This window comes from Pseudomonas sp. BF-R-24, assembly GCF_019947335.1.
GTDB lineage: Bacteria > Pseudomonadota > Gammaproteobacteria > Pseudomonadales > Pseudomonadaceae > Aquipseudomonas > Aquipseudomonas jessenii.
In genome coordinates, this window is the sequence record NZ_JAGYGG010000013.1 from 1 (window position 1) to 112,846 (window position 112,846).

The following is a 112,846-nucleotide window of genomic DNA, read 5'->3' on the forward strand; positions in this document are numbered from 1 at the left end:
CGAAAGCGGTGTTTCAGTCGACATCAACGTCGCCTGACACACCGCTTTCGCGAGCAAGCCCGCTCCCACATTGGTTTTGCGGTGTTTTCCGGGCCAGTTATCACACAGTCCCAATTGGGCATTTTTTTTGCTGCCCATGGCGGGCATACTAGGCCGTCCCTTTCCCTGGTGCCGCCCGCCCCTATGCTTCGCGTCCTGATAGCCCTAGCCCTGACATGCCTGCTCCAACCGGCCTTTGCTGACGAGCGCGCAGATACCCAACAACAGTTGGACGCCACGCGTCAGGACATTGCCGAGCTGAAGAAGCTGCTGGGCAAGCTGCAGGAAGAAAAGTCCGGTGTGCAGAAAGAGCTCAAGGGCACCGAAACCGAAATGGGCAAGCTCGAGAAGCAGGTCGAAGCCCTGCAAAAAGAGCTGAAGAAAAGCGAAGCCGAGCTACAGCGACTCGATGCAGAGAAAAAAAAACTCCAGAGCGCGCGCATTGAACAGCAACGACTGATCGCCATTCAGGCCCGGGCGGCCTACCAGAACGGTCGCCAGGAATACCTCAAGCTGCTGCTCAACCAGCAGAATCCTGAAAGATTTGCCCGTACCCTCACCTATTACGACTACCTGAGCCAGGCTCGCCTGGAGCAGTTGAAGAATTTCAACGAAACCCTGCGCCAACTGTCCAATGTCGAGAAAGACATCGCCATGCAGCAGGCGCAACTGCTGGTGCAGCAAAGCAGCCTCGACACCCAGCGTGATGAGCTCGAGAAAGTCCGCAAGGAGCGCCAGCAAGTCCTGGCCAAGCTCAATGACGACGTAAAGGCCCGGGATCAGAAACTGGCGGCGCGCGAGCAGGATCAGGCAGACCTGTCTAAAGTCCTTAAAACCATTGAAGAAACTCTGGCACGCCAGGCCCGTGAGGCAGAAGAAGCGCGACAAAAAGCGCTGATTGCCCAGCAGGAAGCCGAAAAAAAGCGTTTACGTGAGGCCCAGGCGCAGGCAGATGCCAGCGACGATGCCCCACGCAAACCGGTCAGATCGACACCTGGCGCACTGGTTTCCAGTTCCGGCGAAACCTTTGGCGGTCCGTTTGCGTCAACCCGCGGCAAACTTCCCTGGCCTGTCGATGGTCGACTGCTGGCGCGCTACGGTGAAAGCCGAGGCGACGATGCCCGGACCAAGTGGGATGGCGTGATGATCGGCGCGTCTGCCGGCAGTGCGGTGCGTGCCGTACACGGTGGTCGCGTGGTGTTCGCCGACTGGTTGCGCGGCGCCGGGCTGCTGGTGATCCTCGACCACGGCAATGGTTATTTGAGTCTGTACGGTCACAACCAGACGCTGCTCAAGTCTGCCGGTGACGTTGTAAAAGCCGGTGAGCCTATTTCCACTGTCGGTAGCAGTGGCGGGCAGGACACACCAGCGCTGTATTTCGCAATTCGTCAGCAGGGTCACCCGAGTGACCCTGCGCAATGGTGCCACGCGCAAGGATAGGCGTAGAGTCACCTACATTAGGAGTTCGTTCGACATGCTGCATTTGTCCCGCCTTACCTCGCTGGCCCTGACGATCGCCCTGGTGATCGGCGCGCCTCTGGCGTTTGCCGCTCAACCAGCGCCGGTGGTTGCGCCTGCGGGCACTGCCGCGACCACCAAGGCGCCGCTGCCGCTGGATGAGTTGCGCACCTTTGCCGAGGTGATGGACCGGATCAAGGCCGCTTATGTCGAACCGGTGGACGACAAGACCCTGCTGGAAAACGCCATCAAGGGCATGCTCAGCAACCTCGATCCGCATTCCGCCTACCTGGGCCCTGAAGATTTCGCCGAGCTGCAGGAAAGCACCAGCGGTGAATTCGGCGGCCTGGGCATTGAAGTCGGCGCCGAAGACGGCTTCATCAAGGTGGTGTCGCCGATTGACGACACTCCGGCCTCCAAGGCCGGTATTCAGGCCGGCGACTTCATCGTCAAGATCGACGGCCAGCCGACTCGCGGCCAGAGCATGACCGAAGCCGTGGACAAGATGCGCGGCAAGATCGGCCAGAAAATCACCCTGACTCTGGTGCGCGATGGCGGCACGCCGTTCGACGTGACCCTGACCCGCGCCGTCATCCAGGTCAAGAGCGTGAAGAGCCAGTTGCTGGAATCGGGCTACGGCTACATCCGCATCACCCAGTTCCAGGTCAAGACCGGTGAAGAGGTTTCCAAGGCCCTGGCCAAGCTGCGCAAAGACAACGGCAAGAAGCTCAAGGGCATCATTCTCGACCTGCGCAACAACCCGGGCGGGGTGTTGCAGGCGGCGGTGGAAGTGGTCGACCACTTCATCACCAAGGGCCTGATCGTTTACACCAAGGGCCGTATCGCCAACTCCGAGCTGCGTTTCTCTGCCACCGGCAAGGACGAAAGCGAAGCCGTGCCAATGGTCGTGTTGATCAACGGCGGCAGCGCCTCGGCTTCGGAAATTGTCGCCGGCGCCCTGCAGGACCAGAAACGCGCCGTGCTGATGGGCACCACCAGTTTCGGCAAGGGCTCGGTGCAAACCGTGCTGCCGCTGAACAATGAACGCGCATTAAAGATCACCACAGCGTTGTATTACACGCCGAACGGCCGCTCCATCCAGGCCCAGGGCATCGTCCCGGACATCGAAGTGCGCAAGGCCAAGATCACCAGCGAGCAGGACAGCGATTACTTCAAGGAAGCGGACTTGCAGGGTCACCTGGGCAACGGCAACGGCGGTGTCGACAAACCGACCGGTTCCAGCGGCAAAGCCAAGCCGATGCCGCAGGACGATGATTACCAACTGGCCCAGGCCCTGAGCCTGCTCAAAGGGCTGAGCATCACGTCCGGCCGTTGAGATGTTTCTGCGGTTGCTGATCGGTCTGCTGTGTTGTCTGGCGGGTGTTGCTCATGCAGAACCCACCGGATCGACGTCCCACAAAGCCTACCTGAGCCTGATCATCGATGACCTGGGGCAGAACCTGCCCCGGGATCGCCGCGTGCTGGCCCTGCCCGGCCCGGTGACTGCGGCGATCATGCCCGATACACCCCACGCCACCGAATTCGCCCGCGAAGCCCATCGCGCCGGCAAGATCGTCATTCTGCACATGCCCATGGATCCGGCCACCGGACCGTTCGCCTGGCATCCCGAACTGCCCGTCGATGAGCTGGAAAAACGCCTGAACGCCGCGTTCAAAATGGTCCCGTACACCAGCGGCATCAACAACCACATGGGTAGCCGCATGACCGCACAACCAACGGCCATGGCCTGGCTGATGGCGGCCTTGCAGCGACGGCACAAGTTCTTCGTCGACAGCCGCACCAGCGCCCAGACCGTAGCCGCTGCCCAAGCGCAGAAGATCGGTTTGGCGAGCGTTTCACGGGATGTATTTCTCGACGATGAGCGTACCGAAGCAGCGATTTTGACCCAGTTGCAGACCGCGATCAGCCTCGCGCACAAGCAGGGTTCGGCGGTGATGATCGGGCATCCGTATCCACAGACGCTGGCGGTACTGGAACGCGAACTGCCCAAGCTCAAGGCTCAGGGGATCGAGTGGATTGATATCCGGCAGATGATCAGCGTGCGCGGAAACCGGGCGACGGCGGCGCATGGCAAGGATGGGGTGTACCGCTAAGCCTGCGCACCGCAGAACAAAAATGTGGGAGCGGGCTTGCTCGCGAAGGCGTCGTGTCAGTCAACATCATTGCTCCCTGGTACACCGCTTTCGCGAGCAAGCCCGCTCCCACATTGGTATGTGCAGGATCGCTACAGATACTGCGCCATTATCTCGTCCACCCGACCTTCCTTGCGCATCTGATCCAGCGCCGCCTGGAGCTTTGCAACCGTTTCGTCCGGCACGTCCTTGTTCAGTGCCAGGTACAGTTCGGCACTGTTGAAACGCAATACGGTTTTCAACCCGTTAACCCCTTCCAGGCGCGCCAGATAGCGCCCGGCCGGGTCACCAGTGGCCCACAAGTCGATCTGCCCGTTGACCAGTTTTTTCGCGTTGTCCTGGTCGCGCAGTACAACAATCGGATTGAGTCCCTGCTTGGCCAGCGTCTCGGCAATGGCGTCGCCCTTGTAGGCGCCGATCTTGTATTTGCGCGCGTCATTCAAGGTTTCGAGGGTGATCTTGCTGTCAGCCTTGGCCAGCATGATCCAGTCGTCCGGGCCAATCGGGCCGACCCATTTGAAGAGTTTTTCGCGATCGGGCAGGCGCGCCATGACGAATACGCCGTAACCGGGTTTTTCCAGGGTGAGTTTGTAGATTCGCTCCCAAGGGAAACGTAGCGTCAGGCTGTAGGTGATGTCGGCGCGCTTGAATATCTCGCGGACGATATCGGTGGCGATGCCATCGATGTTCTCGTCCTGAGCGAAGTTCTTGCCGTTCTTCGCCATGTTGTACGGCGGGAAGTTTTCCGTCAGCAACACCAGGTCGGTATCGGGACTGTCTTTAGCGTTTGCTCCATTGATCAACAACAGAGAAGCGCTGGCAAGGACGAGAAGAAAGCGTTTAAGCATGTCTGGCTACCGAAATCCATGGCGTTCCCAAGAGTGCCTTGGGTACGCCATGGTGTCCACTGGCCTGTACCGGTTTGTTTAACGCATCACGATTCCGCGATGGGCCATATAGGCCTTGGCTTCCTGCACGGTGTATTCGCCGAAGTGGAAAATACTCGCCGCCAGTACCGCGCTGGCGTGGCCTTCGATAATGCCGTCGGCCAGGTGTTGCAGGTTACCGACACCGCCGGAGGCGATCACCGGAATGCCCAGTGCATCACTGATGGCGCGGGTGACGCCCAGGTCAAAGCCGTTTTTCATGCCGTCCTGATCCATGCTGGTCAGCAGGATTTCGCCGGCGCCCAGGCCTTCCATTTTCTTCGCCCACTCAACGGCGTCGAGACCGGTTGGTTTGCGACCGCCATGGGTGAAGATTTCCCAGCGCGGGGTTTCGCCCGGTCCGGAAACCTTCTTCGCGTCGATAGCCACCACGATGCATTGCGAACCGAAATGCTGCGCGGCTTCGCCGACAAATTCCGGGTTGAACACCGCGGCGGTGTTTATCGAGACCTTGTCCGCGCCGGCATTGAGCAGGTTGCGGATGTCCTGCACGGTGCGCACGCCGCCGCCCACGGTCAGCGGGATGAACACCTGGCTGGCCATGCGCTCGACGGTGTGCAGCGTGGTGTCGCGGCCATCGACGCTGGCGGTGATGTCGAGAAAGGTAATCTCGTCGGCGCCCTGCTCGTCGTAGCGTCGAGCAATTTCCACCGGGTCACCGGCGTCGCGGATGTTTTCGAATTTCACACCCTTGACCACCCGGCCGTTGTCCACGTCCAGGCAAGGGATGATGCGTTTGGCCAGCGCCATGATCAGTCCTCAGCCTTTGTATGAATCGCAGAAAGCTTGCGCTTCAGCGACATCGAGGGTGCCTTCGTAGATCGCACGGCCTGTGATCGCACCGATGATGCCTGGCGCCTTGGCGTCGAGCAGGGTCTTGATGTCACCCAGGTTGTGGATGCCGCCGGAAGCGATCACCGGGATATTTGTTGCAGCAGCCAGTGCCGCGGTGAACGGTACGTTGCAGCCCTGCATCATGCCGTCTTTGGCGATGTCGGTATAAACGATCGAAGACACGCCGTCGGCTTCAAACTGCTTGGCCAGGTCGATCACCTGGATGGTGCTGATTTCAGCCCAGCCGTCAGTGGCGACAAAACCGTCTTTGGCATCCAGACCCACGATGATTTTGCCCGGGAACGCGCGGCAGGCTTCTGCAACAAAGGCCGGATCTTTCACGGCCTTGGTACCAATGATCACGTAGCTAACGCCCGCTTTCACGTAGTGTTCGATGGTTTCCAGGGAGCGGATACCGCCGCCGATCTGGATCGGCAGGTTCGGATAACGCTTGGCGATGGCAGTGACCACTTCGCCGTTGACCGGCTGGCCTTCGAAGGCGCCGTTCAGGTCGACCAGATGCAGACGACGGCAACCGCCCTCCACCCACTTGGCAGCCATGCTCACCGGGTCATCGGAGAACACTGTGGAATCTTCCATGCGGCCCTGGCGCAGACGGACACAGGCACCGTCTTTAAGATCGATAGCGGGAATAATCAGCATCTGGCAAACCTTCAAATTCGAATGTTCAGCTTGGCTCGGAAATCAGTTTTTCTCGAGCGCCCACAGGTCGCTTTCGATGCTTTCGAACCTCTCTTTGAGGTGCGCCTGCACATCGAAAATCGCCCTGTTGTAATAGTGCGGAGCAATTTCACGGGTAAACAGCTCAAGAATCTCCGCCGCCTCGAACGAGCCGAGGTCGAGCTCAAAGCGGTCTTCCATGAAACGCTTGATCTTGCGATTGGCCTCGCTCTCCTGTTCGGGAGTGAGGGTCAGAATCGGCGGCTTCTTCTTGACGGCCATTTACCAGCGACCGTCCCACGCGGCGAAGTTCTGCAGCAACTGCAGGCCATGGGTATGGCTTTTCTCCGGGTGGAACTGCACGGCGAAACGCGAGCCTTCGGCCAGCGCTGCGGCGAAATCGACACCGTAGTGACCGCCACCCACCACCTGCCGCGCGTTGGCGGCAGCGATGTAGTAGCTGTGCACGAAGTAGAACCGCGCCAGGTCCGGAATGTCGTGCCACAGCGGGTGACTGACCTTCTGCTTCACTTCGTTCCAGCCCATGTGCGGGACTTTCAGGTGTTCGCCGTCTTCATGCAGGTCTTTGCCGAAGAACTTCACAGCGCCCGGGAACAGGCCGATGCAGTCGACACCGTCGTTCTCTTCGCTGGTGTCGAGCAAGGCTTGCATACCCACGCAGATGCCAAGGAACGGCCGGTCCTGGCTGACTTCACGCACCAGCGAATCGAAGCCGAGGCGACGGATCTCCGCCATGCAATCGCGAATCGCGCCAACGCCGGGGAAAACCACCCGGTCGGCCTCGCGAATCACATTGGCATCACTGGTGATCAGCACCTTGCCGGCACCGACGTGCTCGAGGGCCTTGGCCACCGAGTGCAGGTTGCCCATGCCGTAATCGATAACCGCGACTGTCTGCATTACAGGACGCCCTTGGTCGATGGCATTTGCCCGGCCATGCGGTCATCGAGCTCGACGGCCATGCGCAGTGCGCGGCCGAAAGCCTTGAACACGGTTTCGATCTGGTGGTGGGTGTTGGTGCCACGCAGGTTGTCGATGTGCAGGCTGACCAATGCATGGTTGACGAAGCCCTGGAAGAATTCCTGGAACAGGTCAACGTCGAAGCCGCCGACGGTGGCACGGGTGTACGGAACATGCATCTGCAGGCCTGGACGGCCGGAGAAGTCGATCACAACCCGCGACAGCGCTTCATCGAGCGGCACGTAGGCGTGGCCGTAGCGACGGATGCCTTTTTTGTCGCCGATGGCTTTGGCAAACGCCTGGCCGAGGGTGATACCGACGTCTTCCACCGTGTGGTGGTCATCGATATGCAGGTCGCCCTTGCTGACAATATCCAGGTCGATCAGCCCGTGACGGGCGATCTGGTCCAGCATGTGCTCAAGAAAAGGAACACCGATATCGAATCGGGCCTTTCCGGTGCCATCGAGGTTGATCGAGGCTTTGATCTGGGTTTCCAGAGTGTCGCGCTCGACAGACGCCTTACGTTCGGCCATCACCAGCTCCGCAAAATCATTGGGCGAAAAAGGCAGCCATTATAGGCGTGCGGGGCCGAAACAGAAACACGAGAGGTGATATCCCTGACGGAGTGAATTCGGGGGTGCCGACGATAGACATGTCCATACAAGCCATTTGGCACACCACAAAACAAAATGTGGGAGCGGGCTTGCTCGCGAAGGCGGTGTTTCAGGCAACTTTAAGTCGACTGGCACTGCGCCTTCGCGAGCAAGCCCGCTCCCACAAGGGTGATGCGTTTTACTTAGTGAAACAGCACCGCCGTCTTCTGCAAGGTCACCCAAACACCCCACGCCAGCGGAATGCCCACCACCAGCCACGCCGCAACCGCCAGCGGCTTGGTGCCCGGCGCGGCTTTCCACTCCAGCACGGTGCTGCTGTCGGCGCCTTTGTCATGGCCCAACGCCTGTTCGGCGGCCAGTTCGGCGTCGGTCATGAAGTACTTGTCCGCCACCGGACGCACCAGCAGGTTGCACAGGAAACCCAGCACCAGCAGGCCGGCGAGGATGTACAGGGTGATGTCGTAAGCCGCCGCACGCTCGACGCCGATGCTCAGTTGATATTCACGCAGATAATTCACCAGCACCGGACCGAGCACACCGGCAGCAGCCCACGCCGTCAGCAGACGACCGTGAATCGCACCGACCATTTGCGTACCGAACAGGTCCGCCAGATACGCTGGAACAGTCGCGAAGCCACCGCCATACATCGACAGGATGATGCAGAACGCCGCTACGAACAGCGCGATGCTGCCCAGGTGACCCAGGTTCGGAATCAGTCCGTACAGGGCAAAGCCCAGGGCGAAGAACACGAAGTAAGTGTTTTTGCGGCCCAGGTAATCCGAGAACGAAGCCCAGAAGAAGCGCCCGCCGATGTTGAACAGGCTGAGCAAACCGGTGAAGCCGGCAGCGATGGCGGCGATCGAAGCCAGTTGCGAAGCATCGAGTTGGCCGAACGCCAGGTCATTGCCCAGCAACTTGCCAGCGAACACTTCCTGCAACAGCGGCGACGCCATGCCGAGGATGCCGATACCAGCCGATACGTTCAGGCACAGCACCAGCCACACCAGACGGAACTGCGGCGTCTTCCAGGCCACATTCACGTGAACATGACGATGAGTGATCATCGCGTTCGAGGCTTTTTTCGCCGGGGCCGTCCAGCCTTCTGGTTTCCAGCCGGTTGGCGGAACGCGGTAGGACAGTGCGCCACCGATCATGAACACGAAGTAGATCGCGGCCATCACCAGGAAGCTCTGCCAGACGCCGACGCTGGTTGGCGAGGCGAAATGCCCCATCAGTGCCGCCGCCAGCGGGGCGCCGACCATTGCGCCACCGCCGAAGCCCATGATCGCCATGCCGGTCGCCATTCCGCGCTTGTCCGGGAACCATTTGATCAGGGTCGACACCGGCGAAATGTAGCCCAGGCCCAGGCCGATACCGCCAATGACCCCGGAGCCGATCCACATCAGCCAGATCTGGTGGGTATACACCCCCAGCGCCGAGATCAGCAGGCCGCCACACCAGCACAGTGCCGATACGACACCGGCCTTGCGCGGTCCGGCATGCTCCAGCCAGCCACCCCAGATGGCGGCCGAGCAACCCAGGAAGATGAAGAACAGGGTGTAGATCCAGCCGAGCATCGAGATCGGCCAGTCACACTGGGACGAAAAGACTTGTGCGATAAAACTCATGTCCGGAGCGCAGGCCACTGGAGCGGAGATGCCCAGCGCCTTGGACAGCGGCAACCAGAACACCGAAAAACCGTAGGCCATGCCGATGCACAAGTGGATGGCCAACGCGGCCGGTGGCACCAGCCAACGGTTGAAACCGGGCTTGGCGATGATCCGCTCCTTGGACAGGAACGCAGGCTGGTCGGTGCTGAAGTCGTCCGCCGTGATGCTCGTGGTCATTGTGTATCCCCCAATTATTTGTATGGTTCGCCAGCCACAGCTCACTCCCGGCCTTTATGCACGCAGGCATGACCGTTTTTTGTAGAGCACCATGTTGTGCGACAACAGGTCGCAGAAGGACGGACGAACGGGCAAAGGTTACCATTTGCAAGTGACAGAAAAACCAAACTGACATCACCTTTTGTACGTCATCTGATCTCTATCGCTTCATGACCTCACAGGAATCACCATGCCGATCATTGTCGAGCCGCTGAACCAAGCCACTGCCCAGGATCGGCAGGATCTGCAAAAGATCTACTGCGACGCCCCGGACTGGCTGTTCGCCCCTTTTTCCGGGGCCGCGCAGTTGATCGAAGACTGTTTGCGCGACGGCACACTGATCGCCGGACGCTTCAACGATCGCCTGCTGGGCGCGGCCCGCTTGCAAAGGCACCAAGACGCCTGGCACTTGTCCCAAATTTGTGTGCGAAAAATTACCCGTCGCCGTGGTGTTGCCGAGCGACTGGTTGCCGAAGCCCAGAAAATGGCCGCGCAATCGGGCATGCCCCTGCGCCTGCTGGCGCCTGCCGGGCATCTGGAGGCTCAGGCGCTGGCCGCCAAGCTGAAACTGCCACTGGATGTGCTGCCGGCGTGATCACTGACCGGTCGTCTGTTCGGGGGCGCTATACTCCTCGGCTAAATTTTGAATTCGACTAATTACAAGGACTCGCCCATGAAAGCGTTCGGCAAAATCCTGGGTCTGGTACTTCTCGGGCTGTTGCTGATCATTGTGGCGCTGGGCTTTGCCCTGACCCACCTCTTCGATCCCAACGACTACAAAGACGAGATCCGCCAGATTGCCCGCGACAAGGCCCACATCGAGCTGACGCTCAATGGCGATATCGGCTGGAGCCTGTTCCCGTGGCTGGGCCTGGAATTGCACGACGCCAGTGTCGCGACCATGGTCAAACCGACCGAACCGTTTGCCGACTTGCAGATGCTAGGCCTGTCGGTACGCGTACTGCCGCTGCTGCGCCGTGAAGTGCAGATGAGCGACGTACGTGTCGAGGGCCTGAACCTGCGCCTGAACCGTGACAAGGACGGCCACGGCAATTGGGAAGACGTCGGCAAGCTGCCGGTACCGGCCAACACCGGCGCGACCAGCACCCCGCCAGCCGCTGGCGAACCGGCGCCCGAAGCCAGCGTCGCGGCGGAAAAACCGCCTCAGCCGATCCGCCTGGACATCGACAGCCTGACCGTGAACAACGCACGGGTCGAGTACACCGACGAACGAACCGGCAAGAGCTTCAGCGCCGAAAGTATTCAGTTGAGCACCGGTGCGGTTCACGACTCCGTCAACATTCCGCTCAAGCTCACGGCTTTCCTGTCCGCCAACCAGCCGGCATTGCGAGTGCGCACCGAGCTCAATGGTGAGGTGCGTATCGCACGCGCGCTGCAGCGCTATCAGCTCGAAGACATGAAATTGTCCGGTGAAGTGACCGGCGACCCGCTGCAAGGCAAGACCATGACGTTCTCCGCCCAGGGCCAGCTGGTGCTGGACAAGGCCGCCAATGTCGCCGAGTGGACCGGCATCAAGATCTCCGCCAACCAGCTGCGGGCACTGGGTGAACTGAAGGTCAACGACCTCGACAAGACCCCACAAGTCAGTGGCGGCATCTCGATCGCCCAGTTCGACCTGGCGAAATTCGTCGATAGCATCGGCCAGAAACTCCCCGCCATGGCCGAAGGCAGCCTGAGCAAGGTCGAACTGGTCAGCCGTCTGGCAGCAACACCTACCAGCCTGGCGCTCGACAACATCAACCTGAAAGTCGACGACAGCACCTTCAGCGGCCGCATTGCCGTCGAAGATTTCGCCAAGCAATCGCTGCGCGCAGCACTCAAGGCCGACACCTTCAACGTCGACCGCTACCTGCCGCCGAAATCCGCCGAGGCCAATAGCGCGACACAAGTGCGCCAGGCCGAAGTCGCCAGCACCGAAGCCGATGCCATGGCCGGCGCCGGCAGCACTCCGTTGCCACCCGCGCCGACCAAGGACGCCTGGAGCAGCGACCGCCTGTTGCCCGTGGAACGCTTGAGCAAGCTCGATGTGGACGCCGACCTGACCTTCGGCCAGTTGACCCTGCAAAAATTGCCGATTCATAACGCTGCGCTCAAGGCCACCGGCCAGGGTGGCCTGCTGACACTGGCCAACCTGCGCGGCGACCTGTACGAGGGCAACTTCGAAACCACCGGCACGCTCGATGTGCGCCAGCCAGTGCCGGCGCTGAACCTGCAGACGAAGATCAGCCGGGTACCGGCGGAAAAAATCCTCGAAAGCCAGGGCAAGAACCCGCCCGTCAAAGGTCTGGTCACGCTCAACAGCAGCCTGACCGGCAGCGGCAACAGCCAGAAAGCGTTGATCGATACCCTCAACGGCAATGCCAGTTTCATCATCAACAATGGCGTGCTGCTCAACGCCAACCTTGAGCAACAGCTGTGCAAAGGCATCGCCACGCTCAACCGCAAAACCCTCAGCGGCGAGCCCCGGGGCAAGGACACACCGTTCCAGGAGCTCAAGGGCAACCTGACCTTGCGTAACGGCGTGGCCAGCAACCCGGACCTGAAAGTGCGCATCCCGGGCATGACCGTCAACGGTGACGGTGACATCGATCTGCGAGTGTTGGGCATGGACTACCGCGTCGGCATCATCGTCGAAGGCGATACCAGCGCCATGCCGGACCCTGCTTGCCAGGTGGGCGACAAGTTTGTCGGCATCGAGTGGCCGCTGCGCTGCCGCGGCCCGCTGGAGCTGGGCGCCAAGGCTTGCCGTTTGGATAACGACCGCATGGGCCAGGTCGCGGCCAAACAGGCTGGCGACAGGATCAGCGAGAAAATCGAGGAGAAATGGGGCGACAAAGTCGACCCGAAACTGAAAGACGCGCTCAAGGAAATGTTCAAGCGATGAGAGCCGAACAGTTTTCAACGGCGGTGCTGGACTGGTTCGACCGCCACGGCCGTCATGATTTGCCCTGGCAGCAGGACATCAACCCGTATCGGGTGTGGGTCTCGGAAATCATGTTGCAGCAGACCCAGGTCAGCACCGTGCTGAACTACTTCGACCGCTTCATGGCCTCGTTGCCGACGGTCCAGGCGCTGGCGTGCGCGCCGGAAGACGAAGTGCTGCACCTGTGGACGGGCCTTGGTTACTACACCCGCGCGCGCAATTTGCAGAAGACCGCGAAGATCGTCGTCGAGCAGTACGGCGGCGAATTTCCCCGGGACGTAGAAAAACTCACTGATCTGCCGGGGATCGGCCTGTCCACCGCCGGCGCCATTGCCAGCATCAGCATGGGCCTGCGCGCACCGATCCTCGACGGCAACGTCAAACGGGTGCTGGCGCGTTTTACCGCGCAAGAGGGCTACCCCGGCGAGCCGAAGGTCGCCAAACAGCTCTGGGCCAACGCAGAGCGCTTTACGCCGCAGACCCGCGTCAACGCCTACACCCAAGCGATGATGGACCTGGGGGCGACGCTCTGCACCCGCAGCAAACCGAGTTGCCTGCTGTGCCCGCTGGAAAAGGGCTGCGAGGCGCACATGCTCGGTCTGGAAACCCGCTACCCGATCCCCAAGCCGCGCAAAGCCATCCCGCAGAAGCGCACGCTGATGCCAATGCTCGCCAACGCCGAAGGCGCGATCCTGCTTTACCGTCGCCCGTCCACGGGCCTGTGGGGCGGTTTGTGGAGCCTGCCGGAACTCGACGACCTCGATGACCTGCCGCACCTGGCATCGCAGCACTCGCTGGAACTGGGCACACAACAGGCATTGCCAAGCCTGGTGCACACCTTCAGCCATTTTCAGTTATCCATCGAACCCTGGCTGGTTCAGGTCCAGGAGAGCGGCCATCACGTGGCCGAGGCTGACTGGCTCTGGTATAACCTCGCCACCCCGCCGCGCCTGGGCCTTGCCGCCCCGGTCAAAACCTTGCTCGAACGCGCGGCCGCCGTATTGAACGCAGGAGAGTCGTCATGACCCGCACCATCATGTGCCGCAAGTACAAAGAAGAATTGCCTGCCCTGGAGCGCGCACCGTTCCCGGGCGCCAAAGGCCAGGACATTTTTGACCACGTCTCGGCCAAGGCCTGGGCAGATTGGCAAAAGCACCAGACCCTGCTGATCAACGAAAAACGCCTGAACATGATGAACGCCGAAGATCGCAAATATCTTCAGGGCGAGATGGACAAGTACTTCTCCGGCGAGGATTACGCCAAGGCCGAAGGCTACGTGCCGCCGTCGGAATAACCCCGATTTATCGGGGGTCGGAACGTAAGCGACGGTAATAATTAAAATTTTTTTGAAAACTTGCTTGACGACCCCCTGAAAAACCCGTTTAATGCGCCCCGTTGCCCAGATAGCTCAGTCGGTAGAGCAGGGGATTGAAAATCCCCGTGTCGGCGGTTCGATTCCGTCTCTGGGCACCAAATACCGAAAACCCTGAATCGCAAGATTCAGGGTTTTTTTATGCCTTGGATTTGATGAAGCACCGATCCCGTCACCCTCGAAACAACAATTCCCACCTCCTGTCACCACGCCAGCCAGTACCCGTAATGGTTGCCGAGGCTAAGTCCCGAAAGCTTCAGACATTGGTTATCGGTCCTTCCTGGCAGTCTCTCGGGTCTGTCGGAACACTCCGTATGCTCTAACGGAAATGGATGACATACGCTGAAAATGAAATTGAGCAGAATCGGGGGAGGAGCTGCCGCATAACCGGGAGCAGGTACACAACAGGGATATAGACAATGACTGAGGTGATTCAACCAGACGTCGAAACTGCTGAGTTTTTTACTGAACAAGAAATCAGGACTTTCAGCTTTGATATCCGCCAGTCAGCATTGCTGCACAAGTTGGCCAAAGAGCTGACCGCCATCGGCGGGCCTCAAGCACCAGGAGCCAGGTCCAAAGCCTCTCTGGCAGCCACCGAATTAACGTTCCTGTTTTCGAAAGACCAATGCGAACTGCTGGATGCCTATTCCGAAGGCCTTGTTTGCGCGTTGATCTTTGAAGGGCTGCAAAAAATCTCAGACGCCATCCCTCCAGATGCACTACCAGACCAGACATCCCTGGAAAACCGATACGACGTCCTTTGCCTGGCCGCCCGTAATCAGATCTTGTTGAAACTGGTGGGTAACAGTGCCTTTGCCTACGACATGGACAATGAAGGAAAACTGGTTCGACTGGTGGCCAACTTCAAGGGCGGCGGACTGACCAGAATCCCTGCCGAGCCGGACATCAAGGAACTGAGTTCCCATTCCGGCCTCGCGCTTGGCCCGCATACAGAGGCGCCCTACTGGTGCGCCGTGAACGCGAAAGACGGGCACTCGCCCTCTCCATCGTCGCTCATACTTTCCGCCTTGTGGAACCCGAGCCTGGAGCCTACGCGAGTCATTCCACTACCTCCCATACTCGAAAAAATTGGCGTCACCAACTGCCTCGCACTGACCACGGGTAACTTCCAGTTCACTCGTAGTGACTCCTTTGTCAGTGGCAAAGGGGAAGATGGCCGCAACGTTTCGATTCTGGAGTTCGACGACAAGGCAGGGTTCGCAGCCCGCTTTAACACGTATCGTTTTTCGGTCAATGACAACGCCTCGACCTTTGTGAAAGCGGCTTACACTGCCCTTTGCCAGGGTGTGGGTGAAGCAACTCCGGTCGAGTACACGCTGAACCAGGAATCGGCCATGGTCATCAATAACATCCGGGCTCTGCACTGTCGCGATGTCATCAAAGACAACAGACGGGTCTTGGTTCGTATTTTCGGACTTTCAAAATTTTCTTGCCCCATCGTTGTTTCCGACGACCCGCTAGTGCTGCAGGGCTGATTCTTTTATCACCAGCTGTTGAACGACCAGTCATGTGATTACTGGCCAATAACCATAAAGAGAGAATGCAATGTCTTGGGATGTAATTGGCATGTTGGCGCTCGTCGCTTTTTTCGCCGGTTTTTTTGATGCGATTGCCGGTGGTGGCGGTTTGATCACCTTGCCTGCATTGTTCCTGGCAGGTGTAGATCCGATCAGTGCAATTGCCACAAACAAGTTCCAGGCCGCTTCGGCAACAGTTTCGGCAACGGTAACCTTTGCTCGCAAAGGAATGATCGAGTGGCGCGAAGGCCGTTTCCTGGTTATCTGCGGATTTGTTGGCGGCGCCAGTGGTGCCTTGTTGGTCAGCACTATTGATAAGCGCTATCTGGAAGTTTGCGTGCCTATCATGCTGATTCTGGTAGCCATCTATTTTGCGCTCTCTCCAAAGCTCGCCAATGAAGATCGACGCAAGAGAATCGGTGTTCTGTTTTTTTCGTTTAGCGTTGCGCCGATCCTGGGTTTTTACGACGGTATATTCGGCCCCGGTGTGGGCTCTTTCTTTATTGTCGGATTTGTACTGCTCTGCGGCTTGGGCATGATGCGGGCCATGAGCTTTACCAAACTTGCCAACGCCTCATGCAATCTCGGTTCCCTGTCGGTCTTTATCACTAAAGGTGTGATTATCTGGCCGATAGCCATAGCCATGGCTTTGGCGGCCTTCATCGGCGCTCAATTGGGTGCACGGGCCGCTGTCCGGGTCGGACCACGGTTGATCAAACCCATGTTGATCGTGGTCTGCTGCGCCTTGGCCATCAAGCTGCTGAGCGTAGAAACCAACCCTTTACGCGTTGCACTCATCCAAGCGTATGCGGGTGTTAATCACGAAAAACCCTGAGTCGCAGGACTCAGGGTTCAGAGCCTCTCGTTAACTCGCATCATTCCAGTGGAAAACCAGGTTACGGGCTGCACCATTGCCAACATCGGCAACGTCCTGCCGTGTTTCGCCGTTACGCGTCGCAATGACCGTATATTTGCCGGCAGGCAGTTTCACGTAAACCAGCGGACCGGCGTCATTGAGCGTCAGTACGGTCTGCCCCGGGGCCTTCTGAATAACTACATTCACGCCAGGAGTGTATTCATTTCCCGTCCCGACAGAGAACGTCATGTGCAGGTTGTAGCCGGTGGTCTGCTGGATGGCCTTGGACTCATCCTCGCCGATACCGCCGGACAGGTAGGTGATGCCGTTTTGTTCCTGGCTTTGCACCTGCACCCCCTGGCCGTCGATGGGCTCAAGGCTGGCGGCAGGTGTCATCGCTGGAAACATCAGCATGCCTACAGCGGTGAGGGGCAACAGGAGTGTATGGAGGTATTTCATGATGACGACTCCCGGGTTCTGCAGAACCCAATCGTTACACTCTTTGGAGTTCCAGCCGGAGGGAGGGGTTTAGATTGATTTGGCCTGAGTACGAAACGTACTACGCCATTTGTTCCTCAGCCCTCGCCCACCATCAGACCTGTCCTGCCGGACAACCCGGTATTTCCTGCCCGTTTCTCAGTAATCCCCGGCATCTTCGAAAGGCGCTCACTTGTCATTCTCTTCCACCTGTACAGCCTGCTGCGGAAGACCACATGACGACCCTCACACCCAACGACACTCACGACCCACATCTGGCATCACTGCTTGGTAACCTTGGCAAATTGATCCATCAGGCACGCCAGAAAGTGCTTCGGGCGGTCGATACCGTGCAAGTGCAAACCTGTTGGCAGATTGGCCGGCACATCGTTGAGTTCGAACAGAACGGCGCGCGACGGGCGACTTATGGAAAGCGCTTACTTGCCACTTTGGCAAAAGTCCTCAGTGCCGACTTCGGCAAAGGCTTTGACGAACGCAATCTGCGTTACATGCGAGATTTTTATCAAACTTTTCCAATTTGGAACGCAGTGCGTTCCGAATTGAGCTGGACCCACTACCGCCGCTTGCTTCGGGTCGACAACGACAGCGCTCGTCTCTGGTACATGAACGAATCAGCCACCCAAAACTGGTCAAGCCGCGCCCTGGAACGCCAGATCAATACGCTGTACTACGAACGCCTGCTGGCGAGCCGCGATCGCGGCAGCGTCAAGCAGGAGGCCGCCACCTACATTCAAAACATGAAGGCCAGCCCTCGGGATTTCGTCCGTGATCCGGTAGTACTGGAGTTTCTTGGTTTACCCAATGCCGGCAAGCTTCAGGAAAGCGAGATCGAACAAGCGCTGATCGAACAACTGCTCGCCAGCAAGTACAAGCTTGTCCTGCCGAGTGAAGAGGAACTGCGGGACGCACTGGATCGGGAGCGAGCAGCACTTGAAGAGCGATTGACTAATCAACAACCGCGTTGAGGCGAATGGATTGTTCATCAACGGCATCAAGACTATCGTTGGCAGCTACCCGCAAAGGTCTGACATCGATGAATTTGCAGGACACGCCTCCGCTGGCCCCCAGTCGCAACGAGTTGCCGCTGCCGGATACCACGCCCGGCAAACCGTTCAAGGAAACCGCCTCGGATGGTTTCATCCTCGGCGGCTTCACCTGGCGACACCCTTCTCGGGACGCCGCTCGTCCGGTCGTGATCATCAATGCCGCCACCTCGGTCCGTTGTCGCCACTATTCGCGCTTCGCCGACTACCTGTTCGCCCACGGCTTCAATGTCATCACCTATGACTACCGCGGCATCGGCGAGTCGCGGCCGGCATCGCTCAAGGGTCTTCAAGCCTCGTGGACCGATTGGGGAGCGCTGGATTTCGAGGCGATGCTCAAGCGCGCACAGCGTGAATTCCCCCAACAGCCTATCGATGTGGTCGGCCACAGCTTTGGCGGCTGTGCAGCGGGCCTGGGGGCGTCCGGGCACCTGATCCGGCGCCTGGTGACGGTCGGCGCGCAATTCGCCTACTGGCGCGACTATGCGCCCGCTCATCGCTGGCGGATGTTCGGCAAGTGGCATGTGGTGATGCCGCTGGTGACGATGCTGTGCGGCTACTTTCCGGGCAAACGCCTTGGCTGGCTGGAAGACACACCCGCCGGCGTGGTCCGTGACTGGAGCCTCTCCACTGCCCGCTACGAGAAACGCTCCAGCGGCCGCACAATCAGCAAAACCGCCGGGCAGCTGCCCTTTGCCGACGTCACCGCGCAAACCCTGGCCATCAGCATCAGCGACGATCCCTACGGCACGGTCCCGGCCATCGAACGCCTGCTCGGCTACTTCACCGGCAGCACAAACTCCCACCTGCGTATCCATCCCGAAGACATCGGCGAAGAAGAAGTCGGACATTTCGCCTTTTTTCGCAGCGCATACCAAGCCACACTATGGCCCATTGCATTGGCCTGGTTGCAAAACGGCGAACTGGTCCCCGGCACACCCGGGCGAACGGTGCCACGCAGCTGAGCCACCCGCCCCTTTCAACGAATTACGGAACGACGCCCATGGCCTCCGCCAACAAGCAGCAAAAACGCGCCTCCCGCGCCAAGGCCAAGGCCAAGCAGAACCGCACCCAGCGGGCTGCCGCGCCGGTGGAACTGGACCCGAACGACGATCGCATCGACTTCGAGTCGGTGGACCTGACCGAACTGTTCAAGAAAATGATCGACGCCGAAAAGATCAGTCAGCAAGCCATGTGCACGGCCTTCCTCGAAGATCCGTTGCTGGAACTGGTGTACGAGCAGGAAGGCGAGGAAGGCGCGATGGACTTCATCCTCGCTGCTCTGATCGAATATCGCCAATGGTCGACTGAAACCGACGAAGCCGGCGCCCTGGCGTGGATCGAATCACCGGCCTTTCAGGCCGACTACGTGGCGGCGTCCGACGCCATTGCCGCGCAAACCCAACAGAAACCGAACTGAGTTCCCATGGCCTCCCTGAACAAGCAACAGAAACGCGCCAAGCGCGCAAAAGCCAAAGCCAAGCAGATCAATATCCACGGCCGCAAACCCGCCGCGCTGGACGATGATCTTGGCCACCTCGCCGAGCCGATCCCGGAATACACCCTGGCGATGTTCAGCAAAATGCGCGACGCGGAAGCCGTCAGCCGCAGCGAAATGCTCTCGGTGTTGCTGACGAACCTGGCCTTTATCATCATCGACCATCCAGAACTGCTGGACATGGAAAACGCCGACGACGAAGGCATGGCCGCCACCCACCTGGCTGCCGACATGCTGATCGACTACCGCATGTGGGCCGACGGCATGGACCGCGAGACCGCCCAGGCGTGGCTGAGCGAACCGCAGTTCATTGCTGACTTCGGTGACGCACTGGATGTCTACCGCGAGTCGCTGGAAGCGCCGGAAGAAAAAGCCGAGTAAGGGTTACGACTCAAACAAAAACGGCCGCTTGTCATCACTGACAGCGGCCGTTTTGCGTTACGTGGTATGGATCAGTTCAGCACTACCGCGCCACGCTTTTCCAGTTTGCGACGGCGAGCCACCAGCAAGCCGGCCGCTACCACCAGAGCACTGAGCAAGCCGGTCGCGAGAATTTCCACACGATGGGCTTCCTGGAACAGCATGATGGTCAGGGCCGCGACGATGAAGACGATCACCGCGTAGGTCAGGCCCGGGAACAGCCACATGCTGAAGGCAATTTTCTCCCCGCGCGCTATACGCTGCTTGCGCATGCGCAGTTGCGAAATCGCAATCACCAGGTACACCAGCAATGCGATGGCGCCGGAGCTGGCCAGCAGGAATTCGAACACCGCAGCCGGAGCCACGTAGTTGGCGAATGTTGCCAGGAACGCTGCGCCAGTGGACAGCATCACCGCCCAGTATGGCGTGCCACTTTTGTTGGTGCGGGTGGACATGGCCGGCGCATCGCCGCGCTTGCCCAGGGAGAACAACATCCGCGACGAGGTGTAGAGCGCCGAGTTCAGGCAGCTGGTCACAGCGACCAGCACCACGATGTCGACGATCATCTTGGCGTTAGGGATGCCCATGCGCTCAAGTACAGTCTGGTAGGAGCCCAGGCTTGCCAGTACCGGGTCGTTCCAAGGCACCAGAGCCACGACGATGAAGATCGACACGAGGTAGAACAAGCCGATCCGCCAGATAACCGAGTTGGTGGCCTTGGAGATTTGCTTGCCCGGATCTTTCGATTCCGCGGCCGCGATGGTCACGATCTCGGTGCCCATGAAGGAGAACATGGTGGTCAGGATGGCACCCAACACCGCGCCCATGCCGTTTGGCAGGAAGCCCTGGGTGTCGAACAAATGGGAAACGCCGCTGACCTGGCTGCCCGGCAGGAAGCCGAAGATCGCCATGAGGCCCAGAACAATGAAACCGATGATGGCCAACACTTTGATCAGGGCAAACCAGAACTCGAATTCACCGTAGTTCTTCACGCTGAACAGGTTGGTCACGGTCAACAGCATCGTGATGACCAGGGCGAAGGCCCAGATGTCCACGCCAGGGAACCAGGCATGCAAGATGGTCGCGGCAGCGTTGGCTTCCAACGGGATCACCAGAACCCAGAACCACCAGTACAACCAGCCGATGGTGAAGCCGGCCCAGTGACCGATCGCGCGGTCGGCGTAAGTCGAAAACGAACCGGTGTCCGGCGAGGCAACGGCCATTTCGCCGAGCATGCGCATCACCAGCACCACCAACATGCCGGCGGCGGCATAAGCCAACAGAACAGCCGGACCTGCAGCGGCGATGGCGTGACCCGAGCCAACGAACAAGCCGGCGCCGATAACCCCGGCAATCGACAGCATGGTCACGTGGCGCGGTTTGAGCCCCTGTTCGAGGCCATTAGAGCTTTGGGTACTGCTCATTAAAACTACCTTTGTAAGGAGAAGCGAATGCGTGCATCCCGTTCGGCGGACCTTCTCGTAAAAAGAAGCCAACAGGGCGTTCTGGATTCTGCACGCAATAATTGCGCCAAAATATTTCAAAACCCTCTAGCCCGGCGATCTCGCCTCGACCGGACGGTCATCGCAACCCTTTGAATTTAATGGCACTTTGCCAAAGCGTTACCCTGCGACCCACTTTTGCGGATACATCAGCGCACCGGAAACACACCTGAAAAGGGCTCCGCGCACATTAAAAGTGCACAAGCGGTGCATTTGGCCGGATAGCGCTTCCAACACCCTGTCAAAGCTGGCAACATCGCGCCTTTTTTTGCGGCAGCCACCGCGCTTTTTATCGACAGGCAAGGTTCAAACGGCTGTTCGGTTGTTGATGGGGCGACAGTCTGCTGCGTCGATGCGACAACCTGCCACACACCAGCCGATTACCGTCCGTAGCGCTGTTGGCTGCCATTGAAACGCTATGCTAGGTTGGCCGCCTCGCTAGGAAGGCCGCCAACAGCAGGAGCGCAACATATATGAGGAACGCACATGGCTGAGGCCACGCCCGCGCTTGAAATCCGCAACTTGCACAAACGCTACGGTTCGCTGGAGGTGCTCAAAGGCATCTCGCTGACCGCCCGCGACGGCGATGTGATCTCGATCCTGGGTTCCTCCGGCTCCGGCAAGTCCACGTTCCTGCGGTGCATCAACCTGCTGGAGAACCCGCACCAGGGCCAGATCCTGGTCGCCGGCGAAGAACTCAAGCTCAAGGCCGCGAAGAACGGTGAACTGGTGGCCGCCGACGGCAAGCAGATCAATCGCCTGCGCAGCGAAATCGGTTTTGTATTTCAAAACTTTAACCTGTGGCCGCACATGAGTGTGCTCGACAACATCATCGAAGCCCCGCGCCGCGTGCTCGGCCAGAGCAAGGCCGAAGCCATCGAAGTGGCCGAAGCCCTGCTGGCCAAGGTCGGCATCGCCGACAAGCGCCATGCCTACCCGGCGCAGTTGTCCGGCGGCCAGCAGCAACGCGCGGCCATCGCCCGCACCTTGGCCATGCAGCCCAAGGTCATCCTGTTCGACGAGCCCACCTCGGCGCTTGACCCGGAAATGGTCCAGGAAGTACTTAATGTCATCCGCGCGCTGGCCGAAGAAGGCCGCACCATGCTGCTCGTGACCCACGAAATGGGCTTCGCTCGTCAGGTCTCCAGTGAAGTGGTGTTCCTCCACCAGGGCCTGGTAGAAGAGCAAGGATCGCCACAGCAGGTGTTCGAAAACCCGCTTTCGGCGCGCTGCAAACAATTCATGTCCAGCAACCGCTAACGGAGCTACCCACATGCAGAACTACAAAAAGGTCTTCCTGGCTGCCGCCGTCACCCTGGCGTTCAGCGCCGGTGCCATGGCCGAAACCCTGAAGATGGGCATCGAAGCGGCTTACCCGCCGTTCAACAATAAAGATGCCAGTGGCAATGTCGTCGGCTTCGACAAAGAGATCGGCGACGCCCTGTGCGCCAAGATGAAAGTCGAGTGCACCGTCGTGACCTCCGACTGGGACGGCATCATCCCGGCCCTGAACGCCAAGAAGTTCGACTTCCTGATCTCCTCGATGTCGATCACCGACGAGCGCAAGCAAGCGGTGGACTTCACCGACCCGTACTACTCCAACAAGCTGCAGTTCATCGCCAAGAAAGACATCGACTTCAAAACCGACAAGGCCGCGCTCAAAGGCAAGATCATCGGCGCCCAGCGCGCGACCCTGGCCGGCACCTTCCTGGAAGACAACTATGGTGACGACATCACCATCAAGCTCTACGACACCCAGGAAAACGCCTACCTCGACCTGACTTCCGGCCGCCTGGACGGCATCCTGGCCGACAAGTACGTCAACTACGAATGGCTGAAAAGCGACGCAGGCCGTAGCTACGAGTTCAAGGGTGACCCGGTGGAAGAGAGCGACAAGATCGGTATTGCCGTGCGCAAGAAAGACCCGATCCGCGAGAAGCTGAACACCGCGCTGAAAGAAATCGTCGCTGACGGCACCTACAAGAAGATCAACGACAAGTACTTCCCGTTCAGCATCTATTGATACTGACCTGCCTGACCGGCGCCTGATGGCGCCGGTTCTCGGCCTTGCCTGCCGCGATTTGAAAAGAAATCCATGATTATCGACCTCTACGGATTCGGCCCGGCGCTCGCCGCTGGCGCGCTGATGACTGTGAAACTGGCACTCTCGGCCCTGTGCCTGGGGCTGGTACTCGGTCTGCTCGGCGCCTTGGCCAAGACTTCCCCGTACAAGCCGCTGCAATGGCTTGGCGGCACTTATTCGACCCTGGTTCGCGGTATCCCGGAATTGCTCTGGGTGCTGTTGATCTACTTCGGCACGGTCAACCTGATGCGTGCCCTGGGCGAGTTCTTCGGCAACCCCGACCTTGAACTCAACGCCTTCGCCGCTGGCGTGATTGCGCTGGGCCTGTGCTTCGGCGCCTACGCCACGGAAGTGTTTCGCGGTGCGATCCTCGCCATCCCCAAAGGCCATCGTGAAGCCGGCGTGGCCCTGGGCCTGTCGAAATGGCGCATCTTCACCAAGCTGATCATGCCGCAGATGTGGCGCATCGCCCTGCCCGGCCTGGGCAACCTGTTCATGATCCTGATGAAGGACACCGCGCTGGTGTCGGTGATCGGCCTGGAAGAAATCATGCGTCATGCGCAAATCGGCGTGACCGTCTCCAAGCAACCGTTCACCTTCTATATGGTGGCCGCGTTCATGTACCTGAGCCTGACGGTGCTGGCGATGACCGGCATGCACTTCCTGGAAAAACGTGCCGCTCGCGGCTTCGCGAGGAGCACCCAATGAACTGGGAAGTCATCATCAAGTGGCTGCCGAAACTGGCCCAGGGCGCAACCCTGACCCTGGAACTGGTGGCCATCGCCGTGATCGCCGGTTTGCTGCTGGCCATTCCACTGGGCATCGCCCGCTCGTCGCGCCTGTGGTGGGTGCGGGCATTTCCCTACGGCTACATCTTCTTTTTCCGTGGCACGCCGTTGCTGGTTCAGCTGTTCCTGGTCTACTACGGCCTGGCGCAGTTCGACGCGATCCGTAACAGTTCGATGTGGCCGTACCTGCGCGATCCGTTCTGGTGCGCCACGGCGACCATGACCTTGCACACCGCGGCCTACATTGCGGAAATCCTGCGGGGCGCCATCCAGGCGATTCCACCGGGCGAGATCGAGGCGGCGCGGGCGCTGGGCATGTCCAGACCCAAAGCGCTGTTCTACATCATCCTGCCGCGCGCCGCGCGCATCGGCCTGCCGGCCTACAGCAACGAAGTGATCCTGATGCTCAAGGCCAGCGCCCTGGCCAGCACCGTGACCCTGCTGGAATTGACCGGCATGGCCCGCACCATCATTGCCCGGACCTACCTGCCGGTGGAGATCTTCTTCGCCGCGGGCATGTTCTACCTGGTAATGGCTTACGTGCTGGTGCGTGGCTTCAAGCTGCTGGAGCGCTGGTTGCGCGTCGATGCCTGCCAAGGGCGTTGATAGCGGCGTGTTGACGGGCGAGGCCCTACTCGCCCGTTTCACCGCGCTGGATGCTTTTCTGACAGAGCATCAGGCACTGTGGAAACCCCGACCGTTCACTTATCGGCATCTTCCCTGGGAAACGTACTACCCTGCTCTGGCCGAATGGCTACGCAAGCGGTCGCTGGAAGACGCGGAAAACGCTCACAACCAACCTGCCCTTCTGAATGCACCGGAGCCCTTTGCTTCCCTGGCAACAATGTCCGCTGCCTTGAGTGCCGTGGATGAGTTGCCGGCTCGCACACTCGAAGCGGCGGGCCATCGGTTGAACGTCGATGTACCGGGGCGCAAATGGCAACAAATCGAAGCCTTCGCCAGTCGGTTGCAGTTTTCCGAAGCACCGCAGCATTGGATGGACTGGTGCTCGGGTAAAGGACATCTGGGCCGCCGCCTGCTGCAACCCGGGCAACAACTGACGTGCCTGGAATACGACCCGGCACTGGTAACCAGCGGCCAGGCACTCAGCCAGCGCCATCACCTGCATGCGCTGCATATCGAACAGGATGTGCTCGCGGCAGACGCAGCTTGTTTACTGGGTGCGTATCACACGCCCGTCGCGCTTCACGCCTGCGGTGATTTGCATGTGCGGCTGATTCAACTCGCCAGCGTCACAGGCTGCAAACAGCTCGCCATCGCGCCGTGTTGCTACAACCGGATCAGTCTTGCCCAATACTCGCCGATTTCCTCGGCCGCCCAAGGCTCCAGCTTACAGCTTTCCCTCGACGACCTCGCGTTGCCCATGAGCGAAACCGTTACCGCCGGTGCCCGCGTGCGACGTCAACGCGACACCTCCATGGCCCGGCGTCTGGGCTTCGACTTGCTGCAACGGCAACTGCGCGGCATTGACGAGTACCTGCCAACCCCTTCCCTGCCCAGCGCCTGGCTGGACAAACCCTTCGCCGATTACTGCCATCATCTGGCAACTCTCAAAGAGTTATCCACAATCGGCCCGCAAGATTGGCCAGCCTTCGAAGCCGCCGGTTGGCAGCGACTGGCCGAAGTGCGCAACCTTGAACTACTACGCGGACTTTTCCGACGTCCACTGGAGCTTTGGCTGGTCCTTGACCGGGCACTTTTCCTCACCGAGCAGGGCTACAGCGTCCGTGTCGGAACCTTCTGCGAAACCCCGCTCACGCCACGTAATTTCCTGCTCCTGGCCGAACGCGCTTAAATACATCCGACCTGTGGATAACTCTGTTGATGAAATAATCGTGGATCCAATATCCACGCCTGTTTCAGGGCTAAATCCACACTGTTCATTTTTTATACACCCGCATAAAAAATCGAAAAAACAGGTATTTGCGAACAAACGAGAACGGATCCACAAATTCGGCCTAAACCCAGTGCGCTGCCAATGGCATTGTGCATAAGCATTTAATCAAAACGACATAAATGCCTAATCCCGGATCGCAGACAGGGGAAATTGCACCCTTTCATTACTCTTGATATACACACACGCAAGGGCGCCGGCAGCGCGGCCACGAACAAGAACATTCCTCCGACAGGATGCGCCAGTGACGTTCATTTCCTACGCACAGAATTTCGAAGACATACGCCTGTGGCGCGCCCTCAAAACCGTCGAGAACGGCTTCTACATCGACGTCGGGGCAAACGATCCCACCCATGACTCCGTCACCAAGGCGTTCTACGACAACGGCTGGACCGGCATCAACGTCGAACCGATGCCCAACTATTTCGAAGCCCTGAGCCAGCAACGTCCCAAAGACACCAACCTGCAGTGCGCGGCCGGGGAAAGTGCTGACGAACTGACCTTCTACGGCATCGCCGGCACCGGCCTTTCGACCCTGGACCCGGCCATGGCCAAACTGCACCGAGACGCCGGCATGGACGTGCGCAACCAAACGATCAAGTCCCGCACCCTGACCTCCATCTGCGAAGAACACGCCCAGGGCCGCGCCATTCACTTCCTGAAAATCGATGTCGAAGGCCACGAAGAAACCGTCCTGCGCGGCATGGACTTCAGCCAATGGCGGCCATGGGTGATCATTATCGAAACCCCCTGGGCCCGCGACCAGGCCTGGGAAACACTCGTCACCGACGCCGGCTACCACTCCATCCTGTTCGACGGCATCAACACCTACTACCTCGCCGAAGAACACCTGAACCTCAAACCCGCCTTCGACATCCCGCCGTGCAACCTGGACGAGTTCCAGTTCTGCAAAGGCCACAAGTTCAGCCACCCCGTCAGCGACGCCGAACACCAACTCGCCGCCGCCCTGCAACGCGCCGAACAGGCCGAAGCACAGCTGCGCGCGATGCAAAACAGTCGAACCTGGCAAGCCATCCAGAAACTCAAGAAAACCCTGCTACGAGCCTGACCTGAAGCCCGCGCAAAAATAGTCAAAATTCAGGGGTTTACAGAAGCCAACCAATCGCTATAATCGTCGCCCTGACACGCCGGTATAGCTCAGATGGTAGAGCAACTGACTTGTAATCAGTAGGTCCCGGGTTCGATTCCTGGTGCCGGCACCATACAGAACAACGACTTAGGCTCACCTTGCGGTGGGCCTTTTTCGTTTCTGGCTCCAGCCTCCTTCAATTTTCCCCGTTCGTTCCCCGTTTCGTGCCCGCCACTTCCTAAGTTCTTGAGCCGCCTCAAAAATATTGGGGAGTTGCACAGCGCAGCTCTTTATTGAGGCGCTATGGGAAATTGCAGTCCACCGCGATTGGCAGCAACCGGCCCAGGCTGTGTGAAAACGCACTGAATACATCGAAAACTGTGGGCTACGGACGTTGCCTGCGAAACTGGCAGACGGAAGCGCGAATTACCCTAGTCAGCTACATAGGCGTTCGTAGTTGCTGTTTTGGCCGCGTCAGCAGCCCAAACAACCAATCACGGACGATCAAGCGGCTGGATTTACGCCCTGATCGCTTCAAGCAGTCCTGAGATGCCGAAGATGCTCATCATTCGTTTGAGGTTGTAGGCGAGTACATGAAGGCTCATCTCAGTACTTACCCTTGGTAGGGTTTTGGTCAGGAAGTGGGTACTTCCCATCCAGTATTTGAGCGTTCCAAAAGGATGTTCAACGGTCTGTCGGCGACGCCTCATCATCGCTGGATCATTTTCCAGCCGTACCTGCATCGCATCTCCTCAAGCACCGGACACATCCAACTGGTCAGGCGGAATGCAAATGGGTGGGCGAGTCGACGGAATTATCAGCCGCACGTCGCTCCGTAGTGTCAGGGCTTGGGCAGTACCAGGATGCGATTTTCGCGTCTGCGAAAATGGAAGCTACCTCATGCTAATCACCCTGTGTGCCCCTGCTCAAAAGTTGAACGGGAACAGTTGAACACCTGGGGCAGTTTTCGGTCAGCGGCAGCACGCAAAATCATCACATAGTCAGTATTGCTCGTCATAATGACCATTAATTCGTTAAATCAACGCACTTTTCGTCTTATCGTCGCACTCGCTTGCTTCTAGACTACTTTCCCCTGCGGGCTCTGCCTTCTTGTTCACCAGGAGCACGACCTGTCGAGTGTTACTTCTTCCATAGTGTCATACGAGTTCCATAACAGTACTCATGTGTCACAAGCGCTCATGTTGGTCCTTAGGAATAAAAACAATGAAAAGAAAATTTCTGACCCTTTCTGCGTTGGCTTTGTGTGTAGCTGCCGGTTCCGCGCTGGCCAAGGAGTACAAGGAGTTGCGCTTCGGTGTTGACCCCTCTTATGCGCCGTTCGAATCCAAGGCCGCCGATGGCAGCCTGGTGGGCTTCGATATCGACCTGGGCAACGCGATCTGCGCTGAGCTGAAGGTCAAGTGCAAGTGGGTTGAAAGCGACTTCGACGGCATGATTCCCGGCCTCAAGGCCAACAAGTTCGATGGCGTGATCTCTTCCATGACCGTCACGCCGGCGCGTGAGAAAGTCATCGATTTCTCGAGCGAGCTGTTCTCTGGCCCGACCGCGCTGGTATTCAAGAAAGGCGCGGCCGTCGGCACCGATCCGGCCTCCCTCAAGGGCAAGAAAGTCGGCTACGAGCAAGGCACCATCCAGGAAGCCTACGCCAAGGCCGTGCTGGACAAGGCTGGGGTAGAGACGCAGGCCTACGCCAACCAGGACCAGGTGTACGCCGACCTGATCTCCGGACGCCTCGATGCCTCGATCCAGGACATGCTGCAAGCCGAACTGGGCTTCCTGAAGTCGCCACCAGGCGCCGACTTCCAAATCAGCGAACCGGTCGAAAGCCCCCTGCTGCCAGCCAAAACCGCCGTGGGCCTCACCAAAGGCAACGCCGAGCTCCAGGCCTTGCTGAACAAAGGCATCAAGGCACTGCACGACAATGGCACCTATGCGGCCGTCCAGCAGAAGCACTTTGGCGATCTGAATCTCTACAGCGGCCAATAATGACCCTGCGCCCATTTCCGGATGGGCGCTTTCCGGATTGACGTAGGGCTGCCCAATGTTCGAAAACCTGTTGATGATCCTGGGGCTGTCAGGCTTCAGCCTCAAGGGCTTTGGCCCGCTGTTGCTGCAAGGTTCCTGGATGACTGTCAAATTATCCTTTCTGTGCTTGCTGGTGAGCGTTGGCCTGGGCCTGATCGGCGCCAGCGCCAAGCTTTCGAAATCGGCACTGCTGCGCGTCCCTGCGCAGGCCTACACCACGCTGATCCGCGGGGTGCCGGACCTGGTGCTGATGCTGTTGATCTTCTACAGCCTGCAAACCTGGCTGACCAGCCTGACCGAAGCACTGGGCTGGGACTATATCGAAATCAACCCCTTTAGCGCCGGGGTCATTACCTTGGGCTTCATCTACGGGGCGTATTTCACCGAAACCTTCCGTGGCGCCATCCTTGCCGTACCCCGAGGGCAGATGGAAGCGGCTACCGCCTACGGCCTGACCCGCGCCCAGCGCTTTCGCCTGGTGGTGTTCCCGCAAATGATGCGTTTTGCCCTGCCGGGCATCGGTAATAACTGGATGGTGATCCTCAAGGCCACCGCGCTGGTGTCGATCATTGGCCTGGCCGATCTGGTCAAGGTGGCCCAGGACGCGGGCAAGAGCTCCTATCAGCTGTTCTTCTTCCTGATACTGGCCGCCTTGATCTATCTGGTGATCACCACCGTTTCGAACTACGTCTTGCGCCGGATGGAAATCTTCTACGCCGCAGGCACTCGGGAGGCCGTGCGATGATCGAGCTACTGCAGGAGTACTGGAAACCGTTCCTGTTCCAGGACGGCACTCACATCACCGGGCTGGCCATGACCCTCTGGCTGCTCAGTGCCTCGATCTTCTTCGGCTTCGTGATGTCGATCCCGCTGTCTATAGCCCGGGTCTCGACCAATGTCTGGGTGCGCTGGCCGGTGCAGTTCTACACCTACCTGTTCCGTGGCACACCGCTGTATATCCAGTTGCTGATTTGCTACACGGGGATATACAGCCTGGCCGCGGTACGAGCTCAGCCAGTGCTGGATGCGTTCTTTCGCGATGCGATGAACTGCACCATCCTGGCGTTCGCCCTGAACACCTGCGCCTACACCACGGAGATCTTCGCCGGGGCGATTCGCAGCATGGCCCATGGTGAAGTCGAAGCGGCCAAGGCCTACGGCCTGACCGGCTGGAAGCTGTACACCTACGTGATCATGCCGTCCGCCCTGCGTCGCTCGCTGCCTTATTACAGCAACGAAGTGATTCTGATGCTGCACTCGACCACCGTGGCCTTCACCGCGACCATCCCGGACATTCTGAAAGTCGCGCGGGACGCCAACTCGGCGACCTTCCTGACCTTCCAATCGTTCGGCATCGCCGCGTTGATCTACCTGGCAGTCACTTTCTCCCTGGTCGGCCTGTTCCGCCTGGCTGAACGCCGTTGGTTGTCCTTCCTCGGCCCGGCTCACTAATTCAGGATGCTTGTTCATGTACAAACTGACCGTTGAAAACCTGCACAAAAGTTACGGCAACCATGAAGTCCTCAAGGGCGTTTCACTAAACGCCAGGACCGGCGATGTGATCAGCCTGATTGGCGCCAGTGGTTCGGGCAAGAGCACCTTTCTGCGTTGCATCAACTTCCTGGAAACGCCCAACGACGGCGCCATGAGCCTGGACAACCAGCCGATTAAAATGGTCCATGACCACCACGGCATGCGCGTGGCTGACGCCAATGAACTGCAACGCATCCGCACTCGCCTGGCGATGGTGTTCCAGCACTTCAACCTGTGGAGCCACATGACCGTGCTCGACAACATCACCATGGCCCCGCGCCGGGTGCTGGGCGTCAGCAAGAAGGACGCGGAGGATCGCGCCCGGCGTTACCTGGACAAGGTCGGTTTGCCGGCACGGGTTGCCGATCAATACCCGGCGTTTCTCTCAGGTGGTCAGCAGCAACGGGTCGCCATTGCCCGTGCCCTGAGCATGGAACCGGAGATCATGCTGTTCGACGAGCCGACTTCGGCCCTGGATCCGGAACTGGTGGGCGAAGTGCTCAAGGTGATCCAGGGCCTGGCCGAAGAAGGCCGCACCATGATCATGGTGACCCACGAAATGAGCTTTGCGCGCAAAGTGTCGAACCAGGTGCTGTTCCTGCACCAGGGACGGGTCGAAGAACAGGGTGCGCCCGAGGACGTATTAGGCAACCCCAAAAGCGAGCGCCTGAAGCAGTTTCTAAGCGGCAACCTGAAGTAAGTCCAATAAGCAGACATATCGTCTCGGTCACGGTGTTCGATAGCGCGTATCAGCAAGGAAAAATTGTGCCGAGCCGATATGTCTCGCTCCTTTAAAATGGTCGATCAAGTAGAAGCAACCGTGCCGCCAGAGCTGTCATCACCGCAGCGAAGCTATAGGCACCAAGGCGTTTAGAGATCATGCCTTCGCGAAGGCGCACATGCAGTTGTCCGGCGCAAAATCCGAGCAGGGAATGGAAGATCAATGCGATCAGCGCAAGCAACAAACCCAAGAACATTAATTGCGAGGTGACACTACTGGTACCTACGGTGACGAACTGCGGTAGGAATACCATGAAGAACAACAGCGCCTTGGGGTTTAACAAACTGTTGAGCGTGGCTCGGACAAAGATCTTCTTCAGCGAGGCCTGCGTGGCTTGAGACTCAGTATCCGAAGTAGAAGTCTTCAATGCCTGCCACGCCAGCAACATCAGATAACAAGCCCCGGCCCAGCGCAGCAAGTCAAACGCCGGCGCCCAACTCATCACCAACACACCGAGGCCTGCGCTAACCATGACGGTCATCAGCACATCGGCCAGGGTTATTCCCAGTGCTGCAGCGAGGCCGGCACGCCATCCATGAGCAACCGCATGGCTGCTGACGATAGCCATGTTAGGGCCAGGAACGATCAACAACAGCAAGGCGGCAACAATGAACAGGTAAAGGTTCGTGGTATCCGGCATAGAGCATAAGTCCGTGAGTGAGGAGTAATGCTAACCAGTAGTAAATAGGCAGGAGCAGATACAGTGCGGATGGATTTGGCCGCAACAGTCTGGCTTGGACAGGAAAAATAATCTGGTCGACGGCATGGTAAAGCAGGTGCGGTTGGCCGCTTCTGGCTGTGGATTCAACTGGTCGACGCAACAGATTGGCTAAATCGTTCAGCGGGTGTTTCGTAGTTTAGTGTTTTTCGAGGGCGGCTATTTAGCTGCCTTGCTACTTCATTGAGTGTGGCGTACGAATCAAAAGACCGCATGGGCAAAAGCGTCGACAAAAAAGCGATCGCTAGCAGATTCAATCTGCCCTTCGAAGTATTGGCTTCCTGGCTCCACACCCTGACCTACATCCGAAACTGCTGCGCCCACCACGCACGGTTATGGAACCGAGAGCTCTCAATTCGACCATCCTTACCAAAAGAATGGGTTATTCCAAACAAAACCCTCGTAGCAATACGAGGGCTTTGTTGTTTCAGGGGTTTGAAAAAAGCGCTTTCAGTGTCCCGCGCTCTGACCACCGTCCACATGCAGGATTTCGCCAGTGACGAACTTGGCGCCGTCCAGATACACGACCGCTTGCGCAATATCATCGATCTCGCCCATGTGCCCGACCGGGTGCAGATTGCCCAGTGCGGCATGGGTTTCTTCGCCGTGCATCGGGGTCTTGATGATGCCCGGGCTGACTGCGTTCACCCGGATCCCGCGCTTGGCGTATTCGATGGCCAGGGATTTGGTTGCCGCGTTGAGGCCGCCCTTGGTCAGTGAAGCCAACACCGATGGCACGCCGTCGATGGCGTGGTCCACCAGGCTGGTGGTGATGTTGACGACGTGGCCGCTGCCTTGCTTTTCCATCTCGGCGATGGCGAGTTGGGTGATGTAGAAGAAGCCATTGACGTTCACCGACAACACATTGGCGTAGTCTTCTGCGGTGTACGCGGTGAACGGCTTGGCGATGAAGATCCCGGCGTTGTTGACCAGGGTATCGATGCGACCGAAACGGGAAATCGCTTCACGGATGACGCGCTGGGCGGTTTCCGGCTCGCCGATGTCACCGGCCACGGTGAGAATGTCCGGATCGGTGGACGGTTTGATCGAACGCGAAGTGGCGACGATCCGGTAACCGAGTTCACGAAAGGCTTTGACCATACCGTCGCCGAGACCTTGGGACGCGCCGGTGATAACGATGACTTTTTTCGAAATGCTCATGATGAAGACCTCTGACAATTAAAAGTGGGGTAGAAATCTGTAATCAGGCTTCGGCCGGGGCGTTCGCCATTTGTCTCAACATCTGTTCGTAGTACTCGACCGATTGCGAACCGGACACCAGGTGGCGACCGTTCAGCACCATGGCCGGGACCGAGTTGATGCCGTGCTGGCGGTAATAGATTTCAAGCTCACGCACTTCGCTGGCGAATGCGTCGGACGCCAGCACCTCTCTCGCCCCTGTCGCATCCAGCCCCGCTTCAGTCGCCAGACGCACCAGCGTCGATTGATCGCTCGGGTTCTGGCCTTCGCTGAAATAGGCCCGTAGCAGCACCCTCTTCAGCTCGACTTGTCGCCCTTCCTGCAACGCCCACAGCAACAATCGGTGCGCATCGAAGGTGTTGTAGAAGTGCGTGCGCTTCTCCAGATCGAACTTGAAGCCAATGGCCTCGCCGCGAGCGATTTGCATGGCCTTGCCGGAGGCGACGTCGTCGGCCGTTCTCCCGTACTTACGCATCAGGTGCTCGACCGCTTGCTCACCTTCGGCCGGCATGTCCGGGTTCAACTCGAACGGCTTGTAGGTCAGCTCGACCGGGATTTCCCCGGCCACGTTCTCGATCGCTTGCTCCAGCGCCGCCGCCCCCAGTGCGCACCAGGGGCACACCACATCGGAGACGAAATCGATGGTGACGGGCGATGTCATGACTGCCCCTCCGCCTCGGCCAGTTGCTTGCGGTACTGGGTGGTGGTGATGCCGGCGTAACCCCAGTTATCGGTGTCGACTTCCTCGATCACGATGTGGGTCAGGTCAGGGCGTTTGTTGAGGACGCGTTCCAGTGTTTCAGTGATCTCGGCAATCACCTGAGCTTTCTGCTCAGTGGTAACGCCATCGCGGGTGATGCGTACGGATACGAAAGGCATGAGGGAAACTCCAGTGACCTTCCCGTCGGGATGATGGGAGAGGCGTTGGAGCTCAATTTATGGAGTTTGCTGGAAGGGATAAAGGTGGGAGCGGGAACTTCATTAGTTACGTGGTGTAATGAGTTAAAAAGAGGGCATACAAAATACTCGCGCCCATCGAACGACTTGGCGACTTCTCAATTTCGGCGATGTGTTGAGCAGAAAGTTTGCCTTCTTGGCTAAATCGCTTGAAGGTCACGCAGTGCCTCAGGATGCTGACTCGCCACGCGCAACAGCGTCTGCGCCGCTCCCGTCGGTTGCCGTCGCCCCTGCTCCCAATCCTGCAGCGTTCGCAAACTGACTCCAATCAGCTCGGCGAATGCACTTTGAGACACACCCACTTTGGCCCGTGCTTCAGCAGCCGCAGACAGCGGCACCTCAGTCACCCGAGCAGCTTTGCCTGCTTTCATTTGACGCACAGAGTCCAGCAAGTCCTGCTGGAATTGCTCCAGTTCATTGACCATTGCTGATTTCCTCCTTCAGTTGCTTGAGGAAGGCTGCGGGTAAATTGTCGAACTTCGCCTTGGTGTAGGCGATTAACAACCAGATTGAGCCTTCAGAAAGCGTGTTGTAGTAAATGACACGGGTACCGCCTCGTTTGCCCATCCCGCTACGGGACCAACGAACCTTGCGCAGACCACCGCTACCAGGAACCACATCGCCCGCCAACGGATTAGCCGCCAGCCAGGTAATGAATTCATGACGTTCGCCATCGTCCCAGATGGATTCAGCATAACGCTTGAAAATTTCGGTTTCGATAATCGTGAACATGGGCATGACTATACGGCATTGCCGTATAGTCAAGCAATCGATTTGAAGTGCTAAGACGTGTCGCAATTTTCCACTTTTTGCGACACGTCCTCCGAACATTTCGCCGCGGACGACACGTTCTCAAGACGTGTTGCCAAAATCGTGTTTCGGCGACATGATCGTAAAAAAGTCAGATGTCGATGTGCGCGACTTCGCCGATCTGACCAACACCACCACAAGGCTACCGCTCGGGTTGACACAAACATCATCTGTGACAGAGAATTTGCCCAAGAGCGCGAAACCGACTGCCTTCAGGTGGCAATAGTCGGCGTTAGGAACCCCGTTGATGACCTGAAAATCAGCGCTCGGGTGAGACCTCTTCTCCCTTGCTTGAGGGAGCACAATATCAAGCAAGCTTCTCAAAAAAAGCAGCCTACTCAGGCTGCTTTTTTTGTTTGGATAATAGGTAACGTTGATAAACCAACCCGCCGTGTCGGTGCTTGTTCAGCGCCTTTTTGTCACAGTTCATGAAGTTCCAAAGTACATACCCACGGTCAACATGGATTACTACCAACATTTGGTACTTTGTGTGGTATGCGCCAATGAAGGCGAGACGATAGGAGTCATCGCTGTAGGAAACCCGCCAGATTTCTAATGGATTCTTCAGCGTATCTACAGCAAATTCAGTGAAACGCTCTCGGGCGTTAGGACGTTTTTCCACTATGTGACGTAGATGCTCACGCCGAACCGTCACGGGTAAATATGGCGTTTCGATCAGCACCGTGTCAGTCCCTTCATGCAATCCAAAACCTAGCGCTACCTGCCTTAGAGCGGAGCAGACATCAACGGCCCCTGGTAGCTCTCGAACCACCTTGGTTTCCAAGAGTATTGATATGTCTCGCAGATCCGGCAAACCTAGATCCTTCCAGCTTTCCTGATCAGGAGCTTCCTTTACCCCTGGAGCTTTCATTCGGTGATCTCTCACGGTAACAACTGCTATTTCAGCCTGTTGAATCGTCACGAGAAATCAGGTGGATCCTCTTTTTCCCTCAGAGACTTCCGACAATCTTGAAGGGCATCGCCATTGCCATTGAAAGAGCCGTTTGGAAAACTCCAATTAGTCACAAAAAGCCCCGAACCAGTCGGGGCTTCTTCTTTTTTCTCAGCCTTGCATCAGACCTCGAGACCACAACCCATCATCAAAAGACGTTGATCGGGTAGTCCACGAACACACGCACTTCGTTGCCGCTGACGTTGTACTCGCTCGACTTCTGCGACACGCGCAGGACCGAGCTGCGCAGTTTCACGCTGAGGTCTTTGGCCGGGCCGCCTTGGACGACGTATTTGATCTGGTTGAAGATCTCGCGCTCGGTGCCGCCTTCGCTGGTGGAGGTGGTGATGTTGTCACCGCGCACATAGGCCACGTTGTAGCTCAGGCCCGGTACACCGAAGGTGCTGAAGTCCAGGCCGTAGCCCACTTGCCAGCTGCGTTCGTCTTCGGCGTTGAAGTCGGACCAGTAGGAGTTCGCCAGGTAGATGGTGTTGCCACCGTCGCCGATGCGGCCTTGATCTTTCTGGTAACCGCCGTAGGCGTAGCCCAGGTTGCTGTCGCCGGTGCTGCGCTGGTGTGCGAGGGTGAACGAGTGCGGGCCGGTGATGAAGGTGGCCGCCAGGCTCCAGATCTTGTTGTCGTCGCCGGTGATACCGTTTTCGCGGACGTAAGAATCTTCCAGTTTGGTGCGGTAGCCGTTGAAGTCCAGGGTCAGGGACTGGTCCTTGTCGATCGGGAACACGTAGTTGGCGTTCACGTATTGTTTCTTCAGCACGTCTTCGACGTCGGAAGCGTAGAGCGCGGCCTTGAATTGCTCGGTGAACTGGTAGCTACCGCCCAAGACGTTGATCGACTTCAAGCCACCGCTGTCACGGCCTTCGGCGCTTTTGCGCGATTCGGCGGTGAAGCGGCCGGCGTCCAGTTGCAGGCCTTTGATCTCCTTGGAGGTGATCAGAGTGCCGGTGTAGCTTTCCGGCAGCAGGCGCGAATTGTCGTAGTTCAGCACCGGCAGGGCCGGCATCTGGTCGCCGTAGGTCAGGGTGGTGCTGGACAGACGGAACTTGATCGCCGCGCCGCCCTTGGACAGATCGTCAGCCGGCTGGCCGCTGTCGCCCTTTTTGAAGAAATCGATGCCTTGCGCGCCGCTACGGTCTTCGTTGCGCTCCAGGTTCAGAGCGTATAACCCGAAAGCGTCCACACCCACGCCCACGGTGCCTTGGGTGAAGCCGGACGAGAACGTGCCGATGGCCGCCTGGCCCCACTCGGATTTATCCGGGTTGCCGTCTTTGTAGTCACGATTGATGTAAGCATTGCGCAGCAGCACTTTGAGGCTGCTGTCTTCAACAAAACCCTTGGATTCGGCCTGGTCGTTCGCCATGACCGGTGTCGCACTCAACATCCCCAGAGCGATCAGGCTGATTCGCTTGTTCAACATTTTGTTCTTTTCCTTATTTCCGGTTGATACGCGCTGTGCCGAACGGCCGAAACGGCGCTATCGCGCTCTTTTTTCATGACGAAAACAAAAAGGCCCGCCCACGATTTCTCGCGGCGGGCCTTTTTATAATTTTTGATCGTGGCGGTTGGCCACAGGCGTTGGGCCGAATCGTAGCTGCGCCCTTAACGATGTGTCAATTTCATGAATCTTCTAAAAATAGGCGAAAATCGTCTAAGAAATTGCTTTACGCAGCAGGAATATTCAATCGCTGCAGCCATCGAGGCCACAGGCTGCAACGGAAATGGATGATCCCTGATCGGGCAGCGACTGACTCAGCCACTGCGCAAATGCCTGGGGTTTGCCCAGCCACGGCCCGATATCGATCAGGGTGAATTGATCATTGTGCTCAAGCGCCAGGGTCGGAAAGCCCTGCCCGCCGACCTTGGCCAAAAGCGCCCGGCTGTTCTTGATATGGCCTTTGGTGTCGGCCGTCCTGAAGGCTCTTTCGAAGGTTTGAGGGGCCAGCCCCATGCCGTGGGCCAGTTCAAACAGTACCGATTCGTCGGCGATGCGGCGCCCCTCCACGTAGTGAGCACTTTGCAAACGCCCCAACAACTCCAGCCCGCGACCTCCCATTTGCTCGGCAGCCAGCACCGCAGCGATGGGTGGCACCGAGTCGAACACGGCGGTGTGATCACGCAACAAACCTTCGAAATAGTCTTCACCGAACGGCTGCCCGCTGTATTCGGCGATGCGCCGGTCGTGGGGCATGACGTAACTGCGCAGTTGTGGCGAAACCTTTTGCCGATTGGCACCCGTCATCATGCCGCCGCCGTGGGCAATCACGGGCAGTACAGCCTGGGCGGCCTGCACCAGCGGTTTGGCGCCGTAGCACCAGCCGCACAATGGGTCGTAGATGTAATGCAGGATCATGGGAAGGCTCCGACAGAAATTCAGGAAAATTCGATGTCGGCAGGTTAGTGCCCCTGCGGCTCCGGAAAAACGCCGGATTGGCTTTCAGTCTGTTGCTTGAATCGGTCGAATGAATGCGTCGGCATTTGTATTAACTCCGACACAATTAGAAACAATCAAATGAGACAAATTCTCAATAACAACTAACGACAGTAAATGACAAGCATTACTATCCGCGCCCTCCTACACGCTTCAATCTAAAATCCTACGGATGCGCTCTTCAATGCCCGCCCCTTTTCGTCTTGCGCCCTACAGCTTTGGGCTCTCTGCCTTGTTGTCTGCCGGTTTTTCCTACGCTGCACCGACCACCCTACCTGCCACATCGATCAGCGCCGAAGCTGAAGCCGACGACCCGCGCGTAACCCAAACCAGTACAGCAACCCGGACCGCGACACCGGTGCGCTACGTGCCACAAGCCATTGACTCGATCAAAACCTCGAACGTCATGGATTACGGCACCAACGATCTGGGCACCGCGCTCAGCGGTATCCCCAACGTCAGCAGCGGCGCCGACACACGCTTCGACAGCCTGCGCATCCGCGGTTTCGACGCCAGCAACGACTTCTATCTCGATGGCATCCGCGACGACAGCCAGTACGTTCGCGACCTGCACAACATCGAACGCATCGACGTTTTGAAAGGCCCCGCCGCTGTGCTGTATGGCCGTGGCAGCCAGGGCGGCATCGTCAACCGGGTGAGCAAGCTGCCCGAGTTCGGTCGCCGCTCGACCATTGAAGCCCAGGGCGGCAGCGAGGATTTGCGCAGCCTGTATGCCGACCTCAGCGCCGACCCTTCCGAGAACATCAGCCTGCGCCTGAACATGGGCAACATGGACGAGAACAGCTTTCGTGATGGTGTGAGTGGCAATCGCCAGTTGTTCGCGCCCTCGATGAGCTGGCAGCTGACACCCGATCTGAACTGGTTGGTGCAGTACGAATACAGCCGCTACAACCGCACGCCGGATCGTGGCATCCCCGGCGTAAACGGTCGCCCGGCAGACGTGGGACGCGATACGACCTACGGCAGCGAAAACGATTTCATCGACGACAAGGCGCAGTCCCTGCGCTCGAAACTCACGTATGAACTGAGCGACAACTGGCAACTGCGCCAGACCCTGGGCGTGTTCAAGCTCGACAGCGATTTCGACAATACTTACTTGACCGGCTATGTCCCGGCCACCAACAAGGTTACGCGCCAGCACTGGCAGCAGGACCTGAACACCCGCAATGTCTACAACAACGTCGAGCTGGAAGGTGGTTTCGATACCTTCGGCCTGGAGCACCGCTTGCTCACCGGCATCGAAATCGGCAGCCAGCGCCGCGACCCGTTGCTGTACACCGCCGCCACTTCCGGACCGGGCAGTTCACCGGTGCCGGCGCCGGACCTGAACAACCCGGACCGCAATTTGCGTCATACCGGGCGCATGGTGGTGTCGAGCAACACCCACACCGAGGTCGAGAGCCGTGCGGTGTATGTGCAGGATCAATTGCGCCTGAACGATCAATGGCAATTGCTCGCCGGCCTGCGTTACGACACGTTCGATATCGAGTCGACCAACAAGGTGCGCAACATTTCCGAAGACAGTGACAGTCATAGCACCAGCCCTCGCGTTGGCGTGGTCTGGACGCCGCTGCAAAATCACTCCTTCTACGCCTCCTGGAGCAAGACGTTCTCGCCGGTCGGCGGTGGCTTGATCGGCATCACCCCGGGCGCGGCAGGTAACAGCAATGACCTGAGCCCGGAGCGGACCAGGCAGAAAGAAATCGGGGTGAAGAGCGACTGGCTCGACGATCGCCTGAGCACCACGCTGGCCATCTATGAGCTGGAGCTCTACAACCGTCGCACCAGCGACCCGAACAACCCGACCATTACCCTGCTTTCAGGGCTGCAACGCTCTCGCGGGATCGAGCTGACCGCCGCTGGCAGGATTACCGGCAACTGGTACATGCGCGGTGGCGTGGGTCTGCAGGACGCAACCATCGAAAAGGACAACAACGGCCTGGAAGGCAAGCGCATCAACAACGTGGCCAAGCACAACGGCAGCCTGTTCCTGACCTGGAAACCGGAAATGGGCTGGTACGCCGAAACCGGCTTGACCTTGGTTGGCGACCGCTATGCCGATAACCTCAACACCACCGTGTTGCCAAGTTATGGCCGCTGGGACGCCTTGGCAGGCTTCCGCCAGAAGGATTGGGATTTGCGCGCGGCGCTGAACAATATCAGCGACAAGACGTATTACGAATCGGCAACCAGTGCATTCCAGATCCAGCCGGGGACGCCGCGTAGCCTGGTGGTGACGGGCACCTACAGTTTCTAAACACCCCTTATCCCGGTGTGAACCAATAACACTGGTTCACACTATTCCCTTGTGGGAGCGGGCTTGCTCGCGATAGCGGTGGGTCAGTCAATATAAATGCTGACTGGTCGGGCGCCATCGCGAGCAAGCTCGCTCCCACAGGGGATCGTAGTGATTACATGAATCTGCGCGCAAAAAAAACGCTGCCATCCCGGCAGCGTTTTTTTTGTTCAATCCGTTGTTGTTCTTCTTATCCTTCCATCACATCCCACAACGCATCCAGTTCCGCTTCGCTGAATAAACCAGCAGGGTAACGCTCGATCATTGTCCGGCGCGGATCAGTATCGCTGATCTGACGCATTCCATTGGACTTGAACCAGTGCGCCAGGATCTGGAGCGATTCGCTATTTACTGCCAGGGGATGCAACGCCTTGTCGCTCACTACGTTCACTTCGGCGTTCATTTCAGCGCTCTCTCCCGGTTTGTGAGCGGCTAACTTATCCAAGGTTTATGACAGAACATAGAAGTCCTCCCTCCCCCGAGTTACAACAGCGGAGATACAAGAGCTGTGCCAAGGTTTCTGAAGTGTGGCCTGGCAGATACAAAAAAGCCCGCAGGCCTGTAGGGCCGCGGGCTCCGTGCATTGCGGGAGGCTGATCGACAGCCTGAGGGATTTCGTAATCAACTCAAGCTGTTACGACCTCACTCACTCCTTGTGCGGCGCGGGTTGTTGCTGGGTAAGACAGTGAATATTGCCGCCCCCCAGTAACAGTTCGCGACCAGGCACCATTACCACTTCATGCTGTGGGAACAGGTTCTGCAAGATTTCCTTTGCCGGACCATCTTGCGGGTCGTCAAAGCTCGGCGCGATGATGCCGCCGTTGACGATCAGGAAGTTCACATAGGAACCGGCCAGACGAACAGTAGGATTACGTTCCTGCGTACCATCAACCGGATCGACACCGGCACACTCTTCCTCAGTCGCAAACAGCGGACCCGGGATCGGCATCTTGTGCACCGTGAACGGGCGCCCCTTGGCATCGGTGCTGCTTTGCAGCGCTTTCATCGCCGCCTGACAGCGCGGGTAGTTCGGGTCCTGCGGATCATCGGTCCAGGCCAGCAGCACTTCACCCGGGCGCACGTAGCAGCAGAAGTTATCCACATGGCCATCGGTTTCGTCGTTGAACAAGCCATCCGGCAGCCAGATGATCTTATCCACAGCCAGGTTTGCACTCAGGACCGCTTCGATTTCCGCTCGATTCATGTGCGGGTTGCGATTGCGGTTGAGCAGGCATTCTTCGGTGGTGATCAGGGTGCCTTCGCCGTCGACGTGAATCGAACCACCTTCCAGCACGAAGCCTTCGGTGCGATAGCGGGGGCTGCGCTCGATCTCGAGGATCTTGCCACCAACCTGCGAGTCACGGTTCCACGGCGAATACAGGCCGCCGTCAAAACCGCCCCAGGCATTGAAGTCCCAGTTCACGCCACGGACTTCGCCACTGTTGTTGATGACGAAGGTAGGACCGGAGTCGCGAACCCAGGCGTCGTCGCTGGACATTTCCACCACACGAATATTCGGCACGTCCAGACGGGCACGGGCGTTTTCGTACTGGCCGGCGGAAACCGCCACGGTCACCGGTTCGAAACGGGCGATGGCCTTGGCCACTGCCACGTGAGCGGCTTGTGCCGGTTTGCCACCCAGGCGCCAGTTGTCCGGGCGCTCGGGCCAGATCATCCAGGTCTGGGTTTGAGGTGCCCATTCGGCTGGCATATAGAAGCCGTCGGCGCGAGGGGTGCTGTTCAACGTGGTCATGGCTCAGGACTCCGGAGTGACATTGATACCTGACAGAAATGGAAGCGTATGTGTAAACGCCGTGGGCTATGGCGACTTTATATCCGATAAATATCGGCTTTTAAAGCACCTTACATCCACCGTTACAAAAACAATCGACTAAAAGCCGATATCAATCGAATTAACACCACAACTCATGTGGGAGCGGGCTTGCTCGCGAAGGCGGTGTATCAGTCGAGTTCAATGCTGCATGACACACCGCTTTCGCGAGCAAGCCCGCTCCCACATTGGCCCGCATTTACAGGGGGGATGTATTTACAGCCCTTCTGCGAGCACCTTCGACAGCATGTCCACGAAGAAATCCACACTCTGGCGCGAAGTGACCATCGGCGGCTTGATCTTGAGGATGTTCAGGTAATCGCCGGTCGGTTGCATGAAGATCCCCAGCTCACGCAAGCGATCGCACAGTGCGGTGGTTTCTTCGGTGGCCGGCTCCAGGGTTTCACGGTCGCGGATCAACTCGACGCCCAGATAGAAACCGGAACCGTGCACCGCGCCCACTAACGGATGAATATCGATCAACGCTTCGAGGCGCTTCTTGAAGTGCCCGCCAACGACCTGGGCGTTCTCCCAGAGTTTTTCCTCTTGCATCACATCCAGCACGGCCATGCCGACCTGGCAACTGACCGGGCTGCCGCCGGCGGAAGAGAAGAAGTAACCCTCGGTCTCCAGCGCCTCGGCGATTTCCCGGCGGGTGATGACCGCGCCCAGTGGCTGGCCGTTGCCCATACCCTTGGCCATGGTGATGATGTCCGGCACGACGCCCTGCTCTTCGAAGCCCCAGAAGAAATCGCCCATGCGCCCGTAGCCGACCTGCACTTCGTCGGCGATGCACACACCGCCCCTGGCCCGGACCATGGCATAGACTTGTTTCAAATAACCTGGTGGCAGCGAGATACCGCCGGCATTGCCGTACACCGGTTCGCAGATGAAACCGGCCAGTTGGCGTTTCTGCTCGGCGATTTTCGCCAGGTTGTGTTCGACGCTGCGTACATAATCCGGCGCACTGTCTGGGCCACGGAACTCACCGCGATAGGTGTTTGGCGCGGTCACCGGGTGCACCCAGTCCGGGCGGCTGCTCAAGGCCTTGGGGTTGTCAGCGATCGAGGTCGACACCGAATCCGCGCCCACCGTCCAGCCGTGATAGGCCTCCAGCACGCTGAGCATGTCGCGACCGCCGCTGTAGGCCCACGCCAGGCGAATCGCCAGGTCGTTGGCCTCGCTGCCGCTGTTGACCAGGAACACCCGGTCCATGCCTTCGGGGGACAGCTTCAGCAAACGTTCGGAGAACTCGGCCACGGCTGCGTAGTTGAAGCGCGAGTTGGTGTTGAGCAACGACCACTGGCGGCTGGCGACTGCCGCCATGCGTGGATGGCCGTGGCCCAATACCGCTACGTTGTTGAGCATGTCGAGGTAGGAGCGGCCCTGCATGTCGATCAAATGGTTGCGCCAGCCGCGTTCGATGCGCGGTGGATCAACGTAATAGTGTTTTTGTGTGCGGGCGAAGCTGGCATCGCGCCGGGCCAGCAAGGTCGCTCCGTCGAGCTCGGCTTCGGCGTCACACGCCAAACCCAGCAGCGCCGCAGGTGACGGGCACAACGCCTGCCAGGCGGCGGCGCGTGATGGCGTGCAGAACAACGGCGCATCGATCGACGCGCCACGGCACAACTGCACGATCAATGGCCCGCTGACCGAACCCAGCACCTGGCCTTTGACCAGGGCCGCGCCGCTGTGCAGCGACGGCGTGACACCCCAAAGCCGCACACTCAGTTGCGGGCCATCCAGTTGCAGCACGCCCGCCGATGACTGATGCACCACCCCGGCAAACGGCGCTTCGACCGCCGTGCCCTGAGGCACTCGCAACTCGACGTGCAGCGGGCAGGTGTCCGGTTCAGCGGCGCTGTCCGGGCGGGTGTGGGACAGGCGGTATTGCCCGTAACGACTGGCCGCCAGGCCATGTGCTGCGGCCGCTTCATCCAGCAGGCGCTGATCGACACCCTCGTGCTCCCAGTTCCCGGCCTCGAAATGCGGGCTGAGCACACCGAGGTCGATCAAGGCGAACTCACGCCCGACCAGGCTCGGTAACAGCGGCGCGAAGCCTTCGCTGCCGATGGTGGGCAGGCTCTGGCCGACGGCGGTGAGGATCGCTGCTTCCATCAGCGCCAACGGCACCGACGTGGCCACACGGAAGATTTCCCATTCATGGACAAGGTTGTCGCGGCTGTAGGCATTGCCCGGATCGATGCTGACCTGCTGTTCGCCGCTGAGCACCAACACCGCCGCGCGGGCGACGACCAGCGGCCACAACGCCAGCAGCTCTTCGTGTTGCAACGGGTTGACCGCGTGATACGCCTGGATTGCCGGCAAAATGCAGAACGGATCGCCCTCGCCATGATGCAGCAGCGCGGCACAGGTCACCGACAGATCGGTGATGCGCCAGGTGCGCACCAGGTCGCCGAAATCAATCACGCCTTGCAGCTGCCAATGGCGCTGCGCATCGCGCTGCCACACCACGTTGTCATCGGTGATGTCCATGTGAATGGCCTGCACCGGCAGTTTGTCCTGCAGTGGCTGCAAATGCCGCTCGGCTTGCCCGGACGCTTCGACGATCAGTTTGCGCTGGGCTTCATCCTTGATCACCGGCAGCAAATGCGCGATCAGGGCGTGGGCATGGCGGGCGTCCCATTGCAGGGTTCGCACCAGTCCCGGATGGTCGAAATCCGCCAGGGCCAGGTCCATTTCACCGCACAGGCGACCGAAGCCGGACACCACCGTCGGATTGAAATAGTCGAGGCTCGTCAGCGGCTGGCCTTCGATGTAGTCGAGCAGGCGAACGTGCACCGCCTGGCCACCCACGTCCAGCGACAGCAGGTCTGCACCGTTTTTCGCCGCGATAACACGCGGCACATTTACATCGGGGTGCTCGCCAAGATGCTTGAGCCCGGCGTGTTGCGCCTGAAGCTCCAGTACCGAGTAGTCGCCACGGCAGATTTTCAGGACGAAACGTCCCCGCTCGCTGTCGACGCGATAGTTCAGGTCTTGCTGGCTGCCAAGGGCCTGCAACCTGCCGCTGAACCCGTAATGTTCTTCCAGCAGCCCTAGCGCTTGCTCCGCAGACACCTGCGGGCTGGGCAAACTGGCGCGATGAATCAACGTGGCGAGCGGCATACAACGACCCCTGTAATTTTATTAGGCGCCTATATCGCCACTGGTTCGGGCGATACGCAACCCCCCGGAACCGGCAATGGTCATTTGCCGGGGCTGGAACAGGCCGATAGATTTTAACTTGAGTACTCGCCCCGGTCGGCGCTTTGCGCAAGAATGGCGGCCATTCAACGCACACTGCTGGAGAGCCACCATGAATGTAGTGACCACCGACCTGCCCGGTGTTCTGATCCTTGAACCCAAGGTCTTTGGCGACGAACGTGGTTTCTTCTATGAGAGCTTCAACGCCAAGGCTTTCGAAGAAGCTACCGGCCTGAATCCTCGGTTTGTTCAGGACAACCATTCCCGCTCGCAAAAAGGCGTGTTGCGTGGTTTGCATTACCAACTGACGAACACACAAGGCAAACTGGTTCGTGTCACAGCCGGTGAAGTGCTCGACGTTGCCGTGGACATCCGCCGCAGTTCGCCACATTTCGGCAAATCGGTGGCGGTGGTCCTGTCCGCCGACAACCATCGCCAGATCTGGATACCGGAAGGCTTTGCCCACGGTTTCGTGGTGCTGAGCGATTTCGCCGAGTTCCTCTACAAAACCACCGACTACTACACGCCCTCCGCCGAGCGCAGCATTCGCTGGGACGACCCGGACCTGGCCATCGACTGGCAACTGCAAGGCACGCCGCAGCTGTCGGCAAAGGACCAGGCCGCTGTATTCCTCAAGGATGCCGAAGTCTTCGCCTGAAAACCCGGCGCAAGATTCAGCGCAAAAACGCACCTGGCCTACAGTGCGCAGACTGCGCCCGCAAGCCTAGGCATAATGCGCCTGTACCCACAGGCGCATGCTGCTCATGAAACCGACCCTCCCTCCCAGACCCCGTTGGCGCAGCCTGGCCCTGCTGGCACTGTGCCTGGCGCCGCTGCTGTGGCCGCTGGAACATCTCGCCGAGCGTTACTACCGCAGCGAGCTGGCCAGTCAGAATCGTCAGACCCTCGACCTCTACGTCGCCAACCTGCTGGGTACCCTGCATCGCTATGAAGTGCTGCCGCAGATCCTCGGCGACCTGCCGGCCCTGCGCGCCGTGCTCGGCGCACCGGACGATGGCGTCACCCAAGGCAACGCCAACCGCCTGCTGAAAAACATCGCCGCCCAGACCGGTGCCGAAGTCATGTACCTGATGGACACCACCGGCAAGACCCTGGCCGCCTCCAACTGGGACAAACACGACAGTTTCGTCGGGCGCAATTTTTCCTTCCGGCCGTATTTCAGCGAAGCCATGGCCGGGCGGCTCGGGCGCTTTTTCGGCCTGGGCACGACCTCGGCCAAGCGCGGTTACTTCTTCGCCGCTGGCGTGCGCGACGGTGAAAAAATCGTTGGTGTGCTGGTGGTCAAGGTCGACCTCGACCACACCGAAAGCCTGTGGGGCAAAACCCCGGAACAACTGCTGCTGACCGACCACAACGGCGTCGTCATTCTCACCTCGCGACCGGAGTGGCGATTCCGCTCGACCCGCCCGTTGAGCGAGGAAGAAAGCAAGGCCATCACTGCGATCCAGCCCTATCCAACCCGCGATCCAAAACCGCTGAAGCTCAACCCGGACGCCTGGCTGACCCAGACCCAGCAGATCGCCGAAACCGGCTGGGACGTCAGCATCCTCGCCCCGCGCACCTTGATCGACCGCCCGGTACGTACGGTGGTGGCCATCGGTGGCGCAGCGCTGCTGGTGTTGATGCTGCTGCTTGGCCTGATGATGCAGCGCCGCCGCCATTACCTCGAGCGCATTGCTTTCGAAGCCAAGGCCCGCCGCGAACTGGAAGGCCGGGTTGCCGAGCGCACCAGCGATCTCGAAGGCCTGAACCGGCGCCTGAAACAGGAAGTGCTGGAACGCGAACAGGCCCAGCAGGAACTGGTACGCGCCCAGGATGATCTGGTGCAGGCCGGTAAATTGTCGGCACTGGGCACCATGTCGGCGAGCATCAGCCACGAACTCAATCAGCCGCTGGCAGCGATTCGCAGCTACGCGGAAAACGCCGAAGTGTTGCTCGATCACCAGCGCACCGACGATGCCCGTGGCAACCTCAAGCTGATCAGCGAATTGACCGGTCGCATGGCCTCGATCATCGCCCACCTGCGCGCCTTTGCCCGGCGCGACCGGCATGCCCCGGAAAGCGTCGCCCTGCAACCGGCGCTGGACGATGCCCTGGCCTTGCTGGCCAAGCGTCGACGCAGCATGGAAGTCGAGCTGATCCGCGACTTGCCCGCCGCCACCCTGTGGGTCGAAGCCGGGGAAACCCGCCTGCGCCAGGTACTCGGCAATCTGCTGGCCAACGCCCTGGATGCCCTGACGGAAAAAGGCCCGCCACGTAAACTCTGGCTCAGTGCCCAATCCACGGCCGAAGGCGTCAACCTGTACATTCGCGACAACGGCCCCGGCTTTTGCATGGAAGCCCTCGGGCGCGCCAGCGAGCCGTTCTACACCACCAAGACCCGCACCCAGGGCCTCGGTTTGGGGCTGGCGATTTGCGAAACCCTGATGCGCGCCTTCGGCGGTGAACTGTCGTTCGCCAACCACAAGGAGGGCGGCGCCCTGATTACCCTGAAGCTGCGCGCAGGCGCACCGGGCGTGAGCCTGCAACCGTCCGAGGACCGAAGTGCATGACCATCGACAACCGCATTCAGGTCGTGTTGATCGACGACGACCCTCATTTGCGCCAGGCCTTGAGCCAGACGCTGGATCTGGCCGGCCTGAAAATCCTGCCGCTGGCCGAAGCCAAGGGTCTGGCCGCGCAACTTGAACGTGATTGGCCAGGGGTGGTGGTCAGTGACATCCGCATGCCCGGCATGGACGGTCTTGAGCTGTTGACCGAACTGCACGCCCAGGACCCTGAGCTACCGGTGCTGTTGATCACCGGCCATGGCGATGTGCCGCTGGCGGTGCAGGCCATGCGCGCCGGAGCCTATGACTTTCTGGAGAAACCCTTCGCCAGCGACGCCCTGCTCGAAAGCGTGCGCCGCGCATTGGCCCTGCGCCGGCTGGTGCTGGACAACCGCAGCCTGCGATTGGCCTTGAGCGACCGCAACGAGCTGAGCACGCGGCTGGTTGGCCACTCACCTTCGATGCTGCGCCTGCGCGAGCAGATCGGTGCCCTGGCGGCAACCAGGGCCGACGTGCTGATCCTCGGCGAAACCGGCGCCGGCAAAGAAGTCGTGGCCCGGGCGCTGCACGATTTATCCAGCCGTCGCAACGGTCCGTTCGTGGCGATCAACGCCGGTGCACTGGCCGAATCAGTGGTCGAAAGCGAGTTGTTCGGCCACGAGCCCGGCGCCTTCACCGGCGCGCAGAAACGCCGCATCGGCAAGTTCGAATTCGCCAATGGCGGCACGCTGTTCCTCGATGAAATCGAAAGCATGAGCCTGGATGTGCAGGTCAAATTGCTGCGTTTGCTGCAAGAGCGGGTGGTCGAACGCCTGGGCGGCAATCAACTGATCCCGCTGGACATCCGCATCATCGCCGCCACCAAGGAAGACCTGCGCCAGGCAGCGGATCAAGGGCGTTTCCGTGCCGACCTGTATTACCGCCTGAACGTTGCGCCGCTGCGGATTCCACCGCTGCGCGAACGGGGCGAAGATGCGCTGATGCTGTTCCAGTATTTTGCCGATGAAGCCAGTGCCCGCCACGGCTTGCCGCCCCATGAACTGCAACCCGGGCAACGTGCCTTGCTGCTGCGCCACACCTGGCCCGGCAACGTGCGCGAGCTGCAAAATGCGGCCGAACGTTTTGCCCTCGGGCTGGAACTGGCCCTCGACAACAGCACGCCGGAAGGCAGCGCTGGCAACAGGGTCGAAGTCGTCGACGGCGGTTTGAGCGAGCAAGTGGAGAACTTCGAAAAAACACTCATCGCCGCCGAACTGGCACGTTCGCACAGCTCCGTGCGCAGCGTCGCCGAAGCCCTCGGCATTCCGCGCAAGACCCTGCACGACAAACTGCGCAAGCACGGTCTGAGTTTCGCCGACAGTGGCGCCTCGGCCCACCCTGACGATCTCGATTGAGCTACCGTCCAATCATCCACTTCAAGCAAGAGGCCCCTGAATGAGCCGCGACAGTCGACAACTGGAATCCATTCTCCATCACGACATTCCCCTCACCAGGGACATGGGCCTCAAAGTGCTCGACTGGCATGACCAGCAACTGCGTCTGCACTTGCCGCTGGAAGCCAACGTCAACCACAAGAGCACCATGTTCGGCGGCAGCCTGTATTGCGGCGCGGTCCTGGCCGGTTGGGGCTGGCTGCATTTGCGCCTCAAGGAAGAAGGCATTACCGACGGGCACATCGTGATTCAGGAAGGGCAGATCAGCTATCCGCTGCCGGTGACGGGGGATGCCAACGCCATTTGCCAGGCGCCGGACCCGGTGATCTGGAAGAAATTCCTGACCACCTTCCAGCGATACAGCCGAGCTCGGTTGACGCTGCATACACGGGTGGTCAACGAAGGTCGTGATGAAGATGCGGTGAGGTTTGTCGGACAGTACGTGCTGCACCGGTGAACCGGTTGACACAAAGTGAAGGTGATTTCAGGAGCGGGCCAATTCCAGCAGTTTCTCCCGCCAGGCCGCCTTCGCCGGCAATGCCAGGAAAAACGCATTCAACAGCGACGCCCGCGCCGGATAGCTGAACGGCTCACCGCTCAACTCCAGCACTTCCCCGCCCGCACCTTCCAACACACCTTGCGCCGCCGCCGTGTCCCACTGGGAAGTCGGTGCCAGGCGCGGATAGCAATCCGCCGCCCCTTCGGCCAGCAGGCAAAACTTCAACGAACTGCCGATATTGGCCAGTTGCAGCTCGCCAAGGCTGGCGCTCAACCCGGCCAGCAATCGCTCTTGCTCCGGGCTCGAATGACGACGGCTGGCCACCACGGTGAACGACTCGCCGGGCGCTAACGCATCACGCACCTTGATCGCCACGGGTGTGCCACCTTTATCGCCACGCCAGGCGCCGAGTCCCGCACCACCGACGTAAAAACGCCCGTTGGTCGGCATCGACACCACACCGAACACCACCCGACCGTTTTCGATCAGGGCGATGTTGACGGTGAACTCTTCGCTGCCGCTGATGAACTCCTTGGTGCCATCCAGCGGATCGACCAGCCACCAGCGCTGCCATCCGGCCCGCACGTCTTGGGGAATGTTGGCATCTTCCTCGGAAAGCACCGGGATGCTCGGATCAAGCGCCGTCAACCCGGCCAGAATCAAGTGGTGCGCAGCCAGGTCGGCAGCGGTCACCGGCGAGTTATCAGCCTTCGCCGTGACGGCCGTGCCTGTGCGCCAGAACGGCAGGATCGCCTCACCGGCCTGCAAGGCCAGCTCAATGACCGGCGCCATCAACGGATGCGGGAAATTCATGGCTGGAACGCTCCGCGCTGAGTCAACAGGTCTCGGGCCAGGTACAGCGCCGCCAAGGCCCGGCCTTCGGTAAATTGCGGGTTTTGCGCCAGCGCCGAGAGCTCACGCAGATTGACCCTGTCCACCCGCATCGGCTCTGGCTCGTCGCCTTCCAGACGCTCTTCGTAGAGGTCGGTAGCCAGCACTACTTGGATCTTCTGGCTCATGTAGCCGGGGGACAGCGACAACTCGGTCAGGTGCTCCAGTTGCCGCGCGCCAAAACCGGCCTCTTCCTTGAGCTCGCGCTCGGCCGCCGCCAGCACGTCTTCGCCCGGCTCGATCAAACCCTTGGGCAATGACATTTCATATTCATCCGTGCCGCCGCAATACTCCTCGACCAGCACCGCATGCTCGGCATCGAGCATCGCCACGATCATCACCGCGCCGTACCCGGCACCCTTGCCGACCAGGCGTTCATACGTGCGCTCCACGCCATTGGAAAAGCGCAGCTTCAGCTCTTCCACGCAGAACAATCGACTGGTGGCGACAATTTCGCGGGCGAGTATGGTGGGTTTCTGGCGCATGCAAAGCTCCTTGGCGTGAACGCGCTACTATAACGCGGCTTTCCCGATTGTTTACGCCAGAAATCTTTCTACTGCCCGAGACGTTGCCATGCCTTCATTACCCTGGTCCGACATCGATACCGTTCTGCTGGACATGGACGGCACGCTGCTGGACCTGCATTTCGACAACCACTTCTGGATGGAGCACCTGCCCCAGCGCTACGCCGAACTGCACGGGGTCAGCCGGGCCATGGCCGAGATGGAATTGCAGCCGTTGTTCGAGCGCAATGCCGGCCAGTTGCAGTGGTACTGCCTGGACTTCTGGAGCGCCGAACTGAAACTGTCGGTGCGCGACCTGAAACTGGAAACCGCGCATCTGATAGCCCTGCGCCCGGATGCCGACACCTTTCTGGCGGCGATCAAACGGGCCGGCAAGCGCGTGGTGCTGATCACCAATGCCCATCGGGATGCGCTGTCATTGAAGCTGGAAAAAATCGAACTGGCGCCCTACTTCGAGCGTTTGATCAGCTCCCACGACTACGGCTTTCCCAAGGAAAATCCGCAGTTCTGGGATGCGCTGCAAGCCGATATCGATTTCGATCCGGCGCGCAGCCTGTTCATTGACGACACCTTGCCGATCCTGCGCAGTGCACGGGACTTTGGCGTGGCGCATTTGCTGGCAGTGCGAGAGCCGGATAGCCGCAAGGGACCGAAGGATACGGCGGAGTTCGCGGCGGTTGGGGATTATCGGGATTTGATTGCAGGGCTCTAGACCGAGTTGCCTGCTATCGCGAGCAAGCTCGCTCCCACAGGATCTGCGTCGTTCGCAACCTTCGTGATCGACTCAGATCCTGTGGGAGCGTGGCTTGCCCGCGATGGCCATCATGCGGTTTGACGACTTACTCAGGAATCCGCAATGACTGCCCCGGATAGATCTTGTCCGGGTGCGACAGCATCGGTTTGTTGGCTTCGAAAATCTTGTTGTACTTGTTGGCATCGCCGTACACGCGCTTGGAAATCGCGCTGAGGGTATCGCCCTTCACCACGGTGACAAACACTGCCGCCTTCACCACCGGTCCGGTCACGGTGATCTGATCATCCACGCTGCCCACCCCGGCGATGTTGCCCACCGCCAGCAGGATCTTTTCCTTCTCTTCCTGGCTGGCGACTTCACCGGTCACCGTGACCTTGTCGCCATCGACCGTCGCCTGCACATTCGGGTTGCCCAGGCCGACCTTGCTGATGTGCTCCTTCAACTGCTCACTGGCATTGGCGTTACCTGGCGTCAGCAAATCCAGCAATTTTTCGCCTGCTTCCTTCACAAAGCTCAAAAGACTCATGGTGCACTCTCCTTGGGTTTCGGGTTCCAGACATCAGAGCCTAGACCACGGTCGTCACCTACGAATCCAACCCGACCAATGACCCCGCTTGCGATAGAATCCGCACCTTCCCAACCCCTGGAGCGCAGATGGACATCAAGCAGCTGAAATTCCTCATCGCGCTCGACGAAACCCGCCATTTCGGCCAGGCCGCCGCACGCTGCCACATCACCCAGCCGACCCTGTCCATGCGCCTGCGCAGTCTCGAAGAAGAACTCGACCTGCCGCTGGTCAATCGCGGCCAACGCTTCGAAGGCTTCACCGCACCGGGCGAACGGGTGCTGGCCTGGGCGCGCACCGTACTGGCGGCCTATGACGGCTTATACGCCGAGGCAGCCGCCTGTCGCGGCAATCTGGTCGGCACCTTGCGCCTGGGCGTAGTGCCGTTGTCGAGCTTCGATCCGCTGCCACTGATGCAACGCTTGCACGCCGAACACCCGAACCTGCGCTTCGAACTCTCGGCCCTGAGTTCCGAACAGATCCTCGAGCAACTGGCGAACAATCGCCTGGATCTGGGCGTGTCATACCTGGAACGCCTGGATGCCGAACACTTCGACTCCCTGGCCTTCAGCGAAACCCGCATGGGTCTGCTCTACGACCAACGCTTCTTCACCTTTGGCGAAGCGCCATTGAGTTGGGAATCGTTGATCGAACTGCCGCTGGGCATGCTCACCAGTGGCATGCACTTTCGCCAGTCCATCGACCATAACTTCCACAGCCGTGGCTTGACCCCGCAGCCGTTGTTGCAGACCGATGCCGTGCACCAACTGTTACAAGCCGTGCACGGCGGCTTGTGTTGCGCCATGATGCCATTGGACGGCGGCCTCGAAGGCCTGACCGAGCATTTGCGCCTGCAGCCGATCGAGAACGCCCAGACCCTTGGCCGCCTGGGGTTGATCATGCGTCGCAGCGCACCGCGCTCGGCGCTGGCAGAAGCCTGTTTTGCCCTCTATCAGCAATCGCTGATTGGCGGTTGATCGACGGCATCTATCGGCAGATCAGTATTAGCGATTAGACGCGACAAGTTGCCGCGCCTAGTCTTAAAGCTGATCAAACCGTCGGTGATGCCATGAACACCAAGCGCCCTGCATGCGCGGCGCCTGCCCTCGAAACGCCCGCGCCCGCCGCAAGCCAGACGTACAGCTATAGCAATCTCGAATACTCCGAATCGGCCAGCACCGCGCTGGCAGAGGAAGTCGCGCTGGCGATTGCCTTCAACGGCATCAGCCAGGCGGTCATGCTGGTCACGCCCACGGACCTGGAAGATTTCATCGTCGGCTTCAGCCTGGGCAGCGGCATCATCCAGGACGCCACGGACATCTACGACCTGCAACTCAGCGGCTCGGGGTCGGCGCAATACGCGCAAGTGACCATCGCCAACCGCGCGTTCTGGAACCTCAAGCAGCAGCGCCGACAACTGGCAGGCACCAGCGGTTGCGGGTTGTGCGGCGTGGAAGCGGTCGAGCAGGCGTTGCCGGACCTTCAGGTATTGCCTGGCGCCCCGTTGCCGCCGATCGAATGGCTTGATGGCCTGCGCGAGCGCATCGGCGCCTTCCAGCCCTTGGGCCAGCATTGCGGCGCGGTGCATGCGGCAGTGTTCATGAACGACAAAGGTGAGTTGTTGCTGGGCCGCGAAGACATCGGCCGGCACAACGCCCTCGACAAACTGATCGGCGGATTGATCCGCCAGAAAATCCCCACCGCTGGCGGGCTGGCGATTGTCACCAGCCGCTGCAGCCTCGAATTGATCCAGAAAGTATTGCGCGCCGGCATCCAGACCCTGGTCAGCCTGTCGTCGCCCACGGGCCTTGCCGTGCAATGGGCCCGTCGCCACAACCTCAATCTCATCCATCTGCCACAGAAGAATGCGCCGCGGGTCTACAGCCCAACGTTGGAGAATCAAGCGTGAGTCAACACCGTCAAGCCGACCAGAAACCCGTCCCTCGCTTCAAGCCCTACAAAGGCCCGGCCGGCGGCTGGGGGGCACTGATCAGCGTGGCCCAGGCCTGGTTGACCAGCGACAACGCGCTGAAAAACCTGCGCATCATGCTCAAGACCAACCAGAACGGTGGCTTCGACTGCCCGGGTTGCGCCTGGGGCGATTCTCCGGAAAAGGGCATGGTGATGTTCTGCGAGAACGGCGCCAAGGCGGTGAACTGGGAAGCGACCAAACGCCGTGTCGATGCCAAATTCTTCGCCAAACACAGCGTCACTTCTCTGCTGGAACAAAGTGACTATTGGCTCGAATACCAGGGCCGCCTGACCGAGCCGATGAGCTACGACGCCGAGACTGATCGCTACAAGCCGATCAGTTGGGACGACGCATTCGCCCTGATCGCCAGGCATCTGAACGGCCTGTCGAGCCCCGATCAGGCCGAGTTCTACACCTCGGGCCGGGCGAGTAACGAAGCGGCGTACCTCTATCAGCTGTTCGTGCGCGCCTACGGCACCAACAACTTCCCCGACTGCTCGAACATGTGCCACGAGGCCAGCGGTGTCGCGTTGTCGCAAAGCGTCGGGGTCGGCAAAGGCACCGTGACCTTCGACGACTTCGAACACGCCGATGCAATTTTCGTCTGGGGTCAGAACCCCGGCACCAACCACCCACGGATGCTCGAACCACTGCGCGAAGCGGTGAAACGCGGCGCTCAAGTGGTGTGCATCAACCCGCTCAAGGAGCGGGGCCTGGAGCGCTTCCAGCATCCACAGCACCCGATCGAAATGCTGATAAACGGCTCCGAGCCGACCAACACCGCGTTCTTTCGCCCGGCCCTGGGCGGCGACATGGCGATCATGCGCGGCATGGCGAAATTCCTCCTGCTGTGGGAGCGCGACGCGCAGAAAACCGGCGACCCGGCGGTGTTCGACCACGACTTCCTCAACGAGCACAGCGTCAACGTGCTGGATTACCTGGCCGTCATCGACGACACCCCGTGGGAGCAGATCGTCGAGCAGTCCGGCCTGAGCCTGGTAGAAATCGAGCAAGCGGCGCGCATGTACGTCAAGGGCAAGAACGTCATCATGTGCTGGGCCATGGGCATCACCCAGCATCGTCATTCGGTGGCGACCATCCAGGAAATCGCCAACCTGATGCTGCTGCGCGGCAACATCGGCCGGCCGGGTGCAGGCCTGTGCCCGGTGCGTGGCCACAGCAACGTGCAGGGTGACCGGACCATGGGCATCAACGAACGCCCTCCTGTCGCGTTCCTCGATGCCCTGGAGCGTCGCTTCCAGTTCAAGGTGCCACGCGACAACGGCCACAACGTGGTCGAAGCGATTCATGCGATGGCTGAAGGCCGGGCTAAAGTCTTCATCGGCCTGGGCGGCAACTTCGCTCAGGCCACGCCGGACAGCGCGCGCACGTTCCAGGCCCTGCAAAACTGCGACCTGACCGTGCAGATCAGCACCAAGCTCAACCGCAGCCATTTGACCCACGGCAAGGACGCGCTGATCCTGCCGTGCCTGGGCCGCACCGACATCGATATCCAGACCCAAGGTCCGCAAGCGATAACCGTCGAAGACTCGTTCAGCATGGTCCACGCCTCCAATGGCCAGCTGCAGGCGCTGTCGAACCAGATGCGCTCGGAACCGGCGATCCTGGCCGGCATCGCCGCCGCAACCCTGGGCAGCCACCCGGTGGACTGGAACTGGCTGGTGGCCGACTACAGCCGCATCCGCGACCTGATCGCCGAGACCATTCCCGGCTTCAAGGACTTCAACGAGAAGATCAAGAACCCTGGCGGTTTCTACCTGGGCAACAGCGCCGGCGCGCGCAAGTGGAACACCGCCTCGGGCCGGGCCAATTTCCGCCCGAACGCGCTGCCCAAAGACCTGGTGCACGAACGCACCCGCGCCACCGGGGTACTGCCGGACCTGATCATGCAGTCGATGCGTTCCCACGATCAGTACAACACCACTATCTATGGCCTCAACGACCGTTATCGCGGTGTGAAGGGTCAGCGGGATGTGTTGTTCGTCAACGAAGCCGACCTCATTCGCCTGGGCTTCAAGCCGGGGCAAAAGGCGGACATCGTTTCGCTCTGGGACGATGGCGTTGAACGTCGGGTAAAAGGTTTCACGCTGCTGGCGTTTGATATCCCGGCCGGGCAAGCGGCGGCCTACTATCCGGAAGTGAACCCGTTGGTGCCGCTGGAAAGCACCGGCGATGACAGCCATACGCCGACATCCAAATTTGTGGCGATCCGGTTGGAAGCGGCGAGTGAGACCGGGTTGATCATGGCCAGGTCGGCGTAACACGTCGTTTGATCTGGCCTCTTCGCGAGCAAGCCCGCTCCCACATTGGAATGCGTTCCCATGTGGGAGCGGGCTTGCTCGCGAATACGGTAGATGAAACAACAAACATTCCAGATTCAGTACTTTCCTTTCGCCCACAAAAAAGGCCGTTCTCTGATGAAAACGGCCTTTGCGAAGTAGTAAAAGACCGGCAAAAAAACGTTAAGTTCCGTCCAAAAAACAGTAACTTGCAATATTGTATACAAGTCGTGTTATTCGTCGGATTTCGATTGTCACGCCCATTCCAGAGCCTCAGGATCGCGCCGTCATCCCCTTGAGGTTCCTCCATGAAGTTCTCCTCGATTCTCTTGTTGTCCCTTGGCCTGGTCAGCGGTATCGCATCTGCTGGCGGCACCACCGAAGCCGGTGTAGGCGGCGCATTGGGCGGGGTTCTAGGCTCGGTCGTCGGTCAGTCGTTAGGCGGCAGCACAGGTTCCACCATCGGCGCGGCCCTGGGTGGCGCGGGTGGTAGCGCCGTCGGCGCAAACAAACACAGCCGTGGCGAAGCCGCCCTTGGCGGTGCGTTGGGCGCAGCAGGCGGTAACGTGGTCGGCCGCAGCATGGGCGGCACCACCGGTAGCCTGATCGGCGCTGCAGCAGGCGGCGGCGCCGGTGGCGCGCTGGGTAACTACATGGGCAAAGAGTACGATCATGATGACGACGACGATCGTCGTTCGTATCGCGGTCATGGTGATCGTCGTTACTACCGTGACGGCCATCCGGGCCGTGGTCATGCCTATGGCCATCGCAAGAAGCACCACAAGTACTACCGCGACTAAGGCCTCGAGCGCCTCGCTGGTAAGTACAACAAAAATCGCAGCCCAAGGGCTGCGATTTTTTTTGCCTTACTGAACCACCAGACGCTCCAGCGCCCCGCGCAACCCTGCAGGAATCGCCACAGGTTGATTCGACGCACGATCGACAAACACATGCACGAAGCGCCCCGCCGCACAGGCCTCGTCTTCCCCTTGCTTGAACACGGCCAGTTCGTATTGCACCGAGCTGTTGCCCAACTTGCCCACCCGCAGACCGATCTCGATGCGGTCCGGGAAAGCAATGGAAGCAAAGTAATCACAGGAGGAGCTCACCACGAACCCCACCACCTCACCGTCATGGATATCCAGGCCGCCGACTTCGATCAGGTAAGTGTTCACCGCCGTATCGAAGAAGCTGTAGTAGGTAACGTTGTTGACGTGACCGTAAGCGTCGTTGTCGTGCCAGCGGGTGGTGATGGGCTGGAAGTGCGGATAGTCGGTGCGTTGGGGCATCAGTGTTGATTCCTGGAGTGGGTTCGCCAGTCTAAGGCGAAAACCGCGTTATCGTTCTTCGCGAGCAAGCCCGCTCCCACATTTGATCTTCGGTGAACACAGATTTTGCGTACGACCGATATCCAATGTGGGAGCGGGCTTGCTCGCGAAGGCGCCCTTGCAGGCGCCGCATCAATCACTTGTCAGCGAAGCCCTTGCCTGCCGCCGCCAGCTCCCCAATCACCCGCGCCGGACTCCAGTGATCACCCTGACGCGTCTCAAGGTCGATCAAGCGCCGGTGAATGTCCGCCAACCCTTGCTGATCCGCCCAGGCCATCGGCCCGCCCTTGTCCGCCGGGAAACCGTATCCGTTGAGGTAGACCAGATCGATATCGTGAGCCGACCCGGCGATGCCTTCCTGAAGGATCTTCGCGCCTTCGTTGACCAGTGCCAGCAAGCAGCGCTCGAGAATCTCCTCCGGGCCAATCTCGCGACGGTGGAACCCCAACCTTTCGCTGACTTCCAGCACCAGCGCATCCACCTGCGGATCATGTTCGGCCTGGCGACTGCCCGGCTCATAGTGGTAATAGCCATTACCACTCTTCTGACCAAAGCGCCCCATCTCGCACAGTCGGTTATCCACCTGAACCTCTGGCGCGTCCTGCCCGACACCGGACAGTTGCCGGGCGCGCCATTGCAGGTCGACGCCCACCACGTCGAACATGCGGAACGGCCCCATGGCAAAACCGAAGGCTTGCAGCGCTGCGTCCACCTGGTAGGGATAAGCGCCTTCGAGCAGCATTTTTCGCGCTTCGAGCACATAGGTATTGAGCATGCGGTTGCCGATGAAACCGTCGCAATTGCCCGACACCACACTGACCTTGCCCATGCGTTGGCCGAGCGCCAGTGCCGCGTCGAGCACCGTCGGTGCAGTCTGCGCGCCACGGACGATTTCCAGCAGTTTCATGATATGCGCCGGGCTGAAGAAGTGCAGGCCCAGCACTTGCTGCGGCCGGCGTGTGACCGCGGCGATGGCATCGATGTCCAGCGCCGAAGTATTGCTGGCCAGAATCGCCTCAGGTTTGAGCAGGCCATCGAGCTCGCGGAAAATTTTCTGCTTGAGCTCAAGGTTTTCGTACACCGCTTCGATGACCAGGTCGACATCGCGGATGGCCACATAACCATCCGCCGCCGTAACGCGCGCGACACGGGCATCGGCTTCGCCCTGATCAATGCGGCCCTGACGCACGCTGTGGGCATAGGTGTCCGCCACGGTGGCCAGCGCTTGCTCCAGCATTTGCGGATTGTTGTCGACCCACTGTACGGCCACCCCGGCGTTGGCCAGGCACATGACAATGCCACGGCCCATGGTGCCCGCGCCGATGACGGCGGCGCGCTGAATATTCGACGGTGTCTGGCTCATGTTTTGTTCTCTTGTTGGCGATCCGAAGACAGCCACCACCATAGTCAGCCACCGGCTTTTTTTGAAATTTATTCTTGTGATGAGCAACATTCAGCGGATGGATGTAGCCCTGCCAGGTACTGAGTTCCCTGTGGGAGCGAGCTTGCTCGCGATGGCGGTGTGTCAGTCGCCATCAATGTTGAATGTGCCAGCCTCATCGCGAGCAAGCTCGCTCCCACAGGTTTTTGGTTCAGCCGGCAAGATGTTGCTCTGCCCAACTGCGCACCCCGGCATACGGATAATCTTCCAGCGCCGCAAACCCGGGAATCGACCGCGCCTTGAGCTTGGTGAACAACGGCACGCTGATCCCGCACAGAAACCGTGTTATGCGTTCAGCCGAGGGCACGTTGCCCGTGTGCTGCTCGTGCCTGTGGATAAAACCGCCACACAGCGCCTCGAAATTCTTATCCACAAGCGCCGGCAACTCTGGTGGTGCCGGTAGCCGCGCCACTAGCCCATGACACACCGAACAATGTCCGCATTGCTGCGGGGCATTGTGGTCACCGAAATACTCGGCCAGGCGATAACCCAGGCAACGGTCGGTGGCGAACAGATCCAGCATCGCGTGAATCCGCGCGACCTCGGTGCGCTCATGCCGAGTGAAATAGCCGTGCAGTTCCTCGCTCAACGCGACGTTGTCGAACCCGCTTTGCAGTACGCTGTAGACCTCGGTCATCTGCTTGCTTTCGAGCTCCACCCAACCTTTCTCCTGGAAGTAATCCAGCGCCTTGACTACCCGACTGCGCTCGGCCTGATGCTGCTCGTACAGCGCCTCGAAATTCACCGTGGCCCAGGTCCGGGCGCGGCTGGAGGTCTGGATGATCGCAGCGACAAAATCCCTGCGCTCGCCTTCGAAACGCGCCAATAGCACTTCGGGCTCCTGCACATACTTGAAACGGTACTCGGCGTAGTACGCGTAGCGCGGGGCGATCAACCCGCGCAATTCGAGTTGCACCAGCAAGGTCTTGAGCGGCAACTGGCGAATATTGCTCTGGTCTGCCAACGGACCCAGCAGAAACTCCCACTGCCCTTCGGTGGCGGCGGCATGCATCTCGTCAAGCACGCAACGGATGCCATCCAGCTCGGGTGTGTCGCCGTAGACGAAGTTCTCCAGCACGTTGAGGCTGTCGCGGTTGGCCAATACCAGGCAGTCCGACGGCTGCCCGTCACGCCCGGCGCGGCCGATTTCCTGGCTGTAGTTTTCGATGGATTTGGGCAGGTCGAAATGCACCACGTTGCGGATGTCGCTTTTGTCGATGCCCATGCCGAAAGCGATGGTGGCGACGATGCAATTGGACTGCCCGCCCATGAAGCGACGCTGGATCGCTTCCCGTTGCTCATGGGGCAACCCGGCGTGATAAGCCTCGGCCTGAATGCCGTTGCGGTTCAGGTGTTCGGCGATGTGCTCGGCGGTTTTCTGCAAAGTGACATAGACGATGCTCGGCTGGTCCGGACGCTGGCTCATCCATTCGACCAGGCGTCGGCGCTTGTCCGCTCCGCGAACCGGCTCCACCAGCAAATTGAGGTTCGGGCGATAGAAACCGGTGGTCACCACATCGTCGGCGGCGATGGCGAATTTCGCCTGCATGTCGGCGATGACCTTGGGCGTCGCCGTTGCGGTCAACAGCAACACCTGCGGGATGTTGAACTGGCGTTGATAGTCGGGAAGCTTGAGGTAGTCCGGGCGAAAGTTATGCCCCCATTCGGAAATGCAGTGCGCCTCGTCCACCACCAGCAGCGAGATCGGTACTTGCTGTAAAAAATGCCGGAAGCGCTCGTTCTTCAGGCGCTCCACGGAGATCATCAAAATCTTCAGTTCGCCGGATTTTGCCCGGGCCATGACGTCGCTGGCGTCATCGCGGCTCTGGGCCGAATCGATACTGCCCGCCGAGATGCCGTGGCGTTGCAGGAACGCCAGTTGATCCTGCATCAACGCCAGCAAGGGTGAGACCACCAGCGTCAGGTGCGGCAGCAACAACGCCGGTAATTGGTAGCAAAGGGATTTTCCGGAACCGGTGGGGAAAATCGCTGCCGCCGAGCGCCCGGCCAGCACAGCACTGACGGCCGCCTCCTGACCGGGTCGAAATTGTGGATAACCGAAAACCTGTTCCAGGGTGTTGTGCATAAGCTGTCACTCCGTTGACTGCTGCGGAGTCAAAAGCCTAGCCGGCGATCGCAGCGAGTCGAGAAAAGGTCAGGGGCAAAAACGATACCGGATGATACAGCGGATGGCTGGAAGGGCTTGAGCTCGCTTTCGCGAGCAGGCTCGCGAAGAGGCCAGCACACCCACCGCAAAACTCGAAATACCCGACAGCTTCCAAAGCCCTCTCTGCCGATACTTGCTAAACAGCGACTAATAACCCCGTAGGCATTTTTACCGGCAGCGGCTACGGCGCACAAACCTCCGAAAATGTGTAAGCCTTTTCCTCGGAACACGACAAATACCCTACAACGCCTGTCCATTTCAGCCATCTTGTCCTGCAACGCCAGGTCCTCCTATAGTTTCCGGCGCGGCTGAAAACAGTGTCTCGGCCTGCCGGGAACACTTGCCGATTTCGCACAGGACCCACTCGATGAAGAAAGCCGACACGCCGACAGCCCGCTATCACCCGCTCAAGAGCCGCTACAGCGAAACCCCAGTGCTGGTCATCGATACCGAGGCCGACCCCTACGAGATCCTCGACGCCGCCCGACAACGCATACGCGCCGCCAGCGACCTGCTCGAAACCCTTTATTGCACGTGTTTCAAACAGGCCGAAGCGAGCGACATCCCCAAGATCGTCGGCGCCCTGTACCTGCTGACCCAGGACGGCAACGACCTGCTCGACATCGCCCGGCAGCGCCTGCCGAAATTCACCGACTGAAGCCCCACCACAATCTCCTGTGGGAGCGAGCTTGCTCGCGATGAACGATAACGCGGTCCTTCTGAGGACAAGCAAATTCTGGAAATCTCGCTGTGGATAACTCCGTCAGCAACGACCTATGAAAGCTTCGGCAAGGTCCTACAAAACAAGACAACTTGTCGGCTATCGATACCCAGTGACTCACTCCTATAGTCCGGAGTGTCGCTGCCAAATCAGCGACTCGGGCTTGGTCACCCGATGGAACACATAAACGCGTCCGTTGTATGCTGCCGGCACTCAAGTGTCTGCACGTTTTATGGTGGCTGTGTTTGGGACGCCTTCGAGCGTGCCGGTTTTGTGTGTTCTCCCGGTTGACCAACCCGAACACAGTCCGCCTCCCATCGCTTGGTCACGATGGCGGTGGTTTCATCTAAAACATTTGAGAATACATAAAATGAACAAATGGAACCCGTTCACCAACGAACGCTATCTACCACTCCACACCAATCTCACCGATTCCCAGCCCCTGATCATCGATACAGAAGCCAACCCCCAAGACATCCTCGACGCCGCCCTCCAGCGCATCCGGGCCTCCAGCGAATTGCTGCAAACCCTGCACTGCCAATGCTTCAAACACGGCGACCTCAAAGACATCCCGCACATCACCCACGCCCTCTACCTGCTGACCCAGGACGGCTGCGACCTGCTCAAAGTCGCCCAACAACGCATGCTCAACTGGAAAGCCCCGGTCTGATCTTTAATGGAGATCGCTCCCACGCACTGCGCAGGAGCGATCTAGAAACAAGAATTGCTCCGATGGAAACAAACCACTCAATGTCCTCATCAGATGCAGTAGGTAAACATGAGCAGTTTTTTTGATGAGCTAATGGAAAGCGTGCAACAAATGAACGAGGTCCTACGGGATGAACGTCGGTCCTCCTTGCAAACTGAAAATGCTGAGCCGGGAGCAATCAACTCAGCCGGCCCTTCCTCTCAAGTCCGACGACCAATAAGATCCGTTAAGGCCCAAACGGATCTCCCCCAATGAACCTCGCCCCCAACCTCCCCGACGACCACTTGATGCAGCAACTCATGCAACTGCTGCATGAGGAGCTTGGCTTCCCCGAGCGCAAAACCATCAGCCTTGGCACTTCGATCAATTTCGAACTGGGCTGCAACGGTGCAGACGCCCAGCATTTGATCGAAACCCTGGAAGACTACTTCGTCATCGACTTCGTGGATTTCGACAGTTATCGCTATTTCCAGCCCGACGGCTTTGACGTGAATCTAAAGCGAAAAGCCAAGGGTCGCGGCGAGAAGGTGCCATTGACCATCGGCATGCTCTACCGGGCCATCAAGGCCCAACGCTGGGACACGGATGAGCTCGAAGGCCTGTAACGGCCCGACGCATTCTGACTTGCCCGCGAAAAACTGAATTTTGCGCACAAAAAAGCCGCCCCGAGGGGCGGCTTTTTCATTAGCTCAATCCAACACTTACAGCTTTGGACCAGCAGCCTTGATCGCGTCGCTCACTTCGAACTTCTTGAAGTTCTCGATGAACAGGCCGGCCAATGCTTTGGCGGCTTCGTCGTAGGCGGCTACGTCGGCCCAGGTGTTGCGTGGGTTCAGCAGGCCAGTCTCAACGCCCGGTACGGCCACTGGCACGTCGAGGTTGATGGTGTCCAGGTGCTCGGTCTCGGTACCGATCAGCGCGCCGCTCTGGATCGCTGCGATCACGGCACGAGTGGTCGGGATGTTGAAGCGTTTGCCGACGCCGTAGCCACCGCCGGTCCAGCCGGTGTTGACCAGGTAGACTTTGGAGCCGAAGCCGCGGATGCGCTTGATCAGCAACTCAGCGTATTCGCCGGCTGGACGCGGGAAGAACGGCGCGCCGAAGCAGGTGGAGAAGGTCGACTTGATGCCGCTGCCCGAACCCATTTCGGTCGAACCGACCAGGGCGGTGTAACCGGACAGGAAGTGGTAAGCCGCTTGCTCTTCGTTGAGGATCGACACTGGCGGCAGTACGCCGGTCAGGTCGCAGGTCAGGAAGATCACAGCGTTCGGCTCGCCACCGAGGTTCTTCTCGGAGCGCTTGGCAACGTGCTCCAGCGGGTAGGCGGCGCGGCTGTTCTGGGTCAGGCTGACATCGGCGTAGTCGGCGTGCTTGGCGTCGTCGATAACGACGTTTTCCAATACCGCGCCGTGCTTGATGGCTTTCCAGATAACCGGCTCGTTCTTCTCGGACAGGTCGATGCACTTGGCATAGCAACCGCCTTCGATGTTGAACACAACGCCTTCGCCCCAGCCGTGCTCGTCGTCACCGATCAGGTAACGGCTTTCGTCGGCCGACAGGGTGGTTTTACCAGTGCCGGACAGACCGAAGAACAGGGTCACGTCGCCTTCTTCGCCGATGTTGGCGGCGCAGTGCATTGGCAGTACGTCGGCAGCCGGCAGCAGGAAGTTCTGCACCGAGAACATGGCTTTCTTCATTTCACCGGCGTAACGCATGCCGGCGATCAGCACTTTCTTCTGTGCGAAGTTGATGATCACGCAGCCGTCGGAGTTGGTGCCGTCACGCTCTGGCACGCACTCGAAGTTGGCAACGTTGAGGACCTGCCACTCGTCACGACCCGCCGGGTTGTACTGAGCCGGGTTGATGAACAGGCAACGGCCGAACAGGTTCTGCCAGGCAGTCTGGGTGGTCATCTTCACGGCCAGGTAGTGCTCGGAAGCCGCACCTACATGCACGTGGGAAACGAAATGCTCTTGCGCGTTGTTGAATGCCTCAACGCGAGCCCACAGGGCGTCGAACTTGTCGGCCGGGAACTTGCGGTTGATCGGGCCCCAGGCGATGGCAGCCTGGGTGCTTGGCTCTTCAACGATGAAACGGTCGACTGGCGAACGGCCGGTACGGTGACCGGTACGAACAACCAGTGCGCCGGTATCGGCAAGCTCGCCTTCACCGCGATTGAGGGCTTCTTTAACCAGATCATCAACACTCAGATCGGTGTACACGGCATTGTTGGCTTGCGTCATGAGGTTCCCCGTCGGCCAGTGGCCGAGTGCTCCAAACGTTTTTGTAGTAGAAAGTCGTGCACTACTACCGCGAAAAAAGTGGGCCGGATTATGCCAGAAAAGCCCAAAAAGAGTAGGCCCCTCCTGTCGTAACGGCGTTAATCCGGCGCAAGGCAGTGAATTTACCTGCGCTGAACCGTTTTAGTGACGGGTATCTGACGGCGTCTCGATACCCGCGCCTGCGAACAATTGAGTGACATCGGCCGCGTCAAACAGGTAGCGCTGGTTGCAGAACTGGCAATCGATTTCGATGTTGCCACCGTGTTCGTCCACCAATTGCTGCGCGTCCTCCATACCCAGACTGACCAGCGCATTGGCCGAACGTTCGCGCGAGCAACTGCAACGGAAGCGCAGCTTCTGCACATCGAACAGACGCACCTGCTCGTCGTGGTACAGGCGATGCAGCACGGTTTCGTTGTCCAGGCTCAACAGCTCATCGGCGGTCAGCGTACCGCCCAGGGTGGTGATGTGCTGCCAGCTGGCGGCGCGTTCGTCTTCGTCTTTCAAACGATCGGCCGGCAGTTGTTGCAGCAACAGGCCACGGGCACGACGACCATCGGCGTACAGCCAGAAACGCGTGCCGACTTGCTGGGACATGACGAAATAATTGGTGAAGCATTCGGACAGGGTGGCGCCGTCGAGGTCGACGATGCCCTGGTAGCGCTGGCCCTGTTTCGGGTCGATGGTCAATGCCAGGACGCCTTCAGGCATCAGGTCGGCCAGGGTGGCATCGGGAGCGATACGATCCGCGTCGTAACGGGCCAGGCCACGGATGTCGCGCTCGCTGGAGCACTCGATCATCAGCAGCGGGATCGGGCCTTCGGAGCGGGCTTGCAGAATCAGCAAGCCATCGAACTTCATCGTGCCGACCAGCAACGATGCGGCCGCCATCAGCTCGCCGAGCAGTTGCGCGACCGGCTGCGGGTAGGCGTGTTTGGCCAGGACTTCGGCGTAGCTGAGCTCCAACGAGACCAGCTCGCCACGGGTGTCGCTGTCATCGAAGATGAAGCGTTGTGTGAAGTCGTTATCCGCGTGATCGGTCATAGGTCTGGGTATCTGAAGTAGTGAAAATGGTTACAGGAAACAAGAAATTTACCTTGCGCGACCACTCGGGTGCGCAACGTTCAGCCATGAAAGGCATTTTATGAACAATCCGGGCCTGATCCAAGCAGGTGGAACAAGCGCTGATGGGTTCCGGGTCGTTTCCCGCCCTGCACTGCTGGCAATGTGGTTATGGCCTACAGATCAGAGACTGTGTGTGATTTTCGACGAGCGGCGATATCGTCCATGCGATGCACTGCTGGCCAGGCACAGATATGGATGCGCACCGGGTCAATTGCAAGTCTGAGCCTGAAGGCGCGGTGAGACCTGGCGAGTGCGCGGCACTCGCCCGAGCAATATCTGTATTAGTCGTCGTTACTGCTGCCACGAAACTTGAACAAATCCCGCCGCTGTTTCTTGCTTGGCTTACCGTCGGTGCTCACGCCCAGGGCTCCGGCCTTTCTTTGCGCTGCGGCCTCTTCGCGCTTGGCGATGCTGGCCAGGGTTTCGGCATACAAGGTTTGCGCCTCCGGTGCGCCGCGACGAACGATCGACAGTGCCAGGACTACCACCGTGCGCTCCTCGAAACCGGTGCGAATCACGAACTCATCGCCGATTCGTGGCTCTTTACCCGGCTTGCAGCGTTCACCCCGGCAATGCACCTTGCCGCTTTCAATCGCCGCCTTGGCCAGGGCGCGGGTTTTGTAGAATCGTGCAGCCCACAACCATTTATCGAGGCGGACTTTGTCGTCCTCTTCGTTTTTTTGTGCCATGGAATTTCCTCATTCTGAAATATTGGTGAACTGTACTACCGTTTCTGACGTACCAAGAATTTCACCGTCTCGGATTACAATGCTGACATTCCATAACCTCCTTGCGAGGCTGGAAATCCGGGCCGTAGATATCTGTCGCCTTTTAATCATTATTCTGCGTGAATACCGCGAATCCGGCCGCGTGCGGCCCGAGCGGTTTCTACCGGTTGAGCACTATTGAAGACATTTGACCATTTGACCGTTGTCGGTCTGCGCGAGTGGGTGGCGCTCCCGGATTTGGGAGTCGCCGGCCTTCGGGCAAAAATCGACACCGGTGCCAGCACCTCAAGCCTCCACGCCACCGAAATCGAGCTGTTCGAGCGCGATGGTGAGCAGTGGGTGCGTTTTACCGCCCACCTGGGTTCCGTCGTACAACTGCGCCACCGACGCTGCGAAGCACCGCTGGTGACGATGAAAACCATTAAAAGCTCAAACGGTCACGCGCAGGTGCGATACGTGATCAGCACTACCCTGGCCCTTGGTGATCGGGTCTGGCGGGTCGAGTTCACGCTCGCCTGCCGCAAGTCCATGCGTTATCGCCTGCTGCTCGGCTCCAAAGCCCTGATTCACGGCCAGTTGGTGGTCAATCCGGGCATCAAGTACGTACAAGACAAGCCGGTGTTCCCGGTATCTACCTCCTCCACAGGTGTTGCATGAAGATCGCTGTGCTGTCGCGGAATCCGCGTCTGTATTCCACCCGTCGTCTGGTCGAAGCCGGTACCGAGCGTGGCCATGAAATGGTGGTGGTCGACACTTTGCGCGCCTACATGAACATCGCCAGCCACAAGCCACAGATCCACTACCGCGGCAAACCGCTGGAGGGTTTCGATGCGGTGATTCCACGGATCGGTGCATCCGTGACCTTTTATGGCTGTGCAGTGCTGCGCCAGTTCGAAATGATGGGGGTATTTCCGCTCAACGAATCGGTGGCCATTGCCCGTTCCCGGGACAAGCTGCGTTCGCTGCAATTGTTGTCCCGTCGCGGAATCGGCTTGCCGGTGACCGGGTTTGCCCACTCCCCCGATGACATTCCCGACCTGATCGAAATGGTCAACGGCGCGCCGTTGGTGATCAAGGTGCTGGAAGGCACCCAAGGCATCGGCGTGGTGCTGTGCGAAACCGCCACGGCCGCGGAATCGGTGATCGAGGCGTTCATGGGCCTCAAGCAGAACATCATGGTTCAGGAGTACATCAAGGAAGCCGGTGGTGCGGACATTCGCTGCTTCGTCGTCGGCGACAAGGTGATTGCAGCGATGAAGCGCCAGGCCAAACCCGGCGAATTTCGCTCCAACCTGCATCGCGGTGGCAGCGCGAGCCTGATCAAGATCACCCCGGAAGAGCGCATGACGGCGTTGCGTGCGGCGAAGGTCATGGGGCTGGCGGTGGCAGGCGTCGACATCCTGCGCTCAAATCATGGTCCGTTGGTGATGGAAGTTAACTCGTCGCCGGGTCTGGAGGGAATTGAGACCACCACCGGGAAGAATGTGGCGGGGATCATCATTGAGCATCTGGAGAAGAATGGCGGGCCGAATATGACTCGGACCAAAGGGAAGGGTTAAACCTCAAGCCTTGTGGCGGCAGGGATGCCGCCATCGCGAGCAAGCTCGCTCCCACAGGGTTTTAGCCAAAATCACTGTGGGAGCGGGCTTGCCCGCGAAGGGGCCGTCAGCCCCACTGAAAAATCAGGCCTTAAACGGCATCCCGCGGCAGCAGCAACCCCAACGGCAACCGCACCCGAGCTTCCAGCCCACCGCCCGAGCGGTTACGCAGCTCAACGTTGCCGCCATGCATCGAAGCAATCCGCTTCACGATCGCCAATCCCAACCCGGTGCCCTTGCCACCCCGGGCACGGTCACCGCGGGTGAACGGGTTGAAAATCGCCTCCAGCTCCGAAGGATCGATCCCGGCACCACGGTCCATGACACTCAGCACTACATACGGTGCGCTGGTGTCCCCGGACACATACGCCGCCACCTCCACACCGCTGCCGGCATGATGCAGCGCGTTGCCGATCAGGTTGTTCAGCAGTCGCTTCATCGATACCCGACGCAGCGGAAACGGCTGGATAGGCTCCAGGCGCAGCCGCACTTTTTCTTCGCTCTGGTTATACGGCGCGGCAACTTCACGGACCAGGTCGCTCAGGTCAACCTCTTCCACCGACTCGTCGCGCCCGTCACGAATGAACGCCAGGAACTGATCGAGAATCGCATCCATGTCTTCGATGTCACGCACCATGTCGTCGGTCAGGTCCGTGTGATCGCCCATCAGCTCCAGGGACAGACGCAATCGCGTCAACGGCGTGCGCAAATCATGGGAAACCCCGGCCAGCATCAGTTCACGCTCGCGACCGGCCTGTTCGACGTCTTCAGCCATCTGGTTGAAGGCGCGGTAAACCTCGGTCATCTCGCTCGGCGTATCGCTGATTGGCAGGCGCACACTGCGGCCCTGGCCGAGTTGCCGCGCGGCATACACCAGACGCTTCAAAGGTTGGTTGAGCTGGCTGACGAAGATCCAGGCCGAAGCGGTGGACAGCAGGCCAATAGCGAGGAACCAGCCCAGCACGTTCCAGATTTTCTGGCCGCGCAACGGATGGGGATAAAGCGGTACTTTCAGCCAGCCATCACCCAGGCTTGGCGCCCGGACCCACAGCGCCGGTGGCGAATGCATGCGCAGCCGGACCTCAGTGTCGGCCCCCAGCTCCGCCTGCATCTGCCGCTGGTAGATCTCGCTGTAAGGCCAGTGCTGTTCGCCTTCCGGCACGCCGGCACCCACCACCCGGATCAAGGTCGCGGCCTCGGCGATCTTGCCGCGGTTTTCTTCATCGGCAGCCCAATAGGCGCGCAGCGTCAGGGCGACACCGTGGCTGTACTGGCGGTCCACCAGCACGTCTTCGTTCATCAGCAGATAAACCAGGGTCAGCGCCTTGGAGAAGAGTACGACGATGAGCACCAGCCAAAGGGTGCGGGAGAAGAAGCTCTGGGGAAACCAAACGGGGGTTTTCATGGATAACCGTTAAACACTTGCAGGAGCGAGCGATGCTCGCATATTGCGGATCGCGAGTCTGCGGACAGGATCGATTGATCCGTTGTCCGCGTGACCCGCTCCTACAAATCGCCAATCACTTGGTGGCGGTACCATCCGGTACAAACACGTAACCCACGCCCCAGACAGTCTGGATGTAACGCGGTTTGGACGGATCGGGCTCGATCATCCGGCGCAGACGGGAAATCTGCACATCGATGGAACGCTCCAGGGCATCCCACTCGCGGCCACGGGCCAGGTTCATCAATTTGTCGCGGGTCAGCGGTTGACGCGCGTTCATCACCAGGGCCTTGAGTACAGCGAACTCACCGGTTGTGAGCATGTGCACTTCTTCGCCGCGCTTGAGCTCGCGGGTAGCCAGGGACAATTCATAGTCACCGAAGGTCACGCTTTCGTCTTCGCTGCCTGGCGCGCCCGGCACCGGAGCCGACTGGCGACGCAGGACCGCTTTGACGCGAGCCATCAGCTCATCGGGGTTGAACGGCTTGGCCAGGTAATCGTCGGCACCCAGCTCCAGGCCCTTGATGCGGCTCAGCTCGTCGCCCTTGGCGGTCAGCATGATAATCGGAATCTGGTTGTTCGCGCCGCGCAGACGGCGGCAGGCGGTCAAGCCGTCTTCACCGGGCAGCATCAGGTCGAGTACGACCAGGTTGAACACTTCGCGCGCCAGCAGGCGATCCATTTGCTCAGTGTTCGGTACGGCGCGGGCGCGGTAGCCCTTGCTGACGAAAAAACGCTCCAGCAGGCTGCTGAGCCCAGGATCGTCGTCAACAATAAGAATTTTTTCGCCTTCAGCAGTTTGTGCAGTGCTGCTCATTGGATGCTCCTTTGATCTCGGCGCGCATTATGGCGTAGCTGCCGTTATACGCACCGTGTGCATTGTTAGCAGATTTTTCCTTTAGTGCCAGAAAACCGGCCATTTCACCTGCAACCCGCGATGTCCCCGAATGCCGGAACGCTGGTTATAATGCGCGGCCTTTTGTGTCAGGCAACATCAGACAGGTACTACAGACGGACACCATTTTTTTTCATGGCGCCGGCAGTAATTGTTCGATTTCACGGGTCAACGGGATACCTTTTGATCCAGGTAGCGGCGCAGGCCAGGCCGCTCAACCAGACTCGCCCAGGCCCTATCTCTGCGCCTGCGAGCCTGCTTTCACAATTTGTCAGGTGGTTTTATGGACAGCATCAACAGCCGCATCGCCGAGGAACTCGGTGTACGCCCACAACAGGTCGAAGCGGCCGTCGCGCTACTCGATGAAGGCTCTACCGTTCCCTTCATCGCCCGTTACCGGAAAGAAGTGACCGGCAGCCTCGACGATACGCAATTGCGTCATCTGGAAGAGCGCCTGCGCTACCTGCGAGAACTCGACGAACGGCGTATCAGCATCCTCGCCAGCATCCAGGAGCAGGGCAAGCTGACCCCGCAACTTGAACGCGACATCAAGCTCGCCGACACCAAGACCCGTCTCGAAGACTTGTACCTGCCGTACAAGCAGAAGCGCCGCACCAAGGGCCAGATCGCCCTGGAAGCAGGCTTGGGCGAGCTGGCCGACGGCCTGTTCAACGACCCGTCCCTGAGCCCGGAAACCGAAGCCGCACGCTTCATCGACGCGGAAAAAGGCGTGGCCGATGTGAAGGCTGCCCTCGAAGGCGCCAAGTACATCCTGATGGAACGCTTCGCCGAAGACGCCGGCCTGCTGGACAAGCTGCGCAGCTACCTCAAGCAGGAAGCCACTCTCAGTGCCCGCGTGATTGCCGGCAAGGAAGAGGAAGGCGCCAAGTTCCGCGATTACTTCGAACACGACGAACCGCTCAAAAGCATGCCGTCGCACCGCGCGCTGGCGATTTTCCGTGGCCGTAACGAAGGCATCCTCAGCTCCGCGCTGAAAGTCGGCGACGAACTGCCGGGCACCATGCACCCGTGCGAAGGCATGATCGGCCAGCAATTCGGCATCCAGAACCAGAACCGCGCTGCCGACAAATGGCTGGGCGAAGTAGTGCGCTGGACCTGGAAGGTCAAGCTCTACACCCACCTGGAGACCGATCTGCTGGGCGAGCTGCGCGATGGCGCGGAAACCGAAGCGATCAACGTGTTCGCCCACAACCTGCACGACTTGCTGCTGTCGGCCCCGGCCGGCCCGCGCGCCACCCTGGGCCTCGACCCGGGCCTGCGCACCGGTTGCAAGGTGGCCGTGGTCGACTCGACCGGCAAGCTGCTGGATCACGCCACGGTTTACCCGCACGTGCCGCACAACAAGTGGGATCAGACCCTCGCCGTGCTCGCCGCCCTGTGCGCCAAGCACTCGGTGGACCTGATCGCCATCGGCAACGGTACCGCCAGCCGCGAAACCGACAAGCTGGCCGCTGAATTGATCAAAAAATACCCGGCCATGAAAATGACCAAGGTCATGGTTTCCGAGGCCGGCGCATCGGTTTACTCCGCCTCGGAACTGGCTTCCAAGGAATTCCCGGACCTGGACGTGTCGATCCGTGGCGCCGTGTCGATTGCCCGTCGCCTGCAAGACCCGTTGGCCGAGCTGGTGAAGATCGATCCGAAATCCATCGGTGTCGGCCAGTACCAGCACGACGTGTCGCAGCTGAAACTGGCCCGTGGCCTGGATGCGGTGGTCGAGGACTGCGTGAACGCCGTCGGCGTCGACGTGAACACGGCTTCCGTGGCACTGCTGGCGCGGATCTCCGGCCTCAACGCGACCCTGGCGCAGAACATCGTCAGCCACCGCGATGAGCACGGCGCATTCAAGACTCGCGCAGCCTTGAAGAAAGTCGCGCGCCTGGGTGAAAAAACCTTCGAACAGGCCGCAGGATTCCTGCGCGTCATGAACGGCGAAAACCCGTTGGACTCGTCGGCGGTTCACCCGGAAGCCTATCCGCTGGTTCAGCGCATCGCCGCCGAAACCGACCGTGACATTCGCTCGCTGATTGGCGATGCCGCGTTCCTCAAGCGTCTCGATCCGAAGAAGTACACCGATGAAACCTTCGGTTTGCCGACAGTCACCGACATTCTGCAAGAGCTGGAAAAGCCCGGTCGCGACCCGCGTCCAGAGTTCAAGACCGCCGAGTTCCAGGAAGGCGTCGAAGACCTCAAGGACCTGCAACTGGGCATGATCCTCGAAGGCGTGGTGACCAACGTGACCAACTTCGGCGCCTTCGTCGATATCGGCGTGCATCAGGACGGTTTGGTGCACATCTCTGCGCTTTCGGAGAAGTTCATCAAGGATCCTCGCGAAGCGGTGAAGGCCGGTGACGTGGTGAAAGTGAAGGTCATGGAAGTCGACATCCCGCGTAAACGCGTAGGCCTGTCGATGCGCATGAGCGACACCCCGGGCGAGAAAATCGACGGTGCCCGCGGCGCACGTCCGGGTTCGGCGCCACGCCAATCCCAGAACACCGCACCGCGCAAGGAAACCACGGCAGCGGCCCCGAGCAACAACGCCATGGCTTCGCTGTTCGCCAATGCCAAGCAGCTGAAGAAACGTTGATGGACATTCCCGCCGGGCTGACCGAAAGCGCGTTTTTCAAGCTGCTGGGCTGCCGCTTGCACAGCCTGGAAACCGGGGTGGCGCAAGTCGCCCTGGGGCTGGAACCGGAGCTGCGCAATCGCGGCGGCAAGCTGCACGGCGGGGCCTTGTTCAGCCTGGTGGACATTGCCATGGGGCTGGCCTGTTCCAGCACCCACGGCTTTGACCAGCAGAGCGCGACCATCGAGTGCAAGATCAACTACATTCGCGCCGTCTCTGACGGCGAGGTGATGTGCACGGCACGGGTGATTCATCCGGGCCGCCGCACGTTGGTGGTTGAGGCTGATGTGATGCAGGGCGACAAACTGGTCGCAAAAGCACAAGGCACGTTCGCTGTCCTGTAGCTAGTCGTCATCAAATTGAGTTAATTTCGGCGCTGTGACCACAGTGTCGGAATTTCCTGTGGGAGCGGGCTTGCTCGCGAAGGCGATGTGTCAGGCAATTATCTGTTGACTGACACGCCCTCTTCGCGAGCAAGCCCGCTCCCACATCGATTGCGGCGAGATCCAAAACCAGGCGAAAACGCCAGTTTTAACTTCACCCTTGTAGACCGTCTTGCCCACCCCCATATTGGGGCGACTGACGCGTGAAGGAATCCAACTTGAGCGAACTTCTCAACCGCCGCCTGGCCCTGCTCGGCGAGCGCGCTAACCTCTCTCTGCTCGAACAGTGCCTTCACGGCATCGAACGCGAATGCCTGCGCGTGACCGATGAAGGTCGCCTGGCGCAAACGCCGCACCCGGAAGAATTGGGTTCCGCGCTGACCAATGAACAGATCACCACCGACTATTCCGAGTCGCTGCTGGAGTTCATCACCCCGGCCCTGCCAGATCCTGCCGATACGCTGGCGAGCCTGGACAGCATTCACCGCTTTGCCTACAGCAAGCTCGGCAACGAGTATCTGTGGAGCCCATCGATGCCGTGCCCGTTGCCGGCCGAGGAAGATATCCCGATCGCCTATTACGGCACGTCCAATATCGGGCAGCTCAAGTACGTCTACCGCAAGGGTCTGGCCCTGCGTTACGGCAAGACCATGCAATGCATTGCCGGCATCCACTACAACTTTTCCCTGCCGGAAAAACTCTGGCCGTTGCTCAAGCAGGCCGAAGGCTTTGTCGGCACCGACCGCGACTTCCAGTCGTCGTCCTATATCGCGCTGATCCGCAACTTCCGCCGCTACAGCTGGCTGCTGATGTACCTGTTCGGTGCCTCGCCGGCACTGGACGCCGGCTTCTTGCGCGGTCGTTCGCACCAGTTGGAACAACTGGACCCGCAGACCTTGTACCTGCCGTACGCCACCAGCCTGCGCATGAGCGACCTGGGTTACCAGAGCAACGCCCAGGCCGGCCTGACGCCGTGCTACAACGATCTGAACAGCTACACCGACAGCCTGCGCAAAGCGGTGGCTACGCCGTATGCGCCGTACGTCGAAGTCGGCACCCACCAGGATGGCGAGTGGGTACAGCTCAACACCAACATCCTGCAGATCGAAAACGAGTACTACTCCAACATCCGCCCCAAACGCGTGACCTACACCGGCGAGCGCCCTATCCAGGCACTGATGGCCCGTGGCATCCAGTACGTCGAAGTACGCTGCCTGGACATCAACCCGTTCCTGCCGATGGGCATCGACCTTACCGAGTCACGCTTCCTCGATGCGTTCCTGCTGTACTGCGCGCTCAACGACAGCCCGCTGCTCACCAGCACCAGTTGCGGCAACGCGACTTCGAACTTCCTCAGCGTGGTCAAGGAAGGTCGTCGTCCGGGCCTGCAACTGCAACGGGATGGCCAGCCGGTCGACCTGAAGGAATGGGCCGGCGAGCTGCTGGAAAAAATCGCCCCTCTGGCGGCGATGCTCGACCAGAGCCATGGCGGCGATGCCCACAGCAAGTCGCTGGACGCCCAGATGGCCAAGGTCCAGGACTCTTCCCTGACGCCGTCGGCCCAGGTATTGGCGGCGATGGCCGAACACAAGGAAAGCTTTGCCCAGTTCTCCCTGCGCCAGAGCCAGGCCCATGCCGAGTTCTTCCGTAGCGAACCGTTGCCGGCTGAGGAACAGGCGCAGTTTGAAGAGCGGGCGCGTTCGTCGCTGGCTCAGCAGGCTGAGCTGGAGCAGAACGAAGTCGGTGATTTCGATGTGTTCGTCGGGGCATACCAGGCGAGCATTCTGGCGATCAGCAACTGAAGGTCCTGCGGACCTTATCGTCGGAACGCCGCCCGGAGCAAGCTCGCTCCCACAGGGTTCAATGGTCCACTGTGGGAGCGAGCTTGCTCGCGATGACCGCGAAGCGGTCGCTCCTCAAGTTGTCCTCTCATAAGCTAATTCGAAAAAGTTATTTATTTTCGAATTCTTAGATCATTTAGTCTCTTTCTCACGCCGACACTCGGTCGCCTGACAAGGAGCTTTCTGATGAAACTGACTTTCCCTCTACGCTTGCTGGCGGCCGCTTCTTTGGCGACAGCGAGTTTCCTGGCCCAAGCGGCCGACTTCACCGTCGCCTACCAGACCACCGTTGACCCGGCGAAAGTCGCCCAGGCTGACGGTGCCTACGAAAAGGCCACCAAGGTCGATATCAGCTGGCGCAAATTCGACAACGGTGCCGATATCATCGCCGCCATCGCCTCTGGTGACGTGCAGATCGGCTACCTCGGTTCCAGCCCCCTGACCGCCGCCATCACTCGCAAAGTCCCGGTAGAAACCTTCCTCATCGCCACCCAGATCGGCGCCGCCGAAGCCTTGGTCGCCCGCGACGGTTCCGGGATCAAGACCCCGCAAGACCTGATCGGCAAGAAAATCGCCGTGCCGTTTGTATCCACCGGCCACTACAGCCTGCTCGCCGCGCTGAAGCACTGGAACATCGACCCGTCGAAAGTCACCGTTCTCAACCTGGCTCCACCCGCGATCATTGCCGCCTGGAAACGCGGTGACATCGACGCCACGTACGTTTGGGATCCGGCCCTCGGTGTCGCCAAGGAAAACGGCAAAGTGCTGATCACCTCCGGCGAGCTGGCCAAGTTCGGCGCACCGACTTTCGATGCCTGGATCGTGCGCAAGGATTTCGCCGAGAAGCACCCGGAGATCGTCACCGCGTTCGCCAAAGTGACTCTGGACGCCTACGCCGATTACCGCAAAGACCCGCAAGCCTGGCTCGCCAATCAGGGCAACGTCGACAAGCTGGTAAAACTGTCTGGTGCCAAGGCCAGTGATATTCCATTGCTGCTGCAAGGCAACGTCTACCCGCTGGCGGCTGACCAGGTGCTCACCCTCGGCGCGCCGACCACCAAAGCCATCACCGACACCGCGGCGTTCCTCAAGGAACAAGGCAAGGTCGAGGCCGTGCTGCCGGACTACGCGCCGTACGTCAGCGCCAAGTTCATCACCAACTGATCGGGAGTCAACGCGATGGCCTTGCTACAGCTGGAGCGCATCAGCGCACAGTACCCCGGCAACCCGGAACCGGTGTTGGCGGATGTCTCCCTGAGCCTGGGGCCCCGGCAATTGCTGGTCGCCCTCGGCCCGTCCGGCAGTGGCAAGACTTCGCTGTTGAACCTGATTGCCGGTTTCGTCGAACCCAGCGCCGGGCGCATCACCCTCGACGGCGTGCCCGTCAAAGGCCCGAGTGCCGAGCGTGGCGTGGTGTTCCAGGACGACGCGCTGCTGCCATGGCAAGACGTGCTGGCCAACGTCGGGTTCGGCCTGGAGCTGGCCGGTATCGCCCGGGAAAAACGCGAAGCTCGCGCCAGGGAAATGCTCGCCCTGGTCGATCTGTCCGGTTTTGAACAGCGCCGCATCTGGCAGCTTTCGGGCGGCCAGAAGCAGCGTGTCGGCCTGGCTCGCGCCCTCGCCGCCGACCCGCGCGTGTTGCTGATGGACGAACCTTTCGGCGCCCTCGACGCCTTTACCCGCGAGCAGATGCAAGAACTGTTGCTGCAGGTCTGGCAACGCACCGCCAAGCCGGTGTTCCTGATCACCCACGACATCGAAGAAGCCGTGTTCCTCGCCACCGACCTGATTCTGTTGGCGCCCAACCCAGGGCAAATCGTCGAACGCCTGAGCCTCGATTTCGGTCAGCGTTATGCCGCCGGTGAGTCGGCCCGCTCGATCAAGTCCGACCCGCGTTTTATCGAAACCCGCGAACACGTACTCGCCAAAGTGTTCTCCCAACGCAGCGCCGCCCAGCGGCAGGAGCGCGCATGAGCAGTTACGAAATTCCCGTCGCGGCGATAACGCCAGGCTCAGCCGTAATTCCGGCAAGTCGCCGTTTGAGCACTCGCTGGATCAGTGTGCTGACGCTGGTCGTTCTCGTTGCCATATGGTGGGCCGTGACGGCGACCGGCTTGATCGAGCCGCTGTTCCTGCCACCACCTTCCGCCGTGCTGCAAAAAGGCTGGCTATTGGCGACCTCGGGTTATATGGATTCAACCCTGTGGCAGCACCTGGGCGCGAGTCTGAGCCGCATCGGTCTGGGCCTCGGCTTTGCGATTCTCACCGCCGTGCCGGTAGGAATCGCCATCGGCGCCAACCGTATCGCCCGTGGCGTGCTCGACCCGCTGATCGAGTTCTACCGACCGATTCCGCCGTTGGCTTATCTACCACTGATCGTGATCTGGTGCGGCATCGGTGAATTGTCGAAAGTGCTGCTGATCTACCTGGCAATCTTCGCCCCGATTGCCATTGCCACCGCCACCGGTGTGCGCACGGTCGACCCGGCCAAACTGCGTGCCGCGCAGTCGCTCGGCGCAACGCGCGTGCAGTTGATTCGCCACGTCATTTTGCCGAGTGCCTTGCCGGATATCCTGACCGGTGTGCGCATTGGCCTCGGCGTGGGTTGGTCGACGCTGGTCGCCGCCGAACTGATCGCCGCCACCAGCGGACTGGGCTTCATGGTGCAATCGGCCGCACAGTTTTTGGTCACCGATGTGGTGGTACTGGGGATTCTGGTGATCGCACTGATCGCCTTCGCGATGGAGATGGGCCTGCGTGCCCTGCAACGCAAATTGGTGCCGTGGCATGGTCAGGCCCACTGATTACTGAATAAACCTGTGGGAGCGGGCTTGCTCGCGAAAGCGGTGTATCAAGTGACATAAATGTTGAATGACACGCCCTCTTCGCGAGCAAGCCCGCTCCCACAAAAAGCACGGCCCCCCGGATTTAAGAGAACCACCATGAGCCACCTGACCATCGTCCCCCTAAGCTCCGCCCTCGGTGCACAGATCAGCGGCATCGACATCAGTCAGCCGCTGAACGTTGAACAGCGCGATGCCATCGAACAGGCCCTGCTCAAGCATCAGGTGCTGTTCTTCCGTGACCAACCGATCACGCCACAGCAACAGGCGCGATTCGCCGCGAATTTCGGCGACCTGCACATTCACCCGATCTACCCCAATGTGCCGGAACAACCGGAAGTGCTGATCCTCGACACCGCCGTCACCGACGTGCGCGACAACGCGATCTGGCACACCGACGTGACCTTCCTGCCGACCCCGGCCATGGGTGCGGTGCTCAGTGCCAAGCTGCTGCCGGAGTTTGGTGGCGACACGTTATGGGCCAGCGGGATTGCCGCCTATGAAGCCCTGTCGACGCCGCTGAAAACCTTGCTCGAAGGTCTGACCGCCACCCATGACTTCACCCGTTCGTTTCCGCTGGAGCGCTATGGCAACACGCCCCAGGCACTGGCCCAGTGGGAAGAAGCACGGCGCAAGAATCCGCCGCTGTCGCACCCGGTGATCCGCACGCACCCGGTAAGCGGGCGGCGTTCGTTGTTCGTCAACGAAGGTTTCACTTCGAAGATCAACGAGCTGTCGGAAACCGAGAGCGAGGCGATTCTGAAGTTCCTGTTCGCCCATTCAACGCGGCCGGAATTCACCATTCGCTGGCGCTGGCAGAAAGACGACATCGCATTCTGGGATAACCGCGTGACCCAGCATTACGCGGTGGATGACTACCGGCCGGCGCGGCGGGTGATGCAGCGGGCGACGGTGTTGGGGGATGTGCCGTTTTTTCGCTGAACCCTGATTTCTTTATTGGCCGATCCGGCCCCTCGCGAGCAGGCTCGCTCCCACATTGGATCTGCGTCAAGCACATACCCTGTGGGAGCGAGCCTGCTCGCGATGGGGACGGAACAGACGCCGACAAGTTACTCAGCCGTCGAAGGCTTCTCCCAAAGATTGATCCCGCCCTCCTGGGCAAACCGGTCAATCTCCGCCAGTTCCTCTGCACTAAAGCTCAGGTTCTTCAACGCCCCGACGTTTTCGATGATCTGCTCCGGCCGGCTCGCGCCAATCAAGGCCGAAGTGACCCGAGGATCGCGCAGGGTCCAGGCCAGCGCCAGTTGCGCCAGGCTCTGGCCACGACGCTGGGCGATTTCGTTGAGTGCCCGCACCTGGGCGATGTTGGCCTCGGACAAGTGCGACGCCTGCAACGAACCACCGCCCGGACGATTGACCCGTGCATCCGTCGGCACGCCGTTGAGGTATTTGTCGGTCAGCAGGCCCTGCGCCAGCGGGGTGAAGGCAATCACGCCCGTGCCGAGTTGGTCGGTGGTATCGAGCAGGTCTTTTTCCACCCAGCGATTGAGCAGGTTGTAGGCCGGTTGGTGAATCAGCAGCGGCACTTTCCACTCTTTGAGCAACGCCGCCATTTCGCGGGTTTTCACCCCGGAATAGGACGAAATGCCGATGTACAGCGCCTTGCCCTGCTGCACCGCAGTGGCCAGTGCGCTGGCGGTTTCTTCCAGCGGGGTGTCCGGATCGAAGCGGTGGGAATAAAAGATGTCGACGTAGTCCACGCCCAGGCGTTGCAGGCTCTGGTCGAGGCTGGCCAGCACGTACTTGCGCGAACCGCCGCCCTGACCGTAAGGGCCGGGCCACATGTCCCAACCGGCCTTGCTGGAAATGATCAGCTCGTCGCGGTACTGCTTGAAGTCTTCGCGCAGTAAACGGCCGAAGTTGATCTCGGCGCTGCCATACGGCGGGCCGTAGTTGTTGGCCAGGTCGAAATGGTTGATGCCCAGATCGAATGCCGTGCGCAACAACGCGCGCTGGGTATCGATCGGCGTGCTGTCGCCGAAGTTGTGCCACAGGCCCAACGACAGCGCCGGCAGCACCAGGCCGCTGCGGCCCACGCGGCGGTAAGGGATGGAGTCGTAGCGGTTTTCGGCAGCGGTGTAAGTCATCGAATCCTCTCTTGTCTGTCTTGAATCTGGTATCGACTGCTTTGCCAGTCGCCCAGCATACGCCCGGACAGACGCCAGAAAACCCCGGATTCGACTAATGGCTGAAACGTTTCATATGCTCCCCATTTACCAGCTACCGGGCCTGCGCAAACACCTCTCCCAACCAATCCACAAATACCCGAACCCGTGGCGACATGTGTCGATTGTGTGGATAAAGCACTGACACCGGCATTGGCGGCGGCGGTGTCTCGGTGAGGATTTCCTTCACCAGCCCCTGGGTGATCTGCGTTTCCATCCGGTAATGCGGGCACTGGATCAAGCCCAGTCCGGCGATGGCCGAGGCTGCGTAGATTTCGGCGCCGAACACCGAAACGGCGCCATCGATGGTCACTTCCCTGAGTTCGCCGTCCACCATGAATTCGAACGGGAACAACTTGGCGGTGGTGCGTGAGACGTAGTTCACCGCGCGGTGGTTCTTCAGGTCGTCGAGGCTTTTTGGCTCGCCGTTCTTACGCAGATAGGCAGGACTGGCGCAGGTGATCTGGCGTAGGTTGGCGACACGTTTTCCGATCAGCGCGGAGTCGCTCAAAGTGCCGGCGCGCAGCACGCAGTCGACGCCTTCGGCGATCAGGTCGACAAAGCGGTCAGCCTCGCTGATGGACAGCTCGATGTCGGGATAACGCGCCATGAATTGTGGCAAAGCCGGGATCACGAAGTGCTTGGCCAATGTCCCGTGCAAGTCCACCCGCAACCGCCCCTTCGGTGCCACACCGCGAAACGCCAATTCCGCTTCTTCCAGCTCTGCCAGCAGTTGCACGCAACGCAGGTAGTAAGCCTCGCCATCCAGCGTCGGACGCACTTTACGCGTGCTGCGCTCCAACAAACGCGTACCCAGCCAAGCCTCGAACTGATTCAAGGTGTGGGTCAGCGTCGCGCGTGGCAGGTTCAGGTCATCGGCAGCCTGCGTGAAGCTGCTGCGCTCGTAGATCCGCACAAAAACCTTCATCGCTTTGACTTGGTCCACGGCTCACTCCAGGCACTCGATTGTTGGCGATTATTGAACAGTCAAGGCAACTCTCGTGTATTTATCGCCCTGAGTAAACATGTGAAATTGGCTTCACACCCCATCAACAGGAACACCAACATGGCTCATCAAACTCCGAAAGTTGCCATCGTGACCGGCGCCTCCCGCGGCATTGGCGCGGTCATCGCCAAACAACTGGCCAGCGAAGGTTTCGCCGTTGCCATCAACTACGCCAGCAGCGCCACCGAAGCCTCGAAACGGGTGGTGGAGCTGCGTCAGGCCGGTTACCAGGCCCTGGCGATCAAGGCCGATGTGGCCAACGCCGACGACGTACGCCGGATGTTCGACGAGGTTGAAACCCAGCTCGGCAAGGTCGATGTGTTGGTGAACAACGCCGGCATCCTCAAAGTGCTGCCGCTGGCGCAACACAGCGACGAACTGTTCGAGCAGAACTTCAACATCCACGCTCGCGGCACCTTCAATACCCTGCGTGAAGCGGCAACCCGCCTGAACAGCGGTGGCCGGATCATCAACTTCTCCAGCAGCACCGTCGGCATGAACCTGCCGGGCTACGCGGTGTACATCGCCAGCAAAGCGGCAGTGGAATCTCTGACCCAGGTATTCGCCAAGGAAATGCGCGGACGCAACATCACCGTCAACGCCGTGGCCCCGGGGCCCGTGGCCACCGACTTGTTCCTGCATGGCAAGAGCGAAGAACAGATCCAGACCTTCGCCAAAATGGCGCCGCTGGAGCGTTTGGGTCAGCCAGAAGATATTGCCCGTGTGGTGTCGCTTTTGGTCGGGCCGGATTCGGCGTGGGTCAACGGGCAGATTTTGCGGGTGAATGGTGGGTTGGTTTAACTATGCTCAAACCAATACCGAGGTGACCCCTTCGCGAGCAAGCCCGCTCCCACAAGAGACCTCCTTTGAACACAAATTTTGTGAGCAATCAGGATCAATGTGGGAGCGGGCTTGCTCGCGAAGGCGGTCGCCCCGTCAATACATATCCGGCAGGCAGAACCCACCATGCACACCACCATCATCATCACCTTCGGCCTGATTCTCCTGGCGCTGATGCTCTACATCGGCGAGAAAGTCGGCTTCACCCGCCAGACCCTGGCCTACAGTTTTATCCTGCTGTGGCTGGCGCTGACGCTAATCAATGGCGCAGTCGGCATAGTGCATGCCGGCCAGCCATTGAGCAGCGAACTGGTGGTCGGTAGCGCCGTATTCGGTGTCCCGGTGGCGGCGCTGGTGTTGTTCATGGTGTTGACCACCGAAACGTGAAGGCCTTGATCAACGCACCAGATGCAGGAACTGCATGTGCCGTTCGTACTGGTCGAGGATGTCGTTGATGATCTGCTCCTTGGAGTAGCCCACCAGATCGTAATCCTGACTGCCCTCGCTCAAATGCACTTCGGCCCGGTAGTAACGGCGATTGTTGAGTTGCTTGGAACCCATGCCGCCACGGGCAAACGATGGCGTGAAATAGCCGCGCATCTGCACCTGATAAACGAACGGATGCTGGTCGCCATGGCCGATTTCCAGGCTGACGCTGTCATTGGCCGGGTCCGGGTGTGTCGCTACGTGCAAACCCTTTTCGGTGAACACGGCAGACACTTCTTCAATCGCCGGACGCACCGTCGTATCGAGGAAACGGTAGACCTCATCCCGCGACGGGAAATGCACCGCCTGACTCAGGCGCTGGCGCCAACCGCCCCGCCGTGAACCGGACACCGGTGCCAAGGAATGCATCTGCGCAATCTGCTTCTGCGATTCCAGATAAAACGCCTTGTGCAGCCCCCACATCATCAACAGCAAGATCAGCGAGAACGGCAACGAGGTCAGGACCACCGCCGACTTCAACGCATCGATACTGCCGGAAAACAGCAGCGCGCTGGTCACCAATGCGGTCATCGCGCCCCAGAACACCCGCAGCCATTTCGGCCCGTCTTCATCAGGATTGCCGCCCTTGGCGGACAGCGTCGACAGCACCACGGTGCCGGAGTCGGCGGAGGTGACGAAGAACACGAAGCTGATGAACACCGTGACCGCAATAACGGTTTTGCTCCACGGGTAGGTTTCCAGCAACAGGTAGAGCGTCATCGACGGATTGTCGATGGCCGACATGCCGAGCGCGCTCATGCCGTGGTTGAGCACTTGATCGATGGCGCTGTTGCCGAAGATCGACATCCACGCCAGGGTGAAGCCGAGCGGAATCAACAGCACGCCGAAGACGAACTCACGGATGGTGCGACCACGGGAAATCCGAGCAATGAACAGGCCCACGAACGGTGACCATGCTATCCACCAGGCCCAGTAGAACACTGTCCAGCCGCCCAGCCAGTCGCTGGGTTTGTCGTAGGCGTAGAGGTCGAAACTCTTCATCGGCAAGGCGCCGAGGTAATCGCCAAGGTTCTGGATCAGGGTGTTGAGCAGGTGCTGCGTGGGGCCGGCAAACAACACGAACAGCAGCAGCGCACAGGCCAGCAGCATGTTGATGTCGGACATGACCCGCACACCCTTGTCGACGCCGGATACGGCAACGATGATCGCAGCGCCCATCATCAAGGTGATCAGGCCGACCTGAACCCATTGGGTGTGGGCGATGCCGAACAGGTAGTCCAGGCCCGAGTTGAGGTGCAACACACCGAAGCCCATATCGGCACCGAGGCCGAACACCGTGGCGATGATGCCGAAGCCATCCACCGCGTAGCCGATGGGGCCATTGATGCGCTTGCCGATCAGCGGATACAGCGCCGAGCGCAGGGCCAGTGGCAGGTTATGCCGGTAGGCAAAGTAGGCCAGCGCCATGCCGACAAAGGCGAACACGCCCCAGCCATGCAGGCCCCAGTGCAGAAACAGAATCTGCATCGCCTGGCGCGCAGCATCTGCCGTACCGGCCTCGCCCTGGGGCGGTTGCAGCATGTGGGTCAGCGGCTCGGACACACAGAAGAAAAACAGGGTGATGCTGATCCCGGCGGCGAACAGCATGCCCGCCCAGGACAAATAACTGAATTCGGGTTCGTCGTGGTCGGCACCGAGCTTGATCTTGCCGTAGCCGGACAAGGCGGTGACCACCACGAAGACCAGATACAGGGTCATCGCCAGCAGGTAATACCAGCCGACCGTATTGGCCGCCCAGTTTTGCGCCGCCAGCAACCAGGCACCGGCCTGCTCGGGCATGGCGATGACAACGACACCAAACAACAGAATGAAGCTTGCCGAGAACCAGAACACCGGCGGATTCATGCGGATCAGGCCGCTTGGAGGGATGGACGATGCACTCATGTTCGGTGCACCTCGAAGGGGTAAAACGTGGCTGTAGAAATCGGACTCAGCAAAGGCAAGCCTCCTGTTGTGAGCGGGCAGCGAACCGCCGGTTTAACTTGAATGAACGTTCAAGTTAAACATGGATAGGGGGCTAAGGACTAATCGCAGGGCTCGGCGGTACTGGTATTACGCTAGCTCAAGGGAGGGTTCGGCGCAGGATCAAATCAGGGCCACTGGCTCGATTCGGCTTGAAATCCGATCGCGAGCAAGCTCGCTCCCACAGTTGACCGCGTCCCCCTGTGGGAGCGAGCTTGCTCGCGATGAGGCCTGAGAAATCAGTGGAGATTTAGAGGCCTACTTCTGCGCCCCATCATCATGCTGCAGATTCGCCTGGGTCAGGTTGCTGCCCGCCGGCACGCTGCGGGTCAGCCAGACGTTGCCGCCGATGGTCGAACCCTGGCCGATGGTGATCCGCCCGAGAATCGTCGCCCCGGCATAAATCACCACGTCATCCTCGACTATCGGGTGCCGTGGCTGGCCTTTCTGCAACTGACCGTCTTCGTCCGCCGGGAAGCGCTTGGCGCCCAAAGTCACCGCCTGATAGATCCGCACGCGCTCGCCGATGATCGCGGTTTCGCCAATCACCACACCCGTCCCGTGGTCGATGAAGAAACTGCGGCCGATCTGCGCTCCAGGGTGAATGTCGATGCCGGTGGCCGAGTGAGCGATTTCCGCGCTGATCCGCGCCAGCAGCGGCAACCCGGCGCGATACAAATGGTGGGCCAGACGATGGTGAATCACCGCCAGAATCCCCGGGTAGCACAACAGCACCTCATCGACACTGCGCGCCGCCGGGTCACCGTGATAGGCAGCCAATACGTCAGTGTCCAACAGGCTGCGCAACCCTGGCAAAGCGAGGGCGAAGTCCTGAATGATCTGGATGGTTTTGGTTTCGACTTCAGTCTCGGCCTGGGCACTGTGGCGCGCGGCGTAGCGCAATTCGAGCCGCGCTTGGGCCAACAGCGCATTCAGCGCCACATCGAGGGTGTGGCCGACGTAAAAATCTTCGCTCTCTTCGCGCAGGTCAACCGGCCCCAGGCGCATCGGGAACAACGCACCGCACAGCGCTTCGAGAATCTCCGCCATGGCTGCGCGGGACGGCAATTCGCGACCGCCCTGCTCGCCGCTGGCCCGGCCGTTTTGTGCACGCCACTGTTCACGTGCCGTGCGCAGCTGGCTGACGATGGTCTGCAATTGCCAATGGCTGGAACGCTCACTCACGGTAAAAACTCCTCACGGGCGGCCGGACTGTCTGGCCGCACTGACGGCGATTACTTTACGGCAAGGGTCGCAAGGCAAATTAAGAACCAATAGTGCTGTGCTCAGTTCGATTGGCTATAAGCGATTGACGGTTGCCCCGGCTTTTGGGCGTGCCTATAGTCCTGAGATCTTCAACCGCCAGTACGGACTCATGATCAAACAACAGCTCGCCCGCTTTAACCGCCTCGACCTGCTCGGTCAGCCCACCGCCCTGGAAAAACTTGAACGCCTGTCGACCTGGCTGGGCCGCGACCTGTACGTCAAGCGCGATGACCTGACGCCGCTGGCGATGGGCGGCAACAAGCTGCGCAAACTCGAATACCTGGCCGCCGATGCCTTGGCCCAGGGTGCCGACACCTTGATCACGGCGGGCGCGCTGCAATCGAACCACGTGCGCCAGACAGCCGCCATTGCCGCAAAGTTGGGGCTGGGCTGCGTAGCCCTTCTGGAAAATCCTCTGGGCACTGACGACAGCAATTACACCGGCAACGGCAACCGCCTGCTGCTTGACCTGTTCGATGCCAAGGTCGAACTGGTGGAAAACCTCGACAACGCCGACGAGCAACTGCAAGCCCTGGCCAACCGACTGTGCAGCAACGGCAAGAAGCCGTACCTGGTGCCGATCGGTGGTTCCAATGCCTTGGGCGCCCTGGGTTACGTACGCGCCGGGCTGGAACTGGCCGAGCAGATCAAAGACACCGGCCTGAAGTTCGCCGCTGTGGTCCTGGCCTCGGGCAGCGCCGGTACCCACAGCGGCCTGGCACTGGCCTTGAGTGAAGCGCTGCCGGATCTGCCAGTGATTGGCGTGACGGTTTCGCGCAGCGATGAAGATCAGCGACCAAAGGTTCAAGGCCTGGCCGAACGCACCGCCGAGTTGCTGGGCGTCAGCCTGCCGGAGGCTTTCAAGGTCGAGTTGTGGGATGAGTATTTCGCCCCGCGTTATGGCGAGCCGAATGCCGGCACACTGGCGGCGGTGAAACTGCTGGCGAGTCAGGAAGGCTTGCTGCTGGACCCGGTCTACACTGGCAAGGCCATGGCGGGCTTGCTGGACGGGATCGGCCGTCAGCGTTTCAACGAGGGGCCGATTATCTTCCTGCACACCGGCGGGGCACCGGCGCTGTTTGCCTACAAGGATTTCCTGTAGGAGCGAGCTTGCTCGCGATGGACGACAGGGCACCGCGGGGTGTCAGGTTGCAAGCGTTATCGTTGACGACCATCGCGTGCAAGCACGCTCCTACAGTAAAAACGCAAGCAATTCCAAAACGGAATAACCAGAAGATTAATTATTATTTTCCAATCTAAAAACGCCATCATATAGTCATGCTACAGGCGAATTTCCCGAGAGACGCATACGCTGCTTTAAGGCAGGATAGCGCTGTCGCTTAATTCCCGATTTCGCCAAATTTTCGCAAAAGCGTCTTCCATAAGAAAACACAGGGGCTTGTCATGAATTTTTCCGCACTACGTCGCAATCTGCTGGTGGGTTCGCTGGGCCTGGCACTGAGCGCCGGCCTGATTGGCCAGGCGGTTGCCGGTGAGCAACTGCAACAAATCAAGGACAAAGGCGTAATCAACGTCGGCCTGGAAGGCACCTACCCACCGTTCAGTTTCGTCGACGCCGACGGCAAACTGGCCGGCTTCGAAGTCGAGTTCTCCGAAGCCCTGGCCAAAGAGCTGGGTGTGAAGGTCAAGCTGCAACCGACCAAATGGGACGGCATCCTCGCGGCCCTGGAATCCAAGCGCCTGGACGCAGTGATCAACCAGGTGACCATCTCCGAAGAGCGCAAGAAGAAGTATGACTTCTCCGAGCCGTACACCGTTTCCGGTATTCAGGCGCTGGTGCTGACGAAGAAGGTCGCCGAGCTGAACATCAAGTCCGCCGCTGACCTGTCTGGCAAGAAAGTCGGCGTAGGCCTGGGCACCAACTACGAGCAGTGGGTGAAAGAAAATGTGCCTAAGGCTGACGTCCGCACCTACGAAGATGATCCGACCAAGTTCCAGGACCTGCGTGTCGGCCGCATCGACGCCATTCTGATCGACCGCCTGGCCGCGCTCGAATACGCCAAGAAAGCCAAGGACACCACCGCCGCCGGTGATGCGTTCTCCCGTCAGGAAGCCGGTATTGCCCTGCGCAAAGGCGAGCCTGAGCTGCTGGCAGCTGTGAACAAAGCCATCGACAAGCTGCGCGCCGACGGTACGCTGAAAAAGCTTTCGGAAAAATACTTCAGCGCTGACGTCACTCAATAATGGAAGAAGCTTTTCAACTCGCACTGGACTCCGCGCCCTTTCTGCTCAAGGGCGCGTATTACACGGTCATCCTCAGCCTGGGCGGGATGTTTTTCGGCCTGGTGATGGGGTTCGGTCTGGCGCTGATGCGCCTGTCGCGCTTCAAACTGGTGAGCTGGATCGCCCGCATCTACGTGTCGTTCTTTCGCGGCACGCCGTTGCTGGTGCAACTGTTCGTGATCTATTACGGCTTGCCGCAATTGGGTCTGGAACTGGATCCGCTGCCAGCGGCCCTGATCGGCTTCTCGCTGAACATGGCCGCCTACGCCTGTGAAATCCTGCGTGCCGCGATCAGCTCCATCGAGCGCGGCCAGTGGGAAGCGGCTGCCAGTATCGGCATGACCCGCGCGCAGACCCTGCGCCGGGCCATCCTGCCGCAGGCGATGCGCACCGCATTGCCGCCGCTGGGCAACAGCTTCATTTCGCTGGTCAAGGACACCGCGCTGGCCGCGACCATCCAGGTGCCGGAACTGTTCCGTCAGGCGCAGCTGATCACCGCCCGCACCTTCGAAATCTTCACCATGTATCTTGCCGCCGCACTGATCTACTGGGTCCTGGCCACGGTGCTGTCGCACCTGCAGAACCAGTTGGAAGCGCGGGTCAATCGGCACGACCAGGAGTCCTGACCCGATGATTGTCGTGGAAAAACTGACAAAGCAGTTCAAGGGTCAAGTCGTGCTCAACGGCATCGATCTTGAGGTCAAGGAAGGCGAGGTGGTCGCGATCATCGGCCCTAGCGGTTCGGGCAAGACCACCTTCCTGCGCTGCCTGAATTTTCTGGAAGAACCCACCAGCGGCCGGATCAAGGTCGGCGATATCGAGGTCGATACCAGCCGCCCACTGAACCAGCAGCAGAGCCTGGTGCGGCGTTTGCGCCAGCACGTAGGTTTCGTGTTCCAGAACTTCAACCTGTTCCCCCATCGCACCGCCCTGGAAAACGTCATCGAAGGCCCGATCGTGGTCAAGAAGACCCCGCATGCCGACGCCGTTGCCCTGGGTAAGAAGCTCTTGGCCAAGGTCGGCCTGGCGGGCAAGGAGGACGCTTACCCGCGTCGCCTCTCCGGTGGCCAGCAACAGCGCGTGGCGATTGCCAGGGCGCTGGCGATGGAGCCCGAAGTGATCCTGTTCGATGAGCCGACCTCGGCCCTCGACCCGGAGCTGGTGGGCGAGGTATTGGCGACCATCCGCGGCCTGGCCGAAGAGAAGCGCACCATGGTGATCGTTACCCACGAAATGGGCTTTGCCCGGGACGTGGCCAACCGGGTGGTGTTTTTCGACAAGGGTGTGATCGTCGAGCAAGGCGAAGCAAAGGCATTGTTTGCCAACCCGAAAGAGGAGCGGACAAAACAGTTTCTCAGCAAGTTTCTGAATAACGCCCACAACTAACAACCCTGCTCAACAATGGTCATCTTCCATGGACGGAAGTGACACCCCCGAAAATAACACCTCATCAATACCAAACTAAACCCATCTATTCTATATACATATTTTGTACGCGCGCGCGGTACATATATATGCATCGCAACAATTCCCCCCCTACCTCCACCATGTTCCCTTCGCAGCACCTGGCCAGCAACGCCAGCCGAGCCGCCGGTTTCAGCAACTTTCAGCGGACAAATTCGACGCAGCAGCATGGTTTACTTACTTTGCGCCGTAGGAACTTTCTGAATAACATCACGCATCACCCACAACTAATAAATCTTATTGACACTTGCTCCCCCTGACTTTTATCTAGTCTCCGACCAACATCACTCTTCACGCCAAACTCATTATTTCAATTAAAAATAATGAATGGTTTTGCTGTTCGATATTTAGTTTTTGAATCCCCAGAAACGGACTTCGCTGCAAGACTTCAAGGAGACTTCATGAAAAGCACCTCGAACAAATCCGGGCTTGTGGCCCCGACCCTGGCGCAATCCAACAAGACCGGCATCAACGTCACTTGCGCGGCGCACCTGCTGATCGATGTGGCGCCCTACCCAGCCATGGACGAAGGCGACCTGATCGAACTGTTCTGGGACAACTGCTACGTGGCCTCCCGCGTGCTGACGGCCAGCGCTGTCGGCCAACCGGTGCAGTTGCGGGTGCCTGAAAGTTTTGTCGCCAACGGGACCTCGCACATTCACTACCGGGTCATGCAGGTGGGTCGAAACCCGGTGATTTCGGCCAGCCGAAACGTGCAGATCAAACTCGACTGCCCAGGCGGCCAACCCTCCGCACTGTGCGGCGATGAAAACCAGTGCCTGGCACCGGTGAGCATTCCCGAGGCGATTCGCCGTCAAGGGGTCAATCCGAGCCAGGTCAAGCGCGGTGTTCCCTTGACCATCGAGCCGTATCTGAACATGGCCGTCGACGACGAAATCACCCTGCGCTGGGGCGATGTGCGCATGGATCTGCCACGGCTCAAGGCCGCCGATGTGGGTCAGCCGATTCAGGTCTGGATACCGCCGGCCATCATCCTCGAAGCCGGCGAAGACCTGCGGCTGGAAGTGACGTACTGCATTCTCGACCGGGTGGGAAACAACTCCCGCTGGGCGCCGGCCCGTACGCTGAAAATCGGTTGCGCCAATCCTTATCTGAAAGTCCCCCCGAAAAAAGTGCTCAAGGCCGCCGAATCCCGCAGGCAATGAACACAGGGGTCAGCTCACAGCAGTGGAATCATCCTTCTATCTATATTCCTAAAAGTTAGTTCATAAAATATTTATACACGTTTAGGGTATATGCACCGGACCACCGGACATCCTTGTTTTCATGCGCTGCCACAAGCGGCGCTTCCATAAGATGTGAGGTAGGTATGGTCCGGAACACAATCACCCCAGTGCAGATCGCCAGGGCATTGCGTGCAGCCAAGGAGCGGCACTGATGTCCAGTCTGGCAGATGCAATCGTCCAGAGTGACCTGGACATCGCCCCGCTGTTGTTGCCCGCACAAATCTTGCGCAACGACGCTCAAGCCATCAAGGCGGCCCACGAACTGGCGCAAGTCGCCCGCCAGCAAGCAGCCAAACGAGACCAGCAGCGCAAGCTCCCATGGTCGGAAATCGAGCAGTTCACCCGCAGCGGCCTGGGCAGCATTTCCATCCCCCGCGAGTACGGTGGCCCGCAGGTTTCGTTCGTCACCCTGGCCGAGGTCTTCGCGATCATTTCCGCCGCCGACCCGGCGCTTGGGCAGATCCCGCAAAACCAGTTCGGCATTCTTAACCTGGTGCTCGGCAGCGCCACCGAAGCGCAGAAACAACAACTGTTCAAAAGCGTCCTGGAAGGCTGGCGCATCGGCAATGCCGGGCCGGAACGCGGCACCAAAAACACCCTGGAACTGAAGGCGCGCATCACCGCTGACGGCGTAGTCAATGGCCAGAAGTTCTATTCCACCGGCTCACTGTTCGCTCATTGGGTTGCGGTCAAAGCGTTGAACGACGATGGCAAGCAGGTGCTGGCGTTCATCCGTCGTGGCACACCGGGATTGCGCATTGTCGATGACTGGTCCGGTTTTGGTCAGCGCACCACCGCCAGCGGCACGATTTTGCTCAACAACGTGCAGGCCGACCCCGAACTGGTGGTGGATAACTGGCGGATCAACGACACGCCGAACATCCAGGGTGCCGTCTCGCAGCTGATTCAAGCGGCCATCGACGCCGGTATCGCCCGAGGCGCCATCGACGACGCTATCGACTTCGTGAAAACCCGCGCCCGGCCATGGATCGACGCCAAGGTCGAGCGGGCCAGTGATGACCTGTACGTGATCGCCGATATCGGCAGGTTGAAAATCGAACTGCACGCCGCCGAAGCACTGCTGCGCAAGGCCGGGCAAGTGCTCGATGACGTCAGCGCCGCACCACTCACCGCCGAGTCCGCCGCCCGCGCCTCGATTGCCGTGGCCGAAGCCAAAGTGCTGACCACCGAGATTTCGTTGCTGGCCAGCGAAAAGCTGCTCGAACTGGCCGGCAGCCGCGCGACCCTCGCCGAATTCAACCTCGACCGCCACTGGCGCAACGCCCGGGTGCACACCCTGCACGACCCGGTGCGCTGGAAGTATCACGCGGTCGGCGCCTATCGCCTCAACGGCACGCTGCCTAATCGCCATTCCTGGATCTGACGACCAGACATCTGGAGAAACACATGACAAGTTCTCACCACGTCGCGGTCATCGCCAGCGATGAACAAGCGCTGATCGTCGCCAGCGACCTTGCCGAAGACTTCAAACGCGACAGCGCCACACGCGACCGCGAGCGCCGCTTGCCACACCCGGAACTGGAAGTGTTTTCCCGATCGGGCCTGTGGGGCATCAGCGTGCCAAAGGAATACGGCGGCGCCGGTGTTTCCAACGTCACCCTGGCCAAGGTCATCGCCTTGATCGCCCGGGCCGACGGCTCCCTGGGGCAGATCCCGCAAAACCATTTCTATGCCCTCGAAGTACTGCGGGTGAACGGCAGCCACGAGCAGAAGCAACGCCTGTACGCCGAGGTTTTGGCCGGTCAACGCTTCGGCAATGCATTGGCCGAACTCGGCACCAAAACCGCACATGATCGCGTCACAAGCCTGACTCGCGACGCCAGCGGCTATCGCATCAATGGTCGCAAGTTCTACGCCACGGGCGCGATCTACGCCCAGCGCATTCCCACCTCGGTGGTGGATGAAAACGGCGTGCAGCAACTGGCGTTCGTCCCACGCAACAGCAAGGGCCTGAGCGTGATCGACGACTGGAGCGGCTTTGGCCAACGCACCACCGGCAGCGGTTCGGTGGTGTTCGAAGATGTCTACGTCGCAGCCGAAGATGTGATCCCCTTTCAAAGCGCTTTCGAGCGCCCGACTCCGGTCGGCCCGCTGGCGCAGATTCTCCATGCCGCCATCGACACCGGCATCGCCCGCGCCGCTTATGAAGATGCGCTGCATTTCGTGCGCACGAAAACCCGGCCCTGGATCGACGCCACCCACGAAAAAGCCACGGACGATCCGCTGACCCTCAAGAGCTTCGGCCACCTGAGCATTCGCCTGCACGCCGCCGAGGCGCTGCTGGAACGTGCCGGTGAATTCCTCGACAAAGCCCAGGCCGACACGCAGGCCGAGACCGTCGCGGCCGCCTCGATTGCCGTCGCCGAAGCCCGCGCCCTCAGTACCGAAATCTCCCTGGCTGCCGGCAGCACGCTTTTCGAACTGGCCGGCAGCCAGGCGACCCTGATTGAACACAGCCTGGATCGCCACTGGCGCAACGCCCGGGTGCACACCCTGCACGACCCGGTGCGCTGGAAGTACCACGCTGTCGGCAATTACTACCTCAACGATGAAAACCCGCCACTGCGGGGGACCATTTGATGACCGCCGCGAAAAAGAAGATCCTGCTCAACGCGTTCAACATGAACTGCATCGGGCACATCAACCACGGTTTGTGGACGCACCCGCGCGACACATCAACCCGCTACAACACCCTCGAGTACTGGACCGAACTGGCGCAGTTGCTGGAGCGCGGGCTGTTCGACGGCCTGTTCATCGCCGACATCGTCGGGGTCTACGACGTCTACCAGAACTCGGTGGACGTGCCGTTGAAAGAGTCGATCCAATTGCCGGTCAACGATCCACTGCTGCTGGTTTCGGCCATGGCGGCGGTAACGAAAAACCTCGGTTTCGGCCTGACCGCCAACCTCACCTACGAAGCGCCGTATCTGTTCGCCCGCCGCCTGTCGACCCTGGATCACCTGAGCCGTGGGCGGGTCGGCTGGAACATCGTCACCGGCTATCTCGACAGCGCCGCCAAGGCCATGGGCCTGAGCGAACAGGTCGAGCATGACCGCCGCTATGACCAGGCCGACGAGTACCTGGAGGTGCTTTACAAACTCCTGGAAGGCAGTTGGGAAAACGGCGCGGTGCTCAACGATCCACGGCAACGGATCTACGCGCAGCCGGACAAAGTGCACAAGGTCGAGCACAAGGGCGAGTTCTATCAGGTCGAGGGTTATCACCTGTGTGAACCCTCGCCCCAGCGCACGCCGGTGCTGTTCCAGGCCGGCAGCTCGGATCGCGGCTTATTGTTTGCCGGGCGACATGCCGAGTGCGTGTTCATCAGTGGTCAGACCAAGGCATCGACCAAGGCGCAGGTGGACAAGGTGCGCGCCAGCGCCGTCGAAGCCGGGCGCAATCCCGAGGACATCAAGGTGTTCATGGGCCTGAACGTGATCGTTGGCGCCACCGAGGAGCTGGCCTGGGCCAAGCACGCCGAGTACCTGAGCTACGCCAGTGCCGAGGCCGGCGTGGCGCACTTTTCGGCGTCCACCGGGATCGATTTTTCTCAGTACGAAATCGACGAGCCGATCCAGTACGTGAAGAGCAACGCCATCCAGTCCGCCACCAAACACCTGCAAAACAACGACTGGACCCGACGCAAATTACTCGAACAACACGCCCTGGGCGGTCGCTACATCACCGTGGTCGGTTCACCGCAGCAAGTGGCGGATGAACTGGAATCGTGGATCGCCGAAACCGGGCTGGATGGCTTCAACCTGACCCGCATCGTCACGCCGGAAAGCTATGAGGACTTCATCGAGCTGGTGATCCCCGAGTTGCAACGGCGGGGCTCTTACAAGACCGCGTACGACGACGGGACCTTGCGCGAAAAGCTGTTTCAGCGAGAGGCGCATCTGCCTGAGCAACATACCGGCTCGACTTACCGACGCTAAAAGCATCGCGAGCAAGCTCGCTCCCACAGGGATTGTGTGAACACCCGAGATCCACTGTGGGAGCGAGCTTGCTCGCGATGAGGCCCGAACAGACACCACAAATTTAATGCACTGACTGGATAACTCATCATGAAAAAGAACTACCTCTCCCACCCAGTCAAAGCACTGGCCCTGGCCCTCGGCCTGTTCAGCTCGGTGACCTTCGCCGCCGACGCCCCGCTGAAAATCGGCACTACCGCCGCCTTCGCCATCCCCCTGGAAGCAGCGGTCGAAGAAGCCGGCAAACAAGGCTTGAAAGTCGAACTGGTGGAGTTCACCGACTGGATCGCACCGAACGTCAGCCTGGCTTCAGGTGACATCGACGTGAACTACTTCCAGCACATCCCGTTCCTGGAAAACGCCAAGGCAGCATCAGGTTTCGACCTGGTGCCGTTCGCGCCGGGGATCATCAACAACGTCGGTCTCTACTCGAAGAAATACAAAAGCTTCGACGAACTGCCCCAAGGCGCCAGCGTGGCCATCGCCAACGATCCGATCAACAGCGGTCGTGGCTTGCAGCTGCTGGCCAAGGCCGGTCTGATCACCCTCAAGCCCGGCGTCGGCTACAAGGCCACCGAAGAAGACATCATCGCCAACCCGAAGCACATCAAGATCCTCCAGGTCGAAGCCGTGCAACTGGTACGTGCCTATGACGATGCCGATCTGGTGCAGGGCTACCCGGCCTACATTCGCTTGTCGAAAACCTTCGACGCGGGCTCCGCGCTGCTGTTCGACGGCCTCGATCACAAGGAATACGTGATTCAGTTCGTGATCCAGCCCAAGAGCAAAACCGACCCGCGCCTGATCAAATTCGTCGACATCTACCAGCACTCACCGGCTGTGCGCGCCGCGCTGGATAAAGCCCACGGCAAGCTCTATCAAGCCGGCTGGGAAAGCTGAGCATGACCGCCGCCATCCAACGGCGACTGGAGATTCCAGAGCCGCAAAGCGCAGAGCGCACTGAGCTGCATCCCGAACTCAACCATGCCCACGTACGTTTCATCGGCCTGGGTAAAACCTACAACGGCCAGCAAGGACCGGTGGCCGCGTTGCACGGCATCGACCTGGCGATCCAGCGCGGCGAAGTGTTCGGCATCATCGGCCGCAGCGGCGCCGGCAAGTCGTCGCTGATCCGCACCATCAATCGCCTGGAACAGCCGAGCAGCGGTCGGGTACTGATCGATCAAGTGGACATCGGCGAGTTCGACGAAGACCGACTGGTGGCGCTGCGACGGCGCATCGGCATGATCTTCCAGCACTTCAATCTGATGTCGGCCAAGACCGTTTGGCAGAACGTCGAACTGCCTTTGAAAGTCGCTGGTGTGCCCAAGGAACAACGCGAGCGCAAAGTCCGTGAACTGCTGGAACTGGTGGGTTTGCAGGCCAAACACAAGGCTTACCCGGCGCAGTTGTCCGGCGGGCAGAAACAGCGCGTGGGTATTGCCCGGGCGCTGGTGCATGACCCACAAATCCTGCTGTGTGACGAAGCCACCTCGGCACTGGACCCGGAGACTACGCAGTCGATTCTCGGACTGCTGCGCGAGATCAATCAACGCCTGGGCCTGACCATTGTGCTGATCACCCACGAGATGGCGGTGATCCGTGAAATCTGTGATCGGGTGGTGGTGCTGGAGCACGGGAGAATCGTCGAGCAAGGCCCGGTCTGGGAAGTGTTCGGCAATCCACAACATGAGGTCAGCAAGACATTGCTGGCGCCGTTGCAACACGCATTGCCGCAAGAACTGCAAAGCCGTCTGTTGGCGCAATCGAGTGCCTGCGACGCCGCTGTGGTTCTGCGCTTGCAGTTCACCGGCAGCCAACGCGACGAACCGGACCTGGCGGCACTGTTCAGCGCCCTCGGAGGCCGCGTGCGATTGTTGCAAGGCGGTGTGGAACGGATTCAGGGCCATGCGCTTGGGCAACTGCTGCTGGCGGTGACCGGCTCGTCCCTCGATGCCGAGGAGTTGTGTCAGCGCGCCTCTCATTGGGCGCAACAGGTGGAGGTACTGGGTTATGTGGTTTGATCGCCTGCTGCAGGGCTTTATCGACACCTTCCTGATGGTCGGCGTGTCGTCATTGATCGCGCTGTTGGCGGGCATTCCGCTGGCAGTGATCCTGGTCACCAGTTCCAAGGGCGGCATCTACGAAGCGCCAGCGCTGAACCGCGCTTTGGGCGCATTCGTGAACTTGTTCCGCTCGGTGCCTTTCCTGATCCTGATGGTCGCTTTGATTCCGTTCACCCGGCTCATCGTCGGCACCACTTACGGCGTGTGGGCCGCGGTGGTGCCGTTGACCATCGCCGCTACGCCTTTCTTTGCGCGCATTGCCGAAGTCAGCTTGCGCGAGGTCGACCACGGCTTGGTCGAAGCGGCGCAAGCCATGGGCTGCCGGCGCTGGCACATCGTCTGGCATGTGTTGTTGCCGGAAGCGCTGCCGGGGATTGTTGGCGGGTTCACCATCACCCTGGTGACGATGATCAACTCCTCGGCCATGGCCGGGGCGATTGGCGCCGGTGGACTGGGGGACATTGCCTATCGGTATGGGTATCAGCGGTTTGATAGCCAGATCATGTTGACGGTGATTGTGTTGCTGGTGGCGTTGGTGGCGGTGATTCAGCTCGGTGGGGATCGGTTGGCGCGGGGCCTCAACAAGCGGTAGCCCTGTAGGAGCGAGCCTGCTCGCGATGGAGGTCAACGATAACGCGGGAAACCAGATTCCCCGTGGCGCCCTCAGGTTTTTCGCGAGCAAGCTCGCTCCTACATGAGTGGCGATTCTGGCGATATTTCGTACAAAGAAATCAGCGTTTCCGAAGGCCCGTTCCCTTTCCTTTGCAGGAAGTTTCCTAGATCATTTCGCTCGCTTGCGCCTGCCAAATCCGGTGGCTAGTCTCGGTCCGTCACTGCTCATCAGTGATCGGGTTTAGTAGCCCGGAACAATAGGCGCATAGCGATTCCATGCTCATGTCCGGCAAATTTTGCCGCATGCAGAATATGGTGGCTGTGCGTGGGGCATCTTCGGGTGCACCGGTTTTCCTATTGACCGGCCTACTAACCTGCGTACAGCCGCCACCCAATCGTTTAGTAGGCGATAAGTGATGGCTCCCATGCAGCAATAGGAGTGACACTCATGGAAAAATCCGTACCCGATCCACCTCCGGAAACATCCACCGACGAAACCAGGGATCGATCAGCGCTCTACCGTGCGATTGATTTTTACCTGACCGGCGATCAACCCACCCGACCCGATGAACTGCGCTTCTACAACGTCAGCAAAGACGTGAGCTTTGAAGACACTCAGCTTTATGTTGCCGATCTGCTGCGCTGTGCTTCGGTCAATGCGTACCAATGTGGCGATCAACTCAAGGGGGCTGATCGTGCGATGGTGTACTCGATCTGGCATTTGCTGGAGATTGCCAAGGCGATGGTTGATCACTCCATTGAATGTTTGGGGATGAAAAAGGGCTGAACCATCTGTTGCCAGTACCAACGCCATCGCGAGCAAGCTCGCTCCCACAGTTGATCCTCAGTGCAGACCAAATTTGTGCACGGCGCGAATCATTGTGGGAGCGAGCTTGCTCGCGATGGGCTGCGAAGCAGCCCCCGGCATGATGGCGTATATTCGACCCATCCCACTTGCCTGCGCAGCCGACATGAAACAGACGCCCATCGATCTTGAGCAGATCACCTCCACCACTCTCGGCCACTACAACACGGTGGCCGAAAGCTTCCGTGAAGGCACCCGCGATCACGACGTCAGCCAGAACATCGATGCCCTGCTGCGGCACATTCAGGGCGATGCGCCTTTCGACATTCTCGATTTCGGCTGCGGGCCGGGTCGGGATTTGCAAACCTTCACCCGCATGGGCCACAGGGCTGTCGGCCTCGACGGTTCGGAAAAACTCGCGCAGATGGCCCGTGAGGACAGTGGTTGCGAGGTCTGGCAGCAGGATTTCCTGAAGCTCGATCTGCCGGCCGAACGCTTCGACGGGATCTTTGCCAATGCGGCGTTGTTTCATGTTCCGCGCCAGGAATTACCACGGGTGTTGAAGCAGTTGTGGGGAGCGCTGAAACCGGGTGGGGTGTTGTTCAGTTCCAATCCCCGTGGCGAGAATCAGGAAGGCTGGAACGGGCCGCGTTATGGGTCGTATCACGACCTGGCGGCCTGGCAGCATTTGTTGATCGAGGCGGGGTTTGTGGAGCTGGAGCATTACTACCGACCGACAGGGCTGCCGCGGGAGCAGCAGCCCTGGTTGGCGAGTGTCTGGCGTAAAGCTGTGTAGCCCATTCGGACGCCATCGCGAGCAAGCTCGCTCCCACAGTGGATTGCGGTCAACCTGTGGGAGCGAGCTTGCTCGCGATGAGCGCGAAGCGCTCGCTTTTTAAACAGCGTCTTTCTTCGGCTCGCGAATCTTGTACCAGGCCACATACAGCGCCGGCAAAAACAGCAGCGTCAGCAAGGTGGCGATGACGATCCCGCCGATCATCGCGTAGGCCATCGGCCCCCAGAACACTTCCCGGGCAATCGGGATCATCCCCATGCTCGCCGCCGCCGCGGTTAGCAGGATCGGCCGGCGCCGATGTTCGGTGGCCTGCACCACTGCATCCCACGGTGCATAACCCTTCAGCTCGTATTCCTCGATCTGGGTCACCAGGATCACCGAGTTGCGAATGATGATACCGATCAGCGCCAGAATCCCGAGGATCGCCACGAAGCCCATGGGCGTGCCTGTCGGCACCAGCGCGATCACCACGCCGATCAGCCCCAGCGGCGCAACGCTGGCCACCAGGAACAGCTTCTGCACGCTGTGCAGCTGGATCATCAGGAAGGTCGCCATCAAGAACAGCATCAGCGGCACAACCTTGGCAATCGGTCCCTGGGCCTTGCCGCTTTCCTCCACCGTACCACCGGTGGCGACCTTGTAGCCCGCCGGCAATTTGGCAGCGAAATCGTCGATGGACGGCTTGAGAATTTTCACCAGGTCCGTCGGCTGGATCTCGTCGCGTATCGCCGCCTTGATGGTGATGGTCGGCAGGCGATCGCGACGCCACACCAGCGGCTGCTCCAGTTCGTAGCGCACCGTGGCGAACGCCAGCAGCGGTATCGACGTGCCGCTTGGCGTGACGATTTGCAGGTTCTGCAGGGTTTCCGGCGTACCGCGTTCGGAATCCACCGCGCGACCGACCACGTTGATCAGGTAAATGTCGTCATCGACCTGGGTCACCGACTGGCCGCTGACGATGCCGTTCATCAGGTTGGCCACATCCTCCGAAGACAACCCCAACTGCCGCGCCTTGTCCTGGGCAATGTCGATCCGCAGCACTTTGCCCGGTTCGTTCCAGTCGTAGATGATCTCGCCAATGTGCGGGTTCTTGTCCAGCTCAGTGGCCAGGTCGATGGCATGTCGGCGCACTTGGTCGACGTCTTTGCCGCTGACCCGGTACTGGATCGGACGCCCTACCGGCGGGCCCATTTCCAGTGCCTGGACATAACTGCCGATGCCAACGAAGTCGTTGCGCAAGCGCTCGCGAAGCTTCTGCATCATGGCTTCACGGGTATGGCCTTTGCTGACGATCACCAACTGCGCGTAGAACGGGTTTTGCAGTTGCTGGTCCAGTGGCAGATAGAAGCGGATGGCACCCTGGCCGACGTAGGTGCTCCAGCGCACGATGTCCGGATCGTCCTTGAGCGTGGCTTCAAGGCGATCGACGGCCCGGCGGGTTTCGTCGATCGAGGCGTTTTGCGGCAGGTTCAGGTCCACCAGGATTTCCGGCCGATCCGAAGACGGGAAGAACTGGTTCTGCACGTAGCGCATGCTGAACACCGCCAGTACAAAGCACAGTACGGTGATGCCAATGGCCCACCAGCGATTGCGCATGCACCACAGCAGCCCGCCGTTGAACGCCTTGCCGATACGCCCGGGTTCGCCTTCATGGGGTTTCACGTTGGTACTGAGAATGTGCACGCCGATCACCGGCGCAAACAATACCGCCACCACCCACGACACCAGCATCGCGCAGGCAATCACCGCAAACAGGGTGTAGGTGTATTCACCGGCCGAGCTGGCGTTCAAGCCGATCGGCACGAAGCCCGCCACCGTCACCAGCGTACCGGTGAGCATCGGGAACGCCGTGGAGGTGTAGGCGAAGGTCGCCGCCTGCTCCTTGGTCTCACCCAACTCCAGACGCGTAACCATCATTTCCACGGTGATCATCGCATCGTCCACCAGCAGGCCGAGGGCGATGATCAGTGCACCGAGGGAAATCCGCTGCATGGTGATGCCGCTGTATTCCATGAACACGAACACCATCGCCAGCACCAGCGGGATCGAGCACGCCACCACCAGCCCGGCGCGCACGCCAAGGCTGACGAAGCTGACCAACAGTACGATCACCACGGCCTCGAACAACGCGCTGGTAAAGCCGCCAACGGCCTCCTCCACCACCACGGCCTGGTCGGAGACGTTGTCAATGCCGACACCGACCGGCAGGTCGGCGGTCAACTCGTCGATACGGGTGTGCAGGGCCTTGCCGAACGCCTGGACGTTACCACCCTTCTGCATGGCAATCGCCAGGCCGATGGCCGGTTTGCCGTTGAAGCGGAATTCCGGCGAGGCCGGATCGACGTAGCCGCGGCTGATTTCGGCAATGTCGGCCAGACGATAGAAGCGGTCATTGAGCTTGAGGTTGACCTCGGCCAGGTCTTTCTCCGAAGCGAACTGCCCCGAAGTACGCACCGAAATCCGCTCCGGCCCGGCCTCGATGACACCCGCCGGGGTCACGGAGTTCTGGGTTTGCAGGCTCTGCACCACCTGACGCTGATCGATGCCCAGCGCAGCGAGTTTGCGCGTGGAGAAGTTCAGGTACAGCACTTCGTCCTGCTGGCCGACCATTTCGATCTTGCCCAGCCCCGGCACGCCGCGAATTTCCATGCGGGCCTGTTCCACGTAGTCGCGCAACTGACGCATGGTCAGGCCGTCGGCGGTGAAGGCGTAGATCGACCCGAAGACGTCACCGAACTCGTCGTTGAACGACGGCCCCTGTATGCCTTGCGGGAACTGGTATTTGATGTCGTTGATCTTCTTGCGCACCTGGTACCAGATTTCCGGGATGTCCTTGGCACTGGTGGTGTCGCGCAGGTTCACGTACACCGTCGATTCGCCGGGGCGCGTGTAGCTTTTCACATAGTCGAGGGAGTCGAGCTCCTCGAGCTTCTTCTCGATCCGGTCAGTGATCTGTTCGAGGGTTTCCTCCTGGGTCGCCCCCGGCCATTTGCTCTGGATCACCATGGTCTTGATGGTGAACGAAGGGTCTTCTTCGCGCCCCAGGTTGAAATACGAGAACACACCCATCAACAACGCGACGAACATCAGATACCAGATGAACGACTGATGCTTGAGGGCCCATTCCGAGAGGTTGAAAGGCCCTTTCATTGACTGTCCTCGTCGATTTTCACTTGTTGCCCCGGCTTGAGGCTGTTCACACCGGCACTGACCACCCGCTCGCCGTTCTTCACGCCGCCAGCCAGCACCACGGTGCTATCGGTACGGCTGATCACGGTGATGTCACGGGGGGAGACGGTTTTACTCTGTGCATCAATCACCCAGATGCGTGGCTTGCCATCGACCTCCTGCAGCGCGGTGACAGGCAACTCGATACGCGGCTTGATCGCCGAGCTCAGGGTGACGCTGATGGCTGTGCCGAGGCGAAAGCCATCTGGTGTTTCAGCCAGGCTCAAGCGGGCGCGACGGGTGCGTGTGGCGCTTTGAGCCTGAGGTTCGATTTCACGGATGATGGCGGTGGTGTTGATGCTCGGATCCAGCTGCGCAGCGACCAGAAACACCACATCGCTGGGCAGTTGATCGACCAGGGTATCGGGCAGGTCGATCACCGCTTCCTTGATGTCCGGTTGCGCCAGAGTCACCACTTGCTGACCGGCCGTTACCACTTGCCCGGCCTCGGCGCTCCACTGGGTGACCACGGCTTTATGGTCGGCGCGCAGCTCGGTGTAGCCCAGTTGGTCCTTGCTCTGGTTAACGGCCGCCCGGGCCTGATCGAGGGAGGCCTGGGTGGTTTTGAGGTCCGTGTTGGCCTCGTCGAGTTGCGCTTGCGCGCCGACCCCACGATCAAACAAGGCTTGCTGGCGCAGGGCACTGGCCTTGGCATTGATCAGTTGCGCCTGGATTTTCGACAGGTCGCCCTGGGCCGAACGCAATTGGTTCTGCTGGTCGGAAGGGTCGAGGGTGGCGAGCAGCGTACCCTTCTCCACCTCGGCGCCGACATCGACGTTACGGCTGGCGATTCGCCCGTCCACGCGGAAGCCGGTATTGCTTTCATAGCGCGCCTGGATGCTACCGGCGAAGCGGCCCAAGTCCTCTTCGCTCAAGGTCTGGACCTTGATCGACAACACCGGCCGTACCGGCGCCGGCGGCGGTTCGTTTTTGGAACAGGCGCTCAGCACCAGCCCGATGGACAACGCCCATAAAGGCTTCATGGCTTGGCTCCCCACGTCAGATCCTTGTAAGTGTTTTCGGCAATTTCGACTTCCATGTCCGGGTGTAAGAGTTGTCCGCCGGCGATGATGACTTTGTCCCCGTCCTTCAACCCGCCGCTGATGATGACCTTGCCGGTCAGGTAGCGGCCGACCGTGACTGAATGCAATTGGGCCTTGCCCTTGTCGTCGACAATCCAGACAGCGGGGGCACTGATGTTTTTGGTCAGCGCCGACCACGGCAACTCGATGACCGACTTGCCCGATCCGCTGGCCGTGGCACTCACCACCGAACCCAACTGCATGCCGTCGGGCAGTTTGTCGAGGCCGACCTTGACCTGCACGGTTCCGGATTGCGCCGACACCGCCGGGGTGATTTCGCGTACGGTGCCAGTGGTTTTGATCGCAGGGTTATCGACCAGGCTGAGGACAATGGTGTGATCTCTCGGCTTCTCGGCCAGCAGCGATTCGTAGACGTTGAACACCGCATCCCGGTCGCCGTCACGGGCCAGGCTGAAGATCGGCATCGTCGCCTGCACCACCTGGCCGACTTCCGCCTGGCGCTCGGTAATGATCCCCGGTGCATCGGCGATCAGCGCCGTATAGCTCAATTGATCCTTGGCATTGGCCAACTGCGCCTTGGCAGCGCTCAGGGCGCTCTGGCTGCTGTGCAAGGTTGCCTGGGCCGAGTCGTATTCGCTCTGGCTGGTGTAACCCTTGGGCAGCAATTTTTGCTGACGCACGAACGCCGCCGCACTTTGCGTCACCCGCGCCTGTTCGGCGACGACTTGCGCCTGGGCCGAATCGACATTGGTCTGCAAATCCTTGGGGTCGAGCCGGGCCAGCACTTGCTTGGCGGTCACTCGATCACCGACGTCGACCGAGCGCTGGATGATCTTGCCACCCACGCGGAAAGACAGCTCCGTCTGTACCCGGGCCTGGATATCACCGGTGAGGGTAACCGGGACCGCGTAATCGGCCGGCTTGACGACTTGCACGAACACCCGTGGCAGGTATTCCTGCACGGGTTTTTTCTCGTCGCAAGCCGTCAGCAGGGTGACGACACTCAAGGCCATGACTACTTTAAATCCGGGAACCACCATGCAAACTCCTTGGCCTTTTCCATGTACAACTCGACAGAGAGCTTAGAACAGGATTGGAACCTTGCACGAGCGTCTTATGAAGAAAAAGCTCAAACTCTTTCAGCCCTGAAACACTTGCCATAGACGCCTGTGCATGCCTGACAATGAGCCCCGGTCGATCCCCCATCAGGAACCCAAATGCTCAAGACCCTCGCGGTGGCCAATTACCGCTCGATCAACAAACTGGTGATCCCGCTGGGACGGCTGAATCTGATCACCGGCCCCAACGGCAGCGGCAAGTCCAACCTGTACCGTGCGCTGCGCCTGCTGGCGGAAACCGCCCACGGCGGGGTGGTCAATGCCCTGGCCCGTGAAGGTGGCCTGGATTCGACCTTCTGGGCCGGCCCGGAAACCATCTCCCGGCGCATGCGCACTGGCGAAGTCGCCATCGAGCCCACCGTGCGCCAGGGCGTCAAACGCCTGCGCCTGGGGTTTGCGGGAGAGGATTTCGGCTACTCGATCAGCCTCGGCCTGCCCGATTCCAACGGCCATTTCATGCTGCCCGGACACAGCACGCCGATACCGTCTTATTTCAGCCTCGACCCGCAGATCAAACGCGAATGCCTGTGGGCCGGAGCGTTCTATCGCCCGGCCAGTCTGCTGGTCGATCGTGACGGCCCGATGATCCGTGCCCGCGCCGATCGAAAGTGGGATGTATTGGCGCAGCACACGCCGACTTTCGACAGCCTGTTCGATCAGGTCGGCAGCCTGCGCAGTTCGCCGGAAGTGCTGGAGATGCGCGAGTCCATTCGCCGCTGGCGCTTTTACGATCACTTTCGCAGCGATGCCGACGCCCCGGCGCGGCAACCGCAACTGGGCACCCGCACGCCGGTGCTGCACCACGACGGACGCGATCTGGCGGCGGCCTTGCAGACGATCATCGAAATTGGCAACCCCGAGGCCTTGCGGGCGGCGATCAGCGACGCCTTCCCCGGCGCACGACTGAACATCGAACCTCTGCCGGGTGGGCGCTTCGCCATCGAGTTCTTTCAGGAAGGTTTGTTGCGGCCGCTGTCGGCCGCCGAGTTGTCGGACGGAACGTTGCGTTACCTGCTGTTGGTCGCAGCGCTGCTGACGCCACGCCCGCCGACGCTGATGGTGCTGAACGAACCGGAAACCAGCCTGCACCCGGATCTGCTGCCGGCGCTGGCGCGCTTGATCATCCGCGCGTCCGAGCAGTGTCAGGTGTGGGTGGTGTCCCACGCCCGACGTTTGATTTCGGCGTTGCAGGAGGACCCGGAGTGCAATTGCATCGTGCTGGAGAAGAATCTCGGACAGACCGGGATTGTCGGGCAGCGGATGCTGGATGAGCCGGCGTGGTACTGGCCGGAGTGAATCACCGTCACTCCGGCTCCGCCCTATAGGGAGTGACGACGGATATATTTGGCATTCCTGAAGATGTCAGGCTGTCTGTTGAGTTGGGCATTCAAAAAATTGACTGTACGACCTGTAATGGCGGGAAACCCAAAACCCTCGAAGCCCACTGGTCTTGGAGTCGGTAAGGGTGCCGATGGTTGAGGTGTACCGGGACTCAGAGGAGGAGCTGAAGGAATCGGGAAATCTGGTGGTTGTGCAGCAGGTAAAGACAGAGCGACCGGACGCTTGCGACGTTCCACAAATCTCTTCAAGGCAGGGACAGTCTTGGGATCACGCGCAGCCCAGTAAACAGTCGCTCTCGAAACCACCGTAAGCCCCGCTAATCCTAATGCAATAAACCCGAGAGTTTTAGCTGACTCAGAGTCCCCGGTAATACCCGCCACAGCACCGGCAACGCCCGTCAGCGCTGAAGCCATCGTCGCCACTCCCGCCACAGTCGAGCCTGCTGCACCGAGGGTGTATTTGTAGGGTAACCGACCTGCTGCCCCCCATTGCAAAGCATCCTTGGCCAACTTGAAGGGAATGGCGGGCGACATGGTAATTCGAGCATTGGCCACGCTGAACAGGCTCGTGATCAACCTGGCAAACTGCCCCGTCGGGTCACTGAAATTCACCGGGTCCCCCAGGCAATACGCATACGCATTCAGTCCGCCCCGGCCAAACGGGCTCAAGCTGTCCGGTCTGTTGAAGCGCATCAGCACCGGGTTGAACGCCCGATGCCCGTTACCCAGCAGATAATGGCCGGTGGCCGGATCGACCACTTCGCCGGTGAATCCGAGCAAACCACCGGGACCATTCTCGACCCGCCGATGACCGTAGGGCGCGTAGACCTGACGCACACCTGCGTCGGGGCCGGTCATCTGCAATACCGAGCGTTGCTGATCAGTGACCAGCAACAGGCTGTTGCGCTCGGCACCGTCCGACGATTGCACTGCCAGCAGTTGCCTGTCGTGTTGAAGCACGCTGTACGCATCCTGCCCTTTCAGTTGCGTCACCAGGTGTTCGCCGCGGTAGAACCGGGTCAATTTTTCCAGCTCCAACGGCTCCAGTTCGACCAGCCGATCCAGAGCATCATAGCGGTAGCGATTGAGGGGGCGAGTCGTTGGGCTCATGAGGGTCAACTCCCGGCGAAGGAAGCAGTTTGCACCCGCTTGAATGCGCCGACACCTAGCAGAACTGTTAGTGCCGGGAGAAAACTGTCGCCCGGGTTTGCCCAGGCAAGAGAGGACAGCTACTTTCCATTACGCCGTAGGAAGGATCTTTTTTCGAAACGCCTCTCCAAGGACGAACCACTTTTGGCCAGAATCCCGGCCAAAACCTCACAAGGACGAGAACATGGCAGACGTACAACCGCCGCAACGGCTGGATCCGCAGGACATTCTGAAACTCTTGATGGCGTTGCGCAGGGCCTTGAAGGCCACGCCGGCCTGAGCAATTCATCGCCCAATAAAAAAACGCCGACGCTAAATCAGCCGTCGGCGTTTGAAACCTTGAAGGGGTTTGCTTCGCGAATCAGAACGCAGGCAGTACCGCGCCGCTGTACTTCTTCTCGATGAAGGCTTTCACTTCCGGGCTGGTCAGGGCCTTGGCCAGTTTCTGGATGGCAACGCTGTCCTTGTTGTCCGGACGAGCCACCAGGAAGTTCACATAAGGCGAATCGGCACCCTCGATCACCAGGGCGTCTTTAGCCGGGTTCAGACCCGCTTCCAGCGCGTAGTTGGTGTTGATCATGTCCAGATCGACCTGATCCAGCACGCGCGGCAACATCGCGGACTCAAGCTCCTTGAACTTGAAGTTGTGCGGGTTCTTGGCAATGTCTTTCGGCGTGGCCAGGGCGTTTTTCGGGTCTTTCAACTCGATCAGGCCAGCCTTCTGCAGCAGGATCAGGGCACGGCCGCTGTTGCTGCCTTCGTTCGGGATGGCGATGGTCGCGCCGTCTTTCAGCTCAGCCAGGGTTTTGACTTTCTTCGAGTAGCCGCCGAAGGGTTCAACGTGAACACCGATCACGGTTTCCAGGTGAGTGCCTTTGCCTTCGTTGAAGCTCTTCAGGTACGGCAGGGTCTGGAAGTAGTTGGCGTCCAGACGCTTCTGATCGACCTGCACGTTCGGCTGAACATAGTCGGTGAAGACTTTGATTTCCAGGTCCACGCCTTCTTTGGCGAGGGTTGGCTTGATCAGCTCGAGAATCTCGGCGTGTGGAACCGGGGTCGCGGCAACCACCAGTTTCTCGCCAGCCTGGGCCAGGCCCGCGGTCAGGGCAGCCGCCAGTGCGGTGAACAACAGAACCTTTTTCATGCAGTGTCCTTATCGAGAATCACAGTCGCTTGTGGCGACGGCTTGAACATGAGAGTGCCAGTGAAGTGCTATCGCTGGCGTGAAGCGGACAATACCGGGATTTTTTATTCCCGAACAATAACGTTTATTCAGCTTCATATTCCATTTTGTTCATACAGCTGTAAGAGCGAGCTTGCTCGCGATGGTCGCCAGGACAACGCGGGCATTCAGGAAACCCGCGTCATCATTGACGACCATCGCGAGCAGGCTCGCTCCTACAGGAGGCCGGTGCCTTTAAGCATTTGTTTCAAGGCGTCTTTTTCGGCGTCGGAACCGTTGCCAAGAATCTGCTTGAGCTGCTTTTCGATCTGTCCCAGACCTTCATCAGGCAAATTCAAATGCTCCGGCAAGATCTCTTCGCCGGTACTCACCAACAGCGCAAAGTGGATGACGTTTTCCAGTTCCCGGGTATTGCCCGGCCAACTGTGCCGTTCCAGCACAAGCTGCGCCGCTTCGCTGATCAACGGCACTGGCAAGTCGAGACGCTGGCTGTAGATACCGAGGAAGTATTCGGCCAGCGGCAGGATGTCACCTGTGCGTTCGCGCAGTGCCGGCAGTTCGAGTTGGCCTTCGCTGAGGTAGTGATAAAGGCGTTCATGGAATTTTCCGGCGGCAACCGCCTGGGCCAGATCGATGCTGGTGGCCGCCACCAGACGCACATCCACCGGGCTCGGCTGATGGGCTCCGACGCGGGTGACTTCGTGGTTCTCCAGGGCAGCGAGCAATTTGGTCTGGATCGGCAGCGGCAGGTCGCCGATTTCGTCCAGGTACAGCGTGCCGCCATTGGCCGAACCGAACCACCCGGCGCGGCTGCTCGCCGAGCCGCTGTAGCTGCCCGCCGCATAGCCGAACAATTCGGCGTCGGCGTAGGTCGGGCTGATGGCGCCGCAATTGACCGACACGAACAACCCGCCGCGATCACTGGCGCGGTGGATATGGCGGGCCAGCAACTCCTTGCCGGTGCCGGTTTCGCCACGGATAAGCACTGACACTGAACGCGTGGCCAGTTGCTCAAGGTCTTCACGTAATTGTCGTGAACGTGAATCGACAAACACCAGCGCCTTGGCGCGGATGCTCAGGGGACTTTTTTCCGCATCGGGAAAGGTCAGCAGCGGCTGGCCGAAGGTTTCAAAGCTCATGGCAGACTCCCGCCCAAAACCGCCGGGAGACGGGGGCGTTAAATAAAGAAAGTGTTCAAGCGCGGCGCAGGGCGTGGTGTTCCATGCGGTTTTGCAGTCGATAGAGGTAGGCAAAACCTTGCTCCCAACGCTGGTGACCGGACTTCACGTTGATGTGCCCTGCCCCCGCCAGAATCCCCGCCTCGGCGCCCCAGTTACGCGCCAGCTCCAGGGCCCGCGGTGCACTGACGGCGCTGTCGTTGTCGGAGCTGACAACCTGGCTGGGGAACGGCAGCAGATCCGTCGGTATCGGTGCGAAGTTGCGCAACGCCGGCGCGCAAGCCGGGCGTTCGACATCTGCCGGTGCGACGAGCAAGGCGCCGCGCACTTGACGCAAAAACTGCACGGGGGCACTCGCGGCCCAATGGGCGACGGTGATGCAACCCAGGCTGTGGGCAATGAGAATCACCGGCGTGCTGTCGGCGGCAATCGCCTCGGCCAGCGCCGCGACCCAGTCTTCACGGCGCGGCGTCAACCAGTCAGCCTGTTCCACCCGTGCGCTATTCGGCAGGCTGTTCTGCCAGTGGCTTTGCCAATGATCTTCTGGCGATCCTTGCCAGCCCGGCACAATCAGGTAGCGAATTGATTCGTTGCGCATGGGGGAGCTCTCCTGCTGCGTGTCTGTTCCAGGTCGAGTATAGGGAGAGGATTTATATTCGTTAAGGAATAAGAAGCTATTTGTTAAGACCAGTATCGAATATACAACTCGATCTAATGTGGGAGCGGGCTTGCTCGCGAAGGGGCCTTCAGATCCAACATCCTTGTCGCCTGACACTCTGCATTCGCGAGCAAGCCCGCTCCCACAGGGGGTTTGTGGTGTTACTGAAATCGAGGCATAAAAAAAGGGCCGCACCCTGCCAAGGAGACGGCCCCGGAAAACGAAAATCCGTTAACGCGCAGTAATCACCGACAGCCTGGTAATCCCTGCCCGTTCAATCGACGCCATGGCCCGTGCCACTTCGCCGTAATTCACCCCATCGTCCGCCTGCAACTGCACGCGCACCTCGGGGTCCTTGGCCTTCGCCGACTTGAGGTTGAACTCCAGCAAGTCCGGCTGTATCTCGTCCTTGTTGATAAACAGCTTGCCGGCACCGTCGATGCTCACCACCAACGGGTCTTTCTGCTCCACCGGCGCCACCGCTTCGGTCTTGGGCAGGTTGATCGGAATCGCGTTGGTCAGCAGCGGTGCGGTGACGATGAACACCACCAACAACACCAGCATCACATCCACCAGCGGCGTCACGTTGATCTCACTGAGCACCTCATCGGTGTCTTGCGTGGAGAAGGCCATATCAGGACGCCTCCTTCACTTTCTGCACGCTGCCCTGGGCCGCCACTTTGTGCGCCGTCGGGTGGATCAGCACACGGAACGAACTCTTCTGCGCCAGGCTGTAGAAGTCGTGGGCGAAGTCATCCAGGTCCGCCGCCGTCAGTTTCAAACGACGCAAAAAATAGTTGTAAACCAGCACCGCCGGCACCGCGACGGCGATCCCTACGCCGGTGGCGACCAGTGCCGCGCCAATCGGCCCGGCGACCGTTTCAAGGCTTGCCGAGCCCGCCGCGCTGATGCCTTTCAACGCTTCCATGATTCCCCACACCGTGCCGAACAAACCAATGAACGGCGAGGTGCTGCCAATGCTCGCGAGTACCGCCAACCCGGTTTCCAGCGACCGGCGCTCGCGCACGATCTGCTGTCGCAAGGCACGCTCCAGACGATCCTGATGATTGATCGCCTGGCTCAAGTCCGCCGCCTGCGGCGCCTCGCCCACCTGGATTGCCGCATAACCGGCCTGTGCAACCCGGGCTGCCGCTCCGGGCCGGGTTTCGCTCAGCTCGGCCGCCGAGTCGAGACTCGAAGCGGCCCAGAACTGTTGATGAAACTTTCGATCCTGTGCCTTGAGGCGACCGAACTGCACGCCCTTGAGCAATGCCAGACCCCAGGTCGCGACGGAAAAAACCACCAGCAGCCAGATCACCGCGCTTTCGATGGATTCAAGTGGAGATGCC

106 protein-coding genes, 2 tRNA genes and 2 pseudogenes (1 of these 110 cut by a window edge) are annotated in these 112,846 nt (G+C 59.8%); 64 read left to right on the plus strand and 46 right to left on the minus strand.

Features of this window, described 5'->3' with window-relative positions; genetic code table 11:
- Nucleotides 1-183 precede the first annotated feature (183 nt).
- From KGA98_RS12675 to KGA98_RS12685, 3 genes are read left to right on the plus strand one after another with little or no spacing between them, the layout of a single operon-like run.
- Nucleotides 184-1,479, plus strand: a complete 1,296-nt coding sequence (locus KGA98_RS12675; protein WP_057712408.1) for a murein hydrolase activator EnvC family protein — start codon at nucleotides 184-186, stop codon at nucleotides 1,477-1,479.
- Between the two features lie 34 nt (nucleotides 1,480-1,513).
- Nucleotides 1,514-2,833 carry a S41 family peptidase gene (locus KGA98_RS12680; RefSeq protein WP_057712409.1) on the plus strand — a complete coding sequence of 440 codons (1,320 nt, stop codon included), beginning with the start codon at nucleotides 1,514-1,516 and terminating at the stop codon, nucleotides 2,831-2,833.
- Nucleotide 2,834: 1 nt separating this feature from the next.
- Entirely contained in the window at nucleotides 2,835-3,611 is a 777-nt protein-coding gene (locus tag KGA98_RS12685; protein WP_223502459.1) for a divergent polysaccharide deacetylase family protein, read from the plus strand.
- 131 nt (nucleotides 3,612-3,742) lie between these two features.
- Here KGA98_RS12685 and KGA98_RS12690 read toward each other — a convergent pair whose 3' ends face one another.
- The 7 genes from KGA98_RS12690 to KGA98_RS12720 form a co-directional block, all read right to left on the minus strand.
- Nucleotides 3,743-4,498, minus strand: coding sequence for a substrate-binding periplasmic protein (locus KGA98_RS12690; protein ID WP_223502460.1), 756 nt, complete (start codon nucleotides 4,496-4,498; stop codon nucleotides 3,743-3,745).
- 78 nt (nucleotides 4,499-4,576) lie between these two features.
- Entirely contained in the window at nucleotides 4,577-5,347 is a 771-nt protein-coding gene (hisF, locus tag KGA98_RS12695) for an imidazole glycerol phosphate synthase subunit HisF (protein ID WP_007972752.1), read from the minus strand.
- Between the two features lie 9 nt (nucleotides 5,348-5,356).
- The gene (hisA, locus tag KGA98_RS12700) at nucleotides 5,357-6,094 is read right to left on the minus strand and encodes a 1-(5-phosphoribosyl)-5-[(5-phosphoribosylamino)methylideneamino]imidazole-4-carboxamide isomerase (RefSeq protein ID WP_223502461.1); all 738 of its coding nucleotides are present in this window, start codon (nucleotides 6,092-6,094) and stop codon (nucleotides 5,357-5,359) included.
- Nucleotides 6,095-6,136: 42 nt separating this feature from the next.
- Nucleotides 6,137-6,394 (minus strand): DUF2164 domain-containing protein, encoded by a 258-nt coding sequence (locus tag KGA98_RS12705; protein ID WP_007989200.1) that lies wholly within the window; start codon nucleotides 6,392-6,394, stop codon nucleotides 6,137-6,139.
- Nucleotides 6,395-7,033, minus strand: coding sequence for an imidazole glycerol phosphate synthase subunit HisH (hisH, locus tag KGA98_RS12710; RefSeq protein WP_057712412.1), 639 nt, complete (start codon nucleotides 7,031-7,033; stop codon nucleotides 6,395-6,397). It lies immediately after the preceding gene.
- Nucleotides 7,033-7,626 (minus strand): imidazoleglycerol-phosphate dehydratase HisB, encoded by a 594-nt coding sequence (hisB, locus tag KGA98_RS12715; protein ID WP_003218037.1) that lies wholly within the window; start codon nucleotides 7,624-7,626, stop codon nucleotides 7,033-7,035. Before hisB ends, hisH begins: the two co-directional genes overlap by 1 nt.
- Before the next feature lie 263 nt (nucleotides 7,627-7,889).
- Nucleotides 7,890-9,554, minus strand: a complete 1,665-nt coding sequence (locus tag KGA98_RS12720) for an OFA family MFS transporter (RefSeq protein WP_223502462.1) — start codon at nucleotides 9,552-9,554, stop codon at nucleotides 7,890-7,892.
- A 229-nt stretch (nucleotides 9,555-9,783) separates the two neighbouring features.
- Here KGA98_RS12720 and KGA98_RS12725 point away from each other — a divergent pair, with 229 nt between their 5' ends.
- From KGA98_RS12725 to KGA98_RS12755, 7 genes are all read left to right on the plus strand, one after another.
- Complete coding sequence (locus tag KGA98_RS12725) at nucleotides 9,784-10,188, plus strand: acetyl-CoA sensor PanZ family protein (protein ID WP_057712414.1); 405 nt, start codon at nucleotides 9,784-9,786, stop codon at nucleotides 10,186-10,188.
- A 78-nt stretch (nucleotides 10,189-10,266) separates the two neighbouring features.
- Nucleotides 10,267-12,498 (plus strand): AsmA family protein, encoded by a 2,232-nt coding sequence (locus KGA98_RS12730; RefSeq protein WP_223502463.1) that lies wholly within the window; start codon nucleotides 10,267-10,269, stop codon nucleotides 12,496-12,498.
- Nucleotides 12,495-13,562 carry an A/G-specific adenine glycosylase gene (gene mutY, locus KGA98_RS12735; RefSeq protein WP_057712416.1) on the plus strand — a complete coding sequence of 356 codons (1,068 nt, stop codon included), beginning with the start codon at nucleotides 12,495-12,497 and terminating at the stop codon, nucleotides 13,560-13,562. The genes KGA98_RS12730 and mutY overlap by 4 nt, the downstream gene beginning before the upstream one ends.
- Complete coding sequence (locus KGA98_RS12740) at nucleotides 13,559-13,831, plus strand: oxidative damage protection protein (protein WP_057397205.1); 273 nt, start codon at nucleotides 13,559-13,561, stop codon at nucleotides 13,829-13,831. Before mutY ends, KGA98_RS12740 begins: the two co-directional genes overlap by 4 nt.
- Nucleotides 13,832-13,934: 103 nt before the next feature.
- Nucleotides 13,935-14,010 (plus strand) — tRNA-Phe (locus tag KGA98_RS12745).
- A 318-nt stretch (nucleotides 14,011-14,328) separates the two neighbouring features.
- Nucleotides 14,329-15,408: a hypothetical protein gene (locus tag KGA98_RS12750; RefSeq protein WP_223502464.1), complete on the plus strand. Its 1,080-nt coding sequence runs from the start codon at nucleotides 14,329-14,331 to the stop codon at nucleotides 15,406-15,408.
- A 70-nt stretch (nucleotides 15,409-15,478) separates the two neighbouring features.
- Nucleotides 15,479-16,285: a TSUP family transporter gene (locus KGA98_RS12755; protein ID WP_102670733.1), complete on the plus strand. Its 807-nt coding sequence runs from the start codon at nucleotides 15,479-15,481 to the stop codon at nucleotides 16,283-16,285.
- Between the two features lie 30 nt (nucleotides 16,286-16,315).
- Here the strand turns inward: KGA98_RS12755 and KGA98_RS12760 are convergent, their stop codons facing one another.
- Complete coding sequence (locus KGA98_RS12760; protein ID WP_223502465.1) at nucleotides 16,316-16,765, minus strand: carboxypeptidase regulatory-like domain-containing protein; 450 nt, start codon at nucleotides 16,763-16,765, stop codon at nucleotides 16,316-16,318.
- Nucleotides 16,766-17,019: 254 nt separating this feature from the next.
- Between KGA98_RS12760 and KGA98_RS12765 the strand changes: the two genes are divergently transcribed.
- The 4 genes from KGA98_RS12765 to KGA98_RS12780 all read left to right on the plus strand — a co-directional run bounded on the left by KGA98_RS12765 (nucleotide 17,020) and on the right by KGA98_RS12780 (nucleotide 19,726).
- Nucleotides 17,020-17,769 carry a DUF1016 N-terminal domain-containing protein gene (locus KGA98_RS12765; protein WP_223502515.1) on the plus strand — a complete coding sequence of 250 codons (750 nt, stop codon included), beginning with the start codon at nucleotides 17,020-17,022 and terminating at the stop codon, nucleotides 17,767-17,769.
- A gap of 68 nt (nucleotides 17,770-17,837) precedes the next feature.
- Nucleotides 17,838-18,812 (plus strand): alpha/beta fold hydrolase, encoded by a 975-nt coding sequence (locus KGA98_RS12770; RefSeq protein ID WP_223502466.1) that lies wholly within the window; start codon nucleotides 17,838-17,840, stop codon nucleotides 18,810-18,812.
- Between the two features lie 38 nt (nucleotides 18,813-18,850).
- Nucleotides 18,851-19,267 carry a hypothetical protein gene (locus KGA98_RS12775; protein WP_008058485.1) on the plus strand — a complete coding sequence of 139 codons (417 nt, stop codon included), beginning with the start codon at nucleotides 18,851-18,853 and terminating at the stop codon, nucleotides 19,265-19,267.
- Between the two features lie 6 nt (nucleotides 19,268-19,273).
- Complete coding sequence (locus KGA98_RS12780) at nucleotides 19,274-19,726, plus strand: hypothetical protein (protein ID WP_057712423.1); 453 nt, start codon at nucleotides 19,274-19,276, stop codon at nucleotides 19,724-19,726.
- A gap of 71 nt (nucleotides 19,727-19,797) precedes the next feature.
- Here the strand turns inward: KGA98_RS12780 and gabP are convergent, their stop codons facing one another.
- Nucleotides 19,798-21,189 (minus strand): GABA permease, encoded by a 1,392-nt coding sequence (gene gabP, locus KGA98_RS12785; RefSeq protein WP_218495315.1) that lies wholly within the window; start codon nucleotides 21,187-21,189, stop codon nucleotides 19,798-19,800.
- Nucleotides 21,190-21,753: 564 nt separating this feature from the next.
- Here gabP and KGA98_RS12790 point away from each other — a divergent pair.
- The 7 genes from KGA98_RS12790 (at nucleotide 21,754) to KGA98_RS12820 (ending at nucleotide 27,276) form a co-directional block, all read left to right on the plus strand.
- Nucleotides 21,754-22,527: an ABC transporter ATP-binding protein gene (locus KGA98_RS12790; protein WP_007972784.1), complete on the plus strand. Its 774-nt coding sequence runs from the start codon at nucleotides 21,754-21,756 to the stop codon at nucleotides 22,525-22,527.
- A gap of 13 nt (nucleotides 22,528-22,540) precedes the next feature.
- Nucleotides 22,541-23,290, plus strand: a complete 750-nt coding sequence (locus tag KGA98_RS12795) for an ABC transporter substrate-binding protein (RefSeq protein WP_015093061.1) — start codon at nucleotides 22,541-22,543, stop codon at nucleotides 23,288-23,290.
- 72 nt (nucleotides 23,291-23,362) lie between these two features.
- Nucleotides 23,363-24,058 carry an ABC transporter permease gene (locus KGA98_RS12800; RefSeq protein WP_057712425.1) on the plus strand — a complete coding sequence of 232 codons (696 nt, stop codon included), beginning with the start codon at nucleotides 23,363-23,365 and terminating at the stop codon, nucleotides 24,056-24,058.
- Nucleotides 24,055-24,744, plus strand: coding sequence for an ABC transporter permease (locus KGA98_RS12805; protein WP_008046525.1), 690 nt, complete (start codon nucleotides 24,055-24,057; stop codon nucleotides 24,742-24,744). The genes KGA98_RS12800 and KGA98_RS12805 overlap by 4 nt, the downstream gene beginning before the upstream one ends.
- Nucleotides 24,725-25,954 (plus strand): methyltransferase, encoded by a 1,230-nt coding sequence (locus tag KGA98_RS12810; protein WP_223502467.1) that lies wholly within the window; start codon nucleotides 24,725-24,727, stop codon nucleotides 25,952-25,954. Before KGA98_RS12805 ends, KGA98_RS12810 begins: the two co-directional genes overlap by 20 nt.
- Nucleotides 25,955-26,297: 343 nt before the next feature.
- Complete coding sequence (locus tag KGA98_RS12815; RefSeq protein WP_223502468.1) at nucleotides 26,298-27,122, plus strand: FkbM family methyltransferase; 825 nt, start codon at nucleotides 26,298-26,300, stop codon at nucleotides 27,120-27,122.
- A 78-nt stretch (nucleotides 27,123-27,200) separates the two neighbouring features.
- Nucleotides 27,201-27,276 (plus strand) — tRNA-Thr (locus tag KGA98_RS12820).
- A gap of 385 nt (nucleotides 27,277-27,661) precedes the next feature.
- On the opposite strand, the pseudogene KGA98_RS12825 reads toward KGA98_RS12820, so the two are convergent.
- Nucleotides 27,662-27,892 (minus strand): annotated as a pseudogene (locus tag KGA98_RS12825) (transposase); the annotation flags it as partial.
- 475 nt (nucleotides 27,893-28,367) lie between these two features.
- Between KGA98_RS12825 and KGA98_RS12830 the strand changes: the two are divergent.
- From KGA98_RS12830 to KGA98_RS12845, 4 genes are read left to right on the plus strand one after another with little or no spacing between them, the layout of a single operon-like run.
- Entirely contained in the window at nucleotides 28,368-29,150 is a 783-nt protein-coding gene (locus KGA98_RS12830) for a transporter substrate-binding domain-containing protein (RefSeq protein WP_154861232.1), read from the plus strand.
- A 55-nt stretch (nucleotides 29,151-29,205) separates the two neighbouring features.
- Nucleotides 29,206-29,934 carry an ABC transporter permease gene (locus KGA98_RS12835; RefSeq protein ID WP_057712432.1) on the plus strand — a complete coding sequence of 243 codons (729 nt, stop codon included), beginning with the start codon at nucleotides 29,206-29,208 and terminating at the stop codon, nucleotides 29,932-29,934.
- Nucleotides 29,931-30,641, plus strand: coding sequence for an ABC transporter permease (locus KGA98_RS12840; RefSeq protein ID WP_057712433.1), 711 nt, complete (start codon nucleotides 29,931-29,933; stop codon nucleotides 30,639-30,641). The genes KGA98_RS12835 and KGA98_RS12840 overlap by 4 nt, the downstream gene beginning before the upstream one ends.
- Nucleotides 30,642-30,657: 16 nt before the next feature.
- On the plus strand, nucleotides 30,658-31,422 hold the full coding sequence (locus KGA98_RS12845) for an ABC transporter ATP-binding protein (RefSeq protein WP_102671510.1): 765 nt from the start codon (nucleotides 30,658-30,660) through the stop codon (nucleotides 31,420-31,422).
- Nucleotides 31,423-31,513: 91 nt separating this feature from the next.
- On the opposite strand, the gene KGA98_RS12850 is transcribed toward KGA98_RS12845, so the two are convergent.
- Nucleotides 31,514-32,143: a LysE family translocator gene (locus KGA98_RS12850; RefSeq protein WP_223502469.1), complete on the minus strand. Its 630-nt coding sequence runs from the start codon at nucleotides 32,141-32,143 to the stop codon at nucleotides 31,514-31,516.
- Between the two features lie 303 nt (nucleotides 32,144-32,446).
- Between KGA98_RS12850 and KGA98_RS12855 the strand changes: the two are divergent.
- Nucleotides 32,447-32,596 (plus strand): annotated as a pseudogene (locus tag KGA98_RS12855) (Abi family protein); the annotation flags it as partial.
- Nucleotides 32,597-32,671: 75 nt separating this feature from the next.
- Here the strand turns inward: KGA98_RS12855 and KGA98_RS12860 are convergent.
- From KGA98_RS12860 to KGA98_RS12895, 8 genes are all read right to left on the minus strand, one after another.
- A complete protein-coding gene (locus KGA98_RS12860) occupies nucleotides 32,672-33,382 on the minus strand; it encodes an SDR family NAD(P)-dependent oxidoreductase (RefSeq protein ID WP_057712436.1) in 711 nt (236 codons plus the stop codon).
- Between the two features lie 43 nt (nucleotides 33,383-33,425).
- A complete protein-coding gene (locus KGA98_RS12865; RefSeq protein WP_223502470.1) occupies nucleotides 33,426-34,082 on the minus strand; it encodes a DsbA family oxidoreductase in 657 nt (218 codons plus the stop codon).
- Complete coding sequence (locus KGA98_RS12870; protein WP_008003165.1) at nucleotides 34,079-34,300, minus strand: tautomerase family protein; 222 nt, start codon at nucleotides 34,298-34,300, stop codon at nucleotides 34,079-34,081. The genes KGA98_RS12865 and KGA98_RS12870 overlap by 4 nt, the downstream gene beginning before the upstream one ends.
- A 218-nt stretch (nucleotides 34,301-34,518) precedes the next feature.
- Nucleotides 34,519-34,803: a helix-turn-helix domain-containing protein gene (locus tag KGA98_RS12875; RefSeq protein ID WP_057399227.1), complete on the minus strand. Its 285-nt coding sequence runs from the start codon at nucleotides 34,801-34,803 to the stop codon at nucleotides 34,519-34,521.
- A complete protein-coding gene (locus KGA98_RS12880) occupies nucleotides 34,793-35,110 on the minus strand; it encodes a hypothetical protein (protein WP_046040827.1) in 318 nt (105 codons plus the stop codon). The genes KGA98_RS12875 and KGA98_RS12880 overlap by 11 nt, the downstream gene beginning before the upstream one ends.
- A gap of 412 nt (nucleotides 35,111-35,522) precedes the next feature.
- Nucleotides 35,523-36,110 (minus strand): PBECR2 nuclease fold domain-containing protein, encoded by a 588-nt coding sequence (locus KGA98_RS12885; RefSeq protein WP_223473864.1) that lies wholly within the window; start codon nucleotides 36,108-36,110, stop codon nucleotides 35,523-35,525.
- A 178-nt stretch (nucleotides 36,111-36,288) separates the two neighbouring features.
- Entirely contained in the window at nucleotides 36,289-37,575 is a 1,287-nt protein-coding gene (locus tag KGA98_RS12890; RefSeq protein ID WP_223502471.1) for an OprD family porin, read from the minus strand.
- Between the two features lie 261 nt (nucleotides 37,576-37,836).
- On the minus strand, nucleotides 37,837-38,508 hold the full coding sequence (locus KGA98_RS12895) for a DsbA family protein (RefSeq protein WP_223502472.1): 672 nt from the start codon (nucleotides 38,506-38,508) through the stop codon (nucleotides 37,837-37,839).
- Between the two features lie 262 nt (nucleotides 38,509-38,770).
- Between KGA98_RS12895 and KGA98_RS12900 the strand changes: the two genes are divergently transcribed.
- On the plus strand, nucleotides 38,771-40,864 hold the full coding sequence (locus KGA98_RS12900; protein ID WP_223502473.1) for a TonB-dependent receptor: 2,094 nt from the start codon (nucleotides 38,771-38,773) through the stop codon (nucleotides 40,862-40,864).
- 229 nt (nucleotides 40,865-41,093) lie between these two features.
- Here KGA98_RS12900 and KGA98_RS12905 read toward each other — a convergent pair whose 3' ends face one another.
- From KGA98_RS12905 to KGA98_RS12915, 3 genes are all read right to left on the minus strand, one after another.
- Entirely contained in the window at nucleotides 41,094-41,306 is a 213-nt protein-coding gene (locus KGA98_RS12905) for a hypothetical protein (RefSeq protein ID WP_057712441.1), read from the minus strand.
- A 243-nt stretch (nucleotides 41,307-41,549) separates the two neighbouring features.
- The gene (gene aguA / locus KGA98_RS12910; protein WP_057712442.1) at nucleotides 41,550-42,656 is read right to left on the minus strand and encodes an agmatine deiminase; all 1,107 of its coding nucleotides are present in this window, start codon (nucleotides 42,654-42,656) and stop codon (nucleotides 41,550-41,552) included.
- 294 nt (nucleotides 42,657-42,950) lie between these two features.
- Complete coding sequence (locus KGA98_RS12915; RefSeq protein WP_223502474.1) at nucleotides 42,951-45,863, minus strand: aminotransferase; 2,913 nt, start codon at nucleotides 45,861-45,863, stop codon at nucleotides 42,951-42,953.
- Nucleotides 45,864-46,053: 190 nt separating this feature from the next.
- On the opposite strand from KGA98_RS12915, the gene rfbC reads away from it, so the two are divergent.
- The 4 genes from rfbC to KGA98_RS12935 all read left to right on the plus strand — a co-directional run bounded on the left by rfbC (nucleotide 46,054) and on the right by KGA98_RS12935 (nucleotide 50,401).
- The gene (rfbC, locus tag KGA98_RS12920) at nucleotides 46,054-46,599 is read left to right on the plus strand and encodes a dTDP-4-dehydrorhamnose 3,5-epimerase (protein WP_223502475.1); all 546 of its coding nucleotides are present in this window, start codon (nucleotides 46,054-46,056) and stop codon (nucleotides 46,597-46,599) included.
- A 106-nt stretch (nucleotides 46,600-46,705) separates the two neighbouring features.
- Nucleotides 46,706-48,514, plus strand: a complete 1,809-nt coding sequence (locus tag KGA98_RS12925; RefSeq protein WP_223502476.1) for an ATP-binding protein — start codon at nucleotides 46,706-46,708, stop codon at nucleotides 48,512-48,514.
- Nucleotides 48,511-49,905 (plus strand): sigma-54-dependent transcriptional regulator, encoded by a 1,395-nt coding sequence (locus tag KGA98_RS12930; protein WP_223502477.1) that lies wholly within the window; start codon nucleotides 48,511-48,513, stop codon nucleotides 49,903-49,905. Before KGA98_RS12925 ends, KGA98_RS12930 begins: the two co-directional genes overlap by 4 nt.
- Nucleotides 49,906-49,945: 40 nt before the next feature.
- Nucleotides 49,946-50,401 (plus strand): YiiD C-terminal domain-containing protein, encoded by a 456-nt coding sequence (locus KGA98_RS12935; protein WP_218495330.1) that lies wholly within the window; start codon nucleotides 49,946-49,948, stop codon nucleotides 50,399-50,401.
- A gap of 27 nt (nucleotides 50,402-50,428) precedes the next feature.
- On the opposite strand, the gene cysQ is transcribed toward KGA98_RS12935, so the two are convergent.
- Complete coding sequence (cysQ, locus tag KGA98_RS12940; RefSeq protein WP_223502478.1) at nucleotides 50,429-51,256, minus strand: 3'(2'),5'-bisphosphate nucleotidase CysQ; 828 nt, start codon at nucleotides 51,254-51,256, stop codon at nucleotides 50,429-50,431.
- Nucleotides 51,253-51,819, minus strand: coding sequence for an ADP compounds hydrolase NudE (nudE, locus tag KGA98_RS12945; protein WP_090452543.1), 567 nt, complete (start codon nucleotides 51,817-51,819; stop codon nucleotides 51,253-51,255). Before nudE ends, cysQ begins: the two co-directional genes overlap by 4 nt.
- An 88-nt stretch (nucleotides 51,820-51,907) precedes the next feature.
- Here nudE and yrfG point away from each other — a divergent pair, with 88 nt between their 5' ends.
- Nucleotides 51,908-52,570: a GMP/IMP nucleotidase gene (gene yrfG, locus KGA98_RS12950; RefSeq protein ID WP_150755608.1), complete on the plus strand. Its 663-nt coding sequence runs from the start codon at nucleotides 51,908-51,910 to the stop codon at nucleotides 52,568-52,570.
- Nucleotides 52,571-52,697: 127 nt separating this feature from the next.
- Here the strand turns inward: yrfG and lysM are convergent, their stop codons facing one another.
- Nucleotides 52,698-53,138 (minus strand): peptidoglycan-binding protein LysM, encoded by a 441-nt coding sequence (gene lysM / locus KGA98_RS12955; protein WP_007972838.1) that lies wholly within the window; start codon nucleotides 53,136-53,138, stop codon nucleotides 52,698-52,700.
- 128 nt (nucleotides 53,139-53,266) lie between these two features.
- Here lysM and KGA98_RS12960 point away from each other — a divergent pair, with 128 nt between their 5' ends.
- The 4 genes from KGA98_RS12960 to KGA98_RS12975 all read left to right on the plus strand — a co-directional run bounded on the left by KGA98_RS12960 (nucleotide 53,267) and on the right by KGA98_RS12975 (nucleotide 58,249).
- On the plus strand, nucleotides 53,267-54,154 hold the full coding sequence (locus KGA98_RS12960; protein WP_223502479.1) for a LysR family transcriptional regulator: 888 nt from the start codon (nucleotides 53,267-53,269) through the stop codon (nucleotides 54,152-54,154).
- 92 nt (nucleotides 54,155-54,246) lie between these two features.
- On the plus strand, nucleotides 54,247-55,086 hold the full coding sequence (gene fdhD, locus KGA98_RS12965; RefSeq protein WP_057712451.1) for a formate dehydrogenase accessory sulfurtransferase FdhD: 840 nt from the start codon (nucleotides 54,247-54,249) through the stop codon (nucleotides 55,084-55,086).
- On the plus strand, nucleotides 55,083-57,431 hold the full coding sequence (locus KGA98_RS12970; RefSeq protein ID WP_223502480.1) for an FdhF/YdeP family oxidoreductase: 2,349 nt from the start codon (nucleotides 55,083-55,085) through the stop codon (nucleotides 57,429-57,431). The genes fdhD and KGA98_RS12970 overlap by 4 nt, the downstream gene beginning before the upstream one ends.
- Nucleotides 57,432-57,757: 326 nt before the next feature.
- The gene (locus KGA98_RS12975) at nucleotides 57,758-58,249 is read left to right on the plus strand and encodes a glycine zipper domain-containing protein (protein WP_057712453.1); all 492 of its coding nucleotides are present in this window, start codon (nucleotides 57,758-57,760) and stop codon (nucleotides 58,247-58,249) included.
- A 66-nt stretch (nucleotides 58,250-58,315) separates the two neighbouring features.
- Here KGA98_RS12975 and KGA98_RS12980 read toward each other — a convergent pair whose 3' ends face one another.
- From KGA98_RS12980 to KGA98_RS12990, 3 genes are all read right to left on the minus strand, one after another.
- Nucleotides 58,316-58,738 (minus strand): acyl-CoA thioesterase, encoded by a 423-nt coding sequence (locus tag KGA98_RS12980; protein ID WP_007972849.1) that lies wholly within the window; start codon nucleotides 58,736-58,738, stop codon nucleotides 58,316-58,318.
- A gap of 175 nt (nucleotides 58,739-58,913) precedes the next feature.
- Nucleotides 58,914-60,140, minus strand: coding sequence for a 3-hydroxyacyl-CoA dehydrogenase (locus KGA98_RS12985; protein ID WP_223502481.1), 1,227 nt, complete (start codon nucleotides 60,138-60,140; stop codon nucleotides 58,914-58,916).
- Nucleotides 60,141-60,369: 229 nt separating this feature from the next.
- Nucleotides 60,370-62,304 (minus strand): ATP-dependent DNA helicase RecQ, encoded by a 1,935-nt coding sequence (locus tag KGA98_RS12990; RefSeq protein ID WP_223502482.1) that lies wholly within the window; start codon nucleotides 62,302-62,304, stop codon nucleotides 60,370-60,372.
- 448 nt (nucleotides 62,305-62,752) lie between these two features.
- Between KGA98_RS12990 and KGA98_RS12995 the strand changes: the two genes are divergently transcribed.
- The 3 genes from KGA98_RS12995 to KGA98_RS13005 all read left to right on the plus strand — a co-directional run bounded on the left by KGA98_RS12995 (nucleotide 62,753) and on the right by KGA98_RS13005 (nucleotide 64,420).
- Complete coding sequence (locus KGA98_RS12995; protein ID WP_057712457.1) at nucleotides 62,753-63,043, plus strand: hypothetical protein; 291 nt, start codon at nucleotides 62,753-62,755, stop codon at nucleotides 63,041-63,043.
- Between the two features lie 433 nt (nucleotides 63,044-63,476).
- The gene (locus tag KGA98_RS13000) at nucleotides 63,477-63,776 is read left to right on the plus strand and encodes a hypothetical protein (protein ID WP_057712458.1); all 300 of its coding nucleotides are present in this window, start codon (nucleotides 63,477-63,479) and stop codon (nucleotides 63,774-63,776) included.
- A 290-nt stretch (nucleotides 63,777-64,066) separates the two neighbouring features.
- On the plus strand, nucleotides 64,067-64,420 hold the full coding sequence (locus KGA98_RS13005; RefSeq protein WP_223502483.1) for a DUF1493 family protein: 354 nt from the start codon (nucleotides 64,067-64,069) through the stop codon (nucleotides 64,418-64,420).
- A 96-nt stretch (nucleotides 64,421-64,516) separates the two neighbouring features.
- On the opposite strand, the gene KGA98_RS13010 is transcribed toward KGA98_RS13005, so the two are convergent.
- From KGA98_RS13010 to KGA98_RS13020, 3 genes are all read right to left on the minus strand, one after another.
- Nucleotides 64,517-66,058, minus strand: a complete 1,542-nt coding sequence (locus KGA98_RS13010; protein ID WP_057712463.1) for a phosphoenolpyruvate carboxykinase — start codon at nucleotides 66,056-66,058, stop codon at nucleotides 64,517-64,519.
- A gap of 180 nt (nucleotides 66,059-66,238) precedes the next feature.
- Nucleotides 66,239-67,141 carry an Hsp33 family molecular chaperone HslO gene (hslO, locus tag KGA98_RS13015; RefSeq protein ID WP_154861250.1) on the minus strand — a complete coding sequence of 301 codons (903 nt, stop codon included), beginning with the start codon at nucleotides 67,139-67,141 and terminating at the stop codon, nucleotides 66,239-66,241.
- A 362-nt stretch (nucleotides 67,142-67,503) separates the two neighbouring features.
- On the minus strand, nucleotides 67,504-67,911 hold the full coding sequence (locus KGA98_RS13020) for an RNA-binding S4 domain-containing protein (protein ID WP_090452521.1): 408 nt from the start codon (nucleotides 67,909-67,911) through the stop codon (nucleotides 67,504-67,506).
- Nucleotides 67,912-68,145: 234 nt separating this feature from the next.
- Here KGA98_RS13020 and KGA98_RS13025 point away from each other — a divergent pair, with 234 nt between their 5' ends.
- Entirely contained in the window at nucleotides 68,146-68,607 is a 462-nt protein-coding gene (locus KGA98_RS13025) for an ATP-dependent zinc protease (protein ID WP_174245532.1), read from the plus strand.
- Nucleotides 68,604-69,509 carry a 30S ribosomal protein S6--L-glutamate ligase gene (rimK, locus tag KGA98_RS13030; RefSeq protein WP_007972871.1) on the plus strand — a complete coding sequence of 302 codons (906 nt, stop codon included), beginning with the start codon at nucleotides 68,604-68,606 and terminating at the stop codon, nucleotides 69,507-69,509. Before KGA98_RS13025 ends, rimK begins: the two co-directional genes overlap by 4 nt.
- A gap of 130 nt (nucleotides 69,510-69,639) precedes the next feature.
- Here rimK and KGA98_RS13035 read toward each other — a convergent pair whose 3' ends face one another.
- Together KGA98_RS13035 and ompR are read right to left on the minus strand one after the other, a co-directional pair.
- Nucleotides 69,640-70,953 (minus strand): ATP-binding protein, encoded by a 1,314-nt coding sequence (locus tag KGA98_RS13035; RefSeq protein ID WP_057712466.1) that lies wholly within the window; start codon nucleotides 70,951-70,953, stop codon nucleotides 69,640-69,642.
- Nucleotides 70,954-71,068: 115 nt separating this feature from the next.
- On the minus strand, nucleotides 71,069-71,809 hold the full coding sequence (ompR, locus tag KGA98_RS13040) for a two-component system response regulator OmpR (RefSeq protein ID WP_007983158.1): 741 nt from the start codon (nucleotides 71,807-71,809) through the stop codon (nucleotides 71,069-71,071).
- Nucleotides 71,810-72,170: 361 nt separating this feature from the next.
- On the opposite strand from ompR, the gene KGA98_RS13045 reads away from it, so the two are divergent.
- The 7 genes from KGA98_RS13045 to tauD all read left to right on the plus strand — a co-directional run bounded on the left by KGA98_RS13045 (nucleotide 72,171) and on the right by tauD (nucleotide 80,543).
- Nucleotides 72,171-74,495: a Tex family protein gene (locus KGA98_RS13045; protein ID WP_102670685.1), complete on the plus strand. Its 2,325-nt coding sequence runs from the start codon at nucleotides 72,171-72,173 to the stop codon at nucleotides 74,493-74,495.
- Nucleotides 74,495-74,878, plus strand: coding sequence for a PaaI family thioesterase (locus KGA98_RS13050; RefSeq protein WP_218495341.1), 384 nt, complete (start codon nucleotides 74,495-74,497; stop codon nucleotides 74,876-74,878). The genes KGA98_RS13045 and KGA98_RS13050 overlap by 1 nt, the downstream gene beginning before the upstream one ends.
- Before the next feature lie 257 nt (nucleotides 74,879-75,135).
- Nucleotides 75,136-76,719 (plus strand): glutamate--cysteine ligase, encoded by a 1,584-nt coding sequence (gene gshA / locus KGA98_RS13055; protein WP_223502484.1) that lies wholly within the window; start codon nucleotides 75,136-75,138, stop codon nucleotides 76,717-76,719.
- 225 nt (nucleotides 76,720-76,944) lie between these two features.
- The gene (tauA, locus tag KGA98_RS13060) at nucleotides 76,945-77,922 is read left to right on the plus strand and encodes a taurine ABC transporter substrate-binding protein (RefSeq protein WP_223502485.1); all 978 of its coding nucleotides are present in this window, start codon (nucleotides 76,945-76,947) and stop codon (nucleotides 77,920-77,922) included.
- Between the two features lie 15 nt (nucleotides 77,923-77,937).
- On the plus strand, nucleotides 77,938-78,732 hold the full coding sequence (gene tauB / locus KGA98_RS13065; RefSeq protein ID WP_223502486.1) for a taurine ABC transporter ATP-binding subunit: 795 nt from the start codon (nucleotides 77,938-77,940) through the stop codon (nucleotides 78,730-78,732).
- Nucleotides 78,729-79,562, plus strand: a complete 834-nt coding sequence (tauC, locus tag KGA98_RS13070) for a taurine ABC transporter permease TauC (protein WP_223502487.1) — start codon at nucleotides 78,729-78,731, stop codon at nucleotides 79,560-79,562. The genes tauB and tauC overlap by 4 nt, the downstream gene beginning before the upstream one ends.
- A gap of 138 nt (nucleotides 79,563-79,700) precedes the next feature.
- Entirely contained in the window at nucleotides 79,701-80,543 is an 843-nt protein-coding gene (gene tauD, locus KGA98_RS13075; protein WP_223502488.1) for a taurine dioxygenase, read from the plus strand.
- A gap of 128 nt (nucleotides 80,544-80,671) precedes the next feature.
- Here the strand turns inward: tauD and mgrA are convergent, their stop codons facing one another.
- Nucleotides 80,672-81,709, minus strand: coding sequence for an L-glyceraldehyde 3-phosphate reductase (mgrA, locus tag KGA98_RS13080; protein WP_223502489.1), 1,038 nt, complete (start codon nucleotides 81,707-81,709; stop codon nucleotides 80,672-80,674).
- A 133-nt stretch (nucleotides 81,710-81,842) separates the two neighbouring features.
- Nucleotides 81,843-82,733 carry a LysR family transcriptional regulator gene (locus KGA98_RS13085; protein WP_223502490.1) on the minus strand — a complete coding sequence of 297 codons (891 nt, stop codon included), beginning with the start codon at nucleotides 82,731-82,733 and terminating at the stop codon, nucleotides 81,843-81,845.
- 120 nt (nucleotides 82,734-82,853) lie between these two features.
- On the opposite strand from KGA98_RS13085, the gene KGA98_RS13090 reads away from it, so the two are divergent.
- A complete protein-coding gene (locus KGA98_RS13090; RefSeq protein WP_223502491.1) occupies nucleotides 82,854-83,594 on the plus strand; it encodes an SDR family oxidoreductase in 741 nt (246 codons plus the stop codon).
- Nucleotides 83,595-83,759: 165 nt separating this feature from the next.
- A complete protein-coding gene (locus tag KGA98_RS13095; protein WP_102670676.1) occupies nucleotides 83,760-84,020 on the plus strand; it encodes a hypothetical protein in 261 nt (86 codons plus the stop codon).
- A 9-nt stretch (nucleotides 84,021-84,029) separates the two neighbouring features.
- On the opposite strand, the gene betT is transcribed toward KGA98_RS13095, so the two are convergent.
- Together betT and epsC are read right to left on the minus strand one after the other, a co-directional pair.
- A complete protein-coding gene (betT, locus tag KGA98_RS13100; RefSeq protein ID WP_191626061.1) occupies nucleotides 84,030-85,985 on the minus strand; it encodes a choline transporter BetT in 1,956 nt (651 codons plus the stop codon).
- A gap of 375 nt (nucleotides 85,986-86,360) precedes the next feature.
- Complete coding sequence (gene epsC, locus KGA98_RS13105; RefSeq protein ID WP_223502492.1) at nucleotides 86,361-87,287, minus strand: serine O-acetyltransferase EpsC; 927 nt, start codon at nucleotides 87,285-87,287, stop codon at nucleotides 86,361-86,363.
- Nucleotides 87,288-87,477: 190 nt separating this feature from the next.
- Here epsC and KGA98_RS13110 point away from each other — a divergent pair, with 190 nt between their 5' ends.
- From KGA98_RS13110 to KGA98_RS13170, 13 genes are all read left to right on the plus strand, one after another.
- On the plus strand, nucleotides 87,478-88,470 hold the full coding sequence (locus KGA98_RS13110; protein ID WP_057712479.1) for a D-cysteine desulfhydrase: 993 nt from the start codon (nucleotides 87,478-87,480) through the stop codon (nucleotides 88,468-88,470).
- A gap of 302 nt (nucleotides 88,471-88,772) precedes the next feature.
- Complete coding sequence (gene tcyJ / locus KGA98_RS13115) at nucleotides 88,773-89,573, plus strand: cystine ABC transporter substrate-binding protein (RefSeq protein WP_223502493.1); 801 nt, start codon at nucleotides 88,773-88,775, stop codon at nucleotides 89,571-89,573.
- Nucleotides 89,573-90,238, plus strand: coding sequence for a cystine ABC transporter permease (gene tcyL / locus KGA98_RS13120; protein ID WP_007983131.1), 666 nt, complete (start codon nucleotides 89,573-89,575; stop codon nucleotides 90,236-90,238). The genes tcyJ and tcyL overlap by 1 nt, the downstream gene beginning before the upstream one ends.
- A gap of 4 nt (nucleotides 90,239-90,242) precedes the next feature.
- Entirely contained in the window at nucleotides 90,243-90,998 is a 756-nt protein-coding gene (tcyN, locus tag KGA98_RS13125; protein WP_108216113.1) for an L-cystine ABC transporter ATP-binding protein TcyN, read from the plus strand.
- Between the two features lie 479 nt (nucleotides 90,999-91,477).
- Entirely contained in the window at nucleotides 91,478-92,242 is a 765-nt protein-coding gene (locus KGA98_RS13130; protein ID WP_223502494.1) for a hypothetical protein, read from the plus strand.
- A 232-nt stretch (nucleotides 92,243-92,474) separates the two neighbouring features.
- Entirely contained in the window at nucleotides 92,475-93,707 is a 1,233-nt protein-coding gene (locus KGA98_RS13135) for an SfnB family sulfur acquisition oxidoreductase (RefSeq protein ID WP_223502495.1), read from the plus strand.
- Between the two features lie 23 nt (nucleotides 93,708-93,730).
- A complete protein-coding gene (locus tag KGA98_RS13140; protein WP_057712484.1) occupies nucleotides 93,731-94,924 on the plus strand; it encodes an SfnB family sulfur acquisition oxidoreductase in 1,194 nt (397 codons plus the stop codon).
- Nucleotides 94,924-96,282, plus strand: a complete 1,359-nt coding sequence (locus KGA98_RS13145; RefSeq protein WP_223502496.1) for an LLM class flavin-dependent oxidoreductase — start codon at nucleotides 94,924-94,926, stop codon at nucleotides 96,280-96,282. The genes KGA98_RS13140 and KGA98_RS13145 overlap by 1 nt, the downstream gene beginning before the upstream one ends.
- 129 nt (nucleotides 96,283-96,411) lie before the next feature.
- On the plus strand, nucleotides 96,412-97,221 hold the full coding sequence (locus tag KGA98_RS13150) for a MetQ/NlpA family ABC transporter substrate-binding protein (protein WP_223502497.1): 810 nt from the start codon (nucleotides 96,412-96,414) through the stop codon (nucleotides 97,219-97,221).
- 2 nt (nucleotides 97,222-97,223) lie between these two features.
- Nucleotides 97,224-98,345: a methionine ABC transporter ATP-binding protein gene (locus KGA98_RS13155; RefSeq protein ID WP_057712487.1), complete on the plus strand. Its 1,122-nt coding sequence runs from the start codon at nucleotides 97,224-97,226 to the stop codon at nucleotides 98,343-98,345.
- Nucleotides 98,335-98,979 (plus strand): methionine ABC transporter permease, encoded by a 645-nt coding sequence (locus tag KGA98_RS13160; protein ID WP_057712488.1) that lies wholly within the window; start codon nucleotides 98,335-98,337, stop codon nucleotides 98,977-98,979. Before KGA98_RS13155 ends, KGA98_RS13160 begins: the two co-directional genes overlap by 11 nt.
- Before the next feature lie 468 nt (nucleotides 98,980-99,447).
- Nucleotides 99,448-99,786, plus strand: coding sequence for a DUF6124 family protein (locus tag KGA98_RS13165; protein ID WP_223502498.1), 339 nt, complete (start codon nucleotides 99,448-99,450; stop codon nucleotides 99,784-99,786).
- Nucleotides 99,787-99,970: 184 nt separating this feature from the next.
- Nucleotides 99,971-100,600, plus strand: a complete 630-nt coding sequence (locus KGA98_RS13170) for a class I SAM-dependent methyltransferase (RefSeq protein ID WP_223502499.1) — start codon at nucleotides 99,971-99,973, stop codon at nucleotides 100,598-100,600.
- 99 nt (nucleotides 100,601-100,699) lie between these two features.
- Here the strand turns inward: KGA98_RS13170 and KGA98_RS13175 are convergent, their stop codons facing one another.
- From KGA98_RS13175 to KGA98_RS13185, 3 genes are read right to left on the minus strand one after another with little or no spacing between them, the layout of a single operon-like run.
- Nucleotides 100,700-103,750: an efflux RND transporter permease subunit gene (locus KGA98_RS13175; protein ID WP_090452473.1), complete on the minus strand. Its 3,051-nt coding sequence runs from the start codon at nucleotides 103,748-103,750 to the stop codon at nucleotides 100,700-100,702.
- Nucleotides 103,747-104,811: an efflux RND transporter periplasmic adaptor subunit gene (locus KGA98_RS13180; RefSeq protein WP_057712491.1), complete on the minus strand. Its 1,065-nt coding sequence runs from the start codon at nucleotides 104,809-104,811 to the stop codon at nucleotides 103,747-103,749. Before KGA98_RS13180 ends, KGA98_RS13175 begins: the two co-directional genes overlap by 4 nt.
- Nucleotides 104,808-105,911 (minus strand): efflux RND transporter periplasmic adaptor subunit, encoded by a 1,104-nt coding sequence (locus KGA98_RS13185; protein WP_057712492.1) that lies wholly within the window; start codon nucleotides 105,909-105,911, stop codon nucleotides 104,808-104,810. The genes KGA98_RS13180 and KGA98_RS13185 overlap by 4 nt, the downstream gene beginning before the upstream one ends.
- Nucleotides 105,912-106,088: 177 nt before the next feature.
- Between KGA98_RS13185 and KGA98_RS13190 the strand changes: the two genes are divergently transcribed.
- Nucleotides 106,089-107,285 (plus strand): AAA family ATPase, encoded by a 1,197-nt coding sequence (locus KGA98_RS13190; RefSeq protein WP_223502500.1) that lies wholly within the window; start codon nucleotides 106,089-106,091, stop codon nucleotides 107,283-107,285.
- Nucleotides 107,286-107,308: 23 nt separating this feature from the next.
- Here KGA98_RS13190 and KGA98_RS13195 read toward each other — a convergent pair whose 3' ends face one another.
- The 6 genes from KGA98_RS13195 to KGA98_RS13220 all read right to left on the minus strand — a co-directional run.
- A complete protein-coding gene (locus KGA98_RS13195) occupies nucleotides 107,309-108,439 on the minus strand; it encodes an RHS repeat-associated core domain-containing protein (protein ID WP_223502501.1) in 1,131 nt (376 codons plus the stop codon).
- Between the two features lie 400 nt (nucleotides 108,440-108,839).
- Nucleotides 108,840-109,622, minus strand: coding sequence for a MetQ/NlpA family ABC transporter substrate-binding protein (locus KGA98_RS13200; RefSeq protein WP_007972924.1), 783 nt, complete (start codon nucleotides 109,620-109,622; stop codon nucleotides 108,840-108,842).
- Nucleotides 109,623-109,876: 254 nt separating this feature from the next.
- Nucleotides 109,877-110,800: a sigma 54-interacting transcriptional regulator gene (locus KGA98_RS13205; RefSeq protein ID WP_223502502.1), complete on the minus strand. Its 924-nt coding sequence runs from the start codon at nucleotides 110,798-110,800 to the stop codon at nucleotides 109,877-109,879.
- Nucleotides 110,801-110,855: 55 nt separating this feature from the next.
- Nucleotides 110,856-111,437, minus strand: a complete 582-nt coding sequence (locus KGA98_RS13210; protein WP_008045411.1) for an alpha/beta hydrolase — start codon at nucleotides 111,435-111,437, stop codon at nucleotides 110,856-110,858.
- Between the two features lie 291 nt (nucleotides 111,438-111,728).
- Entirely contained in the window at nucleotides 111,729-112,130 is a 402-nt protein-coding gene (locus KGA98_RS13215) for an ExbD/TolR family protein (RefSeq protein WP_008045412.1), read from the minus strand.
- Between the two features lies 1 nt (nucleotide 112,131).
- A protein-coding gene (locus KGA98_RS13220; protein ID WP_057712499.1) for a MotA/TolQ/ExbB proton channel family protein crosses the window boundary here: on the minus strand, nucleotides 112,132-112,846 show its 3' portion. The gene runs 11 nt beyond the window's last position; the window shows 715 of its 726 coding nt (coding positions 12-726); its start codon lies beyond the right edge, outside the window; its stop codon occupies nucleotides 112,132-112,134.

What these genes read in the sequence shown, in the direction of transcription:
- KGA98_RS12675 (WP_057712408.1), top strand. Translation starts at nt 184, where the DNA reads ATGCTTCGCGTCCTGATAGCCCTAGCCCTGACATGCCTGCTCCAACCG.
- KGA98_RS12680 (WP_057712409.1), top strand. Translation starts at nt 1,514, where the DNA reads ATGCTGCATTTGTCCCGCCTTACCTCGCTGGCCCTGACGATCGCCCTG.
- KGA98_RS12685 (WP_223502459.1), top strand. Translation starts at nt 2,835, where the DNA reads ATGTTTCTGCGGTTGCTGATCGGTCTGCTGTGTTGTCTGGCGGGTGTT.
- KGA98_RS12690 (WP_223502460.1), bottom strand. Translation starts at nt 4,498, where the DNA reads ATGCTTAAACGCTTTCTTCTCGTCCTTGCCAGCGCTTCTCTGTTGTTG.
- hisF (WP_007972752.1), bottom strand. Translation starts at nt 5,347, where the DNA reads ATGGCGCTGGCCAAACGCATCATCCCTTGCCTGGACGTGGACAACGGC.
- hisA (WP_223502461.1), bottom strand. Translation starts at nt 6,094, where the DNA reads ATGCTGATTATTCCCGCTATCGATCTTAAAGACGGTGCCTGTGTCCGT.
- KGA98_RS12705 (WP_007989200.1), bottom strand. Translation starts at nt 6,394, where the DNA reads ATGGCCGTCAAGAAGAAGCCGCCGATTCTGACCCTCACTCCCGAACAG.
- hisH (WP_057712412.1), bottom strand. Translation starts at nt 7,033, where the DNA reads ATGCAGACAGTCGCGGTTATCGATTACGGCATGGGCAACCTGCACTCG.
- hisB (WP_003218037.1), bottom strand. Translation starts at nt 7,626, where the DNA reads ATGGCCGAACGTAAGGCGTCTGTCGAGCGCGACACTCTGGAAACCCAG.
- KGA98_RS12720 (WP_223502462.1), bottom strand. Translation starts at nt 9,554, where the DNA reads ATGACCACGAGCATCACGGCGGACGACTTCAGCACCGACCAGCCTGCG.
- KGA98_RS12725 (WP_057712414.1), top strand. Translation starts at nt 9,784, where the DNA reads ATGCCGATCATTGTCGAGCCGCTGAACCAAGCCACTGCCCAGGATCGG.
- KGA98_RS12730 (WP_223502463.1), top strand. Translation starts at nt 10,267, where the DNA reads ATGAAAGCGTTCGGCAAAATCCTGGGTCTGGTACTTCTCGGGCTGTTG.
- mutY (WP_057712416.1), top strand. Translation starts at nt 12,495, where the DNA reads ATGAGAGCCGAACAGTTTTCAACGGCGGTGCTGGACTGGTTCGACCGC.
- KGA98_RS12740 (WP_057397205.1), top strand. Translation starts at nt 13,559, where the DNA reads ATGACCCGCACCATCATGTGCCGCAAGTACAAAGAAGAATTGCCTGCC.
- KGA98_RS12750 (WP_223502464.1), top strand. Translation starts at nt 14,329, where the DNA reads ATGACTGAGGTGATTCAACCAGACGTCGAAACTGCTGAGTTTTTTACT.
- KGA98_RS12755 (WP_102670733.1), top strand. Translation starts at nt 15,479, where the DNA reads ATGTCTTGGGATGTAATTGGCATGTTGGCGCTCGTCGCTTTTTTCGCC.
- KGA98_RS12760 (WP_223502465.1), bottom strand. Translation starts at nt 16,765, where the DNA reads ATGAAATACCTCCATACACTCCTGTTGCCCCTCACCGCTGTAGGCATG.
- KGA98_RS12765 (WP_223502515.1), top strand. Translation starts at nt 17,020, where the DNA reads ATGACGACCCTCACACCCAACGACACTCACGACCCACATCTGGCATCA.
- KGA98_RS12770 (WP_223502466.1), top strand. Translation starts at nt 17,838, where the DNA reads ATGAATTTGCAGGACACGCCTCCGCTGGCCCCCAGTCGCAACGAGTTG.
- KGA98_RS12775 (WP_008058485.1), top strand. Translation starts at nt 18,851, where the DNA reads ATGGCCTCCGCCAACAAGCAGCAAAAACGCGCCTCCCGCGCCAAGGCC.
- KGA98_RS12780 (WP_057712423.1), top strand. Translation starts at nt 19,274, where the DNA reads ATGGCCTCCCTGAACAAGCAACAGAAACGCGCCAAGCGCGCAAAAGCC.
- gabP (WP_218495315.1), bottom strand. Translation starts at nt 21,189, where the DNA reads ATGAGCAGTACCCAAAGCTCTAATGGCCTCGAACAGGGGCTCAAACCG.
- KGA98_RS12790 (WP_007972784.1), top strand. Translation starts at nt 21,754, where the DNA reads ATGGCTGAGGCCACGCCCGCGCTTGAAATCCGCAACTTGCACAAACGC.
- KGA98_RS12795 (WP_015093061.1), top strand. Translation starts at nt 22,541, where the DNA reads ATGCAGAACTACAAAAAGGTCTTCCTGGCTGCCGCCGTCACCCTGGCG.
- KGA98_RS12800 (WP_057712425.1), top strand. Translation starts at nt 23,363, where the DNA reads ATGATTATCGACCTCTACGGATTCGGCCCGGCGCTCGCCGCTGGCGCG.
- KGA98_RS12805 (WP_008046525.1), top strand. Translation starts at nt 24,055, where the DNA reads ATGAACTGGGAAGTCATCATCAAGTGGCTGCCGAAACTGGCCCAGGGC.
- KGA98_RS12810 (WP_223502467.1), top strand. Translation starts at nt 24,725, where the DNA reads ATGCCTGCCAAGGGCGTTGATAGCGGCGTGTTGACGGGCGAGGCCCTA.
- KGA98_RS12830 (WP_154861232.1), top strand. Translation starts at nt 28,368, where the DNA reads ATGAAAAGAAAATTTCTGACCCTTTCTGCGTTGGCTTTGTGTGTAGCT.
- KGA98_RS12835 (WP_057712432.1), top strand. Translation starts at nt 29,206, where the DNA reads ATGTTCGAAAACCTGTTGATGATCCTGGGGCTGTCAGGCTTCAGCCTC.
- KGA98_RS12840 (WP_057712433.1), top strand. Translation starts at nt 29,931, where the DNA reads ATGATCGAGCTACTGCAGGAGTACTGGAAACCGTTCCTGTTCCAGGAC.
- KGA98_RS12845 (WP_102671510.1), top strand. Translation starts at nt 30,658, where the DNA reads ATGTACAAACTGACCGTTGAAAACCTGCACAAAAGTTACGGCAACCAT.
- KGA98_RS12850 (WP_223502469.1), bottom strand. Translation starts at nt 32,143, where the DNA reads ATGCCGGATACCACGAACCTTTACCTGTTCATTGTTGCCGCCTTGCTG.
- KGA98_RS12860 (WP_057712436.1), bottom strand. Translation starts at nt 33,382, where the DNA reads ATGAGCATTTCGAAAAAAGTCATCGTTATCACCGGCGCGTCCCAAGGT.
- KGA98_RS12865 (WP_223502470.1), bottom strand. Translation starts at nt 34,082, where the DNA reads ATGACATCGCCCGTCACCATCGATTTCGTCTCCGATGTGGTGTGCCCC.
- KGA98_RS12870 (WP_008003165.1), bottom strand. Translation starts at nt 34,300, where the DNA reads ATGCCTTTCGTATCCGTACGCATCACCCGCGATGGCGTTACCACTGAG.
- KGA98_RS12875 (WP_057399227.1), bottom strand. Translation starts at nt 34,803, where the DNA reads ATGGTCAATGAACTGGAGCAATTCCAGCAGGACTTGCTGGACTCTGTG.
- KGA98_RS12880 (WP_046040827.1), bottom strand. Translation starts at nt 35,110, where the DNA reads ATGTTCACGATTATCGAAACCGAAATTTTCAAGCGTTATGCTGAATCC.
- KGA98_RS12890 (WP_223502471.1), bottom strand. Translation starts at nt 37,575, where the DNA reads ATGTTGAACAAGCGAATCAGCCTGATCGCTCTGGGGATGTTGAGTGCG.
- KGA98_RS12895 (WP_223502472.1), bottom strand. Translation starts at nt 38,508, where the DNA reads ATGATCCTGCATTACATCTACGACCCATTGTGCGGCTGGTGCTACGGC.
- KGA98_RS12900 (WP_223502473.1), top strand. Translation starts at nt 38,771, where the DNA reads ATGCCCGCCCCTTTTCGTCTTGCGCCCTACAGCTTTGGGCTCTCTGCC.
- KGA98_RS12905 (WP_057712441.1), bottom strand. Translation starts at nt 41,306, where the DNA reads ATGAACGCCGAAGTGAACGTAGTGAGCGACAAGGCGTTGCATCCCCTG.
- aguA (WP_057712442.1), bottom strand. Translation starts at nt 42,656, where the DNA reads ATGACCACGTTGAACAGCACCCCTCGCGCCGACGGCTTCTATATGCCA.
- KGA98_RS12915 (WP_223502474.1), bottom strand. Translation starts at nt 45,863, where the DNA reads ATGCCGCTCGCCACGTTGATTCATCGCGCCAGTTTGCCCAGCCCGCAG.
- rfbC (WP_223502475.1), top strand. Translation starts at nt 46,054, where the DNA reads ATGAATGTAGTGACCACCGACCTGCCCGGTGTTCTGATCCTTGAACCC.
- KGA98_RS12925 (WP_223502476.1), top strand. Translation starts at nt 46,706, where the DNA reads ATGAAACCGACCCTCCCTCCCAGACCCCGTTGGCGCAGCCTGGCCCTG.
- KGA98_RS12930 (WP_223502477.1), top strand. Translation starts at nt 48,511, where the DNA reads ATGACCATCGACAACCGCATTCAGGTCGTGTTGATCGACGACGACCCT.
- KGA98_RS12935 (WP_218495330.1), top strand. Translation starts at nt 49,946, where the DNA reads ATGAGCCGCGACAGTCGACAACTGGAATCCATTCTCCATCACGACATT.
- cysQ (WP_223502478.1), bottom strand. Translation starts at nt 51,256, where the DNA reads ATGAATTTCCCGCATCCGTTGATGGCGCCGGTCATTGAGCTGGCCTTG.
- nudE (WP_090452543.1), bottom strand. Translation starts at nt 51,819, where the DNA reads ATGCGCCAGAAACCCACCATACTCGCCCGCGAAATTGTCGCCACCAGT.
- yrfG (WP_150755608.1), top strand. Translation starts at nt 51,908, where the DNA reads ATGCCTTCATTACCCTGGTCCGACATCGATACCGTTCTGCTGGACATG.
- lysM (WP_007972838.1), bottom strand. Translation starts at nt 53,138, where the DNA reads ATGAGTCTTTTGAGCTTTGTGAAGGAAGCAGGCGAAAAATTGCTGGAT.
- KGA98_RS12960 (WP_223502479.1), top strand. Translation starts at nt 53,267, where the DNA reads ATGGACATCAAGCAGCTGAAATTCCTCATCGCGCTCGACGAAACCCGC.
- fdhD (WP_057712451.1), top strand. Translation starts at nt 54,247, where the DNA reads ATGAACACCAAGCGCCCTGCATGCGCGGCGCCTGCCCTCGAAACGCCC.
- KGA98_RS12975 (WP_057712453.1), top strand. Translation starts at nt 57,758, where the DNA reads ATGAAGTTCTCCTCGATTCTCTTGTTGTCCCTTGGCCTGGTCAGCGGT.
- KGA98_RS12980 (WP_007972849.1), bottom strand. Translation starts at nt 58,738, where the DNA reads ATGCCCCAACGCACCGACTATCCGCACTTCCAGCCCATCACCACCCGC.
- KGA98_RS12985 (WP_223502481.1), bottom strand. Translation starts at nt 60,140, where the DNA reads ATGAGCCAGACACCGTCGAATATTCAGCGCGCCGCCGTCATCGGCGCG.
- KGA98_RS12990 (WP_223502482.1), bottom strand. Translation starts at nt 62,304, where the DNA reads ATGCACAACACCCTGGAACAGGTTTTCGGTTATCCACAATTTCGACCC.
- KGA98_RS12995 (WP_057712457.1), top strand. Translation starts at nt 62,753, where the DNA reads ATGAAGAAAGCCGACACGCCGACAGCCCGCTATCACCCGCTCAAGAGC.
- KGA98_RS13000 (WP_057712458.1), top strand. Translation starts at nt 63,477, where the DNA reads ATGAACAAATGGAACCCGTTCACCAACGAACGCTATCTACCACTCCAC.
- KGA98_RS13005 (WP_223502483.1), top strand. Translation starts at nt 64,067, where the DNA reads ATGAACCTCGCCCCCAACCTCCCCGACGACCACTTGATGCAGCAACTC.
- KGA98_RS13010 (WP_057712463.1), bottom strand. Translation starts at nt 66,058, where the DNA reads ATGACGCAAGCCAACAATGCCGTGTACACCGATCTGAGTGTTGATGAT.
- hslO (WP_154861250.1), bottom strand. Translation starts at nt 67,141, where the DNA reads ATGACCGATCACGCGGATAACGACTTCACACAACGCTTCATCTTCGAT.
- KGA98_RS13020 (WP_090452521.1), bottom strand. Translation starts at nt 67,911, where the DNA reads ATGGCACAAAAAAACGAAGAGGACGACAAAGTCCGCCTCGATAAATGG.
- rimK (WP_007972871.1), top strand. Translation starts at nt 68,604, where the DNA reads ATGAAGATCGCTGTGCTGTCGCGGAATCCGCGTCTGTATTCCACCCGT.
- KGA98_RS13035 (WP_057712466.1), bottom strand. Translation starts at nt 70,953, where the DNA reads ATGAAAACCCCCGTTTGGTTTCCCCAGAGCTTCTTCTCCCGCACCCTT.
- ompR (WP_007983158.1), bottom strand. Translation starts at nt 71,809, where the DNA reads ATGAGCAGCACTGCACAAACTGCTGAAGGCGAAAAAATTCTTATTGTT.
- KGA98_RS13045 (WP_102670685.1), top strand. Translation starts at nt 72,171, where the DNA reads ATGGACAGCATCAACAGCCGCATCGCCGAGGAACTCGGTGTACGCCCA.
- KGA98_RS13050 (WP_218495341.1), top strand. Translation starts at nt 74,495, where the DNA reads ATGGACATTCCCGCCGGGCTGACCGAAAGCGCGTTTTTCAAGCTGCTG.
- tauA (WP_223502485.1), top strand. Translation starts at nt 76,945, where the DNA reads ATGAAACTGACTTTCCCTCTACGCTTGCTGGCGGCCGCTTCTTTGGCG.
- tauB (WP_223502486.1), top strand. Translation starts at nt 77,938, where the DNA reads ATGGCCTTGCTACAGCTGGAGCGCATCAGCGCACAGTACCCCGGCAAC.
- tauC (WP_223502487.1), top strand. Translation starts at nt 78,729, where the DNA reads ATGAGCAGTTACGAAATTCCCGTCGCGGCGATAACGCCAGGCTCAGCC.
- tauD (WP_223502488.1), top strand. Translation starts at nt 79,701, where the DNA reads ATGAGCCACCTGACCATCGTCCCCCTAAGCTCCGCCCTCGGTGCACAG.
- mgrA (WP_223502489.1), bottom strand. Translation starts at nt 81,709, where the DNA reads ATGACTTACACCGCTGCCGAAAACCGCTACGACTCCATCCCTTACCGC.
- KGA98_RS13090 (WP_223502491.1), top strand. Translation starts at nt 82,854, where the DNA reads ATGGCTCATCAAACTCCGAAAGTTGCCATCGTGACCGGCGCCTCCCGC.
- KGA98_RS13095 (WP_102670676.1), top strand. Translation starts at nt 83,760, where the DNA reads ATGCACACCACCATCATCATCACCTTCGGCCTGATTCTCCTGGCGCTG.
- betT (WP_191626061.1), bottom strand. Translation starts at nt 85,985, where the DNA reads ATGAATCCGCCGGTGTTCTGGTTCTCGGCAAGCTTCATTCTGTTGTTT.
- KGA98_RS13110 (WP_057712479.1), top strand. Translation starts at nt 87,478, where the DNA reads ATGATCAAACAACAGCTCGCCCGCTTTAACCGCCTCGACCTGCTCGGT.
- tcyJ (WP_223502493.1), top strand. Translation starts at nt 88,773, where the DNA reads ATGAATTTTTCCGCACTACGTCGCAATCTGCTGGTGGGTTCGCTGGGC.
- tcyL (WP_007983131.1), top strand. Translation starts at nt 89,573, where the DNA reads ATGGAAGAAGCTTTTCAACTCGCACTGGACTCCGCGCCCTTTCTGCTC.
- tcyN (WP_108216113.1), top strand. Translation starts at nt 90,243, where the DNA reads ATGATTGTCGTGGAAAAACTGACAAAGCAGTTCAAGGGTCAAGTCGTG.
- KGA98_RS13130 (WP_223502494.1), top strand. Translation starts at nt 91,478, where the DNA reads ATGAAAAGCACCTCGAACAAATCCGGGCTTGTGGCCCCGACCCTGGCG.
- KGA98_RS13135 (WP_223502495.1), top strand. Translation starts at nt 92,475, where the DNA reads ATGTCCAGTCTGGCAGATGCAATCGTCCAGAGTGACCTGGACATCGCC.
- KGA98_RS13140 (WP_057712484.1), top strand. Translation starts at nt 93,731, where the DNA reads ATGACAAGTTCTCACCACGTCGCGGTCATCGCCAGCGATGAACAAGCG.
- KGA98_RS13145 (WP_223502496.1), top strand. Translation starts at nt 94,924, where the DNA reads ATGACCGCCGCGAAAAAGAAGATCCTGCTCAACGCGTTCAACATGAAC.
- KGA98_RS13150 (WP_223502497.1), top strand. Translation starts at nt 96,412, where the DNA reads ATGAAAAAGAACTACCTCTCCCACCCAGTCAAAGCACTGGCCCTGGCC.
- KGA98_RS13155 (WP_057712487.1), top strand. Translation starts at nt 97,224, where the DNA reads ATGACCGCCGCCATCCAACGGCGACTGGAGATTCCAGAGCCGCAAAGC.
- KGA98_RS13160 (WP_057712488.1), top strand. Translation starts at nt 98,335, where the DNA reads ATGTGGTTTGATCGCCTGCTGCAGGGCTTTATCGACACCTTCCTGATG.
- KGA98_RS13165 (WP_223502498.1), top strand. Translation starts at nt 99,448, where the DNA reads ATGGAAAAATCCGTACCCGATCCACCTCCGGAAACATCCACCGACGAA.
- KGA98_RS13170 (WP_223502499.1), top strand. Translation starts at nt 99,971, where the DNA reads ATGAAACAGACGCCCATCGATCTTGAGCAGATCACCTCCACCACTCTC.
- KGA98_RS13175 (WP_090452473.1), bottom strand. Translation starts at nt 103,750, where the DNA reads ATGAAAGGGCCTTTCAACCTCTCGGAATGGGCCCTCAAGCATCAGTCG.
- KGA98_RS13180 (WP_057712491.1), bottom strand. Translation starts at nt 104,811, where the DNA reads ATGAAGCCTTTATGGGCGTTGTCCATCGGGCTGGTGCTGAGCGCCTGT.
- KGA98_RS13185 (WP_057712492.1), bottom strand. Translation starts at nt 105,911, where the DNA reads ATGGTGGTTCCCGGATTTAAAGTAGTCATGGCCTTGAGTGTCGTCACC.
- KGA98_RS13190 (WP_223502500.1), top strand. Translation starts at nt 106,089, where the DNA reads ATGCTCAAGACCCTCGCGGTGGCCAATTACCGCTCGATCAACAAACTG.
- KGA98_RS13195 (WP_223502501.1), bottom strand. Translation starts at nt 108,439, where the DNA reads ATGAGCCCAACGACTCGCCCCCTCAATCGCTACCGCTATGATGCTCTG.
- KGA98_RS13200 (WP_007972924.1), bottom strand. Translation starts at nt 109,622, where the DNA reads ATGAAAAAGGTTCTGTTGTTCACCGCACTGGCGGCTGCCCTGACCGCG.
- KGA98_RS13205 (WP_223502502.1), bottom strand. Translation starts at nt 110,800, where the DNA reads ATGAGCTTTGAAACCTTCGGCCAGCCGCTGCTGACCTTTCCCGATGCG.
- KGA98_RS13210 (WP_008045411.1), bottom strand. Translation starts at nt 111,437, where the DNA reads ATGCGCAACGAATCAATTCGCTACCTGATTGTGCCGGGCTGGCAAGGA.
- KGA98_RS13215 (WP_008045412.1), bottom strand. Translation starts at nt 112,130, where the DNA reads ATGGCCTTCTCCACGCAAGACACCGATGAGGTGCTCAGTGAGATCAAC.